This window comes from Paenibacillus sp. FSL E2-0190 (assembly GCF_037992965.1).
GTDB classification, from domain to species: domain Bacteria; phylum Bacillota; class Bacilli; order Paenibacillales; family Paenibacillaceae; genus Paenibacillus_AQ; species Paenibacillus_AQ odorifer.
This window is the reverse complement of record NZ_CP150306.1, coordinates 1,152,933-1,268,275: the sequence shown is the minus strand read 5'-3', so window position 1 is coordinate 1,268,275 and position 115,343 is coordinate 1,152,933. Positions and strand designations below refer to the sequence as shown.

Sequence of the window (115,343 nt, the reverse complement as noted above, 5' to 3'; positions counted from 1 at the left end):
CTTTACCTCTACAAATTCTAATGTTCTAGCCAATCTCCTCTACACACTAAAAAAGCCCTTACGGACGAGAAACTGTCCTATCGGGCTAGGTAATATTGTAACTTATAACGTTTCGTGCAGCAGTTGCTTTAGATCACAAAGTAATAACTTATTGAGAGGTCACTTATTAAGGAGATACTTATTGAGAAGTCACTTATTGAGAAATCGCTCACTGAGAAGTCACATATTAAGGCAACTATGACTAAGGAGACTCTTAATTGCACTATATACAACTATTAAGCGTAAAAAGAGAACTCCTGAGCAAATAAGTGTATTCTGTGCAACTAAAAATCATCATTCCTAGACTAAAAGGGAGAAAATCAAATAATAACTGCACAAAGTACAACTAAATCCCAGTTCGATCGCTGAAAGGGAATTTAACTGCACATTCTGCAACTAAATGCTAGGGAGTCACGCTAGGTTGTATTTGCCACTCAAGCTTTCTAGTCCCGCCAGGGATCGGCTAGGGAGTCACGCTAGATTGACTCTGCCACTCAAACTTCCTAGTCTCGCTAAAGATCGGCTAGATTCTCTCTCCCACTCAAGCTTTCTAGTCCAGCTAGCTAGACTAGCGTGCTACCTCCTAGCCCCCCTCCATCACCTCAACCGTCCTAGCCTGCTCCGCAGAGCTATCGCTCTTCTCTTTCTGCGTAGGCCACAGCACGCGCCCGAATGCGATGCCCAGCACACCAATCAGAGCGATTACGATGCCAAAATTCAAAAAGATACGGCTAGGCCCAGCAACCTGCACCATCACTCCGCCAAGGAGTGGCGCGCCGATCATAACACCGCTAAGAATGGTACTCTGAATACCGAACACACGCCCTGTCATGTGCGGGGGTGTTTCTTTTTGCAGACAATAATTGAAGGTGATCATAAACATTCCATTCCCGAGACCCAATAAAAATCCTAGCAGCAATACAGTAAGGATGGAGACTCCCGGCTGAAGCAGGCCCAGCCCTCCGACCGATATACCAATAAGCGCGTAACCCGTACCCAGCTTCCAGCCGTAGCCTGTTCCCCTGTTCAATTTGTTCAGGACCATGATCATGAATACAGCCCCCACGCCTGTTGCCGCAACAAGCCAGCCCAGCATAGATTCCTCAGAAGGTGCAATAATTCTGAATAGACTAGTGAACTGGAAATCGATCATCTGAATGGCCAACGCACCAACTAAACCAAACAGCATGCTGTTTAGAAGCAGTCTGCTGCGCAGCATAAAGCTCCAGCCTTCCTTCCACATCGTGCGGAGAGCAACACGCTCCTCTTGATCACCTTTACCTTCTGAGCTGACTTGTCCTGCCTCACTGTTTTTAACGGTAAGTAAGAGCAAATAAGAGCAGCCTCTGAGACAAGCATTGATCAATATACACCACTGAGGCGTAAGAACAGACAACGCGAAACCGCCCAGTAAAGGTCCTGCGATTTTTGAGCCTTGATTTACAAGCCCATTAAGCGAGGTAGCTTGGAGCAGTTGGTCTTCTCTAACCATACTACGGGTCATCGACTGCTGAGCAGGCACGTTTAACGTAGAAATGGCAGCACGCAACATCAGTAATGGGAGCAACCACACCATACTGGGTGCAAATAATACGAATACGGTTAACAGTGCCGTAAGCAGATCACACATCCGCATCAGCTTCAGCTTGTTCAGTCGGTCAGCCACTACCCCTGCGAACGAACCCAGCAAAATCCCCGGCAAAACTATGGAGACCGGAATCAAAGCCAGCATTAGCGGGCTGGCCTGCCAGCGGTACCCTACGAGTACCTGAATCGCCAAGGCGTCAAACCAATCCCCAAAGGTCGCTGTCGCAAATGCGCTGTACACACGCATATACACCTTGTTCTTAAGCAGGCTCGTGCCTGCTTGTGTTGAAGCATTCATTAAACATTCCTCCAAATTACAATTAAGAACTTATTAGCATGACCTTAATGTAATGGAGAATTGTCAGAGAATTATCAGGGGGCGGTCACAAGGTTCGTAAGCACGGTATCCAAGGATTGTTCTAACCGATGGAACCCCCGCTCTTCCTTCTCTCGTTCAAATAAATTCACATATTTGCGATACAAAGCTGGCTTGGGTGGAAATTGGTTACAATAGTGAACAATTCGGTATAATGCATATATCCGCATCGGCACGAACCCTGACATCTCAAGCACCTGAAGTGCCTCATCCAACAGTTGCTCGGCTTCACGCCAAGACTGGCGCCGCAGAAACCACAAGCCCCTTGCAACTTTATAACTGCCGATCTCACGCAAATAAGGTTTCTCCAGCAAAAGCGCTTCAATGTCTGTTGCCATCCGTTCTATTACGTGATCTTCTGTTCCCATCCACAAGTGTGCAAGCATTTCTGAGGTCGCCGTAATAGGAATGAAACTCTCATACCCCGGCTCTTTAATCACTTCATATGTTAGCTTTAGTCGTTCCAATGCTTTTTCCGGTTGCCCAGCCAGTATGTACAAATCCAGAATATTAAGGATCTCCACTTCTCGATGCTGAGGCGGCAAAAGAATCTTTTTCTCAAGGACTAACTCGCAGAACTCTAGTTTTTTCTTAGGATCACCCAATAGAACATAACAGATTAATAAGGAATAAAACCGTTCCTCTATCCCCACCTCGGTTGTGTTCAGCAGCCAATCCAAATCTCCCTGTACAAAATGAATATAGATCGAATAAAACGGATCCATCGCATACCCCAAAACATCCTGTTGGCGTGCGAGGATTAACATCGAGCGACCTTGGCCATATAGGTGATATTTCTTGAATACTTCCCGCATCGTCTTTTGCATCTCTAAGTCATATGTAGTCGGATTGGCCATAGCAGCTGAGGGCTCCTGCATAGTCAGACTATAACCAAATCCCCGAACAGTCTTAATATCTAAGTCTTGAAGCTTGCCTAGCTTTTTACGAAGCCGATAAATATGATCATCTACCGTTCGCTCTACCGGATATTCAAGCGGCCATACTTTATCCAATAGTTGTTCTCGACTGAATGTACGCCCTCTATTTTTGTACAAGAACTGAAAAAGCGTAAATTCTTTTGGGAATAATTCTATCGTTATCCCTTCTGCGGTCACTTTATATTCACTTTCATTTATTTCCAGCTGCATGACAGAACCTCACTTTCCCCGAACCCGCTCATTGGTTTCATTATAACAGTCCGTCCAAGGCCTACTCCACCTCAAAAAAGAACATACAAAAAGAGCAACCCACAGATTCCTCTGCATGATTGCTCTCTCCTCTTCTAACCCATGCCACTTACCCAGCCATATTGTTAAAAGAATCCTGTTCACTAAATACGGATATGTGATCTACTGTACCGGTCGAGCTTGGAATAATAAATTTCAGCTGGTATTGGTCATTGGCTTGATAGGTGTAAATCTTATCCTCTCCGTTCACTTTGGTATCGTCAGGCTTACCGAGTGTTGCCTCAATTTGCTTCAGCGTCAGCTTTTGCAGCGCGGAATCACTTGAACGAACATCGAAGATTAAACTTCCTTTATTAAATCCAAACACGACATGTCTGTCAGTGTAGGTAGCATAAATACCTTTTCCCGCTGACTCTTGTTGATCAGGTTTGCCCCAATCCGCTTCGACCTCATCAATGAGTCCGGTATGAGCGGCATATTTTACACCAGGCACCTTCCCTTTTTTGGCAAGCTCGAATAACTCTTTAAGCTGTTTGTCGCTATTTTGTGAATTTGAGCTGGTTGAATCTTTATCAGTCTCCGTAGGGGAGGAAGTCGCTGCTGGTGCAGTTTCTGGTGCAGTTTCTGGTGCAGTTGCTGCTGGGGTGCTTGCTGGACTAACTTCCGGCTCAGAGGTTGCTGTTACAGCCGTTTCTGTTGGCGCCGTTGCCTGGGATTCTGAATTCCCCGCCTCATTATTCGAACTGCATCCAGCAAGCCCAATCATTCCTGTGAGCAGGATAGAGCCTGCTATTAATTTTATCTGTACTGACATGATGTCATCTCCTTAGTGGATTACCTTAAAGTCGACTTGCAAAAAATGAAACTGAACATACAGACGAGGTGAAAATCAAATAGTTGCAGGATAGCGGCAATTTTTCTGGCCAACCCTCTTTTACCCATATCTACAAATATAAATTCATACACACTCTATTTTTCTACATAAAACCCTTTTTTCCGACACCTAACTCAAGTAAGTTTCTCTTTTAAAATCTCCACATAACTCCATTTAACTATAAACTCGTGAACTCATAAGCTCATAAACTCATGAACCATATGACCTTAGACGTCATTCCCTGCCTCGAAGGTTTCATTGCAGAACGTACAATAGAAAGGAGATCATCCTGCTTAAAAAGCAATCCATTGCATTCTGTGCAATAGATTCCAACAGTAAACCCATATCCGGCGTTCCTGCGTCCTTCTGAGTACACGAACTGTAATGCGACATTTGTTGAAGAATTTTCCATTCAAACGCAACCTTAATCCTCCAAGCCGCATCTTATTAGTAAAGGGAGGGGAGCTGCATCTGAATATTATAGAGAGAATTGTGGCAAAAGATGAGTCAGCTCTCCGCCTGTTAATGGACGAATATGGAGATATGCTGCTGCGAACCGCTTCTTTACTGCTTAAAGATAGACAAAGTGCCGAAGAAGCGGTACAAGATACTTTTATTCAAGCTTATACCAAAATGAGTCAGTTACAGGAGCCGGACCGGCTGAAGGCATGGCTGATACGGATAGTGGTCAATCGCTGCCGCATGAGGCAACGGACTTGGAGCTGGCGTAATATTTTCCCGGCGGGAGGGTCAGAGCTGCAAACCAACGGGGATGCTGACTTCACAGCCGGAGCAGAAGAGCTTTTTATGGTGGAATGGCATAATGTCAGGCTCACCGAGTCCCTGAAAAATCTCGATTATCTATACCGGGAATGTCTAACTTTATATTACTTTCATGAGATGAGCATCCGGGAAATTTCCGAGCAATTAAATACATCTGAAAATACGATCAAATCCAGACTCGCCAGAGGCCGGACGCTCTTAAAAAAGATTTTGGTGAAGGAGGGACATTTCTTATGAATACAGAACGCGATGTGGTCAAAAAGCAGCTTGATGAAGAATTAAAAAACCTCCAGTTCACTGGACACGACCGGGTCATTAAGCAGACTCACCCTCCAACCTTTGGAGCCCGTTTATTGGCGCTGTGGAATAAGGAAATTGAGATCCCTGTCAAACCTATAGGTGCGATCGGTGCCATTATTCTAATCGTTTCGCTGACCCTGCATCAGCCAGAGATTAAACAACAGCCACAACAAAACACCCCGCAGCGTGCGAACCGAGAACTAATCGAAGCTGGAGGAAATACGTATTGGAAGGATATCTACGAGCAGGCGGTGAAAAAACATGAGAATTAAGATAAAAATCAAACATCTGGTGTTATTCGTGTTGCTCCCTGCCTCCCTGCTTATTCTTCTGTTTAACTTCTTACCTTCACAGAGGCAGATAGATCAGAGCACAGCTATTCAATCTAACATAGCTAGAACTGATCTTCTGCAAAAGCTGGCATCCACAACCGGGAGTAAACGTATGGAGCTAATCCGCACAAACATCCTTGATAAGGATCACAGCTATGATCCCTACAGATATGACGTTAATGTTAGCCCTTCGATGAGCCAGTGGAGTAATGATGAAACCCAGCGTTCCGGTTTGTTACCGGAGGACATAGTACCTTTACTTGAGGAATATATCCTTGAGGGGCCTTCGGATAATACACGTATATTTGCGGCTAAGCAGTTAGCTTATGAATATGATGCTCTTGGCCGAAAGGAAGATGGAGATCAAGCGCTAATCACCGCAGCGAAACCGTTAAACAGCAGCTCCTCTGTAGCTAAACAGCTGGAGCTCCTTCGAGCGGAGCGGGCCCTAAATAGTGGCGATATAACAACCGCTGAAACAATTCTTGAACAAACCCCCTTTCCATCCGAGTCTCAGGAAGAGCTAAACGCACAAAAGGCATGGCTTACCGGGCGTTTACTCTTTACAAAAGGCGAAGCGCAGGAAGCACTTGCCGTAGTAAACGATGGCTTGGAGAGCTACAAAAAATTCTGGCAGGATATTCATAAACAAATGAACGCTGCCACCAGCAGTTCGAACGAAGGCTCCAGAGACAATACAGGATCAGCAGCAGCACCAGAAGCTGGGACTTCGGATACTGAAAGACAGCTGGAATCGCTTCGAACCGCAATTCAGTCTGCTATAGATATGGGAAATACTTCAACTGCTGTCGTCTCTGGTACCCTTACAAGAAGCGATGGCACCCCAGTTCCGCGGGCTGGTATTTTTCTCCGCGCTGAAAGCGAAGTTAACCATAGCATCACTTCTGCTGAACCCTACCGAATCGTCACAGATACTGAAGGACGTTTCGAATTTCACGGTGTGATTCCGGGCTTTTATCAGTTACAGCTTGGACTTGGCTATGATCAGATCGACGGCTGGACTTGGCCAGTACAATATGACGATTGGATTGAAGTTAAACCAGATGACAGGTTGAATGAGAGCATAGTTCTACAACCTCTGCTTGAGCTGCAGTCTCCCATTAATCAGGAAACCCTAACAGGCAAGACCATAGATTTCCGCTGGAAAGCTGTTGAAGGTGCAGCTTACTATCGTTTAAGCGGTGGCGGGGAGGGGGCCGTGTTGGGCGTACAAATTCGGGATCGTATTGTAGATAACCATATCTCCATTCCTGTAGAAGAACTTTACGATGGCGGCGGTTTTTCCTATGGCAGCAGTGGAGATGGCTGGGAATCTATTGATCCCCTCTCCCTTCTCGGATTTATGAATCCCGAAGTGCGCTTTTCTTGGAATATTGAAGCCTTAGATGCAGATGGACGCCTGATTACCCGCAGTAATGGCTACAGATTGAACGAAGACACCGTCGGCAATATGCCGTTCTTTTATCTCAAGGAAAGAGAGCTTACTACGGCTGACCAACTACTACTGGATAAAAAAACGGATCAGGCACTAGAAATGTACCAAAAAAATATTGCCGATGACCCACAGGATGTTCATGCCCTGCACATGCTAGTAAAGTTGATGCTGGCAAAATCATCCCTCACAAAGGATACAACATTAGAAGATAAGGCGATTCCTTTACTCGAAAAGCTAATACAACTACAGCCTTCTACTAATTACGCCTTCACATTATCGCAGTACTATTTTGACCATGCGGACTGGAAGTCGTATAACGAATATTATTCCTACTACAACGAACTAAACCGATCCAATACTAACGGTTATGTACTTTCTATTAACGCCACAGCACTCATGCAACAAGGGAAGCTGGAAGAAGCTCGTAAACAATTCGCGATCGCCCTAAAGTATGATGATAGCCATCGTTTTATTGGCAGCTTTTTGGCGGCAGAATTATACGCTGGTGAATCACTCTCTTCGGTAATGACACTTGCTGAGCGTTATCCTGAACTCAGCTTTGGTCATAGTGGGTATCGCTGGCCACGAATGATTAAACAACTGTTAGCGGAACAAAAGAATCAACCTAAAGTCTTTGACCAAGAGTTAAAAGAGAAGCTTGAATGGTACGTGAACGGTCAGACGGATGTGCTGAAGCAATGGATTGCAAGTGCCAAACCCTCTGCTCTGAAGACCTTTATGCAGGAGGTTTTAGAGGTACGCTAATTCATTAAAATAAACAAAAATCCGGTCCCGCTCGACAAATTCGAGCATGGACCGGATTTTTAATTACGCGTAGTCTTTTATTTAGATTTAGCTTCCATCATATAATTCTGGAAATCCGTGATACTTGGGTTAGACATATAGTGGCCACCCTCTACTTCAATCGTTTGGCCTGTGATGAATTTGGATTCATCCGATGCCAGGAACAAAACCGTATTGCCGATATCATCAGCTTCACCGTGATAAGGAAGCGCGTTGAATTTTTGGAAAATATCCAATACCGCTGGCGGCATATTTCTTGCAGCGGCAGGTGTTAGGATCAGCCCTGGTGCCACCCCGTTACAACGGATTTTGTCTTTACCATATTGTGTAGCGATGTAACGAGTAAGGTTCACAACAGCTGCCTTAGAGGAGCCATAAGCAGTACGCAATGAATCCCCTGCGAATGCTGACATCGAAGCTGTGTTAATGATCGAGCCTCCGCCCGCTTTAATCATATGAGGAATAGCAAACCGGCTGCCTAACAGAACACTTTTGGTATTTACGTTCATCAGGCGATCCCACTCTTCCAAATCTATATTGACCACATCAAGGTCTTTTTGCAGATTAGTTAGACCTACATTATTAAACAATATTGTGATGGTGCCATACTGAGCAACTGTGAAGTCAACAGCTTCCTTGATCGAATCCGCTTGGGAGGCATCTAAGAAAAGACCTTCAGCTTCTCCGCCTTCATTTTTAATCTTAGATGCTGCTTCTTTGGCTGCTTCCACATTAAAATCGGCAATAACAACCTTTGCTCCTTCTCTAGCTAATAGAGTGGCAGCTGATAAGCCAATACCTGAAGCGCCTCCAGTTACTAATGCAACTTTACCTTGAACTCTTCCCATGTTCATACCCCTTTATAATGTTATTGTGCTTCTAAGATGACTTGGTTTATGTTTCAGAGCTATCAAAGCTCGTTAACAACTTCTCATAGATTTTCAAGAATTGCTGCAGTTCCTCCTCATTGAGCTTTTGGAACATTTCAGCTCTTAGCTCCTGTCCCTTAAGCTGTGCTTCCTTCAAAACGTCTTTTCCTTTGTCCGTGATAGATAGAAGTACATTCCGTCGATCATCTTCGTTATATTTTCGCTCGGCCATCTCCTGCTTAATTAGTCGATTAGCAATGTTAGTCATTGCTCCCGGCGTATATCCTAGTCTCTTAGCCAAAATAGTCTGCTTCAAGGGGCCTTTTTTATTCAATTCGCCCAAGACTAGAACTGGAGATATCCCAATATTGTGATCAAATGCGTTCATCCATCGGACAATAACTTCATTCGTAAATAATTCAACTGCATGTATTAGCTTAAAAATATCTGGATTTTCCAAGAGGTTCTCCTTTGGCATTCATGATGATCGGCTGCTTATAGAAGTATTTTAACACTAAAATATTTAATAGTAAAATATCTAATATTAAAAAAAAGAATGCTTGGTGAAAAGCATTCTTCAAATTGCGGATTTCTCAACAACATAAGTGCCAGCCAGCAAATCGTGAATCGCACGTTTACGGCGATGTAATCCAACCAACAAGTAATCCACCAGCATGATTGGACCCAGGATTTGAGTGAGGTCAAAAGCCAAATCCGACCATAAGGATAATTTGGCGGAAATAACGGTAAAGTCATAGCTGCTGACCGCAATTACCATTGAAAGAATCATACTAATCATTCGGAAAACATTTCGAATCAGAGCTTCCTTCACTGTAGGGTAATTCCCTTGCTCATTGACAATTTTTATTTTTAAAATCAGCTTCCCTGGAGTTCCGCCAAATCTAACGATCATAAAGATATCAAATGCGATAAACAAAATGTACTCCAGGATAATAGGTATCTCCGAGTGTAATGAAACAGCTAATGAATTGAGTATCCAGTATACGATAACCCCAGGTATTCCAATGACCAAGAAATCAAGAATGGAAGCCAGCACTCTTTTCCAAAAGCCTATAAAATTCTCCTGATCCAAATGCTCGGGTAGAATGTTATCCATGCAAGCACTCCTCTCTCTATCATTTACTTTGTCGCTCAATCCCTATTTAACAATCCCTTCCTCAGATGCTCTTGGATAATGGACTCCAGCTCTTTGTTATTTTTCACAATTACCCGTTTATCAGACAGAGTATCCGTTAACTCTATAATCCTATGTGCGGCCTCATGATCATATCCACGGTTCCATTCAAAAATCATCACATAGAGATTCTTAAATGACTGCTTGTAATTTGCTTGCTCTAAACCCAGTCTTGTTTTTATAAACCTTGTAAACACTCTCAAATCCCTGATCACTTTATTAGGATTCAAAATAACGATTAAGTCAGCAGCTTTAAAACTCTCTTGTCCCCATTTGTAATGTGCGCCTTCCAGAATCCATGAGGGTTTATCAAGGATTTCCTCCAACTGAGCATCCCTTGCTTCAACTGAAAAGCGCAAATTCTCGGCACTTCTGTCCCATACCAAGTTGTCAGTCTCGTAATACTCTACACCGTATTTTCTAGATAACTCCCGGGCGATATAGGATTTGCCGCTGCCGCAAGCTCCAATGATTCTAATCTTCATAAGCTCAGCCTAGCCCTATCGGCAGGATTATTAGTCCTATAGAAATTACGGTGATTATTCTTGTGGTGAGGAGCGTTAGCTTTTTATTTTTCTCTGATTTATACCAGCCCTTAAACTGAAAATGATTCCGGTACAGCATAAAAAATACAAATAAATTCCCGAGTCCCATACTCCAGTTATACACGGGCTGACCAAATATCAATTGATAGATCAATCTTTCTGCCCAACCCAAAACTAACAAAGTCAGCACAAGCAATATACATAATCGAAGTAATTCCAATATAAAAGAGCCCAATTTCAGCAATTCTGCAACCATCCTCTCAAGGTTTCTTTATCGCCAAAAAATCCACATTCCTCCAAATTATACACCTTACACCTTACGACTCCTACCTAAAAACACAACCTGCCCAAGATAAATTTATCCTGAGCAAGGTTGTGTTTTTTATCAGCTTAGGAGGATGCGGGTTTCCCCTCGCCCCTTAGTTCCTGTATTTGTCGCTGCAAATTAACGATTTCCGCCACTAGCGCTGCATTCTTCGCCTCAGAATCCACACTGCTACTCTGAATCAGCTGATTCAGACGCAGCTGCAGGAGGGCAAGGTCATCCTCCCGAGCCTGTTCTATACCAGTAAGCAGACGGGTTCTGTCTTTTGCGAAGTATTCAGCATACGTTCCTTGAAAAAACTTTGGTGCCTGAGACGGCTCTAAAATCACCAAGCGATTAGCCACTTTAGAGTGAAGATAACGGTCATGCGAGACCATTACTAACCCGCCGGGATACACCATAAGTGCCTCTTCTACTCGTTCCCTAGTGTCAATGTCCAGATAATTAGTGGGTTCATCTAAGACCAATAGATTTGCTTTTCCAAAATACAACTTGAGGAAAGCTACACGGCATTTCTCCCCCAGACTCAAATCCCCAATCCGTTTAAATACATCGTCCCGCGTAAATAAAAAGCAACCCAGAATCGTCCGCGCCTCCGTCTGGGTCATTCCCGGCAGTTCAAGCAAGCTATCCAGAATCGTAGAGTTCATTTCTAAGTTATCTAGCTCTTGTGCAAAATAACCGATTGTCGTCCGTGGATGCAGCCGCACTTCACCTTTTGTAGGCTTATTGATCCCTGCAATCAATTTCAACAGCGTAGACTTTCCAACACCATTAGGACCCAGAATAGACAGTCGGTCTCCCCGGTTTAGCGACAAACTGAAATCCCTAAGAAAAGGCGCACTCCCCTCATAGGCAAACTCTATCTCACGGAGTGTCAGTAAAGAATCTGCTAGAAACTCTTCGCTTTCCAGCTTCATCTTCAGCTTGCCAGTCTCACGGGGCAATTCTACACGGTTCTTATTTAACCGTTCCAGTGCAGCTTCCTTGGCATGGAAACGAGACACATTTTTCTTGGATTTCGAACGCAGAAAATCATTTTGTCCGGCAGCACGATGCGCTTGCTGGAACCATTCTGCATACCGCCTAATGCTCTCCAGCAGCTTCTCCTTTTCTTGCTCCTGCTTTTTATACTGTCCCTCCAATGTTCTCAGCTCTATAGTCTTCTGCTCCCGGTATTGTGTATATCCACCCGAATAACGCCGGCATCCCTCCGGACTAAGCTCCAGCACAGACGTCGCAGTTCGATCAATAAATGTACGATCATGTGATACATAAAACACGGTTCCAGGGTAGGTGCACACCCAATGCTCCAACCACTCCATCGTTTCTCCATCTATGTGATTGGTCGGTTCATCCAGAATCAATAGCTTGGGCTGCCGGGCTAATAATGCTGCTAATTGCACCCGTGTCTTTTGCCCTCCACTAAGTGAGGCGTATGGCAAATCCCAGACTGCATGTTCAAGCTTGAGCTGCTTTAGACTTTTTTCCGCTTTGACCTCCCAGCCATATCCATCAAGCTGCAAGTAACGATCGTACACCTCTGCATATTCAGCCAATTCAGCTTCGTTATCAGCTTTCTGCTCCTGCAGTCTCTGACTGAGGGCTTCCAGCTGGCGTTTTAATTCAGGCAGCTGTGCTGACCCTGAAAGAACGTAGTCCAATGCGGTTACTTCCCCCGGTACCTCAAGCTGTTGATCGAGCACACCCCATTCTTCAGATGGCAAACCATGATAGATACTTCCCTCTTCAAAAGTAAGCCGACCGATCAGCCCCTTAAGCAGTGTGGTTTTGCCAATCCCGTTTCGTCCGAATAAAAGCACGCGCTCTCCCTCTGCTATCTCAAAGGATACCTCCTTAAATAAAGGGATCCCATTCCATTCCTTACGTAAATTCTTCACTTTAATTATAGTCATCTTTCATTCCTCCGATTTCATTGCAAATAAAAAACCGCAGCCAGCGGTCTGCGGTCGAATAGCGTATGAAGGGGGAATGTGCCCAGACATGGATAGACTACGGCCGTGTTCACCTGCTGGATGCAGAGTAAACCAACACAATAGATAGAACTATCCATATAAAAGCATCGTAAGACCCCCGACCGACGCACGTATCCCTGACCGTTATCACCCTGCGCGGGTGCTCCGTGACTTGTGCATATGCACTTCACAAACTTTATGGTCTGTTTCAGGAAACGTGTTAGTTATTCATCAGTCGGTGGCCCTCCGTAATTGTCCGTATTTTAGAATAAGTACAGTATATAACAATTTAAATCAGAAATAAAAGGCCAAGAACAATTATAACTTAATCTTTACCACCTGAGTCTGCGCATTCCACTGCACCTGAACAGCGAATAAATCAGGTAAGATACTCAGCGGAATTAGTAATCGGTTATTTTCGTTGCGTGACGGTAAAATCGTAATGGATTTCCCATTCACAATAGCCTTATTGGATAATGGCTTATGTGTCACCGTACGATTGCCGATCGTAATTATCAGTGCTCCTGTCCCCGCTTCACTCTGCAAAGTACCACCCAGTAAGGCCACGGATTCTCTCAGCGGAACAAACACACGGGAATTTTCCAATATAAAAGGATCCTTCAGCTTTGTTGTCGTCCCATTGATCTCAAAAGTCCCCGCAAACTTATTACTTCCCACAGAGTACCCGTTTTTAGTTGCAATATTCTCCATAGCCAGTGTGCTCGTTGTAATGATAACTCGAGTATTCTTGGCTACTTTTGGATACAGCCAATGAATATCATCATTATGCATTCGAATACAACCAGCGCTAACATACTTCCCTATCGATGACTCATTATTATTGCCGTGAATCGCATACGTCGTGCCATAGGTCCCGTTCACTTCCAGCCCCAGCCAGCGGTCGCCAAGCGGATTGGCCGGATCCCCACCGGGTATTTTCTCTTTGTAGTAGGGTCTGTTTTTTACCTTAATCACCATTTTGAAGCTACCTTCTGGCGTCAGTTCCTTCGACTTTCCTGTGGCAACCGGAAAAGTCTTCACCAGCTTGCCGTCACTGAAATACGCGAGTTTGTTTGTTTTTTTGTTCACGATGATCAGATCTGAGCCAGCAGCTTCCACCCTTCCAACTCCTGTAAAGCAAGCAGCGAACAAAAGTCCAAATACAAGCATCAGTTTAATGTTCCGCTGTAAAAAAGTTTGAAACCGGCCTCCCGAAAAGCATAAATTCATCTTGCTCCACCTCCGTTATATAAAGACGAAATCATTTCAAATATGTTGCGTACCAGCCTGTACCTATTCTTTTCAACTCGTCCACTCCCGCTTGACGCAGAGATTGCAATACTGTAACCAGTGAATGCATGACAAAAAGCCGATCTTTAGATACGCAAAGATCAGCATGCGCATAAACACATAAGTTGCGGACTCCAGGGCCCCTATTTGCAACTATTGCGCTGTTTTGGGATGTTATCGGACTCCAGCGCAGCTATTTGCTCAAAACACCTCGAATTCCTTGCTCTTCACGACCAATAACGTCTCTCGGGTCCGAAACTCGCTCCAAAAGGCCTAAAACTCGCGAATAGCTGCATCTGAGTCCTTAGCACAGTTACCTACCAAATCTCCACTACAACTCCACCACATCTCCACCACGCTCCTGACGCTCCAGCCCTAATCTAACTGCGCTGCACATTTGCCCGTATCCCATTCTCCCGAAGCTCAACGCACCAGCCCCCAAACTAACTACGATTTACCGTTGAAAAATAGCTAGCGCATCAGCGCATAAGTCGCGGACTCCAGAGACCCTATTTGTAATATTTTCGCCGTTTTGGGATGCTATCGGACTCCAGCGCAGTTATTTGCTCAAAAACCCTCGAATTCCTTGCTCTTCGGGACCAATAAGGTCTCTCGGGTCCGAAACTCGCTCCAAAAACCCTAAAACACGCGAATAGCTGCATCTAAGTCCTTTGGCAAACCAGTTAGTTTCAGGTTGGTTTCTAGTTTGTTTCTAGTTTGTTTCCAGTACATTTCTGGTTAGTTTCTAGTTCGTTTCTTATTAGCTACTACTCGTCCCTACCTCCTCCCTATCTCTTTGTCAGCTCGTTTCTACTCCCTTCCGTTCTTCCTTCCGCTCTTCCGTTCTCCCCTCCCGTTCTCCCGTTCTCCCGTTCTCCCGTTCTCCCGTTCTCCCGTTCTCCCGTTCTCCCGTTCTCCCGCTCTCCCGTTCTCCCGTTCTCCCGCTCTCCCGCTCTCCCTACATCCCCATTACATGCAAAAAAAAGCCTTGATTCTCTAAATAGAGAATCAAGGCTTTCTAATTCGACCTTACACCCACCACATACCCTGAGGCTGGTCATGAATAAGAATGGATTGCAAATTGGTTACTGCACGTTGGAAGCCTTCGTCAACCGTCATAAGAGGGTCTTCATGCTCGATGCTCACCACGTAATCATAACCGTAAGTGCGCAGCGCGCTCATGATATCTGACCACTCAGATATGCTGTGGCCGCAACCAACGGAGCGGAAGGTCCATGCGCGGGTCTGCACATCGCCATAAGGTTGCATATCGGTCAGACCATACATATTGATGTTGTCCTGATCCAAGTAAGTATCCTTGGCATGGAAATGGTGAATCGCACCAGCTTTACCGAGAATCTTAATGGCACCTACAGGATCAATACCTTGCCACCACAGATGGCTCGGATCCAGATTAGCTCCGATAGCATCGCAGGTTGCTTCTCTAAGCTTCAAAATCGTATAAGGAGTATGGCACAGGAAGCCGCCATGCAGCTCGATGCCGATCTTAACGCCATGCTCCTCGGCCAGCTTGCCGATTTCCTTCCAGTAAGGGATCAGCTTATGCTCCCACTGCCAGGTTTTGATGTCGCTGTACACGGTAGGCCAAGGTGTGACTGGCCAGTTCGGTGCTTTTGCCTCATCGCTGTCCCCAGCCGTTCCCGAAAAAGTGTTCACGACCTTAACACCCATGAGTGAAGCCAGCTTGATCGATTTACGGAGAATTTCATCCCCGGCGCGGGCTTCTTCTTTATCTGGTGAAATCGGGTTATTATGGCAACTGAAGGCACTGATCATAATGCCACGCTTCGTGAACTTTTCCAAATATTCTTGACGTGCTGACTCGCTCGCAAGCAGCTCATCTGTCGGACAGTGAGCATTACCGGGATTACCGCCCGAGCCGATCTCTACCGCATTCAAACCTGCGGCGGCGATTTTATCTAGCATCTCGTCAAGACTCAAGCTTCCAAATACAGGATCAAATACGCCTAATTTCATTTATACGACCACCTTTTCTTTGATAGGCTCTAAGGCTTCAGAATGTCCGTAAACCGGATAGTCACGTTTCGTTGGTGCACACCAGTTCACGCCATTGATGATAACTTTTTGAATATCCTTGTTGTAATAGGTTGGATAAGATTCATGACCAGGCTGGAAATAAAAGATCTTCCCGCTGCCTCTACGGTAGGTCGATCCGCTTGGGAAGACGTTGCCGCCTTCGAACCAGCCGACAAATACAAGACTCTCTGGTGCTGGCACATCAAAATGCGCACCGTACATTTCCTCTTGCTCCAAGTCGATGTATTCACCAATGCCCTCAGCAATCGGGTGACTTGGATCCATGACCCACAGACGCTCCTTCTCCTCAGCTTCACGCCATTTCAGATCGCAGCTGGTGCCCATTAATTTAATAAAGATTTTGGACATATGGCCCGAATGAAGCACTACAAGTCCCATACCTTGCAGCACTCGCGCATGTACACGATTTACAATCTCATCACTTACTTCATGATGGGCGATATGTCCCCACCAGATCAGTACATCCGTGTTATCCAATACCTCTTGCGTCAGTCCGTGCTCTGGTTCATCCAGCGTAGCTGTCTGAGTGTCCAGTCCTGCCTCTTGAAGAAAACTTGCCAGTTGTCCATGAATACCTTGCGGATAGACCTTAAGAATTCTTTCTTCCTGACGTTCATGACGGAATTCATTCCATACGGTTACTCTTGTCACTTGAGACACGCTCCTAGTTCATATTTATCTATGACCATCGAATTTGCTTGATTATTCAAAAAACACAGGCATTCCAGTTTCAGAGGATTTATAAATAGCCTCCAAGATGCGAGTCACAACCAACGCCTGCTCCGGCTTCACTACAGGCTCGGTGTCATTTACAATGCTGTCAATCCACTGAGCTGCCTCTATCACCGCAGGATCATCTCCTGCACCATCATAAAAGTCGACGCCACCGGCATCCAGACCGATATGCTTTTCAAAGGTTTTACCGTAGGCTTCTCCGTTAATGCGCAGACCCTTCTCCATATCTGCTCCGCCTTCAGTCCCACAAAGTACCGTTTTGGCCTCACCGACATCGAGTGTATTCAGTGCCCAGCTTGCTTCTAAGACGATGGTAGCCCCATTCTCCATAGTGATGAATCCAATGGCGGAATCCTCCACTGTAAACTTCTCAGGATCCCACGGGCCCCAAGCATTTGCAGCATTTTTACGACCGGACAGCTTATGATAAGCGTTGCCCACGACATATTTAGGTTTGTAATTATCCATCATCCACAGGGTCAAATCGAGCGCATGGGTGCCGATATCAATCAACGGACCGCCGCCTTGCGCTTCTTCATCCAAAAACACACCCCAAGTTGGGACCGCGCGACGACGGATAGCCTTAGCTCTGGCGTAATAGATCTCACCAAGCTCATTATTCTCACATACCGCATGCAGATAAGCTGAATCTGGTCTGAAACGGTTCTGATAACCGATGGTCAGCTTTTTCCCAGTTCGCTCTGAGGCCTCGATCATCGCTTGTGCTTCTGCCGTGGTTTTAGCCATCGGCTTCTCACACATTACGTGTTTGCCTGCTTCCATAGCCGCAATGGAAATCTCCGCATGGGAAATGTTCGGCGTACATACATGAATCACATCTATACTTGCATCGTTAAGAAGCTCTTTATAATCTGTGTAAACTACGGACTGCTCATCTCCAAACTCCGCTTTTGCCTTCTCGGCACGTTCAGCGACGATATCACAAAAAGCAACCATTCGCGCACCTTCTACTTTTTTTAACGCTGGCATGTGCTTGCCGTTCGCAATACCTCCGCAGCCGATAATTCCTACTGTTAAAGTCATTCTGGTCTAACCTCCACTTATTCCTGTTTTGATATCTCTATCATACAAATCTGAGGAAGGGCTTTCTTCCTGTAATCTTGCTGTATTATTCCCGAATATTGTCTTGTGGTATTTCAGCGGGGATATCCCCGTTGCTTCCTTGAAAAAATGATGGAAGGTCTTCACGCTGCCAAACCCGGCTGCTTCCGCCACGGCAGACATCGGCAGATCTTCATTGATCAAGATCCATTTGGCTTTGTTAAGCCGGTATTCGTTTAAGAACGCGATAAAGGTCATGCCCGTGTTTTTCTTGAACAATTTGGTAAAATAATAAGGACTAAAACCCATATAATTAGCTACCTCATTCAGCGAAATAGCCTCCTGATAATGCTGCTCCACATAAATAAAAATCCGCTCTAGTCTCTCCAGTGTTTCTCTGGATTGATTCAGTGTATCTTCTGAGAACTTAGGCTGTTTATTGATCGGACTTTTCGGTACCTCACGTAAAATAACGGTCAGCAGTTCAAATAATCTAGCCTTGATTAGAAAAACATACCCTTCTCTTCGCTGTACATCTTCCTCGTAAATACTCTCAATCAGCCCTTTGACCTTCGCGGCAGTTGCCACGGGCCATCTAGAACTGGAATACTCCATAAGCGTAAAGACCTCACGAAGTGAGTAGTCATTACCGTTCAAAGCGGCTACTTCTTGAAACAAATTCAGGTCAAATTGAATCACTACCCGTTCGCTCTCAGGTGAAGAGAGAAAATAATGCACATCCCCACCATTGATAAACTGAACTTCACCCTGCTCCATGTGAATAGGGGTATCGTTAATTCCCAGATTCAGGCTTCCTTTGGTAACATAGATAATTTCAATTTCTTTATGCCAATGCGGATAACACAACGTATCACCATTGCAGAGTAAACTGCGGTAAGGAAAGTGCTTATCCACATCCGGAATCTCGAGATAAATATTCATAAATGCAACTCCTTATCCGAGTAAATCATTATAACCAAGGCTTGCATGCCATATTTAAAAATTTTACGTAAGCGTTTACTCTCTAAATGTTAGACCTCCAATATTCTTTTGTCAATTCCGATATTTCTAAGTAAATTTTTGGTATATTCATTGGTTTCATTCCTATTAAAAAGATTACTGCTCTTGCGTAGTTTTGATCATTTTTTTATTTTTTAAGTACAGTTGACAAAAGCGCCTACCAGCATTTATATTCGGAGTAAGCGTTTACGTTCTCTTCTTTCATAACTTACTCTCATCAGCGTAAGCGTTTAATTCAAGGATAACCGTAGTTTAAGGAGCTCATAGGAATGAACCCAACGATTAAAGATGTTGCACAGAAAGCGAACGTTTCCATTGCCACAGTCTCTCGCGTGCTAAACAATTTAAGTGGGTATTCGGACAAAACGAAACAAAAGGTAAATGAGGCGATCAAAGAAATTGGTTATCAACCCAATGCGATTGCCCGGGGTCTAATCAATAAGCGTACACAAACCATTGGTGTTATGTTCCCTAGTGTTTCTGGTGCTTTCTCTTCCGATCTGCTCAAAGGTATTGAAGAATTGGCCAATGACCGGAACTACAGTGTGATGGTATGCAATACCGATCAGGACGGTAAAAGAACGTTGAAGTACTTACAGCTCCTGAGAGAGAAACAGGTTGATGGCATTATTTTTTCTAGTGAAGTCCTTAAGAAAGAATATTACGATGTGCTCGAAACCATGAGGATCCCCGTTGTATTGGTCTCTTCCCAAACAGAATTTGCCAAGGTCCCTTATGTGAAAGTAGATGATTATCGAGCAGCTTTTGACGCTATCCTCTACTTAATTTCAAAAGGTCACCGCAAAATAGCCATGATTAGTGGAAACCCTAGCGATCTTATCGCTGGTGCGCCAAGAGCAGAAGGTTATAAGCATGCGCTTGAAGCAAATGGTATTCCTTTTGACAGCCGCTATCTTGCTTACGGAGATTTTTTGTATGAGAGCGGAAGTATAGCTATGGAGACTCTTTTGGAGCAAGCGCCTGATGTGACTGCCGTTTTTGCTGCTAGTGATGAAATGGCGATTGGTGCCCTCTCCACCGTTATCAAAAATGGTCTAAGCGTGCCCGAGGATATCTCCATTATGGGATATGACGATCTTGGATTAGCCAAAATGGTTATTCCGCCTCTAACAACAGTACGCCAACCGCTGTACGATATTGGAAAGATCGCCGTGGAGAAGCTCATTCAGATGATTGAAACAGGCGAGTCTGTCAACAGCCAGATTGTCGATCACACAATTGTGGAAAGACAAACGGTAAGATCGCTTACCTAAGTCTTTTTATCAATATTACGTAAACGTTTACTGTTCACTTTATTGCATACCCGTCGCTTAGAAGAACACGAACATCATTTAAGTTTGCCGTCAACGTAAACGTTTACTCTTATCAAATTCACCATAATACCAACACATTATTAGGAGGATTTATCATGAAAAAAACAATTAAACCCGTAATGGTTAGTCTACTGGCTATGTCCGTGCTTAGCGCCTGCGGTAGCAATAGTGGTAACAATGCGGCTGACAACACATCTAGCGGCGGGAACTCCTCCGGTGACAAGGTGAAAATCGAGTTTTTCCAAAATAAGACCGAAGCCAAAGCCACCTTCGACAAGCTGGTTGCGAAATTTAATGAAGCCAATCCGAACATCGTAGTCACTCAAGTGAACCCACCGGATGCCGAAACAGTGCTGAAGACTCGTGCAGCTAAAAAAGACATCCCTGACGTGGTCGGTATCGGTGCCACTGACACCTACAAAACATTATCCGGAAGTGGTCTGTTTGAAGACTTCTCAAGTGATCCACTTGCTGAAAATATCCAGCCTGCTTATGTTCAAATGCTGAAAGACCTGACGGGTTCGAGCGAGCTGAATGGTCTTCCATTCTCTTCGAACGCAAGTGGTGTCATTTACAATAAAGCGATGTTCACTGAAGCCGGCGTTGCCGTGCCAACCACTTGGGATGAGTTCATTGCCGTCGCTCAAAAGTTCAAGGACAGCGGTAAAAATGCTTTTTACCTGACCCTTAAGGATTCCTGGACAACCCTTACGCCGTTCAACTCCCTCTCTACAATCATTAAAGGCAATGATTTCTTCAAGCAACGTGCTGAAGGTACTGTGACTTTCGCAGACAGCTTCACCGAAATTGCTGAAAAGCTGCTTAAGCTGACGGAGTTCGGTCAAAAAGATATTTTTGGAAAAGGCTACAATGACGGCAACACAGCTTTCGCTAAAGGTGAATCTGCAATGTATCTGCAAGGGGTATGGGCGATTCCAGAAATCGTGAAGGCTAATCCATCCATTGAGCTTGGTGTATTCCCTTTCCCAGCGACAAATGATGCTGCTAACAATAAGGTCATTTCTGGCGTAGACACATTGTTGACTATCTCTAAGAGCACTAAACATAAAGAAGAAGCTAAAAAATTCGTTGAATTCCTGCTCCAGCCTGAGAATGTCAGCCTCTACATTAACGAGCAAAAAGCATTCCCAGCTGTGCAAGGTGTAACTCAAGATGATCCAACAATGGACGGCTTCAAAGCAGCATTTACCTCAGGTAACTTGGCCGACTTTGCGGACCACTACATCCCAAGTGCAATGAAAGTGGATACCATCAATCAAGCCTTCCTACAAAAGAAAGATGTTGATGCGTACCTGAAACAGCTTGATAAAGAATGGGATAAGGTAGCTGACCGGAAATAACGAGACCTGACAAATAAGAGCCGAGAAAGAGAACGGGACTCCCCCTTCTCTTTCTCTTTTCCAAGGAGGATTACATGATGGCCAAACGCCGAGTCGCCTTTTATCTAATGACTATACCGGCATTGCTTCTTTTCTTTGCCTTTCACACCTTTCCTGCACTGCAGGGTATTTATTATTCGTTCACTAACTGGGACGGCTTCAGTGACAGCTTTGATTACGTAGGATTTAAGAACTTCATTAACATTTTTCAAGATGAAAATGTGCTGAATTCATATGTGTTCACTTTTAAATATGCCATCTTAACAACTATTCTCATCAACATCATCAGTTTGTTGATTGCGCTTGGGCTTAACGCCAAGATTAAAGCCAAAAACTTTTTCCGCGGTGTATATTTCCTGCCAAATATCCTCAGCGTGCTGATTGTCGGCTTTATTTTCAACTATTTGTTCGCAAATGTATTCCCTATCTGGGGCGAGAAGCTTGGCAGCGAATTCCTTTCGCAGAACATTCTCGGCAACTCCGATTGGGCCTGGATCGGTATCGTCATTGTAGCCGTTTGGCAGGGAATTGCTTATAACACGATTCTCTATCTGGCAGGTCTACAGACGATTCCGCAAGATCTTTACGAAGCCTCCAATCTGGACGGCGCTAGCCGCTGGAGAGAATTCTGGAGTATTACTTTTCCAATGCTTGCTTCCTTCTTCACGATCAACATGGTGCTGGCGATGAAGGGCGGCTTAATGGTATTCGACCAAATCGTAGCCTTGACAGGTGGGGGACCTGGACGTTCAACACAATCCATTGCCCACTTAATCTATACAGGCGGCTTCCAAGGCGGAGAATTTGCCTATCAATCGGCGAACGCCGTGATTTATTTTATCGTGATCGTTGTGATCTCCGCCCTTCAGCTTAAATTTCTGCAGAAACGGGAGATGGACTTATGATCAAAAAATCAAGCAACTGGCCTGCAACGATTCTTATCGCGCTAGGCTCACTACTGATCCTTTTTCCGCTGTACATGACTATTGCTATCGCGCTAAAAAATCCCGAGGAAATGGCTCAATCCATCTTTTCACTGCCGACTGGCCTGCATTTTGAGAACTTCGCCAATGCCATTAAGGCAACCAATTTCTTCAACGCCTTAGGAAATAGCGCCACGATCACAATAACATCAGTAGTGTTCATCTTGCTTACCAACTCCATGGTAGCCTACGCGATTGCCCGCAATATGAACCGAAAATTCTTCAAAGCGCTCTACTTTTATTTTATCAGCGCAATGTTTATTCCTTTCCAGATTATTATGCTGCCTGTGGTCAAAGTGACAACGGATCTGCATATGAACAACATTCTGGGTCTTATTATTCTATACATTGTTTATGGCTTGGCTTTTAACGTGTTTGTATACACTGGCTATATCCGCTCTATTCCTTATGAGCTAGAGGAAGCTGCCACAGTAGATGGTGCGACGACATTCGGAACGTTCTGGAAGATTATTTTCCCACTTCTTGCTCCGGTCAGTGCAACAATTGGTATTCTCTCTTGTCTTTCGACCTGGAACGACTTTATGCTGCCGCTGATTCTGCTCGGTGATCAGGATTCATACACACTTCCGCTTGTACAGTATGTCTTCCAAGGTCAATTCAGCACAGATTTCAACTTAGCCTTTGCTTCGTATCTGCTTGCTTTATCCCCGATGCTCGTGGTCTATTTGTTCGCGCAAAAATGGATTATCAGTGGACTAACATCAGGGTCCATTAAATAACTAAGATTTATATAGAGAGATAGGAGAGCTATACATGGATAAGAAATGGTGGAAAGAAAGCGTAGTTTATCAAATCTACCCCCGCAGCTTCAAAGACAGTAACGGGGACGGCATCGGTGATCTGCAGGGCATTATCTCGAAACTCGATTATTTAAATCAGCTTGGCGTCGACGTAGTCTGGTTATGCCCGGTATACGAGTCGCCAAACGACGATAACGGCTATGATATCAGTAACTATCAAAGTATTATGGATGATTTCGGAACACTCTCTGATTGGGAGGAACTGCTAGCTGGACTTCACAGCCGCGGCATGAAGCTGATTATGGATCTCGTGGTCAACCACTCCTCTGATGAGCACGCTTGGTTCGTGGAGTCCCGCAAATCGCAGGATAATCCTTATCGTGATTATTATATCTGGCGGCCGGGCCAGGACGGACAGAAGCCTAACGACTGGGGTTCCTTCTTCAGCGGCTCGGCTTGGGAATTCGATGAGAAGTCGGAGGAATATTACCTCCATCTCTTCTCGAGAAAACAACCCGACCTGAATTGGGATAATCCTAAGCTGCGCCAGGAAGTCTACGATATGATGACCTGGTGGCTGGACAAGGGCATTGACGGATTCCGTATGGATGTAATCAACTTGATCTCCAAAGTACCGGAATTACCTAGCGTTGCCCCAGAAAATAACGGAGAACAGCCTACGTACCACTTCGGAGGAGACTATTTCGTTAACGGACCACGCGTACATGAGTATATGCAGGAAATGAACCGTGAGGTCCTGTCCAAGTACGATATCATGACAGTGGGCGAAACCGTTAATGTCACTCCCGAGGAGGCTTCGTTGTACGTTTCCGAGGATCGCAACGAGCTGAACATGGTATTCCATTTCGAGCTCATGGACGTCGATTCCGGACCTGGAGGCAAATGGAATGTGCAGCCTTGGAAGCTGGCGGACATCAAGTCCATCATTTCCAAATGGCAAATCGCGCTGGACGGTAAAGGTTGGAACAGTCTGTATATGAACAACCACGATCAGCCGCGTATGTTATCCCGCTTCGGAGATGATAAGTTATATCCGAAAGAGTCTGCCAAGATGCTGGCAACACTGCTGCACACGCTCCAAGGCACACCTTACATCTATCAAGGCGAAGAAATCGGCATGACGAATGTACAGTTTGATTCCATCAACGATTACAAAGACATTGAAATCTTGAATATGTATAAAGAATACTTGGCTGCCGGACATTCGGAAGAAGCTATCATGAACTCCATTTACATTAAAGGCCGGGACAATGGCCGTACGCCGATGCAATGGAACGCCGAGCCGCAGGCAGGCTTCACGACGGGCTCTCCTTGGCTAGCCGTAAATCCTAATTACAAGGAAATTAATGTGGAGCAGGCGCTGGCTGATCCTGATTCTATTTTTTACTATTATAAGAGACTTATTGAGCTGCGCAAGCAGCATGAAATTATCGTATACGGAAATTATACAATTCTGGCTGAGGAGAATGAACAGGTATATGCTTATCTGCGTACTCTTGGTGAAGAACAGCTACTGGTTGTATTGAATTTCTTCGGAGAGCCTGCGACCTTCGAACTTCCTTCTACTGTGAAGTTCCAAGCGAAGGCATTGCTTATTGCCAATTACGAAGTAAATCCAGAAGAAGAACTAAACACAATTCAGCTTCGTCCTTATGAAGCTCGTGTGTATAAGCTTAAATAAACTAGACCCCCTACATGGAAACAATAAAAAGGAGCCTCACGGCTCCTTTTTACTTTCCTCCAACAGCTACCGGATTGACCTGTACCTGTCCCGCGTTCAATTTCTCAATAATCGCCAGTAAGAAGGTTTCGGCTAGGCTGTTCTTTTTAATCGCTCTGGCGGCTTCTTCCAAAGTAAACCATTCAGCATGATCAACCTCAGTACTCACCTGGCTCAAGTCCTCCGAATCTGCAACACCTATAAAATTCAGCATTAGCGTATTGGATGGTGCGAAGTACAAGCTGCGCATATATTCATAAGCGACAATATCAAGTCCTACCTCTTCTTTTACCTCACGTACGAGAGTCGTTTCCGCATCTTCACCTTTGTTCACGTATCCTGCGAGTAATATGTAGTCTGGCCGATTATATTGCTGAATTAATAAAATCTTGTTTTTCTCCCTGTTTAATACTGCTGTACTAATCGCCGTGCTGAAAATAGGGAATCGGAACATTTCACACGCATTACAATAAGGTACCTGCCCTTCCCCTTCATTTTCTTTCATTACTAACTCTGTCCCACATTCCAGGCAATACTTCAAACTGATCGCTTCCTTCTATTCTAAGTTAGCCTAATTCTACTCCAATTGAGGTGGAATCCGGTGATACGTAGCTTGTTCAAACCCGTATGCTAAGGCTATGAGCGTAGGCTCGCTATAAACTTTTCCGGAAAAAACAACACCAAAAGGTCCCTTGGTCGAATCCCCATCCGCATCAATAATGCCTTGAGTTACATATCCCGCCGGAACAGTAACTAATGGATAACCTAAGCGTGCCGCAATATACATGCCATCTACATCACCAGGCAGCAATAACGCGTCTAAACTATATTGTTCCAACACATAATCTATTCCTTGCTCAAGCGCTAATTCCTTGTATTCTTGTCTCTTCTCTTGATAGGCCTCTTCAGTTAATGTTACTTCTTCTGATCTTGTCAGGGTGTCTTGCCCATATTGCAAGGCAATCTCAGCATGTCTTTCATTATAGGCTATCAATTCTTGCAAAGAGTGAATCGGAACGGAATCATCTACTTGTGCTAAATACTGGTTGAGCCCTTTTTTAAATTCATAACAAATCACATCATTATTCCAATTCTGTTGTTCAACATGTACTGTGACAGGATCTATTATGGTAGCCCCTTCATTCTTCAAGGTCAAGATAGCTGCTTCCATAATTGCAAGCCTCTCAGCGTCTAAATGCTTATAATAATGCCGTGGAATACCTATTCTTGCTTGTCGTATAAAGCTTTTATCTAAACTTGAAGTATAGTCTGTATAAGCGTATTTTTCGCTTGAAAATGTTGCTGAATCGTTGTCGTCCACTCCGGTTAACGCCCCTAAAATAATTGCCGCATCTGTAACCGTTCTAGCTATAGGCCCAGGGGTATCCTGGCTTACTGAAATAGGAATGACTCCAGAACGGCTCACTAATCCCACCGTAGGTTTGATTCCGACAAGAGCATGTTGGCTGGCTGGACCGACAATAGATCCTGCGGTTTCCGTTCCGATCGCTGCTGCTGCCAGATTCGCTGCTACGGCTGCCGCAGGCCCAGAGCTGGAACCACTGACAAATACCGTCCCAGGTCCATACGGATTCAGTACAAGCCCGCCCCGCGAGCTATATCCCGCAGGCATTGTACTAGACATAAAATTAGACCACTCCGACATATTCGCCTTCCCAAGTAAAATAGCCCCCGCCAATCGAAGCTTGGCCGCTACAAATGAATCTTTTGCCGCAATTGATCCAGCTAAAGCTACAGAACCGGCACTCGTATGCATCTTATCCGCGGTGTCTATATTATCCTTCAATAAAATAGGAATACCGTGCAGGCTCCCGCGGCTCCCTTTTTCTGCTCGTTCTTTATCGAGTGCTCGCGCGATTTGTATAACCTCTGGATTTATTTCTAAAATAGAGTTTATGTCTATATCGTATTTATGGATCCGCTCCAAATATACTTGAACTATATCCTCTGAGGTAATTAAACCTGCTTCCAGAGCCTCTTGCATTTTAATTATATCCGTCTCAATAATCCATTCCTGAAGTTTATTCTTCATACGAATAACTCCTTCCAAAAAAATAAAATTGCCTCTAGTATAAACCTACCACAAAATTTCACCTCAATAATATGGAGAGTTTAACTATAGTTATATTCAGCTATTTGACTCCCTCGGCTACAGATGATAGGGTATTTTCGAAGTTAAATTTTTCCGGGAGGGAACACCCATGACGGAAGTAAAGCTTAGTATTGGATACGACGAATTCGAAGAAGGTCAAAGAATTGGCGAAGCAATTGAGAAGTTAAGCAGCAGCCCTGAAGGTGCGTCGCTGACCAGCCTAATTATCGGTGATTGGGGGCAAGCCTACGAGAATAGCTCGGAAGAGGTTGTAGAGGCACTGGTTACGCATAGCGCCAGCTTCCCTGCTTTACGCAAGCTTTTTATTGGTGAGATGGGCTATGAGGAATGCGAGATTTCATGGATTACCCAAAGCGATCTATCACCGCTGCTCCCTGCTTTTCCAGAATTACAATCACTCACGATTCAAGGCGGGAATGAGCTGAGCCTCTCAGAGCTAAAGCATGACAAGCTGGAGGAACTGATAATTATTAGTGGCGGCTTAAGTAAAGCCGTACTTGAAAATATTGCAGCCAGCCAATTGCCGAATTTACGTAAGCTGGAACTATATCTTGGCGTAGATAACTACGGCTTTGACGGAAGCCTCGCAGATATTCTACCTCTTATAGAAGTAGGAAAGTTCCCTAAACTTACCTATCTGGGATTAAAAAATAGCGAAATACAAGATGAAATCGCCGGTGCAGTAGCAAATGCGCCTATCTTAGATCAGCTGGATACGCTAGATCTATCTCTGGGTACCCTCAGCGACGAAGGTGCTGAATTGCTTCTTGCCAGCGAGAGAATCAAGGGACTAAAAGCATTGAATCTAAGCCATCATTTTATGTCCGACGAGATGATCAGCCGGTGGCAGCAGAGTGGATTACCTGTCGATGTCAGCGACAAACAGGAAAGCGATGATGAGGAAGACTGGCGTTATCCTTCCATCACAGAGTGAGCCCCCTATGCGGCCGATGATCGTTATCGGTATTCCTGGGGATAAACGGACTAGCGGCATTCAGCAAGCACGTTCCGATCTCGGAATGCCACCTGCCATCATTTTATCGTACGCTGAATTTCTGCAAGGCCAATCGTTAGGTGATCTGCTGGAAGTACAGAAGCAGCAGTTATCCAGCCAGCCGGCTGTTTATAACGGAATAGATCTCAGTGCGGCTCCCCCGCTGCTGAGATTGGAATCGCCTGGCAGCAGCTTTGAAGTAGAGCGTGCCTTAATCGCTCTTGGCGCACCTGATGCCGTTGATGTTGACGATTCGCTGCATCCCTACGCTGAAAGACCTGATCCGCGCCCACTCCGTGTGAAGGTAGCCCATCAATTGAAGGAGATGCAGGGTGTCCTGCATCATCCTTCGCAATGGTTCCGCGGTTATTGCCGCATGCTGGCTAGACTACAGCGCGAAGCCAAAGAGGTTTGTCCAGGCTCGCTATGGTTAAATGACCCCGCTGATATTGCGACCATGACCGATAAACGGCGGGCACAACAGATTCTGAGTGGGGCAGGCATCACTATTCCTCGTCCATTAGGCGAGGAACAGCAGCCTACCGACTATGCCTCTCTCCGTGAGATGATGATCTCCCGGCGAATGCACCGGGTATTCATTAAGCTAGCCTTCGGCTCTGCCGCTTCCGGGGTGATCGCCTATCAGCTCCATCCCGTTACAGGTGCCGAAGTTGCCTTAACTACAGTGGGGGTCGAGAATTACATCACCCGACCGCCCATTTACTATAATTCCGGTAAACTGCGGCGATACACAGATACCGCCACGATCTCCGGCATTATTAACTGGATTTATCGGCATGGTGGTTATGCCGAGCAATGGATCCCTAAGATCGGCCATAACGGCAAAGCCTTCGATATCCGCCAGCTCGTGGTTCTCCGCGAGGCCTGTCATGCAATTGCTCGTGTAAGTTCCACCCCAATTACGAATCTGCATTTACGCAGCCAGCGGATGTCTCCTTCAGAAGCCGGTTTATCAGAATTCATACAGGAGCAGGTACGAAATACCGCGTTGCAAGCGCTGGCGGCATTTCCCCGTTCTGGAGTTGCCGGGATAGACGTGCTGATATCTGGAGGATCGCAACAGTGTTTTGTCGCCGACGTTAATCCATTTGGCGATTTGCTGTACGATGTAAAATACCGTGGCTGCAGCACCTACGAATGGGAAATGAAGGTATTGACCGCCAGAGACTATATTACTCATCCCTCAACACCGCTTATAAAGGAAGGATCCTCATAATGGATATGAACACTATCGTTGGCACCCATGACATTCTAATGATCACGCTTGATACCCTTCGATACGATGCAGCTACTATGGAGGAAGCGAACTGCCCGAACCTGTGCGGAACGGGATCCTGGGAGAAAAGACATACTCCCGGCAGCTTTACTTATGCGGCCCATCACGCTTTTTTCGGCGGCTTCTTGCCTACTCCAGCTACAACGGATAAGACTGAGCATATCCGTATGTTCCATTCCCGAAATACCGGAATGAAGACGCATCCTCATACATGGCTGTTCGATACACCGGATATCGTGTCAGGACTTGCTGCCGAGGGCTATCGCACGGTTTGTATTGGAGGTGTTATTTTTTTCACCAAAAAAAATCCACTCGCTCGTGTGTTGCCAAGTTATTTCCAGCAAAGCTACTGGCGGATGACCTTCGGTGTGACCAATCCGCGTTCCACAGAGCATCAGGTGAACCATGCCTTGAAGCTGCTAAAGGATACTCCTAGCGAGCAAAGATTGTTTATGTTCCTCAACGTCTCTGCCATTCACGGACCAAATCATTATTTTGTACCTGGTGCTAAAAAAGACTCCGTAGACAGCCAGCGCGCCGCTCTTCGTTATGTGGACGGTGAACTGGGCCGGTTGTTCGATGCGTTCCGGGAACGCGGCAATCCTGTCTTCTGCCTGGCTTTTTCAGATCATGGAACCGCTTATGGGGAAGATGGCTATCAGGGGCATCGCCTTGCCCACGAGACGGTATGGAACGTCCCTTATCGGGAGTTTATTTTATAATATTTATAACAAGGAAAGGATGGAGAACTGATATGACGTTATCGTCCTTCTCTTTAGAAGAGCTTCACAAGTGGAAAGACAGCATTACTGCTCACCCTTACCGTTCTTATCTGTATTCCTATCCACACAAAACGGCTTACAGGGATTTGCAGCCTCCGATGCCGCTAGAAACACTCTGGCGTGATGAGCCTGCGGAATCTTTCTTTCTATATATGCATATTCCGTTTTGTGGCGCACGCTGCGGATTCTGCAACCTATTTACCCTGCCTGATAAACGCGCAAATGTTCATGCCACATACTTGGATGCCCTGGAACGACAAGCAAAGCAATGGGCGGAATTCACCAGACATAAACCTTATGCGCGTTTTGCGATCGGCGGTGGAACTCCCACCCTGCTGGCAGCAGATCAGCTCCGCCGCTTGTTCCACATTGCCGTTGATACGATGGGACTGGACACAAATACAGCCTCCATCTCAGTGGAAACTTCACCGGAGACGATTACCGAAGAGAAGCTGAATATTCTAAAAGAGTATACGGTGGATCGGGTCAGCATGGGCATCCAAAGTTTTGTCGCTGCTGAATCGGCGGCCATCTATCGCCCACAAAATCCGGATGAGGTATATCGGGCACTAGAGCTGCTGGGGAAATATGATTTTCCCATACTGAATTTAGATCTGATCTACGGGCTTCCGGGGCAGACGGTCGACTCTTGGCTATATTCGCTCAATCAAGCGATCAGCTTTGAGCCAGAGGAAATTTTCATCTATCCGCTCTACACCCGTGAGCATACGATTGTGAAGCCTGGTGATATCCAGCGTCAGGACGATATTCGCCTAGATTGCTACAAAGCCGCTGGGCAGCTGCTTAGAGCGAGAGGATATCGCCAATACTCCATGCGTCGTTTCGCCAAGGAAGACGCAGGAACAGCTAAACCCATTCTCGATTATAGCTGCCAAGAAGAAGGAATGGTCGGATTGGGCTGCGGAGCCAGATCCTACACCCGCCATGTGCATTACGCTTCCCGTTATGGGGTAAGCCGTAAAGCAACCGAGAGCATTATTGCTGATTACGTTGCGACGGATCGTTACGATACTGCGGATTACGGGATTGTGCTGAGTCTTGAAGAACAGAAACGCCGCTTTATTCTGAAGGCGATTCTACATAGCGAAGGGCTGAAGCTTGAAGATTACAGCCAGCGTTTCGGTCAATCGCTCTGGAGCGATTATCCTGAGCTGTCCAACCTGCTTCATTCCGGTCTTGGGCAGGAGGAAGATGGCATCCTGCGCCTTACCACCGAAGGGATGGGTTACTCTGATTCGATTGGGGATTGGTTTATTTCTGGGGAGATCCGAGAGCAGATGGAAAGGTTCGTATTGCCATGAATGCGGTCCTCTACTACCGCGGTTCCCTCACGTCCTGCAACTATGATTGCCCCTATTGTCCTTTTGGCAAAACAAGAGACAGCGCAGCTACGCTCGCCAAGGACCGCCAGGGGCTGGAAGCCTTTGTAGCGTGGGCCTCTGAGCAAGGTGCGGCAGGTCATCGGCTTTCTATATTTTTTAATCCCTATGGCGAAGGGCTAATTCATCGCTGGTACAAAGAAGCAATGATTGCCCTCTCCAATATGGACCATGTAGAGAAGGTAGCGATTCAGACCAACCTATCTGCCAACCTGGGTTTCATCTCCCAGCTGAATCGTAAAAAAGTGGCCTTTTGGGCCACCTACCACCCCGGACAAGTGCGGGAGGATAAATTTCTGGCGCAATGTTTGACTTTATATGAGAACGACGTTCCATTTAGTGTGGGAAGCGTTGGAATACGCAGCGCTTTTTCAGCGATAGCTTCACTTCGTTCTGCGTTACCAGAGAACGTGTACTTATGGGTCAATGCTTACAAAGATAAACCTGATTATTATACAGCTGAGGATTTTGTCTTCCTTAGCGAGATTGATCCACATTTTTCTGTGAATGCTATGGATTATGAAAGCCTTGGCCAAGCCTGCAATGCAGGAAAAGATGTTTTTTACGTACAGGGCGCTGGGCTTGTGAAACGCTGCTATAAGGACAGAGGTGTCATAGGCAATCTTTACCGTGATGGGCTAGAGGGTCTCTCTGCGGTTAGAAGCTGCCGAATGAAGGTATGCGATTGTTATATCGGTTATATTCATATGCCCGAGCTGAAGCTGCGGAGCATCTATGAAGCTGGACTTTTGGAACGAATCCCTTATGGCGCTATGAACAACTGAATTAGAATTCCAGACAGGGTTTCTTTACTCTCTGTGGAATATGACAAGTAGCCCCCATCTATAGGGGCATAGCAAACACTAAAGTTGGAGGGACAATAACTTATGAACAACATCATTAATTTTGCGCATCGTGGAGCGTCGGCAGTGTGTCCAGAAAATACTATGGCAGCATTTCGCAAAGGTCTTGAGCTGGGTGCAACCGGAATAGAAACTGATGTACAAATGACCAAGGATGGCGGCCTAGTCCTCATTCATGATGAAACTCTAAACCGCACGACAAGCGGAACCGGCTATGTGAAGGATCATACACTCGCAGAACTGCTGGAAGTGGACGCAGGCTCATGGTTCGGACCTGAATTCAAAGATGAGCGCCTTCCATTGCTGGAAGATTTATTAGATCTGCTGCAAGGTAGAGATACCATACTAAATATCGAGCTTAAAAATGGCACTTTTTTATATCCGGGCATGGAGGAAAAAGTGATCGCGGCCGTACGGGATTTCAAGATGAGCGATCGCGTCATTTTTTCGAGCTTCAACCATTATTCACTAGCTTACTGTCAGTCGCTGGCACCGGAGATCAGAACAGGAATTCTGTACGGGGAAGGCCTGTATCGTCCTTGGGATTATGCAGCTACACTTGGAGCGACTGCGTTGCATGCGTATCATTTTGCGGTACTGCCTGAATTCGTCGAAGAAGCGGCGAAGCATGGCGTTGTCTACCATCCTTGGACCGTTAACGATCCCGAGCGGATGAAATATTTAATTGAAGCTGGTGTATCAGGCATTATTACCGATCATCCAGACGTACTCGCTGGACTTCTGGCTGACAAGGGAGTGTGATGGTGTGAAAAAAGTCTGGCTGCTCGGATTCGGCTTTTTCAGCATCAGCATTACATGGAGTCTGTATAACGCATTTGTACCTTTTTTCCTCGAAAAATATGTACATAGTGTAGCCCTAATCAGCTTCATGATGACGATTGATAATTACTTCGCCTTATTCTTGCAGCCTTGGATCGGTAATCGGAGTGACCGCACGACCTCGCGTTTTGGACGCAGAATGCCTTATCTTATGATCGGTATGCCCTTCGCTGCCGTGCTGACTATGCTGATTCCGTTTCATACCGGACTATTTACACTGCTTTTATTTATGATGCTGATGAATCTAGCCATGAGTTTATACCGTTCCCCTACCGTCGCTCTCATGCCCGACATAACACCTGAAGAGCAGCGTACAAAGGCTAACGGATTAATTAATTTCATGGGTGGATTCGGATCAATTCTGGCTTTTGGCGTGGGTTCGATCCTCTATAAATCAAATCCTGCGCTGCCATTTCTCGTTGCTGGACTGATTACCCTGTTATGTCTATTTATCGTATCGCGCTTCATCAAAGAAAAACGGGATGGTGTGAATATAAGCCCTACGCTTCTATCCGATACAGCGGGGAGCCCTTCTGCGACGATAGTTAAGCCTTCCAGAGTCTCCTTTCGCGGCCAGCTGGATCGTACTACAGTCTTTCTACTGGCAGCGATTTTCTTCTGGTTTGTAGCTTATCAAGGGGTCGAAACCTTGTTTACATTGTATGGCAAAAACCATCTGGGCCTCAGTGAACAAGCAGCCTCCTTCTCCCTTACCTTCTTCTCCCTTGCCTTTGTGCTGTTCGCTATTCCGAGCGGTTGGCTGGGTGGGCGATTCGGGAAAAAGAAGATCATTATCATCGGCGTATGTGGCCTGATGACGGTCTTTGCGCTTGTTGGGTTTGCACAGGACCTGCTGGTGCTTCGAGCGTTACTCCTGACAGGAGGAATCTTCTGGGCTTGTATCAACATCAACTCTTATCCTTATGTTGTTGCAACGGGAACTGAGGAGAGTATCGGTACTCGAACAGGGATGTATTATTTGGTCTCTTCACTGGCAGCGATCAGCTCGCCACCTTTGCTGGGGCTAATGATTGATATTTTTGATTACTCCATCCTGTTCTATGTAGCAGCGATTAGTATGGCGGTTGCCCTGCTCTGCCTCTTCTTGATGAAGGGACGCAAGCAAGTCCCCCACAAGTTTCACACACCGGGAGCCTAAAAAAAAGCGTCAGCCTTAGACATCTATTTATGTCCAGGGCTGACGCTTATATTTTACACTTAACAAACTAATTTTTATAAACTGAATAACGACCTGTACCCAGCTGTTTGGCGGTGTACATCGCTGTATCTGCTTCGTGCAGCAGCCTGAAATGATCCACCTTGCCATGACTAATGCTGATGCCTATGCTCGCAGATACAAAGAGGTTGTGCTCTCCCAGCTGATAATGTCTGGTCGTCTTCTCCAGAATCTGCACCGCTAACTGCTCCGCTTCCTTCTGATTGCAGCCTTTAGCTACAATCACAAATTCATCGCCGCCTATGCGGAAAATATGGCGTTTTCTTTTGCTGGAGAATTGACTTAACCTTCCTCCCACCTCTTGCAGCAGTAAATCGCCCACATGATGTCCTAAGCTGTCATTGATTGATTTGAACCGGTTCAAATCCATAAACAATACGGCTAGTTGCTCATTTACTTTGCAGCGATCCCAAAAGTGATCCATTCCATTCTTGTTTAAGAGCCCCGTTAAGCCATCCTTATAGGCAAGTTCCTTAAGCTGCTCTCTTTCCGCCAAAACAAGGTTCAGCCGTGTAAGCAAAAACATTAAAACAGCTATCGTAAGCGCGTATATCAATAACGGAGTGAAAATCCCCCCATTGACCTCTATAGTTTCTTCTAAGGTTTTTTTGCCTAGCTGATGCATTGCCCACAATCCAACGACAATAGTTATAATGGAAAGGCCCGTGTAAACTGCTCTTTGTTTTGGTTCCTTACTAGCAACATCCCGGTAAAATCTCAATACTAAATAACCTACAACCCCTGCGATGATAATGGACATTAACGTTTGTAAATAAATCTGAACCTCTACCACCTTTAATTCGCACATCCTTCTGAACTACAAATAATTAGCTTACTGTACTGCGCTACCAATATATAAAAAAGCTCTGAACATTATCTGAACACTTACTCTTTCTCCAAATGCCGCGCACAATTATATAACTCGCAGTTCCAGGAGCCATCCGATTCGGATTTTGTTATTCGCGTAATTGACGTATTGTTCAATAATACTGTGCCGTCCAGTTCTGGAAGTAGTCTTCTAAGGCTGCTGCGTAAAATTGCACCATGGCTAACGATCAGAATATGACTGCCTGAATGTCTCGCCGCAATTTCTTCAATCACTTCGCTGCCTCTGAGCTCGCTGGCTTCTGGAGTTTCCAAACCCAAATCTAACGTCTTCCAATCGGTTCCCCATCGTTCAATCCGCTCTTGCTGCGTAGTTCCTTCAATAAGTCCCGCATACATCTCTCGAATGCCCGGCGCTAAACCCGTGATCTCAAGGCCTAATCTTTCTGCAATAACCTCTGCCGTTTGCCGCGCTCTGAGTAAATCACTTGAATATATGTAATCCCATTGTTCTGTGCTAAGACGTTCAGCCAGTAGTTGTGCCTGTTGCAGGCCTTCAGCATCCAATGAATTATCCGTATGCCCTTGCACTCTGCCTTCTTTATTCCACGCGGTACTTCCATGGCGAATTAAACCTATCGTAGTCATAAAAATCTCCTTTTAGCTATTGAGTCTAGTGGCAATTGTGATGCTGGTTATTGTGCTGGTTATGGTGCTAGTTATAGTGCTAGTTATAGTGCTAGTTATAGTGCTAATCTCAGTGCAATTTCAGTGCTAATATAAATAATATAATCTATATTCTATCAGATTCACCCTATGAACATTTAAAAATAAAGGTTATCCAAGTTTTTGAACATGAGGTATAATAAACCTTGTCGTTTTTTACAACAGCTACAAGATAAGGAGTAATTGTTTATGATGAAAAAGCTAGGGTCCACTCTGTTTCTTACCTTCTTACTGCTCGTTCCACTTGTCGCCACTTGCCCATCCACTGTTGGTGCAACACCAGTTCCTAAAAACACCGTCTATGTGGACAAGAATAACCATTCATACATACCACTGCGTCTCTTAAATAGCTTCACTGGTATACAGTCTGTATGGAATCCTAACGAAAAACGTATAAGCATTACGAATGCAGACACCACCATAACGCTTACATTAGGTCAAACCGCTGCGCTCGTCAATGAAAAGTCGGTTACGCTAACTGATCTTGCTTTCAGTGATAATGGCACGGTATATATCCCGTTGTCTTTTATCAGCACAACGCTTGGCATTCAATTAACCTGGGATAAGGAAGCCTCTTCATTAACCCTTAAGAGTAATGATATTGCAACCACTGTTCCTGTACAGTCCGGCGCACTAATCAAAGCGGATTCTTCACCAGTTGTCAGCGCTAGTAAAACCTTCAAAGTTGGCGGCAGATCCTTCAAAGCCCAGACGGTTACAGTGTCCCTGCTGCATCCTAAGGTGAAACTTGATGTCGTACTGGCTGGAAATACGGTCGGAAAAGTAGAGGACCTAAGCAGTCTGGCTAAACGTAATAATGCCGTAGTTGCGATTAACGGAACATTTTTTGATGCCTATACAAAAGGAGCATACAAAGCTCCATACGGGTACATTGTCAGCGGCGGAAAAATGCTTAAAAATAGCTCCGGGGATCGCCGGACGATTTTTACCTATGACAGCAACCATCTGGCGTCACTGATTCCTGGGCTGGAATTCACAAGCCGCTTCGCTTCCGGCTCCATGGAAGGAGCTCTTCAAGCCGGTCCGCGTCTTCTTGTGAACGGCAAGGTATCCCTAAATGTCGCGGCAGAAGGCTTCAAGGATCCGAAAATCTTAACCGGCGGCGGAGCCCGCAGCGCGCTCGGATTAACACGCGACCATAAGCTCATTCTACTGACCACTGGTGGAGCCACCATCCCACAGCTGGCAGAAATGATGAAGCAAGCTGGAGCGTATCAAGCCATGAATCTGGATGGTGGTGCATCCAGCGGGCTCTACTACAACGGCAAATATCTTACGTCCCCTGGGCGTCAGATCAGCAATGCGATTGTAGTCAAATATCAATAAAATCTCTTGGCCAGACGGCTAGTTGCGAGTGCTGAGCTTCGTGATTTGGCTTGGCTCAGCCACGCTACGGCTTCGGCTTCGGCTTCGGCTTCGGCTTCGGCTTCGGCTTCGGCTACTAAGAATATATGATTCTATTGTACAAAGTGCAATCAGAGGCAGTTTGCAGCGCATAATTGCTCTGGCGGTATGATTGCTGTGCGACGTATGAGATTACTTTGCAGCATATAATTGCCGAGCTCAAACCCAAAAATCCCCTTGATGACTTACCCATCAAGGGGATTTTTCATAAAACGTTGCCAGTTTAGATACTGCTGACAGATCCAATGTTAGGGGCAGCCGGTGCAACTTAATCCGTGTGACCTGAATATTCCCACACCTGCAACCAAACTTCTGTAGTAAAGCCCAATTTCTCGTAGAAAGGCTGCATCGAACCTACGTAAACTTTACTAGCTCCGAGTTGTTTTAAACGGTTAAATCCTTCGTGTAGAACCGCCCGTCCCAGTCCCAGCTTTCGATAATTAATGGATGTGCCTACAGGCTCCAGAGCACCAATTCTATTGCTGCTGTCCCAAAAAATATTACAAAAGGAAACCACTTCGCCCGCGTCATTCACAACGCTAAGATCGAGCTGCGGATTATAGCTTGGAGCGTTACTCATATTCCCATAATGTAGCAGCGTGAGCTCTGCCTCCGCCGTTTCTGCATAGTCGAAGGCCATGATATGTCCGAGCGCTTTTGCAGTAACCTCGATCTCATCTCCGCTGCATATTCTAAAGCCAGAGGGGAGCTCCACAGGAAATTCCTTATCCAATCGCAAGGAGTTTACGCTTTCCTTACCACCCGTTTGATGATACCCCCTCTTACGAGCAACCTCTGCCGCAGAAGTCATATTCTCCGGTATTGGCACATACAGCTCTACGTAACCACCGTTCTCTTCCTCAGCTTTTTGTTCAGCAAAAGCGAACATTTCTTCAAGTAATTTTTCCGGAGGATTCATCTCAGCACACTGAAAATAGAACCCATCGTCCCTGCACACAACAGCTGCAAGCTCTCCATTCTCATACTCCCATAAGCCCACTTTTTGTTCCCACTGCTCCAGCATTCCACTTCTCGTCTCCTGAAAAAAAATAACAAATTCCCAGCGGTCTATAAGCCAGGTATTTGGAGTCTTTAGCTTACTATAACTTTTTATAAGAAAATGACGTACCTTTAGCAGATCTTCAGAACGGTAGCTTCTAAAATTAATGTTCATTTTCCACGCCCCTCTCTTTAATTTCATATTAAGGGGGATGCAAAATGAAGCATATATCATAATTAGTTATTATTATTTTATACTACCTAATATGATTCGTACGTTCACAAAACAAACATTTCTCGAGTGGAAATTATGAGCTCCACGCATCCGTTAACTGCATTTAGTGCAACTATTTCCTCAGAATGCTCCTTCAAAAGATAGTTAGTTGTATTTCGTGCAGTTAAATTTCTGATTTTCCTTTAATTGCACTAGATTCACCCTTTTTAGTTGCACGAAGTGCAATTAAATGGCTTATAATGACCAACTACGCAGAAATAAGTGTACAAAGTGCAATTAGAGTAAGTTTTGGAGTGGGCGATCTTCTTCCGGAGGAAATAGTCACTGATCAAGCTTTCTCAAGCGATAATTATGAGCTCCTCACATCCGTTAACTGCATTTAGTGCAACTATTTCCTCAGAATGTTACTTAAAAAAATAGTTAGTTGTATTTCGTGCAGTTAAATTTCTGGTTTTCCTTAAATTCCACTAGATTCACCCTTTATAGTTGCACGAAGTGCAATTAAATAGCTTCTAGGGACTATCTACGGAGAAATAAGTGTACAAAGTGCAATTAGAGAAAGTTTTGGAGTGGGCGATCTTCTTTCAGAGGAAATAGTCACTGATCAAGCTTTCTCAAGCGATAATTATGAGCTCCTCACATCCGTTAACTGCATTTAGTGCAACTATTCCTCAGAATGCTCCTTCAAAAGTTAGTTTAGTTGTATTTCGTGCAGTTAAATTTCCGGTTTTCCTTTAATTGCACTAGATTCACCCTTTTTAGTTGCACAGAGTGCAATTAAATGGATTCTAGGGACTATTTACGGAGAAATAAGTGTACAAAGTGCAATTAGAGTAAGTTTTGGAGTGGGCGTTCTTCTTCGGGAGGAAATAGTCACTGATCAACTATTTCCAAGCGATAATTATGAGCTCCACGCATCCGTTAACTGCATTTAGTGCAACTATTCCTCAGAATGCTCCTTCAAAAGTTAGTTTAGTTGTATTTCGTGCAGTTAAATTTCCGGTTTTCCTTTAATTGCACCGAATTCACCCTTTTTAGCTGCACGAAGTGCAACTAAACGGCTTCTAGGGACTATCTACGCAGAAATAAGTGTACAAAGTGCAATTAAGTCTGGATAATCCGCTTGAGCGAAATCTGGATTGCTTAGAGCTAGATCAGCTAAAGCTAGATCAGCTAGAGCTAGTTCAGCTAGAGCTAGTTCAGCTAGAGCTAGATCAGCTAGAGCTAGGCCAGCTAGGCTAGACCAGCTAGACTAGGTCAGCTAGAGCTAGATCAGCTAGGCTTAGATCAGCCAAATTCCCCTTCGGTAAGTCTAGCTAGATTCTTACGTTGACCACGAATAAGAGTACTCTTTTTGCATAATTTTCCTTGTCCATGTTACTGTATAACTGAACAAAGGAGTGAAAATATGGAGACGATTCTAATCATAGAGGACGATGCCAAGCTGGCAAGCTTGCTGAGCACGTACCTATCGAAATATGGGTTCCGTACAATTATTGTAGAGGATTTCAACAGGGTGCTGGAGACTTTTAATGAAAGCTCGGCTGACCTTATCTTACTGGACGTCAATCTGCCTAAATACGATGGGTTCTACTGGTGCCGCCAGATTCGTTCCCTCTCACTCTGCCCGATTCTGTTCATTTCTGCACGGGATAGTGGAATGGATCAGGTGATGGCGCTTGAGAATGGCGGGGACGATTATATCACTAAGCCTTTTCACTATGAGGTTGTACTTGCCAAAATCCGCAGCCACATACGTAGAGCATACGGTTCATACTCACAGACTCAAGAAGAGCATAAACTCCAATCTGGAGGTTTAATCCTCTATCCTGAACGATATATGATCCAATACGACGGGTACACGAGTGAGCTAACCCAAAAGGAAGCGGTTCTACTGGAAGCTTTACTGCTTAAGGAAGGACGAGTGGTTAACCGGGAGCGTCTGCTCGATCTCATGTGGAAGGATCAGCATTTCATAGATGACAATACATTAAATGTCTACATAACCCGTGTCCGCAAAAAGCTCAAGGATCTCGGTCTTGGCGACATTGTGGAAACCGTAAGAGGCGCTGGCTATCGGCTTAATGTCTCTAAGGATACGCCATGAGGCTTTTTTGGAGAGACCAGATCTCACTGATCCTATTCTATCTGCTTCAGATGCTGCTTATCCCTTTGCTGTATTGGCTGTCTGGTGAGAACAGACCGATCTCTATCATGCTTTATGGAATCGCCTTGAGTACCGTAGTTCTATTGCTATATCTAGGCTACCGATACGTTCAGCACCGGAGATTGTATGCAGCATTAAGCGAACCTATGGACATGCTCCAAAAACATCTTGTTTCCTTAGGAGACACTCCTCTTTCAGAAGCTATCCATGAGTTATTGCAGCTGATTGACCGCCAGTATCAGGAGCAAGTGAATGCGCATGCGCGCCAGATGGATCAGCATATCGTATTCATGAATCGCTGGGTTCATCAAATGAAGACCCCGCTCTCTGTAATTCAGCTTACGCTAAAGGATCTTGAAGAGGAGGCTGCCGCAAGTATTCAGGAGGAACTGGAACGTCTGCGCGGAGGGCTGGAAATGGTTATCTACACTTCAAGACTTGACCGATTTGAAAATGATTTTCAAGTTGAACCGTTACTTCTGCGCAAAACCGTTAGTGAGGCGGTAGCCGAAAATCGCAGACTATTCATACGCCGGGGTATAAAAGTAGATGTACAGGTGGATGCCAATCTCGCGGTATATAGCGATGCTAAATGGTTAATGTTTATGCTGGCCCAAATCTTAACCAATGCCGTAAACTATACCTCCGGTACTGGCAAGACCGTTACCCTCTCAGCTCAGCGTGTAGGCACCGACACGATTCTGGATATTACCGATCAAGGGATCGGCATTTCTCCTGAGGATCTGAAGCGGGTCTTTAATCCCTACTTTACGGGTGACCGCGGACGACATTATCATGAATCGACAGGGATGGGGCTGTATCTCGTCCGGGAGATTTGCAACAGGCTCGAACACAAGGTGGATATTCAGTCCCGGCTCGGGGAAGGGACCCGTGTGCGGCTTATTTTTAGCAACAGTGATCATCTACAGAAATAATATTGAGGGGACTTCGTCGTCATTATTCATGGCTTTGAAGCCTCCTTCTTCTTTATAGGCTACTATCTCTCAACCCATTCTCCACAAGAAGAAAGGCGAACATAACCTTAACGTCTCTGTAAGGAAACCTTAAGGTAAATCCATAGCAGCTAATCTCTCGATCTTATAAATTATATACATAACCCGTTCCCCGAATAAGGCGGATGAAATCATTTTTGTATTGGAGGAATGAATGATATGAACGTATTGGAAGTCAAAGGACTTCATAAGGTATACCCCGGCAAAATAGTGACCCAAGCCCTCACCGATATTCATCTTAATATTGAAAAAGGTGAATTTGTCGGAATTATGGGACCGTCTGGTAGCGGTAAAACAACACTGCTCAATATGGTATCCACAATCGACCAGCCGTCCTCTGGCGAAGTGAATATCAATGGCAGCAACCCTTATCTTTTGAATAAAAAAGAGCTCGCCCACTTTCGCCGAAAACAGCTAGGCTTTGTGTTTCAGGACTTCAACCTGCTTGAGACGTTAACCGTCGCCGAAAATATTGTGCTGCCCCTGACTTTGGATAACCGTAAGCTCTCACAGATGGAAATCTTGCTTCAAAGAGTCGCTGAACGCTTAAACATTACCGATATTCTGAGCAAACGCACTTATGAAATTTCAGGGGGACAACGTCAGCGGACCGCAATTGCCCGGGCGATCATCACCTCTCCTTCGATTATTTTGGCCGATGAACCTACGGGTGCGCTTGACTCCAATTCTTCGCGGATGGTGATGGAATCGCTGGAGGATATTAACCACAAAGAAGGCACCACGCTAATGCTCGTAACACATGATCCACTGGCAGCGAGCTACTGCAACCGAATTGTTTTTATAAAAGACGGCAAACTAGCAGCCGAAATTCACCGGGGAGATAACCGTCAGGCCTTCTTCCAAAAGATTATCGACACACTTTCGTTCTGGGGAGGGAATAGTCATGAACTTTCCTCAATTCGCGTTTAATAATGTACGCCGTAATTCGCGCGCTTATTTTGCTTTTTTCTTAAGCAGTGCTTTTATGGTCATGATCTTTTTCTCTTATTCAGTCTTTATTTATCACCCTAGTATTACGAACATCGCGCTGGGTGCGAATTCAGCCTCCGGCATGCAAATTGCTTCTTACATTGTGTTTATCTTTGCGTTCTTTTTCGTACTATATTCGATTAGTGCGTTTCTGAAAATGCGTAATCTGGAGTTCGGCATACTGATGATTTTAGGCGCACGCCCTGGCCAGATCAACAAGCTGATTCTTATAGAAAACATGCTGATCGGACTGCTCTCTATAGTAACAGGTGTGTCTTTCGGCATGCTTTTATCCAAGTTATTCTTGCTGCTAAGCACGACAATTATGGGCATGGAGCCACTACCCTTTTATTGGCCAATGAAGGCGTTAATGATTACTTCTATCTCTTTCATTTCATTATTTCTAGTCATTTCGATCTTCACATTATTGTTCATTCGTAAACATCAAGTTCTTGAACTGCTTAAGGGAAATGTTAAACCTAAAAAAGAACCCCGTGTCTCCTTGTTGTTCTCGCTCTTTGGGCTTCTACTGTTGACCGTCGGCGCTCTCGCGATTCGGAAGCAATTGTCCCCGTCCTCACTGTTAGTCGCCGCTGTCACAGGTATCGCTGGAACCTACTTTTTCTACTCTCAGTTATCTGTATTGGGCATTCGCCTACTAAAACTAAGACGCAAACAGTTGTGGCGCGGAACCAATCTGCTGTGGATTTCCGAAATGAGTTATAAGATTAAAGACAATGCAAGAATGCTGTTCCTTGTAACTGTGGTTACCTCGCTTGCCTGCATGGCTTCGGGAATTCTTTTATCGATTAATCAAGCGAACTCAGACCTCTATAAAAAATCCCCATTCGCTGTGAGTTATACGATTTATGATCCGAAGGATGAAGCACCAGATTTAGAGCCCATTCACACTAAATTAAAGAATGCTAAAGTCGAGTATACAGAGAATAAAGTAGATCTAATCTCTGCTTCCATTCAAGGAATCGATAAGGAAATAATACTTGGAATTGATCTGATCTCCCGCTCACAGTTCAATCAACTGGGCTTACAGATGGATGTGTCCGAGGTTGGACCCTTGTCTGAAAAAGAAGCTGTATTGCTGCTGAACCCACATATGGATTCACAGAATTATGCTGCTAATCGAGCGATTCATTTGAAGGTTCAAAAAGATGAGGAACTGATGTTAAAAGAATTACGAACATCAAAGGTGCATCCAGTAGATCCAATGGCCACCTCACTTCTAATCGTAGATGACAACTTATATCATAAGATTTCTAATTCAACAGAGAAGTACACGAGACCTTATGTGAAATATCTATACAAAATCCCTGCATGGGACGGTCCTACACCTAATGACAGCTCAGCTGAAGCTGTTGTCACCAGAGACCTTATCCAATGGAATAAAGCCGCTAACAAGGCTAACCATCAATACAGCTCTATACTGGGATCGCGAGCAGACAGCTATCTATCGACCAAACAGGGAGCCGCCATGCTTAGCTTTATAGGAATTTTTATCGCACTGATCTTCTCGCTATCATCGGCCAGCTTTCTCTTTTTTAAGCTTCATACTGAGCTCAACACAGATAAGCAAATGTATAATGCTTTGTCCAAGATCGGTTTAAGTACTAAAGAAATGTCAGCTTCTGCTACCAAACAGATTTCTGTGCTTTTCTATATTCCGATTATTATTGCCACCATTCAGACCCTTGTCGTGATACGCCCGATACTGAAACAGATTAATATCACAAATGTAACTGTGCCCGTGCTTACTACATCTGCTGTATTTCTGGTTGTGCAAACTATCTATTTCCTTATTGCGAGATCACGGTACATTCATAGTCTCAAGAAAATAATGGTGTAACACCATGTTGAAAAGAATCGTAACCCTGGATGTACTTCGCGGCTTGGAACTTATGGCAGCACCAAAAGGTTCTCTAGCTGATCAATAGGCAATTTGCTATAGTTAGTAAACTATTACTAATTAATGAGGCAAGGAGGTTCCTGATTTATGTCCAAGGCTGATCACATGTTATCCATTCTCTGGATGCTCAGGCAACGGGGAAGAACCGCCGGGGAACTAGCAGAAGCGCTAGAGATCAGTGTCCGCTCTGTCTATCGTTACATCGACGCGTTATGCATCAGTGGCGTACCCATTATCGCGGATAGTGGACCTGGTGGTGGCTATAGCCTTCCGGAGCATTTTTCCGAGGTCCCGTTATTCTTTGACTCCGACGAACAACGTTCCCTCATGCAAGCCGCCTCCTTTGCGCGGGGAACTGGATATCCTTATGTAGAAGCTCTAGATCAAGCAATCGCCAAACTGAAACGGTACAGCAATGCGCAGCAATTAGAACAGATGGAGCGTCATGAGAGCGGGATAGAAACCATCCACTCCCCTGCTGCGCCGCTTCCCCACCTACTGCAAGAGCTTGAATTAGCGACGGCGAACGGACATACCCTCCAGATGGAATATCGGAAGGGAAACGGGGAGACGATTTCTTCCCGCGCTATTGATCCTTATGGACTTGTCCTGTGGAAAGGGCAATGGTACACCGTTGCTTATTGCCATCAGAGGCAAGAAATTCGGTCTTTCCGAGTCGATAGAATAACTGAACTGCACCGCACAGAAGCTCTGTTTGCCCGTCCTGCTGACTTCTCTGCACGTGATTTTTTGTTAAAAAGCTTGCTGCCCACACCAAATACTCCAGAGAAACTCATAGCAGTAGTCATCGCCGCCGATGAAGGAATCCTGAACGATCTATGCAGTCATTGGCTGTTTGGACATGCGCTGGTGCAGCGCATTGACGGACAAGCCCGTTTACAAGTCGATGAGACCTCCTTACTGACTTATGCGCCTTACTTCTTGTTGCCTTATGGATCAACACTACGAATCCTAGAGCCTTTAGCTCTGAAACAAAAGCTGTCCGCTATAGCTACCGATCTGGCAGCTTATTATAAAACTTAAAATGATTATTTTAGGATCACTGACCGTAGTTGTCAGTGATCCTTTTGTATAGTGTAAATAAGTCTAAGGGAATAAATGATTGTACAAACCAAGGAGGAATAAGGAATGAAAGAACTTCACTATGAATTTTATATTGGCGGAACACCTGAGCAGGTATGGGAGACTTTGATCTCTCCCGAAGGTACTAAACAGATTTACTACGGGAGCGTAATCCAATCCACTTTTAAAGAAGGTGAATTGCTTGAATATGTTGGTCCCGGTGCAGATGGCGATGAAACGATACATGTATATGGGACTCTGCTGGAGTTCACTCCACAAAAAGCGTTTCGTTTCACGCATAAGGTCGGCCCCTCCTATCATAAGGGTACAGAAAGATATGAATCGCGTATATCTTGGCTGCTTGAACCGGTGGGTGGAACTACTAAGCTTACGCTTATCCACGATGAATGGCATCCTGATGATCCTTCATATGCTGGCAGTATCAACGCCTGGTGGCAGGTTCTGAGTAATATTAAAACCTTGGTCGAGACCGGACGTACACTTGATTTTGGCAGCTGGTCGTAATTTTTATGTTAATTAGGAATTAAGCTCAACCCTGCGGAAAAGAGCGTACAAGCCCTCTTTCGTCAGGGGCTTTTTTTGCTTAATTTTATTTTGCCTAAGGGAAACATTCTTGTTGCAGGGACAAAGTTGTTGCCATATACTAATGTTGTGCCAGACTACAAGAAATGTTCTAATACACAAAATAAAAACCGTAGGCGGTAAAAATATAAATGAAAGAAGGGATCTCATGACTGGAACAACTATTCCTTTATCAGAGGCTGCAAAGGGTAGCACGCTGCGCATCAGCGACATTGAAGTTCAAGGTGTGCTTAGAAGAAGATTACTGGACCTCGGGTTCGTAGTCGGGAATATCGTAGAGGTGTTGCGGCGTAGTCCATTAGGAGATCCTATAGCTTTTCGGGTAAGCAATACGACCATTGCACTGCGTAGAGAAGAAAGTTCTTTAATATTCGGAGAATTAATTGGAGGTGTAGAAGCATGAGTCAGTTCACCGTCGCTTTTGCAGGCAATCCTAACACCGGAAAAAGCACACTATTCAATCTGCTAACCGGCATGCGACAGCATACTGGAAACTGGGCAGGTAAAACCGTCATTACTGCCGAAGGCGAATTCAAACACAATAACCATTCATACCTCGCGGTGGATTTACCAGGAACGTACTCCCTATACTCAAATTCCGCGGATGAAGAAGCGGCTAGAGATTATATTATTTTTGAACAGCCAGACGTGACACTTGTAGTGCTTGACGCTACTTCGCTGGAACGTAATCTCAATCTTGCCTTGCAAGTGCTGGAGATTACCGGACGGGCGGTTGTCTGCATCAACCTCATTGATGAAGCACGTAAGCTGGGCATCGACATCAACCTGAAGAGTATCTCCAAACGTCTCGGCGTACCCGTCGTTGCGATATCGGCACGCAATAAAATAGGGATCGATGCCTTATTGGATCAAGTGGAGCGAGTGGCTACAGGCTCATTCACAGCGCAGCCGCTGCGGATTAGTTACAACGAAGAGATCGAACGGGGAATTGCCGAGCTTACACCATTGGTAGAGCAAACCATCGGTACCAAATATCCCGCTCGCTGGATTGCACTGCGCTTATTGGACGGTGATGACAGCCTGCTTACTTCACTTAAAGAGCATATGAAAAGCAAGGATTTACCCGAAGCAAAGGAGGTCATCGGCCATGGAGTCACTGCCTATCACTAAGGGATCTGACGCTCTAGATTCCCTATTGTCCACCGCAAAAAAGCTCGCTGACGGCGGAGCCATTCGGGATGAGATTGTCAGTGGTATATATGGCGTATCCGCAGGCATCTGCGGAGATGCAGTTACTTATCGGGATAAGAAGAAACTGAACAGCACTTATAAGCTGGATAATATCGTGACCTCCAAAATTTGGGGTTTTCCCATCATGCTCGCCATTCTCGGTGTCGTATTCTGGATTACGATTGCCGGGGCTAACTACCCTTCTAGCTGGCTCGCTTCCTTCTTTGGCTTCATCGAAGGATATCTGACAGCGGGATTTGAGGCTCTCCATGCCCCAGCTTGGCTGCACGGCGTGTTTGTGCTTGGCTTGTATCGAGGCACCTCATGGGTAATCAGTGTCATGCTGCCACCGATGATGATCTTTTTCCCCGTATTCGCTCTGCTTGAGAATTTCGGGTATCTGCCACGCGTTGCGTTTAACATGGACCGACTGTTCAAAAAATCAGGTGGTCATGGCAAGCAAGCTTTAACCATGTCCATGGGCTTCGGCTGTAACGCGGCCGCTATCCTCTCCACACGAATCATCGAATCGCCGCGTGAACGAATGCTGGCTATACTGACCAACAATTTTGTCCCTTGCAACGGCCGCTGGCCCACGCTGATTTTATTGTCTTCCTTATTTATGGCAGGAGCCGCTACGACAGGCGCGCTTCGTACATTCACCACTGCCTCCGTCCTAATGGGAATGGTTCTAATCGGCATCATTGTTACCTTAACCGTTTCCTGGGTCATGTCCAAAACTGCGCTGCGTGGGGTTCCCACACATTACACATTGGAGCTTCCTCCCTACCGCCGTCCACAAATCTGGAAGACCATACTTATTTCCTCCAAAGATAAGTCCCTTAACGTACTTACTCGGGCTATCGTCGTTGCTGCCCCTGCCGGGATTATCACTTGGATTCTAGGCAATCTGTTTATTGGCGGCGATTCTGTACTGAATCATATGGCTGCATTCTTTGATCCGTTCGCACATTTGCTTGGCATGGATGGCTTTATCATCATGGCCTTTATTCTTGGACTTCCTGCGAATGAAATCGTATTGCCTATCCTGCTTATGGGCTATATGTCCTCAGGCGCTATGGTTGATATCGACAGCTTAGGCAGTATCAAAGATGTCTTTCTCTCACATGGCTGGACCTGGCTGACCGCACTCAACATGATGCTGTTCTCCCTGCTCCACTATCCTTGTGGTACGACACTCGTGAACATTTACAAGGAAACAAAAAGCATGAAGTGGGCCGTTCTCTCAGCAGTCATTCCGCTGGGTATCGCCATCGGAGTAACCTTTGCTGTCGCTCAGCTTGCCCGGTTATTTGGGTGGGTGTGACGAGGGTGAGGTAGGCTTGCGATCTAAACTCAAGTGACATCACAACTGACTTCAACAGATTTCAACTTACATCGCAAAAATTCATCATTAACTCACTAAATTCACCTTAATCACATCACCCAAATTAACCTTGCTACACGGAATTCACCTTACTTTACCTTACAATCTAAAGTGCAACTTGCTTCACAAAATTCTGCCCTCCTTGAACTGATATTTAAGGAGATTCTCCCTCAAATTCGAACTTTATAGGCGCGCGTTAAACTTTTTGCGGAATTTCTCCCTGATAATCGATCTTTATAAGCACATATTGAACTTTTTGCGGAATTTCTCCCTAATAATTAGCCGATTATAGGAAAAAAGGGCAATTTCCGCAGAATTTTAGAGAGGAATTCCCCAATTATCGCTAATAATGAGTAAAACACGATAAAATCAGGGAGGATTTCCCTAATTATTGATTCTAGATGGTTCCGAGCTACACTTGAGCACCAGCACCAGCACTAGACCTGCATCGCCCTTCCACACATACCAACTCTAGACCTACGCCGCCCTTCAGCACACACCAGCATTAGCATCAGTACCTTTTCGCCCACCAACATACTCCACCACTGGTCCACCAACACAGCCCAACACCAGTTACTCAAGGTCATCTCAAACAAATAAGCGGTCGCTCGGATGTTTATCCCGAGCGACCGCTTATTTTATCACAACCCCTTATATATTCTTACGTCCTAACTTGATCCCACCATTACATTACATTACATTACATTACATGACGTGACTCTACAGTTAGAGTCATTTTTTGCGCGTTCCATCATTTCTACGACGGTATAGAACAGCCCCAGCTATAGCTGCTAGAACGATAATTATTCCACTAATCCCCACATTAACAAGTGGAAAGGAATCACTGTCCCCAGCCGGGTTCCCCGTTTGATCAGGCTCATTACTCCCAGCTTCTGACTCCGGTGAATTATTCGGGGTTACCTCCGGAGAAGCGGTAGGCGTTGTAGGCGAAATACCCGGTCCCAGCTCTTTTAGATCCACTGAGTCAGCGGTTAGCCGCTTAGTTCGACTGCATAAACTAGCCTCCAGATTACCAGAGTCTCCACCGTCTCTAGCATAAGCATAGACAATGTAACTTTCCCCTTCCACAAACTCAAAGCCGCAGCTTGCAGAAGATAAAGCCGTAGTCAATGTAACTTGGTTTCCCTCGACCCCTTTCCAGCTGGAATCCACCTCAAAGGTTACCTTTACTGGATCAGCAGAAGAAATTATGTTCCCCTGTGACGGCTCCTTCATGTCCACTACTTTCCCGACAAAAACAGCTGTACTTTTCTCAAGAGCTTCCAGTGGCTCCGCAGGCATAACACAAGAACAAGCGTAAGTGACCGAGGGCCGTACCGTCAGCAAAGCCGTAAATATTAATAGGACACCTAGAAATATCATCATTGGACTTCGGAAATTGAACTTTCGGAAATTGATCTTTCGCACTTTGATAACCCCCTTCTTTACCTTACAGACGGAGCAAACGTGGAAAGTGTTACAGGAATTGCCAAACAAGTGATACAAGTCTATCCGGTAGCAATTCCTCATATCCTCTTCTTTAATCCCCCATACCTGCTGTACCACTCACAGACTGTGCGCGATCCCAATCAAACGCTGTATTCCTTCGCGCAGCACCCCTTCGCTTGCAAAGGAATAACTTAGGCGAAGCCTTGACTTCATTTCCCCCAGTGGATCAAATAACTCCCCAGGAACAAAAGCGATCGACTGCGCCATACTTGAAGCAAACAGGCGATCCATCGTAAGATGCTCCGGTAGTTTCACCCATAGATTTAGTCCGCCTTGCGGAGTCGTCCATTCCCAGCCAGTCCCCGCCAGCTCCTCTTCTACAATTTCCTTATGCACTTGAAGTGCAATGCGCAGCTTACCGAGATGCTGTTGCAAGCGTGGGGAGGTGTAGTAATGTAGAAATATTTTTTGATTCAGCAGCGGAGTGCCATTGTCCGCGAGTGATTTGGCCGTGATTAGACGTTCCATAAATGGATATCGGCAAGCCACCGCACAGATTCGTAAGCCAGGGGCTACATATTTACTGAAGCTGCTGATATAGATCACCCACCCCTCCGTATCATAAGCAAAAAAGGGCGGCGGCGGCTCCTCATCAAAATACATATCGCGGAACGGGTCATCCTCCACCAGTAAACAGCGATAACGTTCGGCCAGTTCTACCAACAGCTTACGCTGTTGCACAGGCACCGTGTATCCAGTTGGATTGTGATGCGTTGGATTAATGTAGAACATACGCGGCTTATGCTTTTTCATCAAAGCTTCTACTTCCTCCAGATCATATCCCTCCGGAGTGATCTCTACCGGGACCAACCGTGCCCCCTCCCGGCGAAAAATATCCATAGCAACACTATAAGTAGGCCGCTCCACAAGCACCGTATCCAGAGGACCAAGCACAATCCGGGCAATCAGATTGATCGCCTGCTGCGCACCCGAGGTAATAAGCAGCTCTTCCGAAGTTAACTGCAGCCGATGTTGCTTCCGAAAGTGGTGGCTTAACGTCTCACGCAGCTCGTTATCCCCCTGGACCGAGGCATACGTTCCCATTACCTTGGGATATAGATCGAACACTTTTTTAACATAGTCAGATAGAAAAAGATTCGGCAGCAGCCCCGGATCAATCAGCGCCTGCGAGAACTGATACTTAACTGGCACTCTCTGAATATCAGACAGCGGATTAGTGAGCGCATAAGCCGATACTGCGGCTCCTACTTCAATAGCAGGAAGCGAGATTATGGGTGCCACGTAATATCCTGATTTATCTTTTACATAAACCTTTCCATCCTCCGTCAACCGTCTGTACGCTTTGAATACGGTCAGTCGATGTACCTTAAGCTCCTCCGCCAGCAGCCGTATAGAAGGAAGCTTATCATGTGCGACCCACTCCCCTCGCTCCATGCGATTTAATAAAAATTCATAGACCTGCCGAAACAAAGGATGATTATGCTCCGCTCCCACAACCTTTTTCATCTGGCTACAACTCCTCTCCGAACAACCTTGTAATCATATTGTACACGATTTCCGAATTAATCTGTTCTACACAAGGCAATCTGTTCTGTCCTCTCCCCTATATGATTAACAAAATGCCAGCTTATAAATTCTTATATTTTATAAAGCACACAAAAGGGGACTTTCAAAATGATCTTATTTGCTTATGCACTTGTATGTCTGATCTTCGGCACGACCTTTCTAGCTATCAAAATCGGCGTAGATGCCGGTGCGCCTCCTTTCTTTTCAGCGGGCTTAAGATTTTTTGTCGCAGGCGCTGTTCTATTCCTATGGATGGTCTGGAAACGTAAAGCCAGCTTCTCCTTGCTGTTGCGCAAAGAAATGTTGTTCACCGGGTCTGCTCTAACCTTTGGCACCTTCGCGGGTCTCTACTGGGCTGAACAATATGTTTCTTCAGGGCTTGCAGCTGTACTCTCTGCCACTGGTCCGATCATGATCCTGCTGCTCCAAACCTCTATTCTTCGGCAAAAAGCACCCGCCATCTCCCTATATGGCTGCATCATCGGCTTCACTGGCGTACTGCTGCTGGTTCTCCCCAATCTCGCCGTTGATATTTCACCACTGTGGCTCATCGGTTGCGCCGTAGTCCTAATTGGAGAGTGTTGCTATGCTGTAGGTGCGATTTACTCCAAAAAAGTAATTAACAGTATGCCTGAGGTCTCACCGATTGCGCTGAATGCGGCTCAAATGATGTATGGCGGTGCGTTATTATTCATTCTTTCTTTTGCCACGGAAAAAGTACATCCTGCATTTCTCTTCTCATTCGAAACAGCAGGTTCACTGCTCTATCTCACAGTTATCGGCTCCATGGTCGGCCATACCTTGTTCTACTGGCTCGTAGCTAAGACCAACCCAGTGTTTCCTTCTACCTGGCTTTATATTTCTCCACCGATTGCGGTGGGTGTAGGCTTTTTCTTTTACAAGGAGTCCGTATCTTGGATTACAATTCTTGGAGTGTTCACCATCATTGCCGGAACGATCCTAGTGAATGCTGATGCTTTAAAGCAATTACTGCAAAAAAAGAAGATCAACACTGTTGCGTTAAAAAAATCAAATATATGACGTACTATATATTGCATTTATGACCACTATTGCGTATTATATAAACAAGTTAAATTAAACACAGCTAAATATGACTCATATATGAAAGGAGGATTCGCTTAACGGCGCTTCTTTTCTAAAGAGGAATGCCTTTTTTATCGGAAGTGGAGGGAATTGTGATCGAACTGACATCACGTCAAATAGAGATTATCGATATCGTTAACAAAAGAGCTCCGATTACCGGCGAACAGATTGCCGAAAGTTTGAATCTTACCCGGCCAACAATTCGCTCGGATCTGTCTGTTTTGGTTATGCTCAAATATATCGACGCCAAGCCGAAGGTCGGGTACTTCCCAGGATTGAAATCATCCAGTCGTCAGGGAAGCGGTTATCTGCTGCAGGAAACAATGGTCAAAGAAATTCAAAGTGTACCTATAGTTATCCGTGAGACCACAACTATTCAAGATGCCGTAGTTACGCTTTTTCTACAGGATGTAGGCACTCTTATTATTTGTGACGAAGAGGGTAAACTCACGGGCGTTGCTTCACGTAAGGATTTCCTAAAGGTAACCTTGGGCAACCCCGGTGCAGTCTCCATGCCCGTAAGCATGGTTATGACGCGCCAGCCCAAAGTGGTCACAACTTCACCGGATGAGCCGGTGCTTGAAGCTGCACATAAGATGATTTTTCACGAGGTAGACAGTTTGCCGGTGGTTGTTCCCAGTGCCGCTGAAGACGGCGGTACAAAACTGGATGTGGTAGGACGTTTAACAAAAACCTCCATCATCAAACTTCTCCTCGAACTTGAAGCCAAAGGATAACAGGAGGAACCCATGAGCATCGAGCAATCTTCCAACTTAATAACGATATGCTCGGATTCTATAGGAGATACGGCAGAGGCTGTCGTGCAGGCCGTTATTCACCAATTTCAGAATCAGCAGGTCACCATTAAAAGATACGGCAATATTAGGCATGAAGACGAGCTACGCAAGCTTATGGAAGAAGCAGCTCAGCATAAAGGTTTTGTCGCCTATACATTAGTGCAGCCAGAATTAAGAGAAATGATCCGCGAGGAAGCGGTACGTCTTGATTTACGGATCGTTGATATCATGGGCCCTATGATGCAGGCCTTCATTGATACCTTCGACGATGCTCCTCAGCAACGGCCAGGTCTTCTCCACCAGCTCGACGAGAATTATTTCCGCCGCATAGAAGCTATAGAATTCACCGTCGCCTGTGATGACGGCCGTGATCTGGGTGCCATGCTCAAAGCCGATATCGTTCTGCTGGGCATGTCCCGTACTTCAAAGACACCGCTTAGCATCTTTTTGGCCCATAGAGGAAAAAAAGTCGTTAACTATCCGATTATCCCGGAGATTGGTCCTCCGCAAGAACTATTAAGCTTGCCGCCGAACCGGCTTATCGGATTAACCATGAAACCCGAGTACATGCTGAAGGTCCGCTCTGAGCGGCTTAAGGTTCTCGGATTACCGACAGGCTCCCAATATGCAAGTCTGGAGCGGATCACCGAAGAGATGGAATACGCCGCTTCATTGTTCAACAAGCTGGGCTGTCCTGTAATTGATATTACTGACAAGGCTATAGAAGAAACCGCTGGTATTATTATGGGTTATATCTAAATTTCAGTTTACAAAATATATAGAATGCACTGGAGGGAATTAGAATGGAGCGCGAACTGGCCCTTGAGATTGTACGGGTAACTGAACTAGGTGCTTTATCCTCGGCTCGTTGGATTGGACGGGGTGATAAAAATGCGGCAGATGATGCAGCCACGACTGCGATCCGTTCCATGTTCGATTCTGTGTCCATCGACGGAACTGTTGTGATAGGTGAAGGAGAGATGGATGATGCTCCAATGCTCTATATTGGTGAGAAAGTCGGGAACCAAAAAGGTCCCTCTGTCGATGTAGCCGTCGATCCTCTCGAAGGAACTGAGGTTGTTGCCTGCGGCCTGCATAATGCGCAATCTGTTATTGCTATAGCAGATAAAGGCAGCCTGCTGCATGCCCCGGACATTTATATGGAAAAGTTAGCCTGCGGGCCTGAACTTGCCGGTAAGCTTAGACTCGAGGACCCTGTAGAGATCACTCTGCAAAAAGCCTGCCATTACACTGGCAAATCCCTCTCCGAGTTAACCGTAATGGTGCTGGATCGCAAACGGCATGAGCAGCTGATTAATAGCCTGCGTGAAGCCGGGGTACGAATTAAGCTGCTTGGTCACGGAGATGTCGCTGGCGCTATTGCGGCTGCACTGCCAGACAGCGATGTCGATTTATATATGGGTTCCGGCGGAGCACCCGAAGGTGTTCTTGCTGCCGCTGCACTGAAATGCCTTGGTGGTGAAATGCAGGGCAGATTGCTCCCGGATGGACCAGTAGAGCTACAGCGCTGTGTACGCATGGGAATTGCCAATCCAACGCGAGTGCTATACATGGAAGACATGGTTGGCACGGGCGACGTCCTCTTTGCCGCCACGGGTGTAACGTCAGGTGAGTTCCTGAACGGCGTCCGTTTCATCGGTAAAGAACGCGCGGAGACACATTCGGTAATTATGCGGGCACAGAGCGGGACGATCCGCTATATCCGCAGCATTCATTTCCTGCCAGGAAAAGAAATACCGGCTGCGCTAACCGTTAGGCAAAATGCTGTCTCTCTATAAAACCACAAAAAACAGGCTATCTCACTAGCAGTATCCTTTGCTAGTGAGATAGCCTGTTTTGTTTTTTTACACTGAATGCTAATTGCTTCTTATTTATTTCCAATACGTTCACTCGCTAATGGATCTATATTAGCAACTTTCTCAAAGCGTTCTGCGTTCAGGCTGTTATACTTTGCGAAGATTTGTTTCACTTCTTGCTCCTTCTGCTCGCCTTCCACATCCGCCATTACTAGAATATGACCTTCATCCACGTAATTATCGTAGCTCTCTGCTTCCTCTTCAGGGATGCCAAGGCCAATAAGTCCGCCGACTAACCCGCCACTGCCTGCGCCTATCGCCGCTCCGGCTAGTGTTGCCGCAAGAGGGCCGGCTGCAATAATAGGTCCAATACCAGGAATAGCCAAAGCGCCAATTCCCATCAGCAGCCCCGTTACTCCACCCAGCAGGCCACCAGTAGCTGCACCTGTAGCCATACCTTCCGGGGCCACGGTTCCTGACTCGTCTCTAAGAGTTTCCTCATCCGCTTTATTTCTCGCGATAATCGAAATATCCTCTGTCCTACAGCCCTGACGCTTCAACTCCTCAATAGCTCGCGAAGCTTCGTATTCGGCAGCAAAGACACCCACTATTCTCTTATTCATCTCCATTACCTCCTATTGATGTAGTTAGCTCATACGTTCAGCTTCATAGCTTACTTAACCAAACTGGACAGGGATAAACTACGATCTTTGAATTGTCTGCAATTCCGAGTTAATATTCCTTCTAAAATATGCTGTATAATAAAAGTAAGCGGGTACAACTACCTTGATTAACTCTATAGAAGAAAGAGAAGGAATCATCCATGGCGATATTTAACTATAATTCTGAGCGTCCCTTCCGAGGCAATCCCGACCTGCATCTCCATTACTGGGGGCGGGAGCAGTGTCTTCCCGGACATTTTTTTGGACCTGGGGTCCGTGACGTATATAAAATACATTTTATCCATGCAGGAACAGGTGAAGTTACTGTGGGTGAACAGACCCATTATCTTAGGCCAGGACAAGCTTTTCTCACCTATCCGCATATCGTAACTGCCTACACAGCAGACACTGCAAATCCATGGACCTATTCTTGGGTAGCTTTTACCGGGGAGCAGGTTGATTATATTTTGGCCAAAACCGCCTTGTCACCTGAGCACCCGATCTTTCCAATGGATGAACAGCTTATGCCGAAATTATACGAGCTCCTGACACAAGCAGCTGAAGCTTCGGACAGTCTGGATCTACCTCTAAAAGCAATTATGTATGAGTTCTTTTCTCTGTTACTTCGAGCGGTGCCAGCAGTTCCAGATGTACTTCCTTTACCACGTCAAAAGAGTATTTACGTCGAGCAATGCCTGCACTTTTTGCATACACATTATTGTGAAAATATTTCGGTTGAGATGATGTCCTCTTCGCTCAAGCTGGATCGCAAATATTTATCCTCCTTGTTCAAACGGACAATAGGTATGCCACCCCAGCAGTATTTATTAAATTTCCGCATCGCTAAGGCATGCGAGCTGCTGACAGAGACCTTATGCACGATTGGTGAAATCTCACGTTCTGTGGGCTATCAGGACCCCTTACTCTTTTCACGGATGTTCAAGAAGGTGAAAGGTTGTTCGCCAAAAGAATACCGTAGCCGTCATCTCGAAAATGACATTGTACTATAAACTTCTTCCTTGCTGACATACGTTTGTCCGCGATCTTTCGCTACAATAAGGACGTAACGTACTAAGTAATAAGTGTTTATAGGAGGAATAAATCATGTATAACGCAAGCGCTACCAGATATGACAATATGAAATATAATCGCACCGGAAAGAGCGGTCTACTCCTGCCAGCGATCTCGCTTGGTCTATGGCATAACTTTGGCGGCAACGACTTATTTGAGAATGGCCGCGCCATGGTAAGAAGAGCTTTTGATCTTGGAATCACTCATTTTGACCTTGCCAATAATTACGGTCCACCCGCAGGCTCCGCCGAAGAAAGTTTTGGCCAAATTCTTAAAAAGGATCTGACCCCTTATCGTGATGAGATGGTTATCTCTACTAAAGCTGGTTATTATATGTGGGCTGGTCCTTATGGTGAATGGGGCTCCAAAAAATATCTCGTCTCCAGCCTAGATCAAAGCTTAAAACGTATGGGACTGGATTATGTTGATATTTTTTATCACCACCGCCCAGATCCAAATACACCACTGGAAGAAACCATGGCTGCGCTGGACCTCGTGGTACGCCAAGGTAAAGCGTTGTATGTCGGGATTTCGAATTACGGACCTGAACAAACACGCGAAGCGGCACAAATTCTGCGTCGACTTGGCACGCCATGCCTGATTCATCAGCCAAACTATTCCATGATGTCCCGCTGGATTGAAGATGGCTTGCAGGATGTATTGTCTGAAGAAGGCATCGGCTCCATTGTGTTCTCCCCGCTACAAGGTGGCATACTGACCGATCGCTATCTAAACGGAATCGCTCCTGATTCCCGTGCCGCTGGTCCAAGTGTATTCCTGTCTGAGAATGCCATTACCGAAGAGGCGATCGGCAAGGTTCGCAAACTGAACGAGATTGCTGCTGCACGTGGACAAAAAATGTCTCAGCTAGCGTTATCTTGGGTACTCCGTGGAGACAAAGTAACTTCTGCATTGATCGGCGCAAGTAAGGTAAGCCAGATTGAAGATGCCGTCGCTTCCTTAAATGCCCCAGAGCTTAGCGCTGAAGAACTAGAGCAAATTGAGGCAATTCTGCGGGGATAAAGCTTAGTTATAACAAGACAAAGACCAATGAGGTCAGGCAGCTTAAAGCTGCTCTGGCATTTCATTGGTCTTCTTTTTTATAGATTAGAGTTCTATTTGCTCACCCAAATATCTGCGTGATGTACACCATGATCAATAATCCAAAAATAAACGAATACGTCGAAGGCCGCTCATAACCATGGCCATGACTCTCCGGAATCAGCTCCTTGTAAACGATAAAGAGCATAGCCCCGGCTGCAAAAGCTAGACCATAACCCACAACATTATGCAGGTAACTAGCAGTAAAATACCCGATCACCGCAGATACCATCTCCATCAAGCCGGTAAGTGTAACGATTCCTAAGGCTTTTAGCTTGCTAGTTCGCGAATTCATCAGAAAGACCGCAAGAATCAACCCTTCCGGCATATTCTGTGCGCCAATGGCAATCGCCACGGTAGGACCTAAACTGGCCTGTTCGCTGGCATAACTGAAACCTGTACTGAGGCCTTCTGGTATGTTGTGGATGAACAGCGCAATCATAACAAGCAGCGCTTTTGAATCCATATTGGTATAACCGGGCTTATTCTCCACATCGATATGTGGGATGTTATTTTCAATTAAATCAAGCAGCAGCACTCCGGTAATCAAGCCCAAGGTTAAAGCGATAATCCCCGATTCTTTGATCGATTGCGGCATGAGTCCAAACGTGGAGGCGGACACCATAATCCCCGCAGTGAAGGCTACGAGGATATCTTTCCACTTCTCGGATAACCTCTTCACGAACAGGATCGGAAATGCTCCAAGAACGGTAGCCATTGCCGATACAAAGCTGCCAATAAGCGCAGATTCCAAACCTTCAACTCCTTTGGTACAAGTCGGATAGACCAACATATGTTTCAGAAAAAATAATTATTACTTTTTCATACATTTTCGAATGGTCCAATATAGTATGGATCATATCATAAAAGACCTCCCCTAGGTTCGGTTCATACCCTAAGGAGGTCTTTGTCTTACATATCATTATGCAACTCGGTTACACCAGCTTCTTCCGGATCTTGCCGGAAATCAAATCAATAATTGTGATCATCGCAATGATACCTAGCAGTATAATCCCCACGCGGTCCCAATTCCGTGAACTGAGCGCGAAGATTAACGGTGTGCCGATCCCCCCTGCTCCAATCACACCTAGAATCGTAGCCGAACGAACGTTAATTTCGAATCTATATAAGGTATAGGATAAGAATCCCGGCAGCACCTGCGGCAACACCGCAAACCACAATACCTGCATGCGGCTGGCACCAGAAGAAATTAAAGCTTCGAGTGGACCGTTGTCGATATTCTCAATCTCATCCGCGAACAATTTGCCGAGCATGCCCACCGAATGTAGTCCCAGAGCCAGCACACCTGCAAAAGAACCCGGTCCAACAGCCTTGATAAATAACAAAGCCATAATAATCTCAGGGAAGGTTCGTATAAAGCTCAACATCAGCTTGCCGGAACCTGAAATTACCTTTCCCTTGCTCATGTTAACTGCAGCCCAAAATGCAAAAGGAATACATAAAAAGGTCGAGATAAAAGTGCCTAGGATTGAAATAGCTAACGTCTCGAGCAATCCCCGCAGGAGATCCTCCCCATCTGGTAAATAAACGAAGGCCCAGTCAGGTGAGAATATCCCGGCAAAAATTGCTTTAGTAATGATCCCGGCGGTTTCTTTGAATCCATTAAACGGCACTCCCGAAAAAGCCCAAATATATAACGCGGCTAGGGCTACATAAATCAGCCAACGAAAACGATTTTTACGGGGTTTAGGGACAAGGGTATTCCATGATTTACTCATATTAATTTCTCCCGCAGCTTAGTGCTTACATAATCAATAATCAGTACTACTGCTAATGTGAACAAGATGATGGTGCAAGTCTTATCGTATTCCAAAAAGCCTAGGGTAACTTCATAATAGTGGCCGATCCCACCCGCTCCTACCAGACCTAAAACCGCCGCAGCACGAACATTAATCTCGAAGGCATATAGGACATAAGACATAAAATGAGCCTGTACCTGTGGAATGACTCCGAACATAATGCGTTGAATCTTATTAGCCCCCACTGAAGTCATTGCTTCCAAAGGTCCTTGATCAATCGTCTCCATCGTTTCATAGGTAAGCTTAGCGATCAGCCCCAACGAAAATATCGTCAATGCAAATATCCCAGGAAGCGCACCGAGGCCGAAAATAGCCACAAAGATAGAAGCCAACAGCAGATCGGGAATCGTACGGATCAGGTTCAGCAGCATACGAACCGGATAATGAAGCCAACGGCTTTGCGTAATATTGCTTGCACACAACAGCGCAACCGGAACCGCAAGAATGGCACCAAACGTTGTGCCAACCAGCGCCATCCGGATCGTCTCCAGCATCGCATCTATAATGTTGTCAAAATACCCCCAGTTCGGGGGAAACATTTCCTTAAGCAAATCAAGCATATTCGGCAGACCGGAGATCAGCTCCCCGAAGGATGAATCGGTTAAGACAGCACTTCTCCACAGTAATACTACTAATATAATGGCTGTGAAATAATGTTTTATCTTCCTTGGCGGTTTGGGATGTAGCTTCTCTGCATTCACACTCATCTCACACGCCTCCGAGTACAGGCTCACCTAACAACTCATCCTGATGAATCGGTCTGCCGTAAATCTCAGCAAACCTCTCATCGGTTGCCTCTGATACAGGACCATCGAAGACAACCTCTCCTGCCCGGAGCCCGATAATCCGGGTAGCGTATTCTCTAGCCAGATCAATAAAATGCAAATTCACAATGGTTGTAATCCCGAGTTCCATATTGATCTTCTTTAGATCATCCATAACCTGCTTGGTTGTGAGCGGATCTAGTGAAGCTACAGGTTCATCTGCGAGGATAATCTGTGCCTCCTGCGCAAGAACACGGGCAATAGCTACACGTTGCTGCTGACCTCCAGATAGCTGATCTGCACGTGTATAGGCCTTCTCGGCGATATTTACCCGATCAAGGGATTCGAAGGCTAAATCGATATCCTTTTGTGGGAATCTGCCAAGTATCGTCCGCAGTGTGGAATGATAGCCCACCCGTCCTGCCAAAACATTACGAAGCACCGTCGTACGTTTCACTAAGTTGAAGCTTTGAAAGATCATTCCGATATTCCTACGGATCATTCGTAGCCGGCTTCCTTTTGCATTCGTGATGGACTGCCCGTTAATAAGAATATTACCTTCGGAAATATCATGAAGCCGGTTAATGGAACGCAGCAAGGTCGACTTCCCTGCTCCCGAAAGACCAACAATAGCTACAAATTCTCCGGCTGGAATGGTCAGGTTAATGTTGTTTAATCCTTTGGTTCCGTTTAGATACGTTTTGGATACATTACGAAGCTCTATCATGAAATCATCCCTTTATGTGTTTTCGTATATTCTTATAAAAGAGATAGCCAGATCCGGGGGGGAATCCGGAGCTGGCTATCCTTAATGCCTGTTATACACCAACATCGTTGTATCCTTGAACGGCCTGTTCTACTCTGTTTTTACTTTACTGTTGTATTCGCGAACAATGTCAAAGTTGCTGTCTTGTGATTTCACATAACCTTCATGAGAGTAAATGTCTTTGATAATCTCATGGCCTTCTGTGTCAGCTGCGATATCAATGAATGCCTGCTGGATTTTTTCTATCCATTCTTTATTCATATCTGAACGGACCGAAATCGTATCGTTAGGAATTTTATCAGTAAAGGCGAGAACTTGAGTATCTTCAAATACTTTTGGATAATCCTTAACGACCGTGTTCCGGGCATCTTGGAAAATAGCTGCTGCATCTACGTCACCATTCAGCACAGCAAGCACGCCTTGATCATGACCTTTAACCGTAATGGCTTGTACATCCTTCAACGGATCAAGTCCTGCATCCATTAGTGTTGCAGCCGGCCATACAAAACCTGCTGAGGATGTAACGTTTTGATAGGCAATTTTTTTACCTTTCAAATCGGCAACCGATTTGATCGCAGAATCCTTCTTGACGATAATCATAGATTTATAGAAATCCGCTAATTCATCTGTTGGACCACCGGTTTCATCATTTACACCAAAACGTTGAGCCTGAAGAATAACCTCAGCTGCTCCTTTTTCTTTAGCTAACACGTAAGCAGTTGGAGGAAGGAAACCTACATCCACTTTTTTAGAGGCCATAGCTTCGATAACGGTGTTGTAATCAGTAGAGACACTTACTTCTACAGGAATACCGAGCTTGTCACCCAGTAATTTTTCAAGAGGTTTCGCTTTAGCTTCGAGCGTATCTGCATTTTGAGAAGGAACAAATTGTACAGTAAGCTTCTCTGGAACATAACCCTCTGCTACAGGAGCTGCCGTTTCCTTCGGTGCATTTGCCCCGTCCGTCGATCCTTGGTTTGCATTATTTGTAGTGTTGTTAGCGCCACAACCACTAAGCAATGTAATAGACATCATTAGCGGCAATACGAATTTACTGATTTTTCTCAAACGAAAGACCTCCACTGTTTTCTATTTTTATTTTTGAGTACTTCTAAACTATAGATGTGTTTTATTAAATCAATAGCAACCAAGCATCAAATATATGTAAAATTTATTCCAATCTCTTAAAGTTACCAAATTATCTGCTAGAATGAGGTCTGAACTTATTATCAGGAGGGGCTACCTATGAATAAAGAGAATTCAATAACCTGTGAAATCCTCGTAACAAGTGATCTACATGGACATTTTGGGCCCGTCGATTACCGCACGGGGGAGAAACGACCAGCAGGCTTAGCAACAATTGCTACCCTCATTAAACAAGAAAGATCCCATACTCCTGAGCTGATCCTTATAGATAACGGTGATCTTATTCAAGGCACACCGTTAACTTATTATGCAGCTACACATTATAGTAATGAGCTGAATCCGGGCATAGCTGCACTAAATGAATTGAAATATGACGCTGCAATTATTGGCAACCATGAATTCAATTTTGGCAAAACTCTGCTGAATAAAGCCGTTCAGGATTCCTGCTTTCCTTGGTTATCAGCTGGAATTATAGATAACACGACAAATCAACCCGCCTTTGGTAAACCCTATATCATCAAATGGGTAGATAAAATCAAAGTAGCCGTTCTAGGGGTTACGACGCATTACATCCCCCACTGGGAGAACCCTAGCCATATTGAAGGGCTTCAATTTGAGGATTCGCTAGAGACTGTAAAGCATTGGTGTGCCATTATACGGGCAGAAGAGCAGCCTGATCTGCTCGTTGTAGCTTACCACGGCGGATTCGAACGCGATCTAAGCAGTGGAGAACCTGTAGAAAGACTAACGGGGGAGAATCAAGCCTACGCCATGTGTACAGAGGTAGAGGGCATAGATGTGCTAATTACCGGACATCAGCACCGCTCCATAGCTGGAGAGTTAAACGGTGTTACAATCATACAACCTGGTTGTAATGGACTTTCCCTCGGTAAAATCTCGGTTATTTTCCAAAAAGAAAATACACACTGGAAGATTCAGCGTAAACATGCCGAGCTCCTTAACGTTAATGAGACAACAGCTGCAGATGAAATAATCCTAGAGCTGAGCAGTACTCTTGAATCAGAAACACAAACTTGGCTGGATGAGAGAATAGGAACGGTTATCGGGGACCTGTCTATTTCCAGTGCTGATGAATGCCGCTTAGCTGACCACCCTTTTATAGAATTTATGAATAAGGTACAAATGGAGGCTACTGGCATAGATATTTCTACAGCAGCCTTACTCAGTAACGATTGCAAGGGTTTCAGCGAAACCATCACACGCAGAGACATTTTATCGAACTTCATTTATCCCAACACCTTAACCGTCCTAAGACTGACAGGACAAGATATTAGAGAGGCCTTAGAACAAACCGCTAACTATTTCCAACAAGACGAGAACGGAATAATAATCGTTAACCCCGCCTACATCGAGCCTAAACCGCAGCATTACAATTATGATATGTGGGAAGGAATACAATACGAGCTTGATACCGCTAGACCTGCAGGCGAAAGAGTCCTCCATCTGCTGTACCAAGGACAGCCTATAGAGGACTCTAAAGAATATGAGGTTGTTATGAACAATTATAGAGCCAGCGGTGGCGGAGATTATGAGATGTATAAGGGTAAAGCGATTGTTCAAGAAATTATGATCGACATATCTGAAATTGTCACGGACTACATTGAAAAGCATGGCCAAATTGAAGCTACCTGTGACCATAATTGGAGAGTTGTTTAGGCTTTAGCGATGAACACCCCAATATCGCTCTCTATCAGCTTCAACGCACTTCTCCAGAAGTCGACGGAGTGAACATCTAGATCCATTGTTTTTGCTACATCAACAATATTATGTTTGCTGGTATCCCTAAGGAACTGGCGATACTTAGGGGCGAACTCTTCGCCCCTCTTTAAATATTCCGCGTACAGCCCTTTAGAGAATAACAAACCAAAGGAATACGGAAAATTCAAAAATTCATTACTAGCCATAAAATATCCAGCTTTGTTCATCCACATGTACGGATGGATTGTACCCGGGTCAATGCCCTCACCATAGGCTTCCACCATACAGGCAATCATCAATTCATTTAGCTCTTGAACAGACAGCGGGCCTAATGCTCTTCTCTCATATAATTTGATCTCAAATAAATAACGGGCATAAAAGTCTACAAGATAATAACCGGCATCAGAAATACTTCTCTCCAGAATAAGCAGAGCTTCCTTCTCCGTTGAATTTGTAATTATGGCATGGTTCACTATCGTCTCACAAAAAATCGAAGCCGTTTCAGCAATCGGAATCGGGTAATCCGTATTCAGCATCGTTTCATTAGCCAGACAGGAGCTATGATAGGCATGGCCGAGCTCATGGGCAAGGATACTAATATCTATGGCATTTCCGGTGAACTGGGTCATAATTCTGCTCTCGCCAATCGGGAAAATATCAATGCAAAGTCCATACCCCCCTTTGCCTGATCTAGGTTCTGCATCAATCCATTGCTGATCAAAAGCCTTCTGAGCAAAACAAGACAGTTCCTCACTAAAGGTTGCGAAGCTCGAGAAGATTGTATCTTTGGCGTTAGCGTATGTAATTTTCCCGTTTTCTACACCGACTGGTGCAAAAATATCGTAAAAAGGCAGCTTTGCCGGATGTCCCAGCAGCTCGGCTTTCTTTTGATAATAGGTATGAAAGGCTGGCAGGCTCTCCCGAAGAGCAGTGAGCATAGCGGCTAAAGTCTCACTGTCCATTCTCGAAGCGATTAACACTTTTTCCAAAGAAGATTGATAACCCCGCATGCCATAAATCGTCAGCGCCTCACCACTAATGCCATTTAAGCTGGCTGCGCAGACCTCAGCAATACGACTACAGGCTTCTGCCTCCGCTTCATAAGCAGCTTTTCTTAAGCTGGCATTATTCTCATAAGCCATACTTCTTAGCTCCGCAAGTGTCACTTGTCTAGTTTCCCCATCTACCACTAGATCTGCAAGTGCACTTGAAGTCCTCTCCATATACAGTCTGCTCCATGCTTTGGATCCTGTACTCTGCATTTTGGCTATGGCCATTTCAAGTTCTTCGCTTAACTCATAGCGGGATTGTAACAGGAGTTCTCGCAAATAAAATTGATGCTCCATTAGATAAGGTGAGCTAACGATAAGCTCATCCATATGATCACAAGTGCTAAACCAGCGCTTAAAAGCCACAACTACCCCGATGATTTCTGAATTGGCCTCCTCAATATCATCAGCAAGATTCATGCCTTCCTCGGAGCCACGATCTGCGCTGAGTGTTAACTCTGCATAAGCTAACAAGCATACATATATGCTTTTATAATCATTATAAATTCTTAAAAAGCCCTCCACAGGCATGGCTGTAACGTCTTTTACATTCAAATGGTGCTCAGCCCACCGCTTTAAATCTTGTATATGCTGGGCCAGTAGCTTGCGATCCCTTTTTAACTGCTCCGATTCAAAGGAAGGATATAAACTATCTAAGTTCCATGTCATATTCATCCGCAAATCTCTCCCCCTTCGATTCCTATTCTTCTAAGCATAATCCATACCACCAGAAAAGTGCATCGACATAATTTACTTCTTCTCTTCATACACAAAAAAAGGACCCTGCCAACGTCCGGCAGGGTCAAAGTCTATATTATAAGGGGGTTATGTGATTACTATAACCCTCTTAGCTTAAAATAATATGAATAGCAGATAAAGATTGGCTTAATCTCCGAACCCTATTGACTTAAGGTTGAAGGATTCACTCTAGCCTTGTTAATCTGAATCCCCACATACACGATAAGGAACAACACCATAAACCCAGCCGAATAACGATACATTATCCCATAATCAGTTGCTGCCGAGATTGCCCCCAGAATAATGGCTCCGCTGGCTACACCCAAATCCGTTGAGTTATAGAACATACTGTTGGCCATACCATATTGTGCAGGTGTTGAGGTGCGAAGCATCCAAGCCTGGATCGTTGGCTGAATAGCACCGAAACCAAGTCCATACAGCAGTGCAGAAACGATGAGCATTGGCATAGAGGTCGTATAAGAAAGCACAGTTAAGCTTGCAACGACGCAAACCGCCGCCGGAATTAGGACAGAAGCTGGTCCTCTTTTATCAAATAATCTGCCGGAGATAGGTCTTATAATGATGATCGTAACCGCATTAAATAAAAAGAACAAACCCACTTGCTCCAGATGAACTGATTCGCCGAATAAAGCGATAAAGCTTAGCAATCCCCCGTAGGTAATTGCCAACATGACATTTAGAATGGCAGGCAATACTAACTTTGTATTAAACGGAACCTTGAGAGGTTTGGTGGATTCGCTTTGAGTTGGGGTAGGCTTTTTTTTCGGTTGCGCTGGAAGTGAACGAGAAAATAAAAGTACTGGAAAAGCAAGAAGTAAAGTTACCATACCGATCATAGCCAGTGTTCCAAAACCCGATTGTTTCATCACATTCAAGCCAATCATTGGACCGATCGACATCGCCAGGCTGGTGGATAAACCGAAATAACCTATCCCTTCACCCATTCTTTTGCTTGGAATAATCTGTGAAACAATCGTTGGGATAATCGTGCTGGCAATCCCGAATCCAATCCCATAGCCCACACGCATCAGCAGCAGTGATCCGATAGAATCTGCTACAACATAAAGGCCGGTAATAGCGGCGGCAATTGCTAAGCCAATATATAATAATACATTGCGGCTAACCTTCCGCATCAGAAAAGCGGTCATAAAACGTGAAGCGATCGCAGTTAATGCAAAGACGCTGGTAACGAGGCTGACCATAATATCTCCGGCCTGAAATTCGCTTTTTACGTAAGACGGAAACGAAGATAACAACATCTGTAAATTCATAAATAAAAATAAAGCACTAATCGTTAAAGCAATAAAAGATTTGGTCCATAATTTCGTACGTAGTTCTTGTTGTTCTAACATAACTTGCCTTCCTACTCTCCATCTGTTATTTGATCTACATGATTGTTTATTCTTAGCAGCAATTCCATGAGCAACTCATATTCCTTACTAGAAATACAGTTCATAATCTCTTCTGTCACCTTATCTTCAATAGGAACGGTTTCCTTCACCAGAGACCTTCCTTTTTCCGTAATATAGACTTTAAAAGAACGCCGATCGTTCTCACCGGTTCTTTTATAGATCAGTCCCTTTCCTTCCAAATGATCCAGAATTCGCGTTGTAGTTGGCTTATCCTTACCAGAGCGCTTAGCAATGTCCTTCTGAATCAAACCTTCCGTTCTGTCAATATGAAAAAGGACTGACCATTGCTCCGGTGTTATATCATGTTCTTTCAGCCCACTTTGAAATAACATGCTTAATTTACGATAAGTCGTGCCCATCATAAATCCTAACGTAAGCTCGGATTGGTTATGCTTTGTCGTCATGATCGTATCCCTTCTCAATTAACACTGTTTTAATAGTTGCTTAAACAATTATATTCCTAACAACTAATTTTGTAAAGGTGAAGCAAAGCTATAAACTAACTATTATAAAGTTGCTTGACAAAGCACACTATGTGCGGTATTATTATCTCATCTTAAAGATACTTAACTTAAAGACAACCAGAGTTTACTACTCTTGAGATAAATAATTTTTAAAGGTTGTGTACTTCATGGGATTTCTAGACAAACTATTTGGTAGAACAAAAATTGAGGAGGAACAAACAATGTCAAAATTAAACATCGGTATTATTCTCGGAAGTACTCGTCAAGGTCGTTTAAGCCCGCAAGTAGGAGAATGGGTTAAAAAGATTGCGGATGCACGCGGGGATGCTAATTATGAGATCATAGATATTGCAGATTTCAAGCTTCCACTATTGGGTGAGGCTGATGCAACTGAACAAGCAACAGCATGGAACACTAAACTTGCTACACTAGACGGTTTCGTATTTATCGTACAAGAATATAACCACAGTATTTCTGCATCACTGAAAAATGCGCTCGATTATGCCCGTGAAGCTTGGAATAATAAAGCAGCAGGTATCGTAAGTTATGGTTCCGTAGGGGGCGCTCGTGCAGCTGAACATCTACGCGGAATCTTGGGAGAACTATCTGTAGCAGACGTTCGTGTACACCCTGCATTGTCACTGTTCACTGATTTCGAGAACGGAACTGTGTTTAAACCAGCGGATCTGCATCTTACCAATCTTAATGGGATGCTGGATCAAGTCTTGGCTTGGAGTGGCGCATTGAAAACTCTACGTTAAGATAACGCCTTACCCCTCTGTTATGTTATGAAGTACACCCTTTAGAATAGACATTTGATAAACCTTTGGTTTGTCCGGTCGATTCTAGAGGGTGTATTTTTTATGTGTGACGAAATGAGCACCCTGTGTAGAATCTAATCTGGTATAATCGGCGGGGATTTCAATCTACAGCAAGGAGCAATGATTATGTGGTTTATGTTTGCATTATTAACAGCCTTCGCTTGGGGAGGGGCTGACTTATTTTATAAAAAGGGGACCGATAGTCAGGATCGGTATAGCCATATTAAGATTGTCATTATCGTGGGGATAGTCATGGGTATTCACGCAACAGCTTATATGCTCATTCAAGGATTAACCTTTGATCCTATGGACTTAATCCGATATTTCCCTGTGTCTGCACTCTATATCCTGTCGATGGCAGTTGGTTATATTGGACTCAGATATATTGAGTTATCCATTGCCTCCCCCGTACAAAATTCATCTGGCGCTGTAACGACGATATTATTATTTATCTTTTTCACCCATGAGCTAGGGGCGCTTGAAATCGTTGGTGTTGCCGTTATCACCTTGGGCATTATCGGGATCGCCATCTTGGAAAAGAAAGCAGAACACCAAGCGCTTCAAAAGAGCACCACACAGATTGATAAAAAATATCAGATTGGCGTGATCGCCATCATTTTTCCAATCCTATACTGCCTAATCGATGGACTTGGCACCTTTGCCGATGCTATTTATTTGGATGAACTCAGCCTGATTAGCGAAAAAGCAGCTCTGCTCGCGTATGAATACACCTTCTTTATATGTGCTATCTTGTCTTTTACATACCTGAAATTTTTTAAAAAGGTAAAGTTCAACCTATTTAAAGAACGGGATAAGGGCTTCGCAGCCATTCTGGAAACGACCGGACAATTCTTCTACGTATTTGCTATGTCCAGCAACGCGATTATCGCGGCACCACTTATTGCTTCATACAGCATTTTTTCCGTAATATTATCGCGAATCTTCCTCAAAGAAAAACTAAGCAAGGCACAATATGCCGTTATTATCGTTGTGATTCTAGGGATTGCTTTGTTGGGGGTTGCGGACGAGCTGTAGCTTCGGTACACAAAAAGACCTGCTAAGTAGGCTTCATTGCTTACTAGCAGGTCTATTCTATAGTTGCTTATTCCGGCCTATCTATTGTAAAAATCTCTCCAAGGGTTGCGTAATTATTTCCCGCCAAACGGCTCACAGCGTTTAGAACTCTCGGGTCAATATGCCCTTCCTGATAGATCGATTCATCGATATGGAATTGAACAATTTCGCCAATAAACAAGTCACTCCCAGGTTCTTCGCCCCCTAGAGGAATTGCTTGAACAAGCTTGCACTCCATCCGCACCTTCGCTTCCAAAACGCCAGGCACAGCTACACTTGTACTTTGAATCGGTGTAAGATTCGCCAATTCAATTTCACTTTCAGAAGCAGGTAATGTGGCTGCAGTCTGATTGATCTTCGCAACATTCTCCTCATCTACAATATGCACAACAAACTGTTGATTATCGTAAATATTACGGGCTGTATCTTTTAAACGACCTGCCGGTCTTTGAATAGCCAATGAAACCATTGGAGGATTGGACGAAACGATATTAAAATAGCTAAAAGGTGCACCATTTAAGAGACCCTCTTCTGATTGTGTTGTGACAAAGGCTATTGGCCTAGGAATAATAGTGCCAATTAATAATTTGTAATTTTCCCGTTCACTGTTGTGCTTTGGATCCATTGAAATCAATTTCCTCAGCCCCTTCTTCACTCTTTCACAAAGTCGATCGTACTTCTAACGGTATCAATAGGACGGACTAACTTCTCAATTTGCTCACGTTTAGGTTCCAAGAAAGGTGGCAAAGAAAGCTTCTCGCCAACGGTCTCATATTCCTCATCTCCCATAAATCCTGGCCCGTCAGTGGCAAGCTCAAACAATATTTGTGGTGCAACACGTGTATACAACGACTCGAAGAAGTGACGATCTACATATCCTGAAGTTTGGAATCCAAAGCCTTCAAAACGCTCTGTCCACTCGTCCAGCATCGCACGATCCTCTACACGGAAAGCAGCATGGTGAACAGTCCCAAAACCTTGGCGTGAATTCGGTAAGAACTCATTATGCTCTACAATAATTTGTGCACCGTTTCCGCCTTCGCCAACTTCAAATAAATGATACGTCTCTTCCTGAGCAATTTCTTTAAACAACATCACTTTCTCCAATACTTCTTTGAAGTAGTTGAAATCAGCAATTCGTACAAAGATCGGTCCCAAGCCAGTTATTGCATACTCCAAAGGGATAGGCCCTTTTTGCCACGGTGTACCTGATACGACACCTTTATTCAATTCATCTGAAATAAGTTGATACTGTTGATCATCGAAATCTACGAAGGATAATGTCTTTTTGCCGAATTGCTCTTTAATGCCGGTATGCTTCACTGCAAGCCGATCAAAACGCTTAACCCAGTAGTCTAATGAAGCATCTGTTGGTACCCGGAAGGATGTTTTCGCAATCTCGTTAGTTCCATGAACCCCTTTAGGGATGTTAGGAAAATCAAAGAAGGTCATATCTGTTCCGGCGCTGCCCTTATCATCTGCAAAAAACAAATGATACGTCTGAATATCATCTTGATTAACTGTTTTCTTCACTAGACGCATACCTAACACGTAAGTAAAAAACTCGTAATTTTTCTCTGCGCTGCTTGTGATGGCTGTAACGTGGTGAATCCCTTTTAAGTTTCTCATTGTTATACACTCCTAATGTTTAGTTGATTTTGACTCGTAATATAATTCCCAAGAACAAAAAGGTTTAGTTTAATTATCTTAATGTTAAGATATTACTTAAAAAAAAGATCTTTTTCTACTGTACAAGCTCTTTGGTGGATAGCATCGAGTTTTTATCTTCACTTTAAATATCTTTAACTTAAGATAAGTTTAGCACTGAATCTGTAGGAAGTCAACGCTTTGAAGCTTTCCATATAAAAAAGGCTCCACACAAGTTCAATGAACTCGTATGAAGCCGGGATATTTTATATCATCTCATTAGGTTAAGTTATGATGCTGAGTGATGACCGCTGCTTGGCTTTGATGATCCATCTTATAACATATCAACGTAATCACACAGGCCAATATCGCCAGGATGGCAGCAGCTACAGGAAGAGAGATTAATCCTCCATGCCCGGCAACCACTCCACCGATCGCGGACCCGCCTGCAATTCCCAGGTTTGAGGCTACTGGATTCAATGAGGCAGCAAGATCCTTCGTTTTTGGTGAGAACTGCTTAGCTAAGTCAATCAAATAGAGCTGCGCAGGGGCGCTCACAATACTCGACATCATGGCTAGAGCCATTAGCACAATCATTCCTAGAATGGAAACAGATGCGGTCATACTAAAGATAACATAGACCACAGCTTGGATAAGGAACACGAATCTCAGCTTACTAACCGCATTACCGGTCGCAACCTTGCCACCAATCCAGTTGCTGACAATCGTGGCAATTCCGTATACAAACAGCACACCGCTAACCGAGCTTTTAGGAACGTTCATGACTTGCTCCAGAATAGGCGTAATGTAAGTGTACATCACAAATACGGCTCCCACTGCCGTAACCGGAATGAGAAATGCAAGAATAATGCGGCCGTTTGTGAGCAGTCCGATCTGATCCTTGAGTGAGCTAGGCACAGGTTTCGGTAATTGGCGTGGAATATAGATATAATTTAGGACTATGGCAACTCCAGCTAATATCCCATTCAGAACAAACGCTGCTGGCCAATTAAAAAACTGCCCGACGAAAGTACCGATCGGCACACCAAAAACATTCGCAATAGCAAAACCACTCAAAATTGTAGCAATCGCTTTGCCTCTCTTCTCCTGATCAACCGCTTCATTCGCTACCGTAATGGCTACAGAAAGAACAAAGCCACATAGTATGGCAGTAACTATTCTAGTCACCAGCAGCATACTGTAAGTTCCAGTTACAGCACTCCACAAATTTAGCAGTAAAATCAATACAAGTGATACAAGAATCGTAATCCGTTTCGGAACACGGCTGCACAAGGACATCATAATTGGTGTGCCAATGGCATAAGAAATCGCGAAGCCAGATACCAATCCCCCGGCTGTCGCAAGCGTAACTCCGAGGCTTGAGGATATTTCAGAGAGTAAACCAACAATAATATACTCCGTCGTACCCAGAATAAAAGCCATAAAAGTAAACGAGAAAATCAATGCGTTCTGACGTGTTGTTTTCATGGTGCTCTCCATCCTGTTTATCTCTATTTTTATATGAACATACCTTACTCATAATACTCATTTAGACTATATTGAGCAATCCTATTTTTCATAAAAAAGAAGCTTCCCACAAGTTCAAAGAACTCATGAGAAGCTTCTAGTTTAAGCCGGTGGCAAAATAATTAAGGTAATGACTTGTTCCTCGGAATAAGATCTGGCTGTTCCAGGTCCATCCGCATCTGCTTTGAACTTAATGAGATAGGTCCCGGGTGCCGGCATCACTTTATTATGAAGTTCAAAAGCGATATCCGAAACACCTATGTTACTTCCTGTGAAAGTTAACGTATGCCCATTATTGCTAATTTGATCACTCGTCGGATGTGTCCATCCACTAATGGTATAATAGTCGTTTGTGGTAAAGGTAATGCCTTCCAGCGTTACCTGAATTTCAGCATTCGTAAAGCTTTCTCCGGAGAAAAAGTCGAAGCGAATGCGCGATTGTGTAGAACCCGTTATCAGTTGTTTTGTTTTTGAACCGCCACCTCCGTCAAAGCCATATATAGAGCTAGTAACCGTAGGTGTGGTCAGAATACCATTAACAAGCTCAATCGTAACCGCATGCGCAGCGTCCTTCGCCGATTCATTATTGGATGAATCCTTAGCGGTAATCACGAAACGATACGTTCCTGCGTTCAGATCCCCAATATTGGCCGCACTCACAGATCCATCTGCTGCACTAGTGCCTAATGCGAGGGCTGTTCCTAATTCGTCGGCATCTACTTCACCGTTCTCATTCGCATCCGTCCACAGGTAGGCTTGTACCGCTGCTCCTTGCTCGCCGATGGCTCCCGCTAACCCGCGAAGCTGATCTTGTGTCCCGTTGTAGTTGTCGATCGCTTCGAACTTAGTTGCGTCCACTACTGGTGCACTCGTATCCGGAACTTCGTTTTTGCTTAAGGTCACCGTAACGGCATGGGCAGCATTCTTCGCCGATTCATTATTGGATGAATCCTTAGCGGTAATCACGAAACGATACGTTCCTGCGTTCAGATCCCCAATATTGGCCGCACTCACAGATCCATCTGCTGCACTAGTGCCTAATGCGAGGGCTGTTCCTAATTCGTCGGCATCTACTTCACCGTTCTCATTCGCATCCGTCCACAGGTAGGCTTGTACCGCTGCTCCTTGCTCGCCGATGGCTCCCGCTAACCCGCGAAGCTGATCTTGTGTCCCGTTGTAGTTGTCGATCGCTTCGAACTTAGTTGCGTCCACTACTGGTGCACTCGTATCCGGAACTTCGTTTTTGCTTAAGGTCACCGTAACCGCATGGGCAGCGTTCTTCGCTGATTCATTATTGGATGAATCCTTAGCGGTAATCACGAAACGATACGTTCCTGCGTTCAGATCCCCAATATTGGCCGCACTCACAGATCCATCTGCTGCACTAGTGCCTAATGCGAGGGCTGTTCCTAATTCGTCGGCATCTACTTCACCGTTCTCATTCGCATCCGTCCACAGGTAGGCTTGTACCGCTGCTCCTTGCTCGCCGATGGCTCCCGCTAACCCGCGAAGCTGATCTTGTGTCCCGTTGTAGTTGTCGATCGCTTCGAACTTAGTTGCGTCCACTACTGGTGCACTCGTATCCGGAACTTCGTTTTTGCTTAAGGTCACCGTAACCGCATGGGCAGCGTTCTTCGCTGATTCATTATTGGATGAATCCTTAGCGGTAATCACGAAACGATACGTTCCTGCGTTCAGATCCCCAATATTGGCCGCATTCACAGATCCGTCTGCTTCGCTAGTGCCTAAAGCGATGGCTGTTCCTAATTCGTCGGCATCTACTTCACCGTTCTCATTCGCATCCGTCCACAGGTAGGCTTGTACCGCTGCTCCTTGCTCCCCGATGGCTCCCGCTAACCCGCGAAGCTGATCTTGTGTCCCGTTGTAGTTGTCGACCGCCTCGAACTTGGTACTTTCAACCATAGGTGCATTTGTATCTGAATTGCTGCTATGCTCACTTTGCGAAGAGGAAGATCCTCCAACAACAGGAGTAGGCACTGTTACCGGCTCTTTACTCGGTTGAGCAGTTGGGGTGGAGGCGGGCTGCTCAGTGTTTCCGTTCTCCTTAAACTTCAGAAACTTAGAAGCTACTAGAGCTACGGCCTGACGATCTACTTTGGCATCAGGATTAAAAAAATTATTATATCCGGTAATCAATCCATATTCCACAGCGGCAGCTATAAAATCCCTAGAATAATCAGCAATTTGGCTACTATCAGCAAATTGCAAAGTTCCAGCTTTACCCGTAGGATTGACTCCCAATGCTCTCACGAACATGACGACCATATCCTGACGTGATAAATTTTGCCCCGTACCGAAAAGATTACTGCCTGTACCCTTAATCAATCCGGCTTTGACAGCTGCCTCTACATAGCTGTATGCATAGTTGCTTGTGGGAACGTCCAGAAAGGTTGGCAGTGCAGGAGGGTTTGAAACATCCAGCTTTAATGTCTTTGCTAAAATAATTGCAAAATCCTGCCTTGTAATATTCGACGTAGGATAGAACTTACTCTCTCCGACACCAGTCACTATCCCCTGATCGAATAGCTCAACAATCGCTTTTTTTGCATATGAGCCATCAATATCAATAAAGGAAGCCGCTGCCGATCCTTTGGTCGGCATAATGATAGGGCTTGATAATACAGCAGCAGCCAATATAGAGCTTATCCATTGCTTTTTGTTCACTTGCTTATCCCCCTGTTCTTTGGATGCGTTATGTCGTTTGTCTATAATCGATTCGTTAACACGATTCGACTTTATATTACAAACTTTTCATCTACAGGATTATAACAAGTATCAATAAACAGATTATAAACAAATAGCCGTGGATGAACATTCTCATATCATTGATTCTGTGCATCAAACGAAAAAAAATGATACTATGTATGATGGGTATAGGACTTTGCTATCCTTATATCGTTTTTATATATTACAACAAGAGGAGATAATATGAGTAACGAACAAAACTTTTGGCTTGATTTACCGAAGCCGTTTTTTATATTAGCGCCCATGGAAGATGTCACAGATGTTGTATTTCGGCACGTCGTTAGTGAAGCTGCGAAACCCGACGTATTTTTCACAGAATTCACAAATACAGAAAGCTATTGTCACCCTGTAGGAAAAGACAGTGTACGTGGTCGATTAACGTTCACAGAAGATGAGCAACCGATTGTCGCTCATATTTGGGGTGATAAACCCGTATTTTTTGAACAGATGAGCATTGATATGAAAAAACTTGGTTTTCGTGGTATCGATTTAAACATGGGGTGCCCAGCACAAAACGTCGCATCGAATGGAAAAGGTGCTGGATTAATAAAACATCCTGAAGTTGCAGCAGAAATTATTCAAGCAGCAAAAGCAGGTGGATTGCCAGTTAGTGTTAAAACAAGATTAGGATACTCTGATATTGACGAGTGGCGCGATTGGCTAGGACATATATTGAAACAAGATATTGCGAACCTTTCCATTCACCTTCGTACAAAAAAAGAGATGAGTAAAGTAGAGGCACACTGGGAACTAATCCCTGAAATAAAAAAATTACGCGATGAAATTGCTCCAAATACGTTGTTAACTATTAATGGAGATATTCCTGACCGCGCAACAGGATTAAAATTAGTAGAACAATACGGCGTTGATGGAGTCATGATTGGCCGCGGCATTTTCACCAATCCATTTGCCTTTGAAAAAGAACCTAAAGAACACAGCGCGAAGGATTTTCTCAATTTACTTCTTTTACAGTTGGATCTTCACGATAAATATTCAAATGAACTCGAGCCACGTTTATTTAAACCACTTCTTCGCTTTTTCAAAATCTATGTTCGTGGATTTAGAGGCGCAGGCGAACTAAGAAATCAATTAATGGATACAAGATCAACTGATGAAGTACGTCGTTTAGTAAAAACTGTTTTAGAGCAAGAATTAGATTAAATTATACCCACAAAAAAAAATGAGAGACCTCTCAAAAGTTCAATGAACTTATGAAAGGTCTCTCATTTTTGTACTATGTGGTCAAATGGTGTTTCCTCTCAAGGAAACTCATCATCGAATTGCTTCGATAATGATTTCCTTACATCATGCCGCCCATTCCACCCATGCCGCCCATATCTGGCATGCCGCCGCCTTTTTCAGGCTCAGGCTTGTCAGCGATAACTGCTTCAGTAGTCAAGAACATAGCAGCTACGGATGCAGCATTTTGAAGCGCGGAACGAGTTACTTTAGCAGGGTCAACGATACCCGCTTCGAACATGTTCACCCATTCACCAGTAGCAGCGTTGTAGCCGATACCTACTTCTTCTTTTTTCAAGCGGTCCACAATTACGGAACCTTCTTGACCAGCGTTAGCTGCGATGGTGCGAATTGGCTCTTCCAACGCGCGAAGCACGATGTTAACGCCAGTTTTCTCGTCGCCAGTTACGTCTACAGCAGCAACAGCGTTATATACGTTCACAAGAGCTGTACCCCCACCGGATACGATACCTTCTTCAACCGCTGCGCGAGTTGCGTTCAGGGCATCTTCGATGCGAAGTTTGCGCTCTTTAAGTTCAGTTTCAGTTGCAGCGCCAACTTTGACAACGGCTACGCCGCCAGCCAATTTAGCCAGACGCTCTTGCAATTTCTCTTTGTCGAACTCGGAAGTTGTTTCTTCCAGTTGAGCACGGATTTGGCTTACGCGTGCATTGATGTCCGCTTTGTCGCCGCTTCCGTCTACGATTGTTGTGTTTTCTTTAGTTACGCGTACTTGACGTGCGTTACCCAGTTGTTCAATGGAAGTGCTCTTCAGATCAAGACCGAGCTTTTCAGTGATCACTTGGCCACCAGTCAGGGCAGCGATATCTTGCAGCATAGCTTCACGACGGTCGCCAAAGCCAGGAGCTTTAACAGCAACAGCGTTGAATGTTCCACGCAGTTTGTTCACGATCAGCATAGCTTGTGCTTCGCCTTCGATATCTTCAGCGATAATAACAAGCGGTCTAGCTTGTTGAACGATTTTTTCAAGCAATGGAAGAATTTCTTGAGTGCTGCTGATTTTTTTATCAGTGATCAAGATGTATGGATTCTCCAAAACAGCTTCCATTTTGTCTGTATCAGTAATCATGTATGGGGAAATGTAACCACGGTCGAATTGCATACCTTCTACTACTTCAAGCTCAGTAGCGAATCCACGGGATTCTTCAACAGTGATAACACCGTCTTTACCTACTTTTTCCATAGCTTCAGCGATCAATTGACCTACTTCATCGTCAGCAGCAGAGATAGCAGCTACTTGAGCGATAGCTTGGGAATCTTCGATAGGCTTAGCGATTTTTTGCAATTCTTCAACAGCTGCACGAACCGCTTTGTCGATACCTTTACGGATAACCATTGGGTTAGCACCAGCAGTTACGTTCTTCAGACCTTCGCGGATCATAGCTTGAGCCAGAACCGTTGCAGTTGTAGTACCGTCACCGGCTACATCATTAGTCTTAGTAGCAACTTCTTTAACCAGTTGAGCACCCATGTTCTCGAATGCATCTTCAAGTTCGATTTCTTTAGCGATCGTTACACCATCGTTAGTGATGAGTGGGCTACCAAATTTCTTCTCAAGCACCACGTTGCGGCCTTTTGGTCCAAGTGTAACTTTTACCGCGTTTGCCAGAGCATCTACACCACGAAGCATAGAACGGCGAGCTTCTTCACTGAATTTAATTTCTTTAGCCATTGTGTAATTACCTCCTAGAATTTTTTGTATATCATATTACTTTAAGTAGTTTAGATTTAGCTTATGATCGACTCTTGCTTAGTCAAGAATCGCGTGAATGTCGCTTTCTTTCATAATCAAATATTCTTTACCTTCATATTTGATTTCTGTACCTGCATATTTTGAGAAAAGAACACGGTCGCCTTCTTTAACTTCAAGTGCTACACGTACTCCATCTTTCAAAGCTCCGCTGCCTACTGCAATAATAGTTCCTTCTTGTGGCTTTTCTTTCGAGGAGTCCGGAAGCACAATCCCGAATGAAGTTGTTTCCTCCTGCTCGCTCGGTAGCACCAATACGCGTTCACCTAATGGTTTGATCATGAAAAAATAGCCTCCTTTAAAATTATGTTATTTTGCTTCAAAACATAGTTTAGAACTTACCGGTCAAACTTAGAATGCTGTGATGTTCTTGAAAAATATCAATGGAACCCTGCTAATCTCCAGCCCATCTCCTATTTTTCAAGAGCGTTAGCACTCAACAGCGTGCAGTGCTAACAACAATTTTTATGATACTCAACTTGAGCCCGGATTTCAAGTCTTTTTACACAAATTCGTATTAGTTTTCGCAAAAAAATACGTTTCAATGCTTGTCCAAGCACACACTCTATTACATTGTATCCACGGGTTTTGAAAATATGCGTAGGATTCCAGCGCTTTCCTCTCACCCCTTATAGATATGAAGGTTGCTAGAATGGTTAGACCTTTGCATCTAATGATCCTGATCGATAACAATTACTTACTAAGTTTATTCAATCCAACTAATGAAATCAACTTATAGCAAAAAAGCTGCCGATTCGTAGAAAATCTACTTAGCGGCAGCCTCTCTCCTCACTCCTGCTTCTGAACATACCGTTCATCCCGTGCCGCGTCCGCAGCAAGTTGCTTGCGATAGACAAATGCAGATAAAAATACACTGAACTCATACAAAATGAGCAGTGGAATCGTCACCAGAAAGTCTGAGATAAAATCCGGGGGCGTGATAACTACAGCAATAAAAACAAGCGTGAAATAGGCGTACCGACGCATTTTACGCAAGCGTAGCGGGTTGAGAACTCTTAGTTTGGTCAGAAACATCACCAGCAATGGAAGTTCAAACAGCAATGCCAGCGGCAATACCAGGCTGAACATGAAGTTAAAATACTGTGCAATCCCGTAGGTCTCTTCCAGTCCCATGCTTCTGGTAATTGAGATCGTGAACGAGAGTGCCATTGGAAAAACAATATAATAAGCAAAAGAAAGACCGATAAGGAAAAGAACAAACACATAGGGAACATAACGAAGTGTCGCATTTCGCTCCTCTGACCGCAGGCCCGGACTGATAAATGCCCACAGCTGGTAGGCAATAAACGGGACAGAAATCACTAGCGAAACGGCCATCGCGATCTTCATGTACATCCCAATGCCATCCCAGAATGAGAATGCATGCAGAACAAAACCTTGCGCCAGGTCCGTGCTAATCAAATAATCGTAAATAGGCTTTGCACAAAATAATCCGCCTATTAATCCAAGGACAAATACGATTAACACATAAATAATCCGTTTGCGCAGCTCGGTGAGATGATCCACCACCGACATTTCTTCCGATTTCAGAGACATCCAGACACCATCCCATGACAAGAGTAAAAAAGATAACACTAACTTTCTTCAAAGCAGTGTCCGTTGCTGCGGAAAGCAAAGAAAAAGGGGCGTCTCCTCAAGTCTAGTAGACTCCTGAGATTGCCCCATTGAAAGATCTTCTATTATTCCGGCAGGCGTTTGTCCTGAGGAATATCTGCAGCGACCGTTTGCGGGGCCGTCGGCACAGGAGCTTCGCTCTTCTTCACCGGTTCATTATCCCCGATGATTTCACGCGCGCCTTCCTTAAATTCACGGAAGGTTCGTCCAACTGCACGGCCTAGCTCTGGCAGTTTATTTGGGCCAAAGAGCAGAAGTGCCAGTATGACCAACAAAATAATACCAGGAGTACCAATTCCACTAAACATTATTATTCCTCCTTGTCCACCTGTCCGTTCATGGTATCGTTTACTTTAATTTAATAATACCATAACTTATGTCACAGTTACATCCACTTTCTTCTATAAATAGATTATCATTGTGACGTGACAAGAAGATGACAAAGGGTTATTGGCGGTATTGGCCAGTTACCATGAGCAGTGCTTCCGGTAATTGATCCATAATAGCTGCCAGATTCTCATGAACACCCTTCGGCGTTCCAGGTAAATTGACAATCAACGTGCGACCGCGAATGCCGCATATCCCACGAAAAAGCATAGCTGCACGGTTTTTTTGCATCACTGTGCTTCGCATAGCTTCTGAGAGCCCAGGCACTTCCCGTTCTACCACTCGCCGAGTAGCATCCGGGGTCACATCACGAATCGCCAGATCTGTGCCTCCGGTGGTCAGTACCAAATCTGCCTGAAAATAGTCCGTCAGTTCAATCAAGGCTGCGATAATCTCATCTTGTTCATCGGGAACGATTCGATATTCAATGATCTCGCCACCTAGTTCCTCTTCCACCAGCTCCCGAATAACCTGGGCGCTCGTGTCTTCCCGTTCGCCCCTGGCCCCTTTATCACTGGCCGTTAGGATTGCTGTCTTCCACGCCATAGGTTTGTCCTTCCTCTCTATATGTATAGTTGGCTGTACAGTTCAGCCTGCTCGCCTCAGCGCTTCGAACAAAAGCAGCTGATACTTATTCGAGCGCATAATCTCCGTTCTTGCCCCCGCTCTTAGATACCAGAAGCGTCGGTCCGATAATCATATCCTTCTGAATAGCCTTACACATGTCGTACACCGTTAGTGCTGAGGCAGAAACAGCGGTTAAGGCTTCCATCTCTACTCCGGTTTTTCCTGTAGTACGGACTGTTGCTTCTATATAAAGTTCATCTTCGCTGTTATCGGAGAAGCTGATATCAATACCGGTAAGTGGCAGCGGGTGGCACATCGGAATCCAGTCTGACGTTTTCTTAGCCGCCATAATCCCGGCGATCTGTGCAACAGCAAGGACATCACCTTTGCTGATCTTGCCACTCTTAATGGCGCTCAGCGTTCCAGCAGCCATCTTGATCATACTCCGCGCGACAGCTGTCCGCTTCGTAATCTCCTTCTCACTCACATCCACCATACGAGCTCTTCCCTGCTCGTTGAAATGGGTCAATTCCATGGCTCACTCTCCTTTTCGGCAGTGCACTATACCATTTTCAGTAATCAGCATGTCCATTAAAGCGTCATGCTCATCCATCGGCACCCTTGGAACCAACTGCATGCCGTAAGCTAATCCGATCCATATCGGGGGCTGTGCGCTAACGTACCCGGCCTTCTCCCAAGACGCACGTAGCCGGTCATAGTATCCTCGACCGTAGCCAAGCCTGCCGCCTTGAAGATCAAATGCTAGCCCTGGTACGAACACAACAGCAGGTAGCTTAATCTCTTCAATCTCTAATAAATCTCTGCTGGAGACAACAGGTTCATGGATACCATAAGCCCCCGGCTCTAAATCGCTCCATGCATTCACCGCGTGGACACTCATTTCACCGCTTGCTGGAATTACACGCGGCAACAGCACCTTACGCTGATCTTTCCACGCCTGTGTGATAAGTGGGCGGGTATCAAGCTCTGAACGAAAAGACACATAGGCCATTAGTGAAGTTATACCCTTCGTCTCCAGCCACTCCAATGCATAGTGGCAGACTTCAGATGATAGTTTACTTCTCTGGTCCGAAGACAGCTCGTTTCGGGCGATGGTCTTCTCCGTTCGTAATTGTTGCTTTACTTTGGAGATCTCCGACTCCTTGCTGGACATTGTCGGCCTCCCCCTCTTATTCATCCCTAGCTTATCCTTGTTTGTAAATCCAGTTTACCACTCTTCTCCCCGGTTCGCCAAGGTGGATAGAACTGTGTTATCGGACTAGGTCGTTATTCCCTCCTTACATTAGATCGAACCCTCGCTTGGGAAACGCTTTTCATGTAAACTATAGAATAAGTTGTTCATACGGCTGAGGGATAAATACCAAAGCGAAATATGCAAGGGTGGAGGTTTCATCGTTATGCTTCTTCAAGCGACAGGAATTACTAAATCATACGGTATACAGAACGTACTGGATGGCATAAGCCTACAGGTAAATGAAAAGGAACGTGTCGGGCTAGTGGGTGTGAATGGTGCCGGCAAATCAACTTTTCTACAAATTCTGGCCGGTGAGATGTCTTATGACAGCGGTCAAATTCATAAATCAAAAGAAACAACAATCGGATATTTAGCTCAGAATAGCGGACTGCAATCTGACAAAACCATTCATGAAGAAATGATGGCGGTCTTCGCTCCGCTGATCGAAGCCGAAACTGAGCTGAGAGAGTTAGAAGTAAGTATTGCTGATCCTAAGCTCGCGGAAGACCCCAAGCGGTACGAAGAACTGCTTGAACGATATGCGCGGCGCTCGGATTGGTTCAAGGACCACGGCGGCTATGAAATGAATACACGGATTCGCAGTGTCCTACACGGCATGGGCTTCAGTGATTTCCCACCAGATACACCCATTTCTACCCTTAGTGGAGGCCAAAAGACCCGGCTCGCGCTGGCCCGTATTTTGCTTCAGGCTCCAGATCTTCTGATGCTGGATGAGCCTACTAACCATCTGGATATCGAAACGTTAACGTGGCTGGAGGATTACCTCCGCAGCTATGCTGGCGGGATTCTGGTTGTATCCCATGACCGTTATTTCCTAGACCGTCTCGTGACCACTATTGTAGAGATCGAGCGGCACCAGTCCCGGCGTTATACGGGTAACTACAGTCGTTATGTAGATTTGAAGGCTGCCGAATATGAAGCACGGATGAAGCAATATGAGAAGCAACAGGATGAAATTTCTCGAATGGAGGATTTCGTTCAGAAAAATATTGTCCGGGCTTCCACCACAAAACGTGCGCAGAGCAGACGCAAAGCGCTTGAGAAGATGGATCGTCTAGATCGTCCAATGGGCGATCTGAAGAAGGCTAGCTTCTCCTTTGAGCCAGACTTCATGTCTGGAAAAGAGGTGCTTCAAGTGCGCAATGTTGCGGTTGCCTTTAATGAAGGTTCACCTTTATTCAAGGACGCTTCTTTTGAGCTTCGTCGTGGGGAGACTGCTGCCCTGATCGGTCCCAATGGTATCGGTAAATCCACATTGCTGCAGTGTATGACCGGAACCCGTGAGCCTTCTGCTGGAACGGTGAATTGGGGCACTAAAGTAAAAATTGCTTATTATGATCAGGAACAGACCCGCCTTAATCCACAAAATACGGTTATGGAAGAACTGTGGAGTGAATATCCAATGATCGAGGAAGCCAGAATTCGTACGATCCTTGGTAATTTCCTTTTTAGCGGAGAGGATGTTCTTAAGAAGATTTCCGCACTCAGCGGCGGCGAAAAAGCTCGGGTTTCGTTATCTAAACTAATGCTCCGCGGTGCAAATATGCTAATTCTCGATGAACCTACCAACCATTTGGATCTGGTCAGCCGTGAGGTTCTGGAATCTGCTTTAATTGATTTCGAAGGCACCCTGCTGTTCATCTCCCATGACCGTTATTTTTTGAACAAAATGGCGGAAAGGGTACTGGAGCTGCATCCCGAAGGGATCGACCAATACCTCGGCAACTACGATGACTATGTCGAGAAGAAACGAGAATTAGAAGAGATTGCAAAAGATGCCGCTGAACTAGCTACTAAAAACGTCAATAAGGACGCTGCTGTACCTGAAAAAAGCGCTGTAACCTCTTTTGAAGCAGACAAGCAGGCTAAGCGTGAAGAGCGTAACCGCAAACGGCGTATCGCAGAGCTTGAGGAGAACATCGCCTCACTTGAAGAATCAATCGTATTTATAGAGTATGAAATGACTAAACCTGAAGTTTATCAGGATTATTTAGCACTTCAAGGTTATGAAGAGGACCTGAAGAACAAAAAATCTCAGCTGACAGATTTCTTTAGCGAATGGGAAATCCTTGCTGACGAATAATGTAAATCCTCCTTATAAATATTTTTTCATCGTTCTAGATTTGTTCATAAATAGTTATCCACAGCTCTATACACAGGTTTCGTGTATAACTCCCTACTTCAAAAGACCCTTCGGGGTCTTTTTTATGCGTTAAATCGGTATTTTCAAAGAAAAGGAATTATTATCCACGGATCTATCCACATTATCCACAATTCTCACAGTGTTTCATTGCCAACAAAATTGTTTATTAGAGCATTTTGAAAAAAGCCGTTATTGCTGATTTTACGCACTTTTTACACAACTCAGGCAGAATATGTGGATAACGTTGTCCACAACTTGACAAAAGACGTAACCCCATTTTACAAGACTGATTTTATGCTAAAAAAGAACCCGCTATCTCCTAAACTGACAGCGGGCACGTCGTATTTTAGACAATCTGTGTAGAGAGCAGGGCAGCATTACAGGCTGCGATATAAGCGATGCCTGCCGCCATAATTATATCTTGGTGAGTGGCCGTGCCTCTGAATTTAAGGCCCTCCCACTCCACCATCACCGCTGCTTCTGCTTGCGCATTCTCTCCGCTTCCAAGCGAATGAAGCTCGAGTCCTGCAAAGTCTATCTCCTCAGCAATCCCTTGCCCAATAGCAGCGATAATCGCTTCAAGCGGACCTTCACCAGTGCTGGTATGTGACGTTTCCCGGCCAGTCTGCAGATGGCGTACCGTAACTGCAGCTACACGGCGCTGGGCACTGCCCGCCAATACCTGAACCTCACCCAGCTCATAGACCTGAGCTTGTTGTCCAGTTGTACTGCTTACCATTTGCAGCAGCTGGTCATCACTGACGACCTTTTGACGGTCAGCGGTCTCTTTAAAGGACTCATAAAGTGCATCCAGCTCCGCAGGCTCCAGCGTTATTCCATACTTCGCAGCCCGATCCTTCAGCGCATGTCTGCCAGAATGTTTGCCCAGAATGATCATGCTGCGGGGGATGCCCAGCCGTTCGGGATCCATAATCTCATAGGTACTACGATCCTTGAGCAGGCCATCCTGATGAATCCCGGACTCATGCTGGAAGGCATTTCTTCCGACGACCGGCTTGTTATAGGCGATTGGGAAATGCATCGCTCCACTAATCAGCCGGGAAGTATCATACAGTTTATCCAGCATGATACCTGTTTCTGCACCGATTGCATCGCCGCGGGTTTCAAGCGCCATAACAAGCTCTTCCAGTGCGCAGTTCCCTGTGCGCTCGCCTACACCGTTCACGGTGACTTCTATCTGAGTCGCCCCTCCATCAATCGCTGCCAGACTGTTAGCTACAGCCAGCCCCAAGTCATTATGACAGTGGGCACTATAGCTGACCTTGCCGCCGCCTCTTGCTCCCTGCCGCACTCTCCGGAACATCTCGCCATATTCATGTGGCAATGCGTATCCTACTGTATCCGGCAGGTTAATAATGGAGGCCCCTTCCTCTATAACTGCCTCAACCATTTCAATCAGATCATCAATCCCTGTCCGCGCAGCGTCCATGGCCGTGAATTCAACTACATCACAGAATTGTCGCGCATAAGCCGTCATCTCACGCGCTTTAGCTACGACTTCAGCTCTGCTCATACGCAGTTGATGCTGCAAATGAATATCAGAAGAGGAGATAAACAAGTGAATCCGCCGACGTTCAGCATCTTGAGTGGCCCGGACTGCAGCATCGATGTCTCCTTTTACGGCCCGCGCGAAACCACAAATCTCCACGTTGCGCACCTTGCGTGAAATCGTCTGCACCGCTGCAAAATCTCCAGGACTCGATACCGGGAACCCCGGCTCCATTACATCAACACCCAGATCAGCTAGCTTATAAGCCAGCAATATTTTTTGCTCAGGAGTCAGACTAGCCCCAGGGGCCTGCTCACCGTCACGCAGGGTCGTATCGAAAATTTGAATACGTTTCTTAACTGGAATAATCATCTGAATTCCTCCTAGTTTTGTTTTCATGTAATTGGATGCCTTATCTCTATCCTATGCTTCAGCGCAGAACCACACGTCGACTTGCGGTTCTGCTCATTTCCCACCCACTGCTGCCGGCAGCTGAAACAAATGAATCTCTGCACAATGTGCAGAGTGTTCACTTTTGGCGTCTTATGTAGCGTTGAGTCCATTCCCCGGACTTCTTCTACAAGAACGCAAAAACCCGCCGTCTCTAATAAAGAGACGGCGGGTTACCCCTCCGCGGTACCACTCTTTTTGACGCATCAGCTGTCACTAATAACAAGCCTCAAAGCTGCGTCCAGCTCTTCTTCCCGGTTCAAGCTGGCATGCCAGCTTAAATCCGGAAAGGTCCGATAACGAGGACAGCCGTAGGCAGCGTACTCTTGTTCCGCCGCTCCGCTCCCGGGCGAGCTTCAAGAAATCCGGTGACTGCGTCGCACCAACCCGCAGCTCTCTGTTCACCGTCAAACTCTACTACTCCCGTTCTTAGCGTGTATTATATAAATTACTCACCACTCTAAATCCATACAAAAAAGCCTGCCATCTCATTCAAGAGACGACAGGCTGTTAACCTTCGCGGTACCACTCTTGTTGATGCTCTGTATCGGCTAAGTTCCTGCCGATTCCAATTAAACATCCACTCTACGGTCCAGTATGTTAGGTACTAGACCACCCTATCACGGAGGTTACCCGTAAACGGTGTACAAACGTTCCGGCGACAATTGCCAGTAATGCTTCCACCGCTCCGCTCCCAGACGAGTTCAGGACTCCTTCGACTGCGTTGCACCCACCCGCAGTTCTCTTATCCCAGAGTATCCTTACTACTTCCGCTCATCGCGTTTGCCTTGTTTAATTGAACTGATTATACTCGTTAGCTCCAAATGATGTCAATAGGCAGATACAGACCATTGTTCCAGTGAGAATCCAGGGTCAGCTACCATATCCAGCGGTATTCCACCGTCATGCTGCCACTTCACGTATGCAGCCGCTCCAATCATCGCCGCATTATCCGTGCAATACACCGGTGGAGGAATAATAAGTTCAATGCCCTCCGTTTCACAGCGCGAAATTAATGCCGAGCGGAGTCCACCATTAGCAGCGACCCCCCCACAGAGCAATAACTGTCTGGAGTTAGTGGCTTTAACGGCGCGTACCGCCTTTTCCACCAGCACTTCAACTACGGATTCTTGGAACCCCCGGGCGATGCCTGCGACATTGGGTTCAAGACCTTTCATTTTGCTCTGATTCACCACATTCAGCACCGCCGATTTTAGACCGCTGAAGCTGAAATCATAAGAGTTCGGCTCCAGCCATACCCGCGGCAATGCAACAACTTCCGTCGCTTCGCGTGCCAGGCGATCTACATGGGGTCCGCCGGGATAAGGGAACCCTAGCGCTCGAGCCACTTTATCATATGCTTCACCTACAGCATCATCACGCGTGCGGCCGATAATTCGAAACTCACCCTCACGCTCCATATGAACCAGTTCAGTATGTCCACCTGACACCACTAGTGTCATACATGGATACTGCAGCTCTGCAACCAGACGGTTAGCATAGATGTGGCCTGCAATATGATGCGTGCCAATTAACGGCTTGCCCCATGCAAGAGCAAGGCTTTTAGCTGCTACTACCCCGACCAGTAAAGCTCCCACCAAACCCGGGCCTTGAGTCACCGCTACCGCAGTCAATTGTTCGGGTGTAACGCCTGCCTTGGCGAGCGCTTCCTCGATTACGAGCGTAATTACCTCCACATGTTTACGGGAAGCCACTTCTGGCACCACGCCCCCAAAAGCACGATGTGTCTCTATTTGACTCGAGATGATGTTGGATAACACTTCTGATCCGTTTTTGACCACGGCCACCGAGGTTTCATCACAACTGGTCTCTATAGCAAGTATTAGTACAGGTTGAGCTGCGCCCGTTTCTGTCTTCATTTCAAGTCCACGCTTCCTTCCAAATAGCCATGCTCCTTATACTCCGGTAGATCCGCCCACATAATGAGTGCATCCTCGCGATTATCGGAATAATATCCTTTGCGCGTACCGGCAGAACGAAAGCCTTTTTTACGATATAAATTCTGAGCTACCTCATTGGATACCCGCACCTCAAGCGTAATGGATTTCATGCCTACGTAAGAGGCAGTATTCATTAACTCCTCCAACAGGCGCTCCCCCCATTTACGTCCACGATAAGCTTCGAGTAAGGCAATATTCGTCACATGCGCCTCATCCACGATAGCCCACATTCCAGCATAGCCAATTATATGACCTGCCAGCTCCATAACCATGTATTTAGCAAAATGATTATGCGTCAGCTCATTCCGGAAAGCTTCCTCCGTCCACGGCATGGTAAAGGCTTCGCGCTCAATAATAAGAATGTCCGGAATATCCTCCAGCTTCATCAGACGAAAAACAAGGTCAGCCTCTTGTGCTCTCAATGATTCCACTTCCGTCATCGTTTTAAGCCTCCTTTACTACTTAACCGCAGATTGGCCTCCGCTTCCGAAATCTGAGTATAGTTAGGGATCAAGCTATGAATATCATCATTCTCTACTTGCAGCCGGGCTTCACCAAGGAAGCCTGTCCAGCGGCCCTCCAGCTCATATGGAATAGCTACAGAAGTGCCGAGTTCCGCCAGCGGATGTAGTGATTCTTCGCTGCCATGTACAGCGGTTTCTCCAACAAACCATAGAATAGCTGGTTTAGTTCCTTCAGCTGAAGCCTGTTGTAAACGTTCTGCCAAGTACTCCACCCAGTCGGCCATCAACCGGATGGCATCTGGTTCAAGGCGGCTAAGAGAACTATTCCCATCCGCTGCGAATAATCCTGTGTAGACCTGTCCCCGACGCGCATCCATCAGTGGAATGATCCAGTCTGGACCGTAGCCACTGTTCGCAGTGGCTTGTCCTGACTCTGCTGTCGTCTTATTCTTAAGGGCTGTTTCATACCCACCCCATGCCACAGCATGCAGGCTCGAAATACCAACTACCGGGACATTCCATGCCCAAGCCAGTGTTTTGGCAGCGGTAACCGCGATCCGTGTTCCCGTATAAGATCCCGGGCCCACACCAACCGCAATCCCGCCCAGATTAGCAGCGGTTGTTCCCGAAGCTTGCAGCGCCTGCTCTATAATCGGCAGCAAATGCACCGAATGATTCCGTTCACCGGAAGCATTAATTTCATGCAATAATTCTCCATTCTCGGTCACTGCAACCCCCAATACGGCAGTTGATGTATCCAGCGCTAAAAGCCGCTTGCGCGGCTCTGTATTCTCGTTCGTCATTTTTATTAACCCCACTTCTTGATCAGCTCCCGGCAAAGCTCACCATAAGGCTCCCCGATTGCGGTCACCGTAATGATTCTTTCCTCCGGTCCAACTGTTTCCATGTATATATGCATATGCCGCGGCGGCATTAACTCCGTAATAATACTGCTCCATTCTACCAAACAAACACCCTGACCATAGAAATACTCATCCAATCCAAGCTCATCTGCTTCCTGAAGTGAAATCCGATATACATCCATGTGATATAACGGCAGACGACCTTCGTACTCTTTAATAATAGTAAAAGTAGGACTGTTTACGATCCCTTTCACTCCAAGATGGCGAGCATAACCTTGCGAGAAGGCCGTTTTTCCTGCGCCTAGATCACCGTCCAAACCGATAACCATGCCTGCCGTTGAAGCAGCAGCTATTGCACTTGCCAGTTGCTCCGTATCCTGCAGATTATAAGAACGGTAAGTGAACACCGTTTCGACTGTTTTGTCCAACTACAACTACCACCTTTTAAAATATACCTGTCGAAAACCATTACATTCAATTATATCGGTATGGTCCATCCACCGCAACAACTGTCCCTGCCCATTGTTTAAGCCTAAGGAAGTACGGCCCTCTTCTTCACTTGCGTGTTTAAGCTGAATTTCGATACCGAACGCTGCGTAAAAGGCTATGTAGAATCATTCCAAGGATAATGACTAAGATTCCTCCCCATGACAATAAAGAAGGTGAAGGCGAAGACAGGATCAGCATTTCACCTAATAATGCGAATAATACCTCTAGGGATTGGGTGGCTTCGACTGCCGCTAATCCGCTCATGCTGCTCCTTACCATATCTGTAGCCTGAAAGAATAATACTGTCGCAATTACTCCTGAACACAGCGCAACAATAATGGACTGTCCTGCCTGATCCAATATATTGGTTTAAATCTTACACCGTCAACATTGATGTCAGTTATGCTTCAAATCAAAAAGAGACCTTTACGCAAACTTAAGCATAAAAAGTCTCTTTTTTAAAAAACTATAATTCAGCTTTAACGTACGCTCTAAGTAGACCTTTGTTAGTGCTCTTGCTCTTCGAGTCGTTCAACACCCACAGTGTGCGTATTGGTTGGTCGAGAGCCAACTTGTACCGTAGCCATTCCGTTCTCTTCATCCACATGTTCAATCCATACAGGCTCCCCATCCAAATGTACACTTACAGTTTCTTTAGAAGCATAGATATCCTGTGCCCGTTTGACGTCCACAACTGTTCTCCTCCTTTATCTTTCCTAAAGTTTACGATTCTAAGGGTGACGTATCTTCGAGGGTTCGTTCCGCATCTAGCTTTTCCGAATCGGAAACCTGACTGGCCTCCGTGGACGCAATAATGCTCTCCCAATCCACAACTGTGGCCGGAATATCCTGCTCGCTCAGCGCATCGCTCCATTCGTTATCTCTTGGTTCCATACCTTAGATTCTCCTCCTCAACTTCACAGGTCCGAGTTTATTTTTTCCCAAGCTTCTCAAAAAATGCACCCGGCTAGAAAAGCCTTTCCTGCCTCATACTAACCCAAAGCAAATCAACTTAGATCAGGAGGTGTTTCTCATGCATACCGTTTGGAAAGGAGCCATCAGCTTCGGGCTTGTGCATGTTCCGGTTAAAATGTTCTCCGCTACGGAAGACAAGGACATTTCTCTGCGTTATATCCATAAGGAGTGTGGCAGCCCGCTGTCGTATGTACGCAAATGCCCGGTGTGTGACAAAGAGGTAGCTTGGGAAGAGATCGGTAAAGGATATGAGTATGAAAAAGGGAAGTTTGTGCTCTTCGACAAAGAGGAATTGGATCAACTATCCGACGAGACCAGTAAAAGCATCTCCATTCTCGACTTTGTAGACCTGACGGAGATCGATCCGATTTATTTTCAAAAAACCTATTATTTATCCCCGGATCAGGCAGGATCAAATGCTTATCGACTTCTTATGGAGGCCATGAAGCAGACAGGTAAAATTGGCATCGCCAAAATTTCAATCCGCTCAAAAAGCAGTCTGGCAGCGATCCGTGTGCTTGAGGATTGCCTTGCGATTGAGACCATTTTTTATCCCGATGAGGTGCGGCCGATCTCACAAGTGCCTGGTCTGCCCGAAGCAGGGACAGTGAACGATAAAGAGCTGGAAATGGCTAAGCTGCTGATCTCACAGCTATCCACTCCTTTTGATCCGGCAAAATATACCGATGATTATCGCCAGCGTATGCTTGATCTGATCTCACATAAAATTGCAGGCGAGGAATTTCATATCGCTCCTGCTAAACAGGAAAGCAATGTGATTGATCTAATGGCCGCCTTGCAGGCTAGTATTCAAGCTGTGCAGCATATTCCTTCAGACCCTGGTCCTTCATTAACAGGCAACACAAAAACCAAAACTAAAGCGGCTCCTGCTGCCAAAAGAAAAACAGCCAAGACCAAAACAACCGCCGCGGAACCTGCGGAGCAGCAAAACGAGGTCTCCGGGCCGACTCCAGTCATCACGCCAAAACCGAAACGCCGCAGCACGAAAAGCAAAACAACCGTATCTTAGGAGGCTCTGCGGATGAAGCTTCAGCCCATTATTCCTTTTGAACCTATACTGGCTGGGCAGCTTCCAGCAGGTGACCAGTGGATCGCACAAATTAAATGGGACGGCGTACGGATGTTGTCCTATTACGATGGAAGCACTACTCAGCTTATTAACAGACGTGGCAATTACCGTACCACGCAATATCCAGAACTTACTGATGTATCTGCTTACTGCAAGGCTGACTCCGTGATTCTTGATGGTGAGATTATCGCACTCAAGGACGGCAAACCCTCATTTCATGAGGTGATGCGGAGGGACAGTTTGAAAAATGGTTCCACGATTTCCGTCGTTAGGCATCAGGTTCCTGTCATTTATATGATATTTGATATTCTGTTTTATAATGGCCAATCGACGATGGATCAACCATTATTCTTGCGGCAGCAGCTGTTAAGTGACATTCTGCTGCCGCATCCCCATGTTCAAGCTGTGCCAAGTTATACCGATCCTACAGAACTCTTCGCCGCCACTCAGAACCAGGGCTTGGAAGGAATCGTCTGTAAGGACATCAACAGTACTTATGCTCCGGGCGGAAAAGATAAACGTTGGCAGAAACGCAAAATCAGTTCTGATATTACAGCTGTAGCCGGGGGTGTGACGTTCCGTGACGGTATCGTCAACGCACTACTTCTTGGTCTTTATGATGATAAAGGAAATTTGCATTATATCGGACATGCCGGTCCGGGAAAATTGACTGTGCAGGATAAACGCGACTTAACTGCGGAGGCACACCGCCTTAAGCTGGATCGGATGCCCTTTGCAGATGTTCCACAACGAGGTAAGGGTGCTTTTTGGATAAAGCCGGAGCTCGTCTTCAAAGTTCATTTTCTGGAATGGAACACCTCGGGCACTCTGCGTCAGCCTGTTACTCAAGCTAAAGTGAATCTTCCCCCGGAGGCATGCACAATGGAGCAAAAAGGATAAAAGAACGTCCTCCCAATCTGAAATGGGAGGACGTTTCTTATTGTGCTGTAAAACTTGTTACAAGGGCCTCAAGCTCTGCCTTTGTCTGCGCAGTATTTTTTGTACTCGTAAGTGTATAATCGACACTTCCATCAGCACTGGACCATACCAGCTGGACTTTAAGATCACCGTGATGAGGCCCAAAAACTGTGTAAATCGCCTCAACCCCGTTGAGGGTCAAGCTCTCATCCTGATCCCCAGGCAGCTGGGCCAAAGTCACCCCTTCCGGTAGCGTGTATGCAGGTGCAGATCTTAAATTCAACCTCTCTCCATTTCGTAGATAGGTGATAGAGGTTTCTGTATTGCTCCACTTCAAGCTTTGCGAAATCACCTTTTTACCACCAGCTTGGGCTTTAGCTTTTAACTGATCCCTAAGGGTTTTATACTCTGAGCTAAAAAACATTGGAATCACTGGATTTAAAACGACATCCTGTAACTTATAATCCTCTGGTAGAGAAGTAGGTATCAGGAGTGACTTCCCGCTTAATGAAAGTAACTTCTGCGCCGCTTCGTTTATAGAACTGAATCTATATGGCATATAGCTTATACTCAAGGTTTCATGTGGATTAGATTTCTTATCATTTACATACAGGATCTTAAGTTCGCCTGCTTGTAAGGGAACTGTATTTTCTTTGGCAATCAAAGCTTCAATCGTTGAAGATATGGGCGTATTCTGCTCAACGGGTGCGGTAGCTTTACTTTTATTATTACTCCCCGCAGGCACTGCGCCTGCTGTTCCACTCACCGCACTTATCAATACTAATAAGCTTAAGGCTGTAATCGCCGCGCTTTTCTTAATCATCATTATAATATCCTCCTTTAGCCCCTTGGTTATTTGATCATGGTTTTAGCTACCGCCAGCATTTCATTTGTCGTCAGCGTACTGGCCCGATTGTCTGAAAGGGTATATTGTATCGTGCCTGAGTTATCCAGCCATACTAGCTTTGTGTTAAAGCTTGCGTCTTTAGCGGAATCAGTTGTAAGTACTACTTTTCTGCCGTTGACCGTTAATTCTTTCTTAGATTCCGAAGCTCTTACAAAAGGTACCGCTCCTTCCGGAAGTTTGGATGGCGGCGACCCAGTTACAATGCTAAAATTGGCTTTTCCTTTCGCATACAGTTGCATAGACAAATTCGTCTGGTTCCAGCTGATGATTTTACTAAACAACTGTTTATTAGAATTACCAGCAACCGCTGCTGCCTTCAATTCCTGCTCTAGTTGCAAATACAGCTCTGAATCATTAGCTACAGCCGGTGGATAGATGATGGCTCTCGCCAGAGTGAAGCCTTTAGGAAGATTTCCGGGCTGCGGAATAGACGGACCCTTTAGCGCTTTAAACTTCGCAGCAAAGGATTTATAGTCTTTAAAAACAAACCCTTTGCCAGAGAAGCTGATCGCATCCTGTGGATTGGAGACTTTATCCCGTACGTAGTAGGCCAAAAGCGTACCTTCCTTCACTCCAGCTACGAGTGCCTGCAATTCCTTTTGGGTCTTCTGATCGGTTTGTGATGCAACCTGCGCTCCTGATGCCGCCGCAATTGTAAGAGACAAGCCGGGTACATCCACACCCCCGGCCACTCCTGTTCCTAGCAAGATTGCTGCAGAGAACGCGATAACTGTTTTTTTGAAATCATAATGGAGCTTCAATTTCTAACATCCTCTCCTTCAATAAGGTAAAAGTATTTTCACCCCTGTTTTTAACTACACTTCTATAACAATCCAACATTAGAAAAAGGGACATTTTCTCACAAAAAAGAGGCTGTCCCAAAAGCCATGAAATAGTTGCTTGGGACAGCCTCTTTTTTGTTCTTAACATTACAAGTGCCGCATCAAGTGATGCTCCTAATGATGCAATAAGTGAAGCACTTATAGAACAATTGGGGAATTTCTCCCTAAACTTCAGAGATTTCTGTTCATCGGACCTATAATTAGGGAAAACTTCCCTGAAATTCAGCCAATTCGGCAACGAATAAAGCAATTCTCCTGATTATTAGGGAGGAATTCCCTGATTTCGTTCATTTAGAGCAAATAGCGGCTATTTTCAGGGAGTTTTTCCCTAATTAGTTTAAAGCATTCTATACATTGCACAAACACAGAACGTATCGCCCATAGTCCACCGTCACATATACCACTAATTCCACAAATCATCTACTGCAAGCCGCACGAAAATCATACATAGCACATAGCACATCGCCCACCGCCCCAACCATTAACATAGAACACTACGCGTGGTATATCGTCACATGGCACAGTAAAATCCATTATTTCCCTATTCCATAAAAAGCTGCCTCCCAAGTAGAATTCACTACTTTTGAGACAGCTTCTCCTAATGTACAGTTAGAACAGTAGCTAGTGAATAAAACTGGTGGCAATCTTTTGCCATTGCTCACGAGTCAGTTTATTCTCCTGCTTGTCGCTCAGAGAAAGAACCATCTGGGTGGCTTCATCATACCAATACAATCGATTCTGAGAAGACCAAGCATTCTTCCCTTTTCCAGTACCCGCCGCGATAAATATTGCCTCTTTACCTGTACCTGTCACAGACCATTTTTCAGCAGTCTGGCCTTCCAAGATAGACACTTGCATGGTATAACCCTTAAAAACACTCTGCCTTAAGGATAGTGTAATTCTTTGATCTCCGTTGTGGTAGGTAACCTCAGCATTATCTATGGAATTTGCAGCTATCTTCTCCATAAACAAGTTTTGTCCAGTTTTATCGGTTGTAGCCTTTTTTTGAAATTGTTCAAGGATTTCTTCATATTCTGTGTCTAGCGACTTGTATAGGGGAGCTGCATTAAAAGTTCCTTGCTCGAATTCATAACCATCAGCTAACGAGGAAGGCAACCCTGGCCAGAAATCGCCAACCGTTTTTAATTCTTTTACGAAGTCTTGATATTTCGAATACACCGGCGAAATAAAAGCAAACTGCAATTGATTTCCATAGCCTAACCCTAACTCCAGCTTATTTAATTCAGCATCCTTCACATAATAAGCAGCCATTTCCCCAGTGTTTAAACGAGCAAGCACTTGCTCTTTATAAGTCATAGATAAGCTCTGATACTTCTCTATCGCAGGCGAGGTTGTCGGATCAGGCGTATTATTATGCACCGTCTTCACAACAGCCTTCCCTCCGCTGTTCACTAGTGTAATAATACCACCTTGGGGTTTTGAGATATCAATTGTAACCTGGCTACCTTGTTCCGATAAATCTCCATCAGCAGATAGCTGAAAAGCACCCAACCCGATAATCCCTAGCAATACAGCCGCGGAGACTCCTGTGAGCACTCTTTTTCTAAACCTAGACGGGTGTTGGGGCATCTCCTTTTGCTTCTGCATAATAGGATCTTCCGGTTCTGGGAACGGCTTCAGCTCGATAACGATGTTCGTCCTTTCACCGTCAATCCTATTCTGTTGTTCATGAATTGCTCTTACCCGCTTCATAACAGCTGCTTTTACATCCAGCTCTTCGCAGCTCCCTACCGCATCCATTTTCTTGATCATTTTCTCTTCAACAAAGCCTCGTTGCCGCACCATTCCGTTCCCCCTTTCTGAGCATTCAGCATTTTGCCAAGCTTCGTAATCGTTCGCCTGTATTTTTTCTTCACAGCATCAGTATTCTTATCCAGAATCTCCGCAATCTCCGGGAAGCTCTGTTCCTCAAAGATTCTAAGTACTAACAGGTTTCGCTCCTCTGTCTTCAGCTTCTCGAGGGCAAAAGTCAGATGTTCGTTAAATATGTAACGGTCCATCAACTGTTCCGGGCTTTCTGCAGGCGGATCTGGTTGAAAAAGCGCCATAAACTTTATTTGGCTTTGACGTTTGCGGATCAGACTGAGGCAATGATGGTAGGCAATTTTATATAGCCATGAAGAGAAGCTCGCGATAGGGCGGTATGTGCCTATATGCTGATATGCCTTTACCAGAATTTCCTGTACTGCATCCTCCGCTTCAGTACGGCTCCCAAGCAGCCGACAGCAATAGCGGTAAATCGGCTTTTGAAAAGCCTCGACGATCAAGACATAGGAATCTACCTCGCCTGACTTTACCCGAACAACAGTGTGCTCGATCCCGTCCAAAATCAGCAAACTCCCCTTTCTCATTAACGTATATCCTTATAAGTCTTATGATCATCCAAAAGGGACACTTTGGGAATATTTTTTTCATGAAAAGGAGCAGACTGACACATAATACCTTCATTCCTATCACAGAAGGGAGTTTCCCCGATGCCGGCAGCGATCAAAGGTACAATTACCATAGACGGAGAAGAAATCATCATCACTAACCCAGAGAAGCTGCTATGGCCTGAATGTGGCATTACCAAACGGATTTATCTGCAAAAGCTCGCTGCACTCTCTCCCTATCTGCTGCGTTATTGCCGAGACCGGTTGCTTACCGTCATTCGTTATCCGCACGGCATCACTGGAATGTCCTTTTATCAGAAAAATGCGCCTGATCCGCTTCCGGCCTTTGTCCAAACCGCTGTACACGAGAATATTAACTATATCAAGCTGCAAGGTTTACCTGAGCTGATCTGGCTGGGGAATCTGGCTGCTTTGGAATTCCACCCTTCCCTGCATTATGTAGGCAGCGAGCTGCCCTGTGAGTGGATGATTGATCTTGATCCGTCACTTGAGATCGAACCTCGTATCATGGAAGCAACTGCGATCGTTGGGGCGGTCTTAACCTCTCTTGGCCTCTCCTCTGTACCCAAAACCTCCGGTGCTACCGGGGTGCAAATCATCGTCCCTATCGAGACTGGCGTTACTTTTGATGGATTGCGGAAAATCGGGCATTTTGTGGGTCGTTATGTCACCGAAAAGCATCCCAACCTGTTCACCCTGGAACGTCTAAAAAAGAATCGCGGAGATAAAATTTATTTTGACTACCTCCAGCATTATAGCGGCAAAACATTAGCTGCACCTTACACACCACGTGCAAGACCACTTGCTACAGTTTCTACACCCTTGCTATGGGAGGAGGTTCAGCAAAATGTATCTCCCTCTAATTTTCATCTGCTTAATATCGAGGAACGCCTTCAGCGTATGGGAGATCTTTTAGAGAAAGTGCCCCCACAGCCCGTTGAACAGCTCATTGCTAAGCTCCCATAAAGGAGCAATCCCATAGAAAAAAGACCCTAAAAACAGCAATAAGCCCGCAGCATCAACTACATGCTACGAGCTTATTTGGCGTCCCACTCAAGGACAGAAGGTATACTATATAAGAATACGGCAGGCCGAGCTTTGTTCACCGTATTTATTGCTTTTTTATCCGTAAAAATACCTTCTTTCAGTTAATGATACTTAAGAGCTACGCTAGTGGATGGATTTCTTCTTGAAGCGGCCACCTTTAACATCATGGATGTTACCTATTGCGATGAATGCATCAGAATCCCAATCTTCAACAATGGTTTTAAGCTTAGCTTCTTCCAGACGGGTGATAACTACAAAGATCACTTTCTTGTTCTCACCGGAAAATCCGCCTTCTCCATCTAAATAAGTAACACCACGTCCAAGACGCTCTGTCAGAGCTTCCCCGATATCGCGGAATTTATCACTGATAATCCATACTGATTTCGATTGATCCAGACCCTCAAGGGTGATGTCAATAACCTTAAATGCAATATAATAAGCAATCAGGGAGAACATCGCGTTATTCCAACCGAACACAAATCCAGCTCCGGACAAGATGAACAGGTTGAAGAACATAACTACTTCACCTACAGAGAAGGGAAGCTTCTTGGCTACCAAAATCGCAACAATTTCTGTACCGTCTAGAGATCCCCCGAAACGTACAACCAATCCAACACCTACACCTAGAATGATACCGCCAAACACGGCAGCAAGCATCGGTTCAACTGTAAAGGCCTCTACATGATGCAGCATTGAAGTGCCGATAGACATAAGTAAAATCGCATATAAGGTAGATAAGGCAAATGTCTTACCGATTTGCTTATAACCGATTAACAGGAACGGAAGGTTGAGCAGTGTCAATAATATACCCAGAGGAATGTCAAATAAATGTGATAAAATAATGGAGATACCGGTAATCCCGCCATCAATCATTTGATTAGGTACTAGGAATATCTCAAGTGCAACAGCCATCATGGCGGCCCCTACGGATAACATGATCATACGCTGCGCGAACTTAGCCATTTTATGGGCACCGGTCTTCTGCAGTTTGTTCTGCTCCTCTTTGGTAAACATTTGTGGACTCACATTCATAGAACTCCCCCTACAATTTAACAGTATAGTTTTGAAACATTCGGAAGTATAACTACAATCTATACTTTCTTACATTTCTTCTTATACAATTATTATATCACAAAATATGCTCTAATAATGAATGGAACACGTACTATCCTTCGAAAAATTCAGATTTAGTCCTCTTTCCGGTCATAACAGCGGTGATAACAACTGACATAGCCCTTCACCGAGTTTGACAATTCTCCCTCTCTCCTTAAATTTTACAGGATCAATGAATTCACTGTTCTTTTGATCCTTTTCAAACCCCGCGACTAGCTCTGCTATCGTCTCAGGATGCAGCAAAACCGCTGTCATTTCGAAATTAGAATAGAAGCTGCGCATATCCAGATTCGCACTTCCCACCGTACCCAGCAGATCATCCACAATCATGACTTTGGCATGCATAAATCCTTTGGTGTAGCGATAGAACTTCACGCCTGCATCTTGTAAATTCTCCAGATAAGACAAAGAAGCATGATAAACAAGCTTATTATCAGGCTTCGCCGGAATGATGATTCTAACATCCACTCCACGAAGGACTGCACTCTTCAAAGCACGACAAATCGCAGGATCCGGAATAAAATACGGTGAAGTAATCCAGATCCGTTCCCTAGCAGAGCAAAAAGCGGCAAAATACATCTCCTGAGAAGCATCAATCGCAGCATCCGGTCCACTTCCTACAATCTGCACGGCCTCTTGCTCCTTGCAAGAGTGCTCAGGGAACAAACGAGGATGACTCATACCTTCACCAGAGGCCAGTCTCCAATCCTTCAGGAAGACATACTGAATATAATAAACAGAATCTCCTTCTAAACGCAGATGGGTATCGCGCCAGTAACCCATCTTGGCGTCCTTTCCTAAGTAATCATCACCGATATTCATTCCCCCCGTAAAACCAATCAATCCGTCCACCACTAGGATCTTCCGATGATTGCGGAAATTAAACCGACGATCCAGTAAAGAACTAATCGGAGGTAAAAAAAAGTGGAACTCCACCCCGGCATTTCTCAGGGTTCGAATAAACCTACGGCTTAATCGATGACTGCCCAGTCCATCACAAAGCAAACGCACCTTTACTCCCTGCCGCGCCTTTCGAATCATAACGTCCTGAAACTGTTCTCCGATCTCATCATCACGATAAATATAAAATTGCATGTGGATATGTTCTTTTGCCTCTTCCATGGCTTCCAGCATAGCGTCGTAAGCTTCTCTTGCAGTTGACAGCACTCTGCTTTTGTTATGGCCTGTAATAGGCCCTTCCGAGAGCTTTGCAAGCAAAACCAATAAACCCTCGTTATTCTCAAACTGAGCGTTTCCAGTATCCGACGCTTGTTTTACTACCTTAATCTTACCAGTGACATACGAACGGATTTCCCGGAAGAGTGAAGTACATCTTTTGTTCAATTTTCTATTCTGTCTGTAGTCACGACCTAGAAAATAATAGAATGCCAGACCGAGCGGTGGACAACAGAAGGAAATAAACAACCATGCTATAGCCCTTTGCGGGCGTCGGTACTCCAGAAATACAATCAATGCAATCTGTATGATAAAAAGAATTAGAATTATCGCGAAAATCTTCAATTCTCTACCCCCTCAATTAATAAAAACAGATGCAATAGACTCTCTGCGATGACTCTAGTACAGGTTTTGCCGTAACTCTCCTTCTTTATTCAAACAAACCGTTGTCATGTTCCTGAAAGATATGGAATACATAGAGTAGTAGGACAATTCGGATGAGCCTAATGGAAGAAAAATCGTTAGCCTCAGGTATCGCAAGCGGCTGCCATAAGCCGCAGAAAGGAGAAGCCATGAAGAGTCAGCCAGATCATAAACGGATTACGCTGCTTGTCGTAAGGGATGCCGGACGTCCAGTCAAACAGCTCCACATCTCCAAACCGCTAGCGTTCGCCTTACCGGCAGCAGCAGCCCTGTCTATCTCCAGTCTGGTCACCTCTATGCATTTCCATGCCTCTCAGTCCATCTCACAGCTAGAAGCCGAGGCAGCCGCACTATCGCTAACCAATCTCCGCATGGAAATGAAGGTCGCCGACAAGGATAAAGATTTAACACAGCTTCGTAGCCAGGTCAGCGAACTTTCGGAAGAGGCAGATAACATTAAAGACAAGCTGAAGAGTGTAAATGCACTGGAACAGGAGCTGCAAGCATTGATTAACAAAAGCAAAGGTGCTGCTGCCGCTACAGACACGAATGAATCCCAACCGGAGAAACCCGCAACAGAAAAATCAAAAGCTGGATCGGCCACTTCAAATTCAACATTAGGTTTATCGAACCGTCTTTCTTCTCCTGTTCCTAAAGAGACTTCCTTTAAGCAGAGTACTGAAGAGAACTCATCTTCCACTTCTCTATCCGCCATAAGTTTCCGCTTTGGGGCCATCACCGCAGCCCTTCCAAAAACACTCACCCCGCAGGTTGGTGGAGAATACATCGCGGTGTATCAGAACGACGCTACGAGCTTGGTGGAAGAAACTAAGGATGACTTTGAGGAGATTCACGGGATGCTTGATGAAATGGTGGAAAGTATCACACAGACGATCACACAGGCAGAGCATGAGAATAACGTACAGGCAAATCTGCAAGCTCAAAAGGCCCGTGCAGAAAAGGCTAAACTTAACGCTGTACCGCTCTGGCCTACCGAGTCCAAAGTCATTTCTTCAAGCTTCGGCTACCGCTCAGATCCATTCAAAGGTTTGTCTGCGTTCCATTCCGGTGTCGATATTGCTGGGAACATCGGTGATCCTGTATATGCTGCCTTAGATGGCGAGGTTATTACTGCGGAACAAATGGGCGCACGCGGAAAATACATCGTGATTAAGCATTCAAATGGATTGGAAACCTGGTACATGCATTTGAACGGAATGATCGTATCTGCGGGAGACAAGGTTAGCAAAGGGCAGAAAATCGGCTTGCTTGGAAGCACTGGCCGAAGCACAGGTCCTCATCTTCATTTTCAGGTTGTGAAGCAGAATAAAACAGTCAACCCTTTGGCGTATGTCAAACCCTAAAGGGTTGCATTTAATTTCAAAATAGGAGGAATTTATAAATGTGGAACAAACGGCAGCAGCGTGTCCCCTTTAAATCTACCGATTCCCTAATTGGGCATGGAGGAACACTGGAGGGTAAGGTGCAATGTGATACAAACCTGCGGATTGAGGGTACCTTTAGCGGTGAGATTATTTGCAGTGGTGTCGTGACTGTAGGAGAAGAAGGAACAGTGCGCTCCAGTATTAAAGCGGAAGAAATCGTGATTGCCGGCAAAGTATACGGTGATGTTACGGCTGATCGCAGACTCATTATGACCGGAACCGGAGAATTGCATGGCAATATTTCAGCAGGAGCACTTAGCATTATGGAAGGCAGCCTCCTGAATGGCTCCATTGCCATGCAAGAACAGCCCACCTCTGAAAAAGCAGGTGAGCCCAAAAGTAATATGAAAAAGGACAAGGCAGCCAAGCGCTCCTCCAAAGCTCAAGGAACACTTGAAGCCGGCTAGACTTATTTCTATGAAGCAACGTCCCTTTTACGGAAGACAATCCAGGAAATGGCCAGGAATAGGATATAGTACACCGCTAATACAGCTATGGAGAAGCCAAGTGTTGAGCCCCCCGGACCCGTATCCGACAATAGGTAACCTCTTAGATCCATATGTGTGAAGATTAAGTATTGGGCCCATTCAAACCGTTCTGGACTAAAAATAACCGTAAAAATACTCTTGGCAAACATAATAAATAAGGATAATCCAATAGCCAGCCCACTTGCGCGGAATACGCTAGATACCATGAAAGCCAGAGCAGCAGTCAGGAAAAGCTCAATGTAACGACATAGGAGATCTAGGAAGGAATATTCCGCTGGACTCCAAGCCGTAATGGATGACATCGTATCTCCCGAAGATGAGGAGAAGATTAACGAAGCACCAAACCCAAAAGCAATCAATACTGCGGTGCTAAGCAAACTGAATAACAGCATGGAAATATATTTCGAGAGCAGGATCTTGGAGCGACTCCACGGGCGAATCAGCAGCAGCTTAATGGTTCCCCAGGTAAATTCGCCCGCTACGGAGTCAGAAGCCACTACAACGGTAAAGATTGTATTCAAGAAGAACGCAATACTCACCGTCATCTGAAAGTTGTCCCAAAGCCCCATAAGCGATGAATCGCCTTCGCTTGTGAAATAAATAAGCGCAGGAAGCAGCACGCTCATCACTGCAAGAATAAGCAGCATAATCCATGTGCGGACACGGCTGTATATTTTGATATTCTCATTATGTATGAGAGCTGTAAACTCACCCAATTCCTTCACCTCCTGTAACCTCTAAGAATTGATCCTCCAGCGTACGGGCAAGGGTTCTGATGTTATACACCTTAATCCCACCTGCCACTAGCTTGGCATTTAATTCTGCAATCTCCTCACGCTCTGCCTCAAGCACAAGTCCCCCACTCTTAAATACTCCACGTCCAATGAGGGCTAACGCAGCCTCAGCATTATCAACCTCGAACAAGGTTTCTCCCAGAGGCATTACAGTATTGCCTACCCCTTTCAGCTGCTTCACATCCACCAGTCGTCCATTTTGGATAATCGCAACGCTGTCACACATGAGCTCCATCTCGGAAAGTAAATGACTGGAGACGAATACAGTTGTTCCTTCTTCCTGACATAAACGGCGTAAATAGTCTCGGAGCTCGCGTATCCCTTGTGGGTCCAGCCCGTTGGTTGGCTCATCTAGAATCAGCAGCTTGGGTCTGTGCAGCAGTGCTTGAGCCACTCCCAGCCTCTGACGCATACCTAGCGAATAGGTCTTAACTTTGTCATGAATTCTTTGACCTAGTCCGACTAGCTCGACAACCTCATCTATCCGTTGCTTTGTTACCCCTGGCACCATCCGTGCATATTGGCGCAGATTCTGATAACCGGTGAGGAACTTGTACATCTCTGGATTTTCTACAATGGCCCCTATATTTGCGATAGCCTCTTCAAAATGGTTTTTAATACTACGGCCACAGATCAAGATGTCTCCACGACTAATGGAAATCAATCCTACCATCATCCGTATTGTAGTAGTCTTACCTGCTCCGTTGGGTCCCAAAAAACCGAAGATTTGTCCAGGCGGGATGTCCAGCGTTAAATCGCTCACCAGCGTTTTCGAGCCGATTTTTTTGGTGACTCCCTGCAGGCGGGCAACAGGCTCCATCAATATTTCTGTATTCGACATAGTCTCACTTCCTTTCATCTATAACCTAGTTTACCACATATACCCTTTTTTCCGAAAATCACTAGAGGATAAGAGTCTGCCAGTTAAAAAAGGAACCTGACTTCTCCGGTATTAGGAAGAGTCAGGTCCCCTTATTCATTTAGTTCCTATTTCATTCAAGAACAACAGTTTAACCGCCAACACGGGCAAGCTCGCGCATATTTGCTTCAAATGCAGCCATCAACGCAGCTTCTCCGGTCAATCCGGTTTGTTCTACCTTGCGAATTTGCTCCATCATCCGTTTGTAATCCTTCGGAATGACACGAACGAAGTTCGGCAAGCTATCTGCCCACTGATTCAGTACTCGTGCGCCAGCCGCACTACCTGTAAGCTCGGTATGGCGGATAATCAGCTCACGCAGCTCTTCGATCTCCTCAGACTCTTCCACTCTCTCGAGCAGTACCATTTCGAGATTGCAGCGGCCGATGAAGGTTCTATCTGGGTCGTAGACATAAGCGATACCGCCTGACATCCCTGCCGCAAAGTTACGGCCAGTTTCACCAAGGACAACCACTCGGCCTCCAGTCATGTATTCACAGCCATGGTCACCCACGCCTTCTACAACAACCTTCGCTCCGGAGTTACGGACGGCAAAACGTTCACCAGCGATACCGTTAATATAAGCTTCTCCACCTGTTGCACCGTAGAATGCAGTATTTCCGATAATGATATTGTCCTCAGCAGCAAAGGTAGCTTTCGGAGATGGCTTGATAATAATCTTACCACCCGACAATCCTTTACCTACATAGTCATTGGAATCTCCTTCCACCGTAAGCGTGATTCCCTTAGGCACGAATGCACCCAAGCTTTGACCAGCAGAACCGGTGAAATGAAGCCGAATCGTATCATCCGGCAAACCTGCGGCCCCATACTTGCGGGTCAGCTCGCTGCCAAGGATAGTTCCGACGGCACGATTAACGTTCGTGATTGGCAGTGATGCCTCAACAGCCGTACCTGATTCCAGTGCAGGTGCTGCCAGGTCGAGCAGCTGCGAAACATCCAGTGTCTCTTCCAGACCATGATTCTGGTATTTACTGCGGAAGCGTGTGCTTCCTTCCGGTAATTCCGGTGTATGCAGCAGGCTGCTCAAATCTATGCCTTTCTTCTTCCAATGCTTCGACGCCTGAGTTGCGTCTAGACAATCGGTACGGCCTACCATCTCTTCAATTGTACGGAAGCCGAGACTTGCCATAATTTCACGTAGATCCTGTGCCACGAAGGTCATAAAGTTAACTACATGCTGCGGATCACCGGTAAAATTCTTACGAAGATCCGGATTCTGTGTAGCTACACCAACCGGACAAGTATCCATTTGGCAGACACGCATCATTATACAGCCAACAGATACTAGCGGAGCAGTGGCAAAACCATACTCTTCGGCCCCAAGCAATACAGCTACAGCCAAATCGCGGCCGCTTAGCATTTTACCATCTGTTTCCAGAACTACACGGTCACGCAGATTGTTGAGCATCAATGTCTGATGGGTTTCAGCCAAGCCAAGCTCCCACGGAAGACCCGCATGACGAATGGAGTTCATCGGCGATGCCCCTGTACCTCCATCATAGCCACTAACCAAGATAATATCAGCGCGCCCTTTGGCTACACCCGCAGCAATCGTACCCACTCCAACTTCCGATACGAGCTTAACATTAATGTTTGCACGTGGATTTGCATTTTTCAGATCATAGATCAGCTCTGCCAAATCCTCGATAGAGTAAATATCATGATGCGGTGGAGGTGAGATCAGACCGACACCTGCTGTTGAGCCACGTACTTCAGCGACCCAAGGATAAACTTTACGTCCCGGAAGCTGTCCACCTTCCCCTGGTTTAGCACCCTGAGCCATTTTAATCTGGATCTCATCAGCGTTAACTAGGTAGTTCGAGGTAACACCAAAACGTCCAGAAGCTACTTGTTTAATCGCACTGCGACGTGAATCACCATTGCTATCCGGAATATAGCGGGCTGGATCTTCGCCACCTTCACCTGTATTACTCTTACCACCGATACGGTTCATCGCAATGGCCAGTGTCTCATGTGCTTCCTTACTAATGGAACCAAAGGACATTGCACCCGTCTTAAACCGTTTCATAATGGACGATGCAGATTCTACTTCTTCCAGTGGAATCGGTTCATAGGCTGACTTGAATTGCAACAAGGAACGAAGCGTCAATTGTTTCTCGCTTTCTCCTTGAACAAGGGCAGCATATTTCTTGTACATATCATAATTCCCGCTACGCACAGAGTGCTGAAGCAGATGAATCGTCTGTGGATTGAATAGATGCTCTTCCCCATCATTACGCCATTGATAATCGCCACCGGAGTCAAGCACCTTATCATTTCCGTCTTTTTCTGTAAAAGCACGGTTATGATGGATAAGCGCCTCAGTTGCCACTTCCTCCAGGCCAATCCCCCCAATCCGGGAAGGTGTCCAAGTAAAGTAACGATCCACGAACTCAGAGTTCAGACCCACAGCTTCAAAAATCTGCGCACCGCGGTAAGATTGAATCGTCGAAATTCCCATTTTGGAAAGAATCTTAACTACGCTCTTAGTCGCAGCTTTAATATAGTTCTTCACTGCTTTTTCATGCGAGATTCCCCGCAATAAGCCTTGGCCGATCATGTCATCCAAGCTTTCAAAAGCCAGATAAGGATTTACTGCACTCACACCATAACCGAGCAGCAACGCATAATGATGGACTTCACGTGGTTCACCGGATTCCAGCAAAATACTAACCTTCGTCCGTGTTCCTTGGCGGATCAAATGGTGATGCAGACTCGATACCGCAAGCAGAGCTGGAATCGCAGCATTCTCACTGTCCACACCGCGGTCAGTCAGAATCAGAATGTTATGCCCTTTAGCCATAACACGGTCAGCAGCCTCGTTCATGCGCTCAAGCGCGATGCGTAATCCTTCTGCCCCAAGCTCAGCCGGGAAAAGAATTGGAATAGACATCGATTTGAAGCCTGCACGGCGAACATGGCGAATCTTAGCAAAATCTTCGTTCGAAAGAATTGGCGTTTGCAGCGAGATCTGGCGGCAGCTTTCCGGTTCCGGTTTAAGCAAATTACGCTCTGGTCCAATCGTAGTCGTTGTGGATGTAACCAGCTCTTCACGAATGGCATCGATGGGTGGATTCGTTACCTGAGCAAACATTTGTTTGAAATAGTTATAGAGACGTTGCGGGCGGTCCGAAAATACGGCGAGTGGAGCATCATAACCCATGGAACCGACAGCTTCAGCACCAGTAGATGCCATTGGCTCAAGCACCTTGCGCAAGTCTTCAAAAGTATAGCCGAAAGCCTGCTGTAGCTGTTGTACATTGTCATGCTTAGGATTTGGCAGTTCAGGTGCATCCGGAAGCTCATCAAGACTGATCAAATGCTCATCCAGCCACTGGCGATAAGGCTTCTCAGAGGCGATAGCCGATTTAACTTCCTCATCAGAGATAATGCGGCCTTCCTTCGTATCCACAAGCAGCATGCGGCCAGGTTTCAGGCGGTCTTTATATAAGATGTCCTCTGCTGGAATGTCCAGTACACCGGCTTCTGAGGATAAAATAATCATATCGTCTTTCGTTACATAATAACGAGCAGGACGCAGGCCGTTACGGTCCAGAATAGCGCCGATTTGTATCCCATCGGTAAAGCCCATTGCAGCAGGCCCGTCCCATGGCTCCATTAGAGTACTGTGGTATTCATAAAATGCTTTTTTATCAGCATCCATACTATCATGATTGCTCCATGGTTCAGGAACCATCATCATGGCTACCTGTGGCAGGGAGCGTCCGCTCAAATAGAGAAACTCAAAGGTGTTATCGAACATTGCAGTGTCCGATCCATCCGGGTTAATAACAGGCTTGATCTTGTTCAGATCTTCACCAAACACTTCGCTCTTAAACAATGACTGGCGCGCATGCATCCAGTTCACATTACCACGCAAGGTGTTGATCTCACCGTTGTGGATCATAAAGCGGTAGGGATGCGCACGTTCCCAGCTTGGGAAGGTGTTCGTGCTGAAACGGGAGTGAACTAACGCGATCGCTGATTCCAGCTCTTCGTTCTGCAAATCCAGGTAGAATTGTCCGACTTGTTCTGTAGTCAGCATGCCTTTGTATACAATCTTACGGCACGACAAGCTTGGAATATAGAAGGATTCATCCTCTTCTGCACCACCGTAACGAATGGCAAGCTCTGCACGTTTGCGGATTACATAAAGCTTACGTTCAAAAGACAACTCATTCGTGACCGAAGCCGAGCGGCCGATAAATACTTGACGCACAAAAGGCTTAGCAGCTTTCGCTGTCTTGCCAAGCATTTCATCATAGGTAGGCACATCACGATAGCCGAGTACTATTTGACCTTCTTCAGCAATAATATTGCTTAAGAGAGCTTCATGCTGCGCCCGAACTTCTTCGTTATGAGATAAAAAGATCATGCCCACGCCATAATGGCCTTGTTCCGGCAAAGCAAAGCCTAGCTTCTGAGCTTCGCTTGCAAAGAAACGGTGCGGAATTTGAAGCATGATACCTGCTCCGTCACCAGAGTTGGGTTCGCTACCTTGGCCTCCCCGATGCTCCATATTAAAGAGCATTGTCAAAGCATTACTTACGATATTGTGAGACGGTGTGCCTTTAATATGAGCTACAAATCCCATGCCGCAAGCATCTTTTTCGAACTGGGGATCATACAGGCCCTGTTTTACGGGCAGTTCAGTGTGTTTCATCGAACGCAACCTTTCTATTATAAAGTATGCAATGTGTTAGGAAAATTTTTCACATGAAAATCTTAATAATTATTCAATCCAGATTAGTGCTATTATTTTATCACCGAGGTATCATCAGCGCAATTTAAACTTTTTTATGATGCTGATTAACAATTGTTTTTGCATCACAGCTTTAGCGAGTAAAAGTTTAAAAAAACTTCATGTTGCATAATTATACATAAATAACGCATAAGTGCATATGCAATGAAAGCGTTACAAGATTTTTCACTCCTTCTAATATGTTTGCAAGAAAAAGGGTTTTTATGATTTTAAATCAAAAAAAGCGTCTCCCAGAGGAGACGCTTTTTTATACTTTTTTTTCAAAAAATTTATCAGTTTATACAGTCAAAACTTGTTCACTATTCACTCCAACTTCATTCTCACGGCTACGTGTCATGAAGTAAGCGAAGGTAAGAGCAAGGAATCCAAGACCAAAGATTGCCAGGATACCTACATCTCCCCACATTGCACTGAAATCACCTGTAGAAATTACTGCTTTGAGACCACTAACTGTGTAAGTCATTGGAAGCAGTGGATTAAAGAATTTCATCCAGTCAGGGATCAATTCAAGTGGGAATGTTCCGGCACTAGTTGTTAATTGGAAAATCAGAATAACGATAACAACGAAACGTCCCGGTTGATCCATCCAAGTAACAATCGCTTGAACTACCCATGTGTAAACTAAGCTTGTTAAGAATGTAAATACGAAGAATAGCGGTTTACTTTGTACTTCCAGTCCAAGTCCGTACAATACAACCACAGCAGCCAGCATAGACTGGATGAAGCTCATGATTGTGAAGGTAAGCGTACGGCTGATGAAACGGTTCATACGGCTAGCACCAAGGACAGCCGAATCACGCATTGGAATAACAATTGTTGAAATCAAAGCACCTACAAACAATCCAAGGGATAGGAAGTAAGGAGCAAAACCTGTACCATAGTTCGGAACATGATTCACAACTTTATCCTCAACCACAACTGGTTGTGCGAACATTTCCATCATTGCATCTGTTTTGTTCACACTGCCTGTTTTTTCAGCAGCATCGCCAAGCTTAGTTGCCAGTTCTGTTGATCCAGATTTCAGATCATCCATACCATCTTTCAGCTCGCCTGCGCCATCAGCCAGTTTTTTCGAACCATCTGCTACCGCACTGATACCGGAACCTAGTTCGCCTACACCGCTAAGCAGTTTTGAGGTACCATCACCAAGTGCTTTACCGCCTTCAGCCAGCTTGCTGCCTCCAGCTGCAGCTTCTTTAAGCTTCGCACCAAATTGTTGCATTCCTGCATTCAGCTTATCGCCACCAGCTACAAGTGCAGATGCGCCTTGTGCCAGTTTTTGTTGTCCTGTCAACAGTTGTGTGCTACCAGCATTTAATTGCTTAGCTCCATCATGCAACTGAGTTACACCAGCAGCTACCTGCTGTGAACCCGAGTGCAGTTGAGTTGCACCTTGTGCCAGTTGCTCTTGCCCACTGTGGAGTGCAGTAGCACCCTGTGCCAGCTGCTCTTGGCTTTGTTGCAGTTGCTCACTGCCTTGTGCCACGGCTGCACTAGCTGCCAGCAGCTTCTGTACCGCTGGATTTTGTGCCAGCTCAGGACTAGCCTGTGCCAATTGCTCCAATCCTTGAGCTACCGCTTTAGCGCCCTCAGTTACCTTCGTGCTGCCTGCGGCGGAAGCTTGCAAACCCGCTTCCAGTTTCGCGCTGCCATCTACGGAAGAAGTTAAGCCCGCCTCCAGCTTCGCGCTGCCATCAACTAAAGATTGTGTTCCTGCTTGTAGTTTAGAAGTACCATCCACAGCAGACTGTGTTCCCGCCTGAAGCTGTGTAGCACCTGTTACAGCTTGTTTCAAGCCGTCACTAAGTTGCTTACTGCCGGCAGAACTTTGTGCAACACCGTCTTGAAGTTGCGTATGTGCAGTAGACAATTGTTGCAATCCGCTTGCCAACGTGGTTGATCCTGTTTTAAGCGCCGTAGCACCTGCATTCAAATCAGTCACGCCTTGTGTAAGGGGTTCTACACCATTTTGAAGTTTACCTGTACCATCTGTCAGTACAAGTAGATTATCTTTCAGCTTCAAGGCTCCGTCATCTAGCTTACCAGCGCCATCAGCGATCTTGGAAGCACCATCTCCGGCTTCGCCCAATCCATCAGATACTTCTGTAATCTGATTGAATACAGACTCCACATAAGCTTCTGTTACTTTAGCAGATACTTTATTTTTAATTTCTGCTACAGCCGTACCACCGATCTGACCAGCCAAGAAGTTATAACCTTCATTTGGCTCATAAATAATTTTTGCCGGCTGTGGTTCATCATCCATAAGAGTAGTAGCTTTGGCAGAAAAGTCTTCCGGAACAATGATCGACATATAATAAGTATTGTCCTTCATTCCTGCTTCCGCTTCTTCAAGGGAAACGAAGTTCCACTGGAAGCCGTCGGTTACCTTCAACTCTTCTATAAGATCATTACCGGCTTGTAGTTGCTTGCCTTCATAATTAGCGCCGACATCCTGGTTGACCACAGCAACCGGAAGTTCATTCATCTTGCCATACGGATCCCAGAATGCCTTCAGGAAGAATCCGCTGTACATCACCGGAATAAATAGGATAGCAATCATTGGAATCAGCACCTTCGGATTTCTAAGGGCTGCGCCAAGATCCTTGGTAAATACGGATAATGATTTCATTCTGGTTCTCTCCTTATGAGCTTATGCTCTCTTTAAAATGCTTTGTTTGCGAAATATTACGTAACACTAAGTGACTGTTTTCCCCATTCGGTCAATTCAGGGTATAAAAAAATGCCTTGCGGCTCTTCTTCAATGCCTAATCATCTTGAGAATTGTTAAGGGAAAGCGAATCGAGTGATGCTGAGAACGCCATCCCTATCCTGAATCAACCCTTACTGTGCCAATCCTTCGGCGAGAAACAAATGAAAATACATCTTGATCTGTTCCTTGTCCAAGGGAGTATGTGTTTTATTCAGTTCAGCAGTCAATACAATATATAATCTGAACATGACTACCGAGACGATTTTGGGATCGCAAGGTTTGATTTCTCCCTGTTGGAGCGCTTGTTGCACCTCCCGTTCTAAATATTCTAAAACTACGTTCTCGATCTTCTCGAGTCCTTCTCCAGCCTGCGGCGTACCGAATTCGCGATTCTCCTGGGAAAGTTTTATGAATAGCTCCTGCTCACTTCGAAACTCAAGCAGAGCATCCAGCACACGATGCAAGTTATCAAAGAAAGGTCTGTCTCGCCTGATCTCCCGTTCAGCTATCGTCTTCATTTCCATCATCATATCGCGCAGGATCTCGTCAAACAATTGCTCTTTGTTTGTAAAAAAGGTGTAGATGGTTCCCTTACCGACATTTGCAATCTTAGCAACCTGATCCATTGTAGTTGCCTTATAGCCAAATAATGAAAAAGATTTCGCTGCGGCCTGAAGCACCTGCTGTCTTCGATCCACCACTGCCACCTGTGCACACTTCCTTTCTCCAGAAAATATCGTTCCCGCTGACTTCTGACCATTTTACTAATCCGGTCAATTGGTCATTCACTACTTTATCATGTTGTTTTCTAGTTTGCAATACTTTGGGCGAACCTTTTATTTTTTTATTTATTGCAGGGTTTTAACTTTCTATTTACGTCTTACTTGTATAATGTGAGTATAGTATAGATTTCCTAGTATAATTAGAAGAAGGAAAGCATCTCTATAGAAAAGGAAAGTAGCAGGTGAACTTATGCGAAAGAAAAGAGTACTGCTGTTTTCGGAAGGCTTCGGTACGGGCCACACAGGAGCAGCCTATGCTCTGGCCGAAGGAATAAAGCTGCTGAATCCGGATGTCCAGTGCCGAGTCATCGAGCTGGGGAAATTTCTTAACCCGACGGTCGCCCCTTGGATTCTTTCCGCTTACCGCAAAACAGTTAGCAGCCAGCCTAAGCTGGTCGGCATGATGTATAAGACACAATATCATAAATCATTGAACCCGTTGACTAAAATGGCGCTTCACCGGATTTTTTATACACATGCTTCACAGGTGATCGAACAGCTAAAGCCTGATTTGATTATCTGCACTCATCCCATTCCGGCTGCGGTCATTTCCAGACTAAAGCGTCGTGGATTAAATGTGCCTCTGTATACATTAATTACAGATTATGATGCACATGGGAGCTGGGTAAATTCCGAGGTCAATCGTTATCTCGTATCTACCCCACGTGTCAAATCCATTCTGACAGGCCGTGGGATCGCTCCAGAGCTAGTAACCGTGACTGGCATCCCAGTGCATCCAAAGTTCTGGGAACGCTCCAACAAGACGCTGCTGCGCAAGGAACTGGGATTGGCTGATATCCCAACCGTACTCATTATGGGTGGAGGTTGGGGGTTAATGTTCGGCAAAGAGATTATGCATTCCCTCACCGCCAGAATGGATGATATTCAGCTCGTCTTCTGTATGGGCAGTAATGAGAAGCTAATCGCCAAAATGAAGTCCAATCCACTGCTCAATCATCCCAATGTTAAAATTCTGGGATATAGCAGTGAAATCAATAAATTGATGGATGCCTCAGACCTGCTGATCACGAAGCCTGGAGGGATGACCTGCACAGAAGGTCAGGCCAAAGGAATTCCGATGCTTTTCTATAAAGCTATTCCAGGTCAGGAAGAGAAAAACTGCCAATATTTCGTAGAGCTTGGGCTGGCAGAGGTGCTCGACTCGGAAGTAGTGAACAAATGGTTCACTATGATGCTTCGTGAATATTCAGTTCTGGAAGAGCAACGCAGACGACGTCTCGCTCCAGATAAACATCAACCGCAAAGCTG

At 45.3% G+C, this 115,343-nt stretch carries 103 protein-coding genes, 1 pseudogene and 2 other annotated features (1 of these 106 only partly in view); of the genes and pseudogenes, 43 read left to right on the top strand and 61 right to left on the bottom strand.

Annotated elements, in window-relative coordinates; translation table 11 throughout:
* Positions 1–622 precede the first annotated feature (622 nt).
* From NST25_RS05405 to NST25_RS05395, 3 genes are all read right to left on the bottom strand, one after another.
* A complete protein-coding gene (locus NST25_RS05405; protein WP_340393440.1) occupies positions 623–1,924 on the bottom strand; it encodes an MFS transporter in 1,302 nt (433 codons plus the stop codon).
* A 74-nt stretch (positions 1,925–1,998) separates the two neighbouring features.
* A complete protein-coding gene (locus NST25_RS05400; RefSeq protein WP_340393439.1) occupies positions 1,999–3,150 on the bottom strand; it encodes a winged helix-turn-helix domain-containing protein in 1,152 nt (383 codons plus the stop codon).
* 148 nt (positions 3,151–3,298) lie between these two features.
* Positions 3,299–4,003 carry a YjgB family protein gene (locus NST25_RS05395; protein ID WP_076305344.1) on the bottom strand — a complete coding sequence of 235 codons (705 nt, stop codon included), beginning with the start codon at positions 4,001–4,003 and terminating at the stop codon, positions 3,299–3,301.
* Between the two features lie 552 nt (positions 4,004–4,555).
* Between NST25_RS05395 and NST25_RS05390 the strand changes: the two genes are divergently transcribed.
* From NST25_RS05390 to NST25_RS05380, 3 genes are read left to right on the top strand one after another with little or no spacing between them, the layout of a single operon-like run.
* A complete protein-coding gene (locus NST25_RS05390; RefSeq protein WP_254857114.1) occupies positions 4,556–5,083 on the top strand; it encodes a sigma-70 family RNA polymerase sigma factor in 528 nt (175 codons plus the stop codon).
* Positions 5,080–5,418, top strand: coding sequence for a hypothetical protein (locus tag NST25_RS05385; protein WP_076129549.1), 339 nt, complete (start codon positions 5,080–5,082; stop codon positions 5,416–5,418). Before NST25_RS05390 ends, NST25_RS05385 begins: the two co-directional genes overlap by 4 nt.
* Positions 5,408–7,699, top strand: coding sequence for a carboxypeptidase-like regulatory domain-containing protein (locus NST25_RS05380; RefSeq protein WP_340393438.1), 2,292 nt, complete (start codon positions 5,408–5,410; stop codon positions 7,697–7,699). Before NST25_RS05385 ends, NST25_RS05380 begins: the two co-directional genes overlap by 11 nt.
* A 77-nt stretch (positions 7,700–7,776) precedes the next feature.
* Here the strand turns inward: NST25_RS05380 and NST25_RS05375 are convergent, their stop codons facing one another.
* The 11 genes from NST25_RS05375 to NST25_RS05325 all read right to left on the bottom strand — a co-directional run bounded on the left by NST25_RS05375 (position 7,777) and on the right by NST25_RS05325 (position 18,756).
* Positions 7,777–8,586 carry an SDR family oxidoreductase gene (locus NST25_RS05375; RefSeq protein ID WP_076129551.1) on the bottom strand — a complete coding sequence of 270 codons (810 nt, stop codon included), beginning with the start codon at positions 8,584–8,586 and terminating at the stop codon, positions 7,777–7,779.
* A 46-nt stretch (positions 8,587–8,632) separates the two neighbouring features.
* On the bottom strand, positions 8,633–9,067 hold the full coding sequence (locus tag NST25_RS05370; RefSeq protein ID WP_076129552.1) for a MarR family transcriptional regulator: 435 nt from the start codon (positions 9,065–9,067) through the stop codon (positions 8,633–8,635).
* 117 nt (positions 9,068–9,184) lie between these two features.
* Positions 9,185–9,724 (bottom strand): RDD family protein, encoded by a 540-nt coding sequence (locus NST25_RS05365; RefSeq protein WP_076277891.1) that lies wholly within the window; start codon positions 9,722–9,724, stop codon positions 9,185–9,187.
* A 35-nt stretch (positions 9,725–9,759) separates the two neighbouring features.
* Positions 9,760–10,287 (bottom strand): hypothetical protein, encoded by a 528-nt coding sequence (locus tag NST25_RS05360; RefSeq protein WP_076129554.1) that lies wholly within the window; start codon positions 10,285–10,287, stop codon positions 9,760–9,762.
* 4 nt (positions 10,288–10,291) lie between these two features.
* Positions 10,292–10,591: a hypothetical protein gene (locus tag NST25_RS05355; RefSeq protein WP_081386495.1), complete on the bottom strand. Its 300-nt coding sequence runs from the start codon at positions 10,589–10,591 to the stop codon at positions 10,292–10,294.
* Between the two features lie 146 nt (positions 10,592–10,737).
* A complete protein-coding gene (locus NST25_RS05350; protein ID WP_340393437.1) occupies positions 10,738–12,588 on the bottom strand; it encodes an ABC-F family ATP-binding cassette domain-containing protein in 1,851 nt (616 codons plus the stop codon).
* Positions 12,589–12,966: 378 nt separating this feature from the next.
* Complete coding sequence (locus NST25_RS05345) at positions 12,967–13,878, bottom strand: L,D-transpeptidase family protein (RefSeq protein ID WP_340393436.1); 912 nt, start codon at positions 13,876–13,878, stop codon at positions 12,967–12,969.
* 1,089 nt (positions 13,879–14,967) lie between these two features.
* A complete protein-coding gene (locus NST25_RS05340; RefSeq protein WP_036680409.1) occupies positions 14,968–15,936 on the bottom strand; it encodes a sugar phosphate isomerase/epimerase in 969 nt (322 codons plus the stop codon).
* Positions 15,937–16,668 (bottom strand): ThuA domain-containing protein, encoded by a 732-nt coding sequence (locus tag NST25_RS05335; protein WP_076186759.1) that lies wholly within the window; start codon positions 16,666–16,668, stop codon positions 15,937–15,939.
* Positions 16,669–16,719: 51 nt separating this feature from the next.
* On the bottom strand, positions 16,720–17,796 hold the full coding sequence (locus NST25_RS05330; RefSeq protein WP_076129559.1) for a Gfo/Idh/MocA family oxidoreductase: 1,077 nt from the start codon (positions 17,794–17,796) through the stop codon (positions 16,720–16,722).
* A gap of 6 nt (positions 17,797–17,802) precedes the next feature.
* Positions 17,803–18,756: an AraC family transcriptional regulator gene (locus NST25_RS05325; RefSeq protein WP_076129560.1), complete on the bottom strand. Its 954-nt coding sequence runs from the start codon at positions 18,754–18,756 to the stop codon at positions 17,803–17,805.
* Between the two features lie 347 nt (positions 18,757–19,103).
* Between NST25_RS05325 and NST25_RS05320 the strand changes: the two genes are divergently transcribed.
* The 5 genes from NST25_RS05320 to NST25_RS05300 all read left to right on the top strand — a co-directional run bounded on the left by NST25_RS05320 (position 19,104) and on the right by NST25_RS05300 (position 25,014).
* The gene (locus NST25_RS05320) at positions 19,104–20,108 is read left to right on the top strand and encodes a substrate-binding domain-containing protein (RefSeq protein WP_036680403.1); all 1,005 of its coding nucleotides are present in this window, start codon (positions 19,104–19,106) and stop codon (positions 20,106–20,108) included.
* Between the two features lie 155 nt (positions 20,109–20,263).
* Complete coding sequence (locus NST25_RS05315) at positions 20,264–21,529, top strand: extracellular solute-binding protein (RefSeq protein ID WP_076195171.1); 1,266 nt, start codon at positions 20,264–20,266, stop codon at positions 21,527–21,529.
* 77 nt (positions 21,530–21,606) lie between these two features.
* The gene (locus NST25_RS05310; RefSeq protein WP_038568998.1) at positions 21,607–22,473 is read left to right on the top strand and encodes a sugar ABC transporter permease; all 867 of its coding nucleotides are present in this window, start codon (positions 21,607–21,609) and stop codon (positions 22,471–22,473) included.
* The gene (locus NST25_RS05305) at positions 22,473–23,291 is read left to right on the top strand and encodes a carbohydrate ABC transporter permease (RefSeq protein ID WP_038574152.1); all 819 of its coding nucleotides are present in this window, start codon (positions 22,473–22,475) and stop codon (positions 23,289–23,291) included. Before NST25_RS05310 ends, NST25_RS05305 begins: the two co-directional genes overlap by 1 nt.
* A 34-nt stretch (positions 23,292–23,325) precedes the next feature.
* A complete protein-coding gene (locus tag NST25_RS05300) occupies positions 23,326–25,014 on the top strand; it encodes an alpha-glucosidase (RefSeq protein ID WP_340393435.1) in 1,689 nt (562 codons plus the stop codon).
* A gap of 49 nt (positions 25,015–25,063) precedes the next feature.
* Here the strand turns inward: NST25_RS05300 and NST25_RS05295 are convergent, their stop codons facing one another.
* Together NST25_RS05295 and NST25_RS05290 are read right to left on the bottom strand one after the other, a co-directional pair.
* The gene (locus NST25_RS05295; RefSeq protein WP_076219685.1) at positions 25,064–25,594 is read right to left on the bottom strand and encodes an NUDIX domain-containing protein; all 531 of its coding nucleotides are present in this window, start codon (positions 25,592–25,594) and stop codon (positions 25,064–25,066) included.
* 36 nt (positions 25,595–25,630) lie between these two features.
* Positions 25,631–27,106: an amidase family protein gene (locus NST25_RS05290; RefSeq protein ID WP_340393434.1), complete on the bottom strand. Its 1,476-nt coding sequence runs from the start codon at positions 27,104–27,106 to the stop codon at positions 25,631–25,633.
* Positions 27,107–27,275: 169 nt separating this feature from the next.
* On the opposite strand from NST25_RS05290, the gene NST25_RS05285 reads away from it, so the two are divergent.
* The 7 genes from NST25_RS05285 (at position 27,276) to NST25_RS05255 (ending at position 34,522) form a co-directional block, all read left to right on the top strand.
* Positions 27,276–28,121, top strand: a complete 846-nt coding sequence (locus tag NST25_RS05285; protein ID WP_076129565.1) for an STM4015 family protein — start codon at positions 27,276–27,278, stop codon at positions 28,119–28,121.
* A 7-nt stretch (positions 28,122–28,128) separates the two neighbouring features.
* Positions 28,129–29,418: an STM4014 family protein gene (locus NST25_RS05280; RefSeq protein WP_340393433.1), complete on the top strand. Its 1,290-nt coding sequence runs from the start codon at positions 28,129–28,131 to the stop codon at positions 29,416–29,418.
* Positions 29,415–30,200 carry an STM4013/SEN3800 family hydrolase gene (locus tag NST25_RS05275; RefSeq protein ID WP_340394363.1) on the top strand — a complete coding sequence of 262 codons (786 nt, stop codon included), beginning with the start codon at positions 29,415–29,417 and terminating at the stop codon, positions 30,198–30,200. Before NST25_RS05280 ends, NST25_RS05275 begins: the two co-directional genes overlap by 4 nt.
* 32 nt (positions 30,201–30,232) lie before the next feature.
* Positions 30,233–31,582, top strand: a complete 1,350-nt coding sequence (locus NST25_RS05270; protein ID WP_340393432.1) for an STM4012 family radical SAM protein — start codon at positions 30,233–30,235, stop codon at positions 31,580–31,582.
* Complete coding sequence (locus NST25_RS05265; RefSeq protein ID WP_076186782.1) at positions 31,579–32,445, top strand: STM4011 family radical SAM protein; 867 nt, start codon at positions 31,579–31,581, stop codon at positions 32,443–32,445. The genes NST25_RS05270 and NST25_RS05265 overlap by 4 nt, the downstream gene beginning before the upstream one ends.
* A 102-nt stretch (positions 32,446–32,547) precedes the next feature.
* The gene (locus NST25_RS05260) at positions 32,548–33,285 is read left to right on the top strand and encodes a glycerophosphodiester phosphodiesterase (RefSeq protein ID WP_339171797.1); all 738 of its coding nucleotides are present in this window, start codon (positions 32,548–32,550) and stop codon (positions 33,283–33,285) included.
* A gap of 4 nt (positions 33,286–33,289) precedes the next feature.
* Positions 33,290–34,522: an SLC45 family MFS transporter gene (locus tag NST25_RS05255; protein WP_248547896.1), complete on the top strand. Its 1,233-nt coding sequence runs from the start codon at positions 33,290–33,292 to the stop codon at positions 34,520–34,522.
* Between the two features lie 67 nt (positions 34,523–34,589).
* Here the strand turns inward: NST25_RS05255 and NST25_RS05250 are convergent, their stop codons facing one another.
* Positions 34,590–35,408 carry a GGDEF domain-containing protein gene (locus tag NST25_RS05250; protein ID WP_081383526.1) on the bottom strand — a complete coding sequence of 273 codons (819 nt, stop codon included), beginning with the start codon at positions 35,406–35,408 and terminating at the stop codon, positions 34,590–34,592.
* Positions 35,409–35,485: 77 nt separating this feature from the next.
* The gene (locus NST25_RS05245) at positions 35,486–36,073 is read right to left on the bottom strand and encodes a histidine phosphatase family protein (RefSeq protein WP_339189881.1); all 588 of its coding nucleotides are present in this window, start codon (positions 36,071–36,073) and stop codon (positions 35,486–35,488) included.
* A gap of 270 nt (positions 36,074–36,343) precedes the next feature.
* Between NST25_RS05245 and NST25_RS05240 the strand changes: the two genes are divergently transcribed.
* Positions 36,344–37,498: a phosphodiester glycosidase family protein gene (locus NST25_RS05240; RefSeq protein ID WP_076219736.1), complete on the top strand. Its 1,155-nt coding sequence runs from the start codon at positions 36,344–36,346 to the stop codon at positions 37,496–37,498.
* Positions 37,499–37,844: 346 nt separating this feature from the next.
* On the opposite strand, the gene NST25_RS05235 is transcribed toward NST25_RS05240, so the two are convergent.
* Complete coding sequence (locus NST25_RS05235; RefSeq protein ID WP_340393431.1) at positions 37,845–38,750, bottom strand: GNAT family N-acetyltransferase; 906 nt, start codon at positions 38,748–38,750, stop codon at positions 37,845–37,847.
* A 1,149-nt stretch (positions 38,751–39,899) separates the two neighbouring features.
* Between NST25_RS05235 and NST25_RS05230 the strand changes: the two genes are divergently transcribed.
* The 10 genes from NST25_RS05230 (at position 39,900) to NST25_RS05185 (ending at position 49,105) form a co-directional block, all read left to right on the top strand.
* The gene (locus NST25_RS05230) at positions 39,900–40,052 is read left to right on the top strand and encodes a hypothetical protein (protein WP_340393430.1); all 153 of its coding nucleotides are present in this window, start codon (positions 39,900–39,902) and stop codon (positions 40,050–40,052) included.
* A gap of 166 nt (positions 40,053–40,218) precedes the next feature.
* A complete protein-coding gene (locus tag NST25_RS05225; RefSeq protein WP_076282065.1) occupies positions 40,219–40,917 on the top strand; it encodes a response regulator transcription factor in 699 nt (232 codons plus the stop codon).
* Complete coding sequence (locus tag NST25_RS05220) at positions 40,914–41,912, top strand: sensor histidine kinase (protein ID WP_312148953.1); 999 nt, start codon at positions 40,914–40,916, stop codon at positions 41,910–41,912. Before NST25_RS05225 ends, NST25_RS05220 begins: the two co-directional genes overlap by 4 nt.
* Before the next feature lie 237 nt (positions 41,913–42,149).
* Positions 42,150–42,920, top strand: coding sequence for an ABC transporter ATP-binding protein (locus tag NST25_RS05215; RefSeq protein ID WP_036679832.1), 771 nt, complete (start codon positions 42,150–42,152; stop codon positions 42,918–42,920).
* Complete coding sequence (locus NST25_RS05210) at positions 42,895–44,841, top strand: ABC transporter permease (protein ID WP_340393429.1); 1,947 nt, start codon at positions 42,895–42,897, stop codon at positions 44,839–44,841. Before NST25_RS05215 ends, NST25_RS05210 begins: the two co-directional genes overlap by 26 nt.
* 147 nt (positions 44,842–44,988) lie before the next feature.
* The gene (locus NST25_RS05205; protein WP_340393428.1) at positions 44,989–45,945 is read left to right on the top strand and encodes a YafY family protein; all 957 of its coding nucleotides are present in this window, start codon (positions 44,989–44,991) and stop codon (positions 45,943–45,945) included.
* Between the two features lie 105 nt (positions 45,946–46,050).
* Positions 46,051–46,509 (top strand): SRPBCC domain-containing protein, encoded by a 459-nt coding sequence (locus NST25_RS05200; RefSeq protein WP_076104700.1) that lies wholly within the window; start codon positions 46,051–46,053, stop codon positions 46,507–46,509.
* Between the two features lie 226 nt (positions 46,510–46,735).
* Positions 46,736–46,990 carry a FeoA family protein gene (locus NST25_RS05195; protein WP_036679839.1) on the top strand — a complete coding sequence of 85 codons (255 nt, stop codon included), beginning with the start codon at positions 46,736–46,738 and terminating at the stop codon, positions 46,988–46,990.
* The gene (locus tag NST25_RS05190; RefSeq protein WP_076130631.1) at positions 46,987–47,718 is read left to right on the top strand and encodes a FeoB small GTPase domain-containing protein; all 732 of its coding nucleotides are present in this window, start codon (positions 46,987–46,989) and stop codon (positions 47,716–47,718) included. The genes NST25_RS05195 and NST25_RS05190 overlap by 4 nt, the downstream gene beginning before the upstream one ends.
* Positions 47,696–49,105: a nucleoside recognition domain-containing protein gene (locus tag NST25_RS05185; protein ID WP_076130630.1), complete on the top strand. Its 1,410-nt coding sequence runs from the start codon at positions 47,696–47,698 to the stop codon at positions 49,103–49,105. The genes NST25_RS05190 and NST25_RS05185 overlap by 23 nt, the downstream gene beginning before the upstream one ends.
* Before the next feature lie 792 nt (positions 49,106–49,897).
* On the opposite strand, the gene NST25_RS05180 is transcribed toward NST25_RS05185, so the two are convergent.
* The gene (locus NST25_RS05180; RefSeq protein ID WP_076303438.1) at positions 49,898–50,593 is read right to left on the bottom strand and encodes a hypothetical protein; all 696 of its coding nucleotides are present in this window, start codon (positions 50,591–50,593) and stop codon (positions 49,898–49,900) included.
* A 138-nt stretch (positions 50,594–50,731) separates the two neighbouring features.
* Positions 50,732–52,141, bottom strand: coding sequence for a PLP-dependent aminotransferase family protein (locus tag NST25_RS05175; protein ID WP_076130628.1), 1,410 nt, complete (start codon positions 52,139–52,141; stop codon positions 50,732–50,734).
* 168 nt (positions 52,142–52,309) lie between these two features.
* Between NST25_RS05175 and NST25_RS05170 the strand changes: the two genes are divergently transcribed.
* The 4 genes from NST25_RS05170 (at position 52,310) to glpX (ending at position 55,901) form a co-directional block, all read left to right on the top strand.
* Positions 52,310–53,242: an EamA family transporter gene (locus NST25_RS05170; RefSeq protein WP_076130627.1), complete on the top strand. Its 933-nt coding sequence runs from the start codon at positions 52,310–52,312 to the stop codon at positions 53,240–53,242.
* A 155-nt stretch (positions 53,243–53,397) separates the two neighbouring features.
* On the top strand, positions 53,398–54,042 hold the full coding sequence (locus NST25_RS05165) for a helix-turn-helix transcriptional regulator (RefSeq protein ID WP_081383827.1): 645 nt from the start codon (positions 53,398–53,400) through the stop codon (positions 54,040–54,042).
* Positions 54,043–54,060: 18 nt separating this feature from the next.
* Complete coding sequence (locus NST25_RS05160) at positions 54,061–54,861, top strand: pyruvate, water dikinase regulatory protein (RefSeq protein ID WP_081391994.1); 801 nt, start codon at positions 54,061–54,063, stop codon at positions 54,859–54,861.
* Positions 54,862–54,905: 44 nt separating this feature from the next.
* Complete coding sequence (glpX, locus tag NST25_RS05155; protein ID WP_076278048.1) at positions 54,906–55,901, top strand: class II fructose-bisphosphatase; 996 nt, start codon at positions 54,906–54,908, stop codon at positions 55,899–55,901.
* 89 nt (positions 55,902–55,990) lie between these two features.
* Here the strand turns inward: glpX and NST25_RS05150 are convergent, their stop codons facing one another.
* Positions 55,991–56,542 (bottom strand): general stress protein, encoded by a 552-nt coding sequence (locus NST25_RS05150; RefSeq protein WP_076220788.1) that lies wholly within the window; start codon positions 56,540–56,542, stop codon positions 55,991–55,993.
* 200 nt (positions 56,543–56,742) lie between these two features.
* Here NST25_RS05150 and NST25_RS05145 point away from each other — a divergent pair, with 200 nt between their 5' ends.
* Together NST25_RS05145 and NST25_RS05140 are read left to right on the top strand one after the other, a co-directional pair.
* Positions 56,743–57,591: an AraC family transcriptional regulator gene (locus NST25_RS05145; RefSeq protein WP_076220789.1), complete on the top strand. Its 849-nt coding sequence runs from the start codon at positions 56,743–56,745 to the stop codon at positions 57,589–57,591.
* A 91-nt stretch (positions 57,592–57,682) separates the two neighbouring features.
* The gene (locus tag NST25_RS05140; RefSeq protein WP_076187312.1) at positions 57,683–58,675 is read left to right on the top strand and encodes an aldo/keto reductase; all 993 of its coding nucleotides are present in this window, start codon (positions 57,683–57,685) and stop codon (positions 58,673–58,675) included.
* Positions 58,676–58,775: 100 nt separating this feature from the next.
* Here the strand turns inward: NST25_RS05140 and NST25_RS05135 are convergent, their stop codons facing one another.
* From NST25_RS05135 to NST25_RS05115, 5 genes are all read right to left on the bottom strand, one after another.
* Positions 58,776–59,507: a ZIP family metal transporter gene (locus tag NST25_RS05135; protein ID WP_036676473.1), complete on the bottom strand. Its 732-nt coding sequence runs from the start codon at positions 59,505–59,507 to the stop codon at positions 58,776–58,778.
* 181 nt (positions 59,508–59,688) lie between these two features.
* Positions 59,689–60,492: a phosphonate ABC transporter, permease protein PhnE gene (gene phnE, locus NST25_RS05130; protein WP_036676480.1), complete on the bottom strand. Its 804-nt coding sequence runs from the start codon at positions 60,490–60,492 to the stop codon at positions 59,689–59,691.
* On the bottom strand, positions 60,489–61,280 hold the full coding sequence (gene phnE, locus NST25_RS05125) for a phosphonate ABC transporter, permease protein PhnE (protein WP_036676482.1): 792 nt from the start codon (positions 61,278–61,280) through the stop codon (positions 60,489–60,491). The genes phnE (NST25_RS05130) and phnE (NST25_RS05125) overlap by 4 nt, the downstream gene beginning before the upstream one ends.
* Before the next feature lies 1 nt (position 61,281).
* Positions 61,282–62,064 (bottom strand): phosphonate ABC transporter ATP-binding protein, encoded by a 783-nt coding sequence (gene phnC, locus NST25_RS05120; protein ID WP_038568965.1) that lies wholly within the window; start codon positions 62,062–62,064, stop codon positions 61,282–61,284.
* 129 nt (positions 62,065–62,193) lie between these two features.
* Positions 62,194–63,171, bottom strand: coding sequence for a phosphate/phosphite/phosphonate ABC transporter substrate-binding protein (locus NST25_RS05115; protein ID WP_038568963.1), 978 nt, complete (start codon positions 63,169–63,171; stop codon positions 62,194–62,196).
* A 177-nt stretch (positions 63,172–63,348) separates the two neighbouring features.
* Here NST25_RS05115 and NST25_RS05110 point away from each other — a divergent pair, with 177 nt between their 5' ends.
* Positions 63,349–64,926 carry a bifunctional UDP-sugar hydrolase/5'-nucleotidase gene (locus tag NST25_RS05110; RefSeq protein ID WP_339246663.1) on the top strand — a complete coding sequence of 526 codons (1,578 nt, stop codon included), beginning with the start codon at positions 63,349–63,351 and terminating at the stop codon, positions 64,924–64,926.
* On the opposite strand, the gene NST25_RS05105 is transcribed toward NST25_RS05110, so the two are convergent.
* From NST25_RS05105 to NST25_RS05095, 3 genes are all read right to left on the bottom strand, one after another.
* Complete coding sequence (locus NST25_RS05105) at positions 64,923–66,692, bottom strand: M3 family oligoendopeptidase (RefSeq protein WP_339246660.1); 1,770 nt, start codon at positions 66,690–66,692, stop codon at positions 64,923–64,925. The two genes, NST25_RS05110 and NST25_RS05105, sit on opposite strands and share 4 nt — an antisense overlap.
* A 224-nt stretch (positions 66,693–66,916) precedes the next feature.
* The gene (locus NST25_RS05100; RefSeq protein WP_076130619.1) at positions 66,917–68,128 is read right to left on the bottom strand and encodes an MFS transporter; all 1,212 of its coding nucleotides are present in this window, start codon (positions 68,126–68,128) and stop codon (positions 66,917–66,919) included.
* An 11-nt stretch (positions 68,129–68,139) separates the two neighbouring features.
* Positions 68,140–68,592, bottom strand: a complete 453-nt coding sequence (locus NST25_RS05095) for a MarR family transcriptional regulator (RefSeq protein WP_036676493.1) — start codon at positions 68,590–68,592, stop codon at positions 68,140–68,142.
* A gap of 281 nt (positions 68,593–68,873) precedes the next feature.
* Here NST25_RS05095 and NST25_RS05090 point away from each other — a divergent pair, with 281 nt between their 5' ends.
* Positions 68,874–69,413 carry an NADPH-dependent FMN reductase gene (locus tag NST25_RS05090; protein WP_036676495.1) on the top strand — a complete coding sequence of 180 codons (540 nt, stop codon included), beginning with the start codon at positions 68,874–68,876 and terminating at the stop codon, positions 69,411–69,413.
* A 186-nt stretch (positions 69,414–69,599) separates the two neighbouring features.
* Positions 69,600–70,508: a DMT family transporter gene (locus tag NST25_RS05085; protein ID WP_076305589.1), complete on the top strand. Its 909-nt coding sequence runs from the start codon at positions 69,600–69,602 to the stop codon at positions 70,506–70,508.
* Positions 70,509–70,575: 67 nt separating this feature from the next.
* Here NST25_RS05085 and NST25_RS05080 read toward each other — a convergent pair whose 3' ends face one another.
* The 4 genes from NST25_RS05080 to NST25_RS05065 form a co-directional block, all read right to left on the bottom strand.
* Positions 70,576–71,181, bottom strand: coding sequence for a flavin reductase family protein (locus NST25_RS05080; protein ID WP_076187301.1), 606 nt, complete (start codon positions 71,179–71,181; stop codon positions 70,576–70,578).
* A 17-nt stretch (positions 71,182–71,198) separates the two neighbouring features.
* The gene (locus NST25_RS05075) at positions 71,199–72,176 is read right to left on the bottom strand and encodes a ring-cleaving dioxygenase (RefSeq protein ID WP_076187299.1); all 978 of its coding nucleotides are present in this window, start codon (positions 72,174–72,176) and stop codon (positions 71,199–71,201) included.
* A gap of 297 nt (positions 72,177–72,473) precedes the next feature.
* Complete coding sequence (locus NST25_RS05070; protein WP_036676501.1) at positions 72,474–73,682, bottom strand: MFS transporter; 1,209 nt, start codon at positions 73,680–73,682, stop codon at positions 72,474–72,476.
* A 141-nt stretch (positions 73,683–73,823) separates the two neighbouring features.
* Complete coding sequence (locus NST25_RS05065; protein ID WP_340393425.1) at positions 73,824–76,406, bottom strand: S-layer homology domain-containing protein; 2,583 nt, start codon at positions 76,404–76,406, stop codon at positions 73,824–73,826.
* 264 nt (positions 76,407–76,670) lie between these two features.
* Here NST25_RS05065 and NST25_RS05060 point away from each other — a divergent pair, with 264 nt between their 5' ends.
* Positions 76,671–77,648 carry a tRNA-dihydrouridine synthase gene (locus NST25_RS05060; RefSeq protein ID WP_076129221.1) on the top strand — a complete coding sequence of 326 codons (978 nt, stop codon included), beginning with the start codon at positions 76,671–76,673 and terminating at the stop codon, positions 77,646–77,648.
* A gap of 139 nt (positions 77,649–77,787) precedes the next feature.
* On the opposite strand, the gene groL is transcribed toward NST25_RS05060, so the two are convergent.
* From groL to NST25_RS05025, 7 genes are all read right to left on the bottom strand, one after another.
* On the bottom strand, positions 77,788–79,419 hold the full coding sequence (gene groL / locus NST25_RS05055; protein WP_076129222.1) for a chaperonin GroEL: 1,632 nt from the start codon (positions 79,417–79,419) through the stop codon (positions 77,788–77,790).
* Positions 79,420–79,497: 78 nt separating this feature from the next.
* Complete coding sequence (groES, locus tag NST25_RS05050; RefSeq protein WP_036676506.1) at positions 79,498–79,779, bottom strand: co-chaperone GroES; 282 nt, start codon at positions 79,777–79,779, stop codon at positions 79,498–79,500.
* A 507-nt stretch (positions 79,780–80,286) separates the two neighbouring features.
* On the bottom strand, positions 80,287–81,054 hold the full coding sequence (gene tatC / locus NST25_RS05045; protein WP_340393424.1) for a twin-arginine translocase subunit TatC: 768 nt from the start codon (positions 81,052–81,054) through the stop codon (positions 80,287–80,289).
* 143 nt (positions 81,055–81,197) lie between these two features.
* Positions 81,198–81,440, bottom strand: coding sequence for a twin-arginine translocase TatA/TatE family subunit (locus tag NST25_RS05040; protein WP_036676510.1), 243 nt, complete (start codon positions 81,438–81,440; stop codon positions 81,198–81,200).
* A 139-nt stretch (positions 81,441–81,579) separates the two neighbouring features.
* Positions 81,580–82,065, bottom strand: a complete 486-nt coding sequence (locus tag NST25_RS05035) for a MogA/MoaB family molybdenum cofactor biosynthesis protein (protein WP_036676512.1) — start codon at positions 82,063–82,065, stop codon at positions 81,580–81,582.
* A gap of 85 nt (positions 82,066–82,150) precedes the next feature.
* The gene (gene moaC / locus NST25_RS05030; protein ID WP_076129224.1) at positions 82,151–82,621 is read right to left on the bottom strand and encodes a cyclic pyranopterin monophosphate synthase MoaC; all 471 of its coding nucleotides are present in this window, start codon (positions 82,619–82,621) and stop codon (positions 82,151–82,153) included.
* A 3-nt stretch (positions 82,622–82,624) separates the two neighbouring features.
* A complete protein-coding gene (locus NST25_RS05025; RefSeq protein ID WP_340393423.1) occupies positions 82,625–83,260 on the bottom strand; it encodes a 5-formyltetrahydrofolate cyclo-ligase in 636 nt (211 codons plus the stop codon).
* Between the two features lie 244 nt (positions 83,261–83,504).
* Here NST25_RS05025 and NST25_RS05020 point away from each other — a divergent pair, with 244 nt between their 5' ends.
* Complete coding sequence (locus NST25_RS05020; protein WP_340393422.1) at positions 83,505–85,445, top strand: ABC-F family ATP-binding cassette domain-containing protein; 1,941 nt, start codon at positions 83,505–83,507, stop codon at positions 85,443–85,445.
* Between the two features lie 406 nt (positions 85,446–85,851).
* On the opposite strand, the gene NST25_RS05015 is transcribed toward NST25_RS05020, so the two are convergent.
* From NST25_RS05015 to NST25_RS04980, 8 genes and pseudogenes are all read right to left on the bottom strand, one after another.
* Positions 85,852–87,387 carry a 2-isopropylmalate synthase gene (locus NST25_RS05015; RefSeq protein ID WP_340393421.1) on the bottom strand — a complete coding sequence of 512 codons (1,536 nt, stop codon included), beginning with the start codon at positions 87,385–87,387 and terminating at the stop codon, positions 85,852–85,854.
* Positions 87,388–87,623: 236 nt separating this feature from the next.
* Positions 87,624–87,905: a binding site (T-box leader), on the bottom strand.
* Positions 87,906–87,957: 52 nt separating this feature from the next.
* Positions 87,958–88,252 (bottom strand) — a binding site (T-box leader).
* Between the two features lie 43 nt (positions 88,253–88,295).
* Positions 88,296–89,345, bottom strand: coding sequence for a tRNA (adenosine(37)-N6)-threonylcarbamoyltransferase complex transferase subunit TsaD (tsaD, locus tag NST25_RS05010; RefSeq protein ID WP_076099403.1), 1,050 nt, complete (start codon positions 89,343–89,345; stop codon positions 88,296–88,298).
* Positions 89,342–89,866 carry a ribosomal protein S18-alanine N-acetyltransferase gene (rimI, locus tag NST25_RS05005; RefSeq protein ID WP_036676521.1) on the bottom strand — a complete coding sequence of 175 codons (525 nt, stop codon included), beginning with the start codon at positions 89,864–89,866 and terminating at the stop codon, positions 89,342–89,344. The genes tsaD and rimI overlap by 4 nt, the downstream gene beginning before the upstream one ends.
* Positions 89,863–90,693, bottom strand: a complete 831-nt coding sequence (gene tsaB, locus NST25_RS05000; protein WP_340393420.1) for a tRNA (adenosine(37)-N6)-threonylcarbamoyltransferase complex dimerization subunit type 1 TsaB — start codon at positions 90,691–90,693, stop codon at positions 89,863–89,865. Before tsaB ends, rimI begins: the two co-directional genes overlap by 4 nt.
* Positions 90,694–90,698: 5 nt before the next feature.
* Complete coding sequence (gene tsaE, locus NST25_RS04995) at positions 90,699–91,160, bottom strand: tRNA (adenosine(37)-N6)-threonylcarbamoyltransferase complex ATPase subunit type 1 TsaE (protein WP_254849004.1); 462 nt, start codon at positions 91,158–91,160, stop codon at positions 90,699–90,701.
* 160 nt (positions 91,161–91,320) lie between these two features.
* Positions 91,321–91,596: pseudogene (locus NST25_RS04990) on the bottom strand (multidrug resistance efflux transporter family protein); the annotation flags it as partial.
* Between the two features lie 152 nt (positions 91,597–91,748).
* Positions 91,749–91,934, bottom strand: a complete 186-nt coding sequence (locus NST25_RS04985; RefSeq protein WP_036676525.1) for an H-type small acid-soluble spore protein — start codon at positions 91,932–91,934, stop codon at positions 91,749–91,751.
* 31 nt (positions 91,935–91,965) lie between these two features.
* Positions 91,966–92,136, bottom strand: a complete 171-nt coding sequence (locus NST25_RS04980; RefSeq protein WP_175617343.1) for a hypothetical protein — start codon at positions 92,134–92,136, stop codon at positions 91,966–91,968.
* A gap of 139 nt (positions 92,137–92,275) precedes the next feature.
* Here NST25_RS04980 and NST25_RS04975 point away from each other — a divergent pair, with 139 nt between their 5' ends.
* Both NST25_RS04975 and NST25_RS04970 read left to right on the top strand, forming a co-directional pair.
* Positions 92,276–93,247: a Ku protein gene (locus tag NST25_RS04975; RefSeq protein WP_076185058.1), complete on the top strand. Its 972-nt coding sequence runs from the start codon at positions 92,276–92,278 to the stop codon at positions 93,245–93,247.
* A gap of 12 nt (positions 93,248–93,259) precedes the next feature.
* Positions 93,260–94,207 (top strand): DNA ligase, encoded by a 948-nt coding sequence (locus tag NST25_RS04970; protein WP_339281738.1) that lies wholly within the window; start codon positions 93,260–93,262, stop codon positions 94,205–94,207.
* Positions 94,208–94,244: 37 nt separating this feature from the next.
* On the opposite strand, the gene NST25_RS04965 is transcribed toward NST25_RS04970, so the two are convergent.
* The 5 genes from NST25_RS04965 to NST25_RS04945 form a co-directional block, all read right to left on the bottom strand.
* Positions 94,245–95,051, bottom strand: coding sequence for a hypothetical protein (locus tag NST25_RS04965; RefSeq protein ID WP_076194217.1), 807 nt, complete (start codon positions 95,049–95,051; stop codon positions 94,245–94,247).
* Positions 95,052–95,077: 26 nt separating this feature from the next.
* Positions 95,078–95,893, bottom strand: coding sequence for a hypothetical protein (locus tag NST25_RS04960; RefSeq protein ID WP_339189720.1), 816 nt, complete (start codon positions 95,891–95,893; stop codon positions 95,078–95,080).
* Entirely contained in the window at positions 95,877–96,212 is a 336-nt protein-coding gene (locus NST25_RS04955; RefSeq protein ID WP_340393419.1) for a hypothetical protein, read from the bottom strand. The genes NST25_RS04960 and NST25_RS04955 overlap by 17 nt, the downstream gene beginning before the upstream one ends.
* 383 nt (positions 96,213–96,595) lie before the next feature.
* Positions 96,596–97,780, bottom strand: a complete 1,185-nt coding sequence (locus tag NST25_RS04950) for a hypothetical protein (protein ID WP_340393418.1) — start codon at positions 97,778–97,780, stop codon at positions 96,596–96,598.
* Positions 97,744–98,346: a sigma-70 family RNA polymerase sigma factor gene (locus NST25_RS04945; RefSeq protein WP_340393417.1), complete on the bottom strand. Its 603-nt coding sequence runs from the start codon at positions 98,344–98,346 to the stop codon at positions 97,744–97,746. Before NST25_RS04945 ends, NST25_RS04950 begins: the two co-directional genes overlap by 37 nt.
* A gap of 123 nt (positions 98,347–98,469) precedes the next feature.
* On the opposite strand from NST25_RS04945, the gene ligD reads away from it, so the two are divergent.
* On the top strand, positions 98,470–99,354 hold the full coding sequence (ligD, locus tag NST25_RS04940; RefSeq protein WP_076305001.1) for a non-homologous end-joining DNA ligase: 885 nt from the start codon (positions 98,470–98,472) through the stop codon (positions 99,352–99,354).
* 204 nt (positions 99,355–99,558) lie between these two features.
* Here ligD and NST25_RS04935 read toward each other — a convergent pair whose 3' ends face one another.
* Both NST25_RS04935 and cls read right to left on the bottom strand, forming a co-directional pair.
* Positions 99,559–100,398 carry a YitT family protein gene (locus NST25_RS04935; protein ID WP_248547977.1) on the bottom strand — a complete coding sequence of 280 codons (840 nt, stop codon included), beginning with the start codon at positions 100,396–100,398 and terminating at the stop codon, positions 99,559–99,561.
* Positions 100,399–100,638: 240 nt separating this feature from the next.
* The gene (cls, locus tag NST25_RS04930) at positions 100,639–102,069 is read right to left on the bottom strand and encodes a cardiolipin synthase (RefSeq protein WP_076129238.1); all 1,431 of its coding nucleotides are present in this window, start codon (positions 102,067–102,069) and stop codon (positions 100,639–100,641) included.
* Positions 102,070–102,230: 161 nt separating this feature from the next.
* Here cls and NST25_RS04925 point away from each other — a divergent pair, with 161 nt between their 5' ends.
* Both NST25_RS04925 and NST25_RS04920 read left to right on the top strand, forming a co-directional pair.
* Positions 102,231–103,511, top strand: coding sequence for a peptidoglycan DD-metalloendopeptidase family protein (locus NST25_RS04925; RefSeq protein ID WP_340393415.1), 1,281 nt, complete (start codon positions 102,231–102,233; stop codon positions 103,509–103,511).
* A 38-nt stretch (positions 103,512–103,549) separates the two neighbouring features.
* Positions 103,550–103,999, top strand: a complete 450-nt coding sequence (locus NST25_RS04920) for a polymer-forming cytoskeletal protein (protein ID WP_038568928.1) — start codon at positions 103,550–103,552, stop codon at positions 103,997–103,999.
* An 8-nt stretch (positions 104,000–104,007) separates the two neighbouring features.
* On the opposite strand, the gene NST25_RS04915 is transcribed toward NST25_RS04920, so the two are convergent.
* From NST25_RS04915 to NST25_RS04895, 5 genes are all read right to left on the bottom strand, one after another.
* A complete protein-coding gene (locus NST25_RS04915; RefSeq protein ID WP_076129240.1) occupies positions 104,008–104,796 on the bottom strand; it encodes an ABC transporter permease in 789 nt (262 codons plus the stop codon).
* Positions 104,789–105,715, bottom strand: a complete 927-nt coding sequence (locus tag NST25_RS04910) for an ABC transporter ATP-binding protein (RefSeq protein ID WP_232061156.1) — start codon at positions 105,713–105,715, stop codon at positions 104,789–104,791. Before NST25_RS04910 ends, NST25_RS04915 begins: the two co-directional genes overlap by 8 nt.
* Positions 105,716–105,884: 169 nt before the next feature.
* A complete protein-coding gene (gene gltB / locus NST25_RS04905; protein ID WP_076129241.1) occupies positions 105,885–110,480 on the bottom strand; it encodes a glutamate synthase large subunit in 4,596 nt (1,531 codons plus the stop codon).
* A 376-nt stretch (positions 110,481–110,856) separates the two neighbouring features.
* Complete coding sequence (locus tag NST25_RS04900) at positions 110,857–113,211, bottom strand: YhgE/Pip domain-containing protein (RefSeq protein ID WP_076194207.1); 2,355 nt, start codon at positions 113,209–113,211, stop codon at positions 110,857–110,859.
* A 212-nt stretch (positions 113,212–113,423) separates the two neighbouring features.
* Entirely contained in the window at positions 113,424–113,999 is a 576-nt protein-coding gene (locus NST25_RS04895; RefSeq protein WP_076129243.1) for a TetR/AcrR family transcriptional regulator, read from the bottom strand.
* A gap of 265 nt (positions 114,000–114,264) precedes the next feature.
* On the opposite strand from NST25_RS04895, the gene NST25_RS04890 reads away from it, so the two are divergent.
* Positions 114,265–115,343, top strand: partial view of a glycosyltransferase gene (locus NST25_RS04890; protein WP_076129244.1) — the 5' portion only. It continues 109 nt past the right edge of the window; only the first 1,079 of its 1,188 coding nucleotides appear in the window; it begins with the start codon at positions 114,265–114,267; its stop codon lies off the right edge, out of view.

Excerpts from the sequence above, each read along its gene's own strand:
- NST25_RS05280 (WP_340393433.1), top strand. The coding sequence starts at position 28,129 with ATGCGGCCGATGATCGTTATCGGTATTCCTGGGGATAAACGGACTAGC.
- NST25_RS05400 (WP_340393439.1), bottom strand. The coding sequence starts at position 3,150 with ATGCAGCTGGAAATAAATGAAAGTGAATATAAAGTGACCGCAGAAGGG.
- NST25_RS05325 (WP_076129560.1), bottom strand. The coding sequence starts at position 18,756 with ATGAATATTTATCTCGAGATTCCGGATGTGGATAAGCACTTTCCTTAC.
- ligD (WP_076305001.1), top strand. The coding sequence starts at position 98,470 with ATGCCGGCAGCGATCAAAGGTACAATTACCATAGACGGAGAAGAAATC.
- NST25_RS05290 (WP_340393434.1), bottom strand. The coding sequence starts at position 27,106 with ATGAAGAATAAACTTCAGGAATGGATTATTGAGACGGATATAATTAAA.
- NST25_RS04965 (WP_076194217.1), bottom strand. The coding sequence starts at position 95,051 with ATGATGATTAAGAAAAGCGCGGCGATTACAGCCTTAAGCTTATTAGTA.
- NST25_RS05405 (WP_340393440.1), bottom strand. The coding sequence starts at position 1,924 with ATGAATGCTTCAACACAAGCAGGCACGAGCCTGCTTAAGAACAAGGTG.
- NST25_RS04950 (WP_340393418.1), bottom strand. The coding sequence starts at position 97,780 with ATGGTGCGGCAACGAGGCTTTGTTGAAGAGAAAATGATCAAGAAAATG.
- NST25_RS05285 (WP_076129565.1), top strand. The coding sequence starts at position 27,276 with ATGACGGAAGTAAAGCTTAGTATTGGATACGACGAATTCGAAGAAGGT.
- phnE (WP_036676482.1), bottom strand. The coding sequence starts at position 61,280 with ATGAGTGTGAATGCAGAGAAGCTACATCCCAAACCGCCAAGGAAGATA.
- NST25_RS05350 (WP_340393437.1), bottom strand. The coding sequence starts at position 12,588 with ATGACTATAATTAAAGTGAAGAATTTACGTAAGGAATGGAATGGGATC.
- rimI (WP_036676521.1), bottom strand. The coding sequence starts at position 89,866 with ATGACGGAAGTGGAATCATTGAGAGCACAAGAGGCTGACCTTGTTTTT.
- NST25_RS05220 (WP_312148953.1), top strand. The coding sequence starts at position 40,914 with ATGAGGCTTTTTTGGAGAGACCAGATCTCACTGATCCTATTCTATCTG.
- NST25_RS05265 (WP_076186782.1), top strand. The coding sequence starts at position 31,579 with ATGAATGCGGTCCTCTACTACCGCGGTTCCCTCACGTCCTGCAACTAT.
- NST25_RS05150 (WP_076220788.1), bottom strand. The coding sequence starts at position 56,542 with ATGAATAAGAGAATAGTGGGTGTCTTTGCTGCCGAATACGAAGCTTCG.
- NST25_RS04910 (WP_232061156.1), bottom strand. The coding sequence starts at position 105,715 with ATGTCGAATACAGAAATATTGATGGAGCCTGTTGCCCGCCTGCAGGGA.
- NST25_RS05340 (WP_036680409.1), bottom strand. The coding sequence starts at position 15,936 with ATGAAATTAGGCGTATTTGATCCTGTATTTGGAAGCTTGAGTCTTGAC.
- phnC (WP_038568965.1), bottom strand. The coding sequence starts at position 62,064 with ATGATAGAGCTTCGTAATGTATCCAAAACGTATCTAAACGGAACCAAA.
- NST25_RS05015 (WP_340393421.1), bottom strand. The coding sequence starts at position 87,387 with ATGATTATTCCAGTTAAGAAACGTATTCAAATTTTCGATACGACCCTG.
- NST25_RS05210 (WP_340393429.1), top strand. The coding sequence starts at position 42,895 with ATGAACTTTCCTCAATTCGCGTTTAATAATGTACGCCGTAATTCGCGC.
- NST25_RS05315 (WP_076195171.1), top strand. The coding sequence starts at position 20,264 with ATGAAAAAAACAATTAAACCCGTAATGGTTAGTCTACTGGCTATGTCC.
- tatC (WP_340393424.1), bottom strand. The coding sequence starts at position 81,054 with ATGTCTCTGAAATCGGAAGAAATGTCGGTGGTGGATCATCTCACCGAG.
- NST25_RS05040 (WP_036676510.1), bottom strand. The coding sequence starts at position 81,440 with ATGTTTAGTGGAATTGGTACTCCTGGTATTATTTTGTTGGTCATACTG.
- NST25_RS05020 (WP_340393422.1), top strand. The coding sequence starts at position 83,505 with ATGCTTCTTCAAGCGACAGGAATTACTAAATCATACGGTATACAGAAC.
- glpX (WP_076278048.1), top strand. The coding sequence starts at position 54,906 with ATGGAGCGCGAACTGGCCCTTGAGATTGTACGGGTAACTGAACTAGGT.
- NST25_RS05245 (WP_339189881.1), bottom strand. The coding sequence starts at position 36,073 with ATGACTACGATAGGTTTAATTCGCCATGGAAGTACCGCGTGGAATAAA.
- NST25_RS05110 (WP_339246663.1), top strand. The coding sequence starts at position 63,349 with ATGAATAAAGAGAATTCAATAACCTGTGAAATCCTCGTAACAAGTGAT.
- NST25_RS05090 (WP_036676495.1), top strand. The coding sequence starts at position 68,874 with ATGTCAAAATTAAACATCGGTATTATTCTCGGAAGTACTCGTCAAGGT.
- NST25_RS04970 (WP_339281738.1), top strand. The coding sequence starts at position 93,260 with ATGAAGCTTCAGCCCATTATTCCTTTTGAACCTATACTGGCTGGGCAG.
- NST25_RS05385 (WP_076129549.1), top strand. The coding sequence starts at position 5,080 with ATGAATACAGAACGCGATGTGGTCAAAAAGCAGCTTGATGAAGAATTA.
- NST25_RS05240 (WP_076219736.1), top strand. The coding sequence starts at position 36,344 with ATGAAAAAGCTAGGGTCCACTCTGTTTCTTACCTTCTTACTGCTCGTT.
- NST25_RS04900 (WP_076194207.1), bottom strand. The coding sequence starts at position 113,211 with ATGAAATCATTATCCGTATTTACCAAGGATCTTGGCGCAGCCCTTAGA.
- NST25_RS05105 (WP_339246660.1), bottom strand. The coding sequence starts at position 66,692 with ATGAATATGACATGGAACTTAGATAGTTTATATCCTTCCTTTGAATCG.
- NST25_RS05365 (WP_076277891.1), bottom strand. The coding sequence starts at position 9,724 with ATGGATAACATTCTACCCGAGCATTTGGATCAGGAGAATTTTATAGGC.
- NST25_RS05225 (WP_076282065.1), top strand. The coding sequence starts at position 40,219 with ATGGAGACGATTCTAATCATAGAGGACGATGCCAAGCTGGCAAGCTTG.
- NST25_RS05060 (WP_076129221.1), top strand. The coding sequence starts at position 76,671 with ATGAGTAACGAACAAAACTTTTGGCTTGATTTACCGAAGCCGTTTTTT.
- NST25_RS05205 (WP_340393428.1), top strand. The coding sequence starts at position 44,989 with ATGTCCAAGGCTGATCACATGTTATCCATTCTCTGGATGCTCAGGCAA.
- NST25_RS05185 (WP_076130630.1), top strand. The coding sequence starts at position 47,696 with ATGGAGTCACTGCCTATCACTAAGGGATCTGACGCTCTAGATTCCCTA.
- NST25_RS04980 (WP_175617343.1), bottom strand. The coding sequence starts at position 92,136 with ATGGAACCAAGAGATAACGAATGGAGCGATGCGCTGAGCGAGCAGGAT.
- NST25_RS05025 (WP_340393423.1), bottom strand. The coding sequence starts at position 83,260 with ATGTCCAGCAAGGAGTCGGAGATCTCCAAAGTAAAGCAACAATTACGA.
- NST25_RS04925 (WP_340393415.1), top strand. The coding sequence starts at position 102,231 with ATGGAAGAAAAATCGTTAGCCTCAGGTATCGCAAGCGGCTGCCATAAG.
- NST25_RS05235 (WP_340393431.1), bottom strand. The coding sequence starts at position 38,750 with ATGAACATTAATTTTAGAAGCTACCGTTCTGAAGATCTGCTAAAGGTA.
- groL (WP_076129222.1), bottom strand. The coding sequence starts at position 79,419 with ATGGCTAAAGAAATTAAATTCAGTGAAGAAGCTCGCCGTTCTATGCTT.
- NST25_RS05250 (WP_081383526.1), bottom strand. The coding sequence starts at position 35,408 with ATGTGCGAATTAAAGGTGGTAGAGGTTCAGATTTATTTACAAACGTTA.
- NST25_RS05320 (WP_036680403.1), top strand. The coding sequence starts at position 19,104 with ATGAACCCAACGATTAAAGATGTTGCACAGAAAGCGAACGTTTCCATT.
- NST25_RS04935 (WP_248547977.1), bottom strand. The coding sequence starts at position 100,398 with ATGGCTAAGTTCGCGCAGCGTATGATCATGTTATCCGTAGGGGCCGCC.
- NST25_RS05200 (WP_076104700.1), top strand. The coding sequence starts at position 46,051 with ATGAAAGAACTTCACTATGAATTTTATATTGGCGGAACACCTGAGCAG.
- tsaB (WP_340393420.1), bottom strand. The coding sequence starts at position 90,693 with ATGACGAACGAGAATACAGAGCCGCGCAAGCGGCTTTTAGCGCTGGAT.
- NST25_RS04920 (WP_038568928.1), top strand. The coding sequence starts at position 103,550 with ATGTGGAACAAACGGCAGCAGCGTGTCCCCTTTAAATCTACCGATTCC.
- moaC (WP_076129224.1), bottom strand. The coding sequence starts at position 82,621 with ATGGAATTGACCCATTTCAACGAGCAGGGAAGAGCTCGTATGGTGGAT.
- NST25_RS05035 (WP_036676512.1), bottom strand. The coding sequence starts at position 82,065 with ATGGCGTGGAAGACAGCAATCCTAACGGCCAGTGATAAAGGGGCCAGG.
- NST25_RS05270 (WP_340393432.1), top strand. The coding sequence starts at position 30,233 with ATGACGTTATCGTCCTTCTCTTTAGAAGAGCTTCACAAGTGGAAAGAC.
- tsaD (WP_076099403.1), bottom strand. The coding sequence starts at position 89,345 with ATGAAGACAGAAACGGGCGCAGCTCAACCTGTACTAATACTTGCTATA.
- NST25_RS05330 (WP_076129559.1), bottom strand. The coding sequence starts at position 17,796 with ATGACTTTAACAGTAGGAATTATCGGCTGCGGAGGTATTGCGAACGGC.
- NST25_RS05195 (WP_036679839.1), top strand. The coding sequence starts at position 46,736 with ATGACTGGAACAACTATTCCTTTATCAGAGGCTGCAAAGGGTAGCACG.
- NST25_RS05215 (WP_036679832.1), top strand. The coding sequence starts at position 42,150 with ATGAACGTATTGGAAGTCAAAGGACTTCATAAGGTATACCCCGGCAAA.
- NST25_RS05075 (WP_076187299.1), bottom strand. The coding sequence starts at position 72,176 with ATGAGAAACTTAAAAGGGATTCACCACGTTACAGCCATCACAAGCAGC.
- NST25_RS04975 (WP_076185058.1), top strand. The coding sequence starts at position 92,276 with ATGCATACCGTTTGGAAAGGAGCCATCAGCTTCGGGCTTGTGCATGTT.
- NST25_RS04945 (WP_340393417.1), bottom strand. The coding sequence starts at position 98,346 with ATGAGAAAGGGGAGTTTGCTGATTTTGGACGGGATCGAGCACACTGTT.
- NST25_RS05310 (WP_038568998.1), top strand. The coding sequence starts at position 21,607 with ATGGCCAAACGCCGAGTCGCCTTTTATCTAATGACTATACCGGCATTG.
- NST25_RS05300 (WP_340393435.1), top strand. The coding sequence starts at position 23,326 with ATGGATAAGAAATGGTGGAAAGAAAGCGTAGTTTATCAAATCTACCCC.
- groES (WP_036676506.1), bottom strand. The coding sequence starts at position 79,779 with ATGATCAAACCATTAGGTGAACGCGTATTGGTGCTACCGAGCGAGCAG.
- gltB (WP_076129241.1), bottom strand. The coding sequence starts at position 110,480 with ATGAAACACACTGAACTGCCCGTAAAACAGGGCCTGTATGATCCCCAG.
- NST25_RS05360 (WP_076129554.1), bottom strand. The coding sequence starts at position 10,287 with ATGAAGATTAGAATCATTGGAGCTTGCGGCAGCGGCAAATCCTATATC.
- NST25_RS05085 (WP_076305589.1), top strand. The coding sequence starts at position 69,600 with ATGTGGTTTATGTTTGCATTATTAACAGCCTTCGCTTGGGGAGGGGCT.
- NST25_RS05170 (WP_076130627.1), top strand. The coding sequence starts at position 52,310 with ATGATCTTATTTGCTTATGCACTTGTATGTCTGATCTTCGGCACGACC.
- NST25_RS05395 (WP_076305344.1), bottom strand. The coding sequence starts at position 4,003 with ATGTCAGTACAGATAAAATTAATAGCAGGCTCTATCCTGCTCACAGGA.
- NST25_RS05145 (WP_076220789.1), top strand. The coding sequence starts at position 56,743 with ATGGCGATATTTAACTATAATTCTGAGCGTCCCTTCCGAGGCAATCCC.
- NST25_RS05345 (WP_340393436.1), bottom strand. The coding sequence starts at position 13,878 with ATGAATTTATGCTTTTCGGGAGGCCGGTTTCAAACTTTTTTACAGCGG.
- NST25_RS05070 (WP_036676501.1), bottom strand. The coding sequence starts at position 73,682 with ATGAAAACAACACGTCAGAACGCATTGATTTTCTCGTTTACTTTTATG.
- NST25_RS05095 (WP_036676493.1), bottom strand. The coding sequence starts at position 68,592 with ATGACGACAAAGCATAACCAATCCGAGCTTACGTTAGGATTTATGATG.
- NST25_RS05380 (WP_340393438.1), top strand. The coding sequence starts at position 5,408 with ATGAGAATTAAGATAAAAATCAAACATCTGGTGTTATTCGTGTTGCTC.
- NST25_RS05260 (WP_339171797.1), top strand. The coding sequence starts at position 32,548 with ATGAACAACATCATTAATTTTGCGCATCGTGGAGCGTCGGCAGTGTGT.
- NST25_RS05100 (WP_076130619.1), bottom strand. The coding sequence starts at position 68,128 with ATGTTAGAACAACAAGAACTACGTACGAAATTATGGACCAAATCTTTT.
- NST25_RS05190 (WP_076130631.1), top strand. The coding sequence starts at position 46,987 with ATGAGTCAGTTCACCGTCGCTTTTGCAGGCAATCCTAACACCGGAAAA.
- NST25_RS05175 (WP_076130628.1), bottom strand. The coding sequence starts at position 52,141 with ATGAAAAAGGTTGTGGGAGCGGAGCATAATCATCCTTTGTTTCGGCAG.
- phnE (WP_036676480.1), bottom strand. The coding sequence starts at position 60,492 with ATGAGTAAATCATGGAATACCCTTGTCCCTAAACCCCGTAAAAATCGT.
- NST25_RS05375 (WP_076129551.1), bottom strand. The coding sequence starts at position 8,586 with ATGGGAAGAGTTCAAGGTAAAGTTGCATTAGTAACTGGAGGCGCTTCA.